Source organism: Sulfitobacter sp. SBS6, from assembly GCF_048285585.1.
GTDB classification, from domain to species: Bacteria; Pseudomonadota; Alphaproteobacteria; order Rhodobacterales; family Rhodobacteraceae; genus Sulfitobacter; species Sulfitobacter pontiacus.
Map to the genome: position 1 here is coordinate 225529 of NZ_JBLWBA010000005.1, position 112840 is coordinate 338368.

The 112840-nt window shown below is 60.6% G+C and carries 110 protein-coding genes and 1 tRNA gene (2 of these 111 running past the window's edge); 54 read left to right on the top strand and 57 right to left on the bottom strand.

Annotated elements, in window-relative coordinates:
- Together mfd and ACNQ62_RS04490 are read right to left on the bottom strand one after the other, a co-directional pair.
- A protein-coding gene (gene mfd, locus ACNQ62_RS04485) for a transcription-repair coupling factor (protein ID WP_418094298.1) crosses the window boundary here: on the bottom strand, nt 1–794 show its beginning. The gene continues 2695 nt to the left of window position 1, outside the view; only the first 794 of its 3489 coding nucleotides appear in the window; the start codon lies at nt 792–794; the stop codon falls past the left edge of the window.
- Between the two features lie 31 nt (nt 795–825).
- On the bottom strand, nt 826–1353 hold the full coding sequence (locus ACNQ62_RS04490) for a hypothetical protein (RefSeq protein WP_005853514.1): 528 nt from the start codon (nt 1351–1353) through the stop codon (nt 826–828).
- Between the two features lie 153 nt (nt 1354–1506).
- On the opposite strand from ACNQ62_RS04490, the gene hemB reads away from it, so the two are divergent.
- Together hemB and ACNQ62_RS04500 are read left to right on the top strand one after the other, a co-directional pair.
- Nucleotides 1507–2505, top strand: coding sequence for a porphobilinogen synthase (gene hemB, locus ACNQ62_RS04495; RefSeq protein WP_418094299.1), 999 nt, complete (start codon nt 1507–1509; stop codon nt 2503–2505).
- A 143-nt stretch (nt 2506–2648) separates the two neighbouring features.
- Nucleotides 2649–3215 (top strand): YSC84-related protein, encoded by a 567-nt coding sequence (locus tag ACNQ62_RS04500; RefSeq protein ID WP_005853509.1) that lies wholly within the window; start codon nt 2649–2651, stop codon nt 3213–3215.
- A gap of 45 nt (nt 3216–3260) precedes the next feature.
- Here ACNQ62_RS04500 and ACNQ62_RS04505 read toward each other — a convergent pair whose 3' ends face one another.
- Nucleotides 3261–4133 carry an NAD(P)-dependent oxidoreductase gene (locus ACNQ62_RS04505; RefSeq protein ID WP_418094300.1) on the bottom strand — a complete coding sequence of 291 codons (873 nt, stop codon included), beginning with the start codon at nt 4131–4133 and terminating at the stop codon, nt 3261–3263.
- 98 nt (nt 4134–4231) lie between these two features.
- On the opposite strand from ACNQ62_RS04505, the gene ACNQ62_RS04510 reads away from it, so the two are divergent.
- Together ACNQ62_RS04510 and ACNQ62_RS04515 are read left to right on the top strand one after the other, a co-directional pair.
- The gene (locus ACNQ62_RS04510; RefSeq protein ID WP_418094301.1) at nt 4232–6700 is read left to right on the top strand and encodes a penicillin acylase family protein; all 2469 of its coding nucleotides are present in this window, start codon (nt 4232–4234) and stop codon (nt 6698–6700) included.
- Nucleotides 6697–7260 (top strand): pseudouridine synthase, encoded by a 564-nt coding sequence (locus ACNQ62_RS04515; RefSeq protein WP_418094302.1) that lies wholly within the window; start codon nt 6697–6699, stop codon nt 7258–7260. The genes ACNQ62_RS04510 and ACNQ62_RS04515 overlap by 4 nt, the downstream gene beginning before the upstream one ends.
- Before the next feature lie 76 nt (nt 7261–7336).
- On the opposite strand, the gene ACNQ62_RS04520 is transcribed toward ACNQ62_RS04515, so the two are convergent.
- The 5 genes from ACNQ62_RS04520 to trkA all read right to left on the bottom strand — a co-directional run bounded on the left by ACNQ62_RS04520 (nt 7337) and on the right by trkA (nt 12473).
- Nucleotides 7337–7738 (bottom strand): DUF2177 family protein, encoded by a 402-nt coding sequence (locus ACNQ62_RS04520; RefSeq protein ID WP_037944261.1) that lies wholly within the window; start codon nt 7736–7738, stop codon nt 7337–7339.
- A gap of 112 nt (nt 7739–7850) precedes the next feature.
- The gene (gene hflX / locus ACNQ62_RS04525) at nt 7851–9089 is read right to left on the bottom strand and encodes a GTPase HflX (RefSeq protein WP_418094303.1); all 1239 of its coding nucleotides are present in this window, start codon (nt 9087–9089) and stop codon (nt 7851–7853) included.
- 56 nt (nt 9090–9145) lie between these two features.
- Nucleotides 9146–9385, bottom strand: a complete 240-nt coding sequence (gene hfq / locus ACNQ62_RS04530) for an RNA chaperone Hfq (protein WP_005853497.1) — start codon at nt 9383–9385, stop codon at nt 9146–9148.
- 141 nt (nt 9386–9526) lie between these two features.
- Entirely contained in the window at nt 9527–11062 is a 1536-nt protein-coding gene (locus ACNQ62_RS04535; protein ID WP_005853496.1) for a TrkH family potassium uptake protein, read from the bottom strand.
- Between the two features lie 34 nt (nt 11063–11096).
- A complete protein-coding gene (gene trkA, locus ACNQ62_RS04540; protein WP_005853494.1) occupies nt 11097–12473 on the bottom strand; it encodes a Trk system potassium transporter TrkA in 1377 nt (458 codons plus the stop codon).
- A 154-nt stretch (nt 12474–12627) separates the two neighbouring features.
- Here trkA and ACNQ62_RS04545 point away from each other — a divergent pair, with 154 nt between their 5' ends.
- Nucleotides 12628–13098, top strand: coding sequence for a hypothetical protein (locus ACNQ62_RS04545; protein WP_005853493.1), 471 nt, complete (start codon nt 12628–12630; stop codon nt 13096–13098).
- A 9-nt stretch (nt 13099–13107) separates the two neighbouring features.
- Here the strand turns inward: ACNQ62_RS04545 and ACNQ62_RS04550 are convergent, their stop codons facing one another.
- The 5 genes from ACNQ62_RS04550 to dusB all read right to left on the bottom strand — a co-directional run bounded on the left by ACNQ62_RS04550 (nt 13108) and on the right by dusB (nt 20321).
- Nucleotides 13108–14520: a sigma-54-dependent transcriptional regulator gene (locus ACNQ62_RS04550; protein ID WP_037966344.1), complete on the bottom strand. Its 1413-nt coding sequence runs from the start codon at nt 14518–14520 to the stop codon at nt 13108–13110.
- Nucleotides 14513–16735: a sensor histidine kinase NtrY-like gene (locus tag ACNQ62_RS04555; protein ID WP_340247570.1), complete on the bottom strand. Its 2223-nt coding sequence runs from the start codon at nt 16733–16735 to the stop codon at nt 14513–14515. Before ACNQ62_RS04555 ends, ACNQ62_RS04550 begins: the two co-directional genes overlap by 8 nt.
- Before the next feature lie 132 nt (nt 16736–16867).
- On the bottom strand, nt 16868–18241 hold the full coding sequence (locus tag ACNQ62_RS04560) for a response regulator (RefSeq protein WP_005853488.1): 1374 nt from the start codon (nt 18239–18241) through the stop codon (nt 16868–16870).
- 2 nt (nt 18242–18243) lie between these two features.
- Nucleotides 18244–19335, bottom strand: coding sequence for a two-component system sensor histidine kinase NtrB (locus tag ACNQ62_RS04565; RefSeq protein WP_005853487.1), 1092 nt, complete (start codon nt 19333–19335; stop codon nt 18244–18246).
- Complete coding sequence (gene dusB / locus ACNQ62_RS04570) at nt 19335–20321, bottom strand: tRNA dihydrouridine synthase DusB (RefSeq protein ID WP_418094304.1); 987 nt, start codon at nt 20319–20321, stop codon at nt 19335–19337. The genes ACNQ62_RS04565 and dusB overlap by 1 nt, the downstream gene beginning before the upstream one ends.
- A 182-nt stretch (nt 20322–20503) precedes the next feature.
- Here dusB and ACNQ62_RS04575 point away from each other — a divergent pair, with 182 nt between their 5' ends.
- From ACNQ62_RS04575 to ACNQ62_RS04590, 4 genes are all read left to right on the top strand, one after another.
- Complete coding sequence (locus tag ACNQ62_RS04575) at nt 20504–21646, top strand: bifunctional 2-C-methyl-D-erythritol 4-phosphate cytidylyltransferase/2-C-methyl-D-erythritol 2,4-cyclodiphosphate synthase (protein ID WP_418094305.1); 1143 nt, start codon at nt 20504–20506, stop codon at nt 21644–21646.
- Nucleotides 21643–22140, top strand: a complete 498-nt coding sequence (locus ACNQ62_RS04580) for a phosphatidylglycerophosphatase A (RefSeq protein ID WP_005853484.1) — start codon at nt 21643–21645, stop codon at nt 22138–22140. The genes ACNQ62_RS04575 and ACNQ62_RS04580 overlap by 4 nt, the downstream gene beginning before the upstream one ends.
- Nucleotides 22133–22600, top strand: coding sequence for a CinA family protein (locus ACNQ62_RS04585; RefSeq protein WP_418094306.1), 468 nt, complete (start codon nt 22133–22135; stop codon nt 22598–22600). Before ACNQ62_RS04580 ends, ACNQ62_RS04585 begins: the two co-directional genes overlap by 8 nt.
- A gap of 160 nt (nt 22601–22760) precedes the next feature.
- Nucleotides 22761–23942, top strand: coding sequence for an ammonium transporter (locus ACNQ62_RS04590; RefSeq protein ID WP_037944254.1), 1182 nt, complete (start codon nt 22761–22763; stop codon nt 23940–23942).
- A gap of 62 nt (nt 23943–24004) precedes the next feature.
- On the opposite strand, the gene ACNQ62_RS04595 is transcribed toward ACNQ62_RS04590, so the two are convergent.
- Nucleotides 24005–24460, bottom strand: coding sequence for a type II toxin-antitoxin system RatA family toxin (locus ACNQ62_RS04595; protein ID WP_168592105.1), 456 nt, complete (start codon nt 24458–24460; stop codon nt 24005–24007).
- A 67-nt stretch (nt 24461–24527) separates the two neighbouring features.
- On the opposite strand from ACNQ62_RS04595, the gene hpt reads away from it, so the two are divergent.
- Nucleotides 24528–25064, top strand: coding sequence for a hypoxanthine phosphoribosyltransferase (gene hpt, locus ACNQ62_RS04600; RefSeq protein WP_005853480.1), 537 nt, complete (start codon nt 24528–24530; stop codon nt 25062–25064).
- The gene (locus ACNQ62_RS04605) at nt 25061–25234 is read left to right on the top strand and encodes a hypothetical protein (protein WP_005853479.1); all 174 of its coding nucleotides are present in this window, start codon (nt 25061–25063) and stop codon (nt 25232–25234) included. Before hpt ends, ACNQ62_RS04605 begins: the two co-directional genes overlap by 4 nt.
- Nucleotides 25235–25372: 138 nt before the next feature.
- Here ACNQ62_RS04605 and lipA read toward each other — a convergent pair whose 3' ends face one another.
- Nucleotides 25373–26320, bottom strand: a complete 948-nt coding sequence (gene lipA, locus ACNQ62_RS04610; RefSeq protein WP_005853478.1) for a lipoyl synthase — start codon at nt 26318–26320, stop codon at nt 25373–25375.
- A 114-nt stretch (nt 26321–26434) separates the two neighbouring features.
- Nucleotides 26435–27529: a DUF6456 domain-containing protein gene (locus tag ACNQ62_RS04615; protein ID WP_418094307.1), complete on the bottom strand. Its 1095-nt coding sequence runs from the start codon at nt 27527–27529 to the stop codon at nt 26435–26437.
- 243 nt (nt 27530–27772) lie between these two features.
- Here ACNQ62_RS04615 and ACNQ62_RS04620 point away from each other — a divergent pair, with 243 nt between their 5' ends.
- Nucleotides 27773–28072, top strand: a complete 300-nt coding sequence (locus ACNQ62_RS04620; protein WP_340241139.1) for a DUF6477 family protein — start codon at nt 27773–27775, stop codon at nt 28070–28072.
- On the opposite strand, the gene ACNQ62_RS04625 is transcribed toward ACNQ62_RS04620, so the two are convergent.
- Nucleotides 28065–29603, bottom strand: a complete 1539-nt coding sequence (locus tag ACNQ62_RS04625; RefSeq protein WP_418094308.1) for a trimethylamine methyltransferase family protein — start codon at nt 29601–29603, stop codon at nt 28065–28067. The two genes, ACNQ62_RS04620 and ACNQ62_RS04625, sit on opposite strands and share 8 nt — an antisense overlap.
- A gap of 200 nt (nt 29604–29803) precedes the next feature.
- On the opposite strand from ACNQ62_RS04625, the gene guaA reads away from it, so the two are divergent.
- From guaA to ACNQ62_RS04665, 8 genes are all read left to right on the top strand, one after another.
- Nucleotides 29804–31366, top strand: a complete 1563-nt coding sequence (gene guaA, locus ACNQ62_RS04630) for a glutamine-hydrolyzing GMP synthase (protein ID WP_418094309.1) — start codon at nt 29804–29806, stop codon at nt 31364–31366.
- A gap of 73 nt (nt 31367–31439) precedes the next feature.
- Entirely contained in the window at nt 31440–32303 is an 864-nt protein-coding gene (locus tag ACNQ62_RS04635; protein WP_418094310.1) for a DMT family transporter, read from the top strand.
- Nucleotides 32304–32446: 143 nt separating this feature from the next.
- Complete coding sequence (locus tag ACNQ62_RS04640; protein WP_418094311.1) at nt 32447–33592, top strand: OmpP1/FadL family transporter; 1146 nt, start codon at nt 32447–32449, stop codon at nt 33590–33592.
- Nucleotides 33593–33753: 161 nt separating this feature from the next.
- Nucleotides 33754–34608, top strand: a complete 855-nt coding sequence (locus ACNQ62_RS04645) for an ATPase (protein WP_418094312.1) — start codon at nt 33754–33756, stop codon at nt 34606–34608.
- Between the two features lie 83 nt (nt 34609–34691).
- Entirely contained in the window at nt 34692–35624 is a 933-nt protein-coding gene (gene metA / locus ACNQ62_RS04650; RefSeq protein WP_005853468.1) for a homoserine O-acetyltransferase MetA, read from the top strand.
- Nucleotide 35625: 1 nt separating this feature from the next.
- Nucleotides 35626–36588, top strand: coding sequence for an alpha/beta fold hydrolase (locus tag ACNQ62_RS04655; RefSeq protein ID WP_418094313.1), 963 nt, complete (start codon nt 35626–35628; stop codon nt 36586–36588).
- A 52-nt stretch (nt 36589–36640) separates the two neighbouring features.
- Entirely contained in the window at nt 36641–37510 is an 870-nt protein-coding gene (ppk2, locus tag ACNQ62_RS04660; protein ID WP_418094314.1) for a polyphosphate kinase 2, read from the top strand.
- Entirely contained in the window at nt 37503–38120 is a 618-nt protein-coding gene (locus tag ACNQ62_RS04665) for a TetR/AcrR family transcriptional regulator (protein WP_005853462.1), read from the top strand. Before ppk2 ends, ACNQ62_RS04665 begins: the two co-directional genes overlap by 8 nt.
- On the opposite strand, the gene ACNQ62_RS04670 is transcribed toward ACNQ62_RS04665, so the two are convergent.
- The 4 genes from ACNQ62_RS04670 to ACNQ62_RS04685 all read right to left on the bottom strand — a co-directional run bounded on the left by ACNQ62_RS04670 (nt 38117) and on the right by ACNQ62_RS04685 (nt 41841).
- Nucleotides 38117–39106, bottom strand: a complete 990-nt coding sequence (locus ACNQ62_RS04670) for an LLM class flavin-dependent oxidoreductase (protein WP_009824573.1) — start codon at nt 39104–39106, stop codon at nt 38117–38119. The two genes, ACNQ62_RS04665 and ACNQ62_RS04670, sit on opposite strands and share 4 nt — an antisense overlap.
- Before the next feature lie 177 nt (nt 39107–39283).
- Nucleotides 39284–39784, bottom strand: a complete 501-nt coding sequence (rpsI, locus tag ACNQ62_RS04675) for a 30S ribosomal protein S9 (protein ID WP_005853459.1) — start codon at nt 39782–39784, stop codon at nt 39284–39286.
- A gap of 2 nt (nt 39785–39786) precedes the next feature.
- The gene (rplM, locus tag ACNQ62_RS04680) at nt 39787–40248 is read right to left on the bottom strand and encodes a 50S ribosomal protein L13 (RefSeq protein ID WP_005853457.1); all 462 of its coding nucleotides are present in this window, start codon (nt 40246–40248) and stop codon (nt 39787–39789) included.
- Between the two features lie 162 nt (nt 40249–40410).
- A complete protein-coding gene (locus ACNQ62_RS04685) occupies nt 40411–41841 on the bottom strand; it encodes a PLP-dependent aminotransferase family protein (RefSeq protein ID WP_132996627.1) in 1431 nt (476 codons plus the stop codon).
- 98 nt (nt 41842–41939) lie between these two features.
- Here ACNQ62_RS04685 and ACNQ62_RS04690 point away from each other — a divergent pair, with 98 nt between their 5' ends.
- Nucleotides 41940–42170, top strand: coding sequence for a DUF1127 domain-containing protein (locus ACNQ62_RS04690; protein ID WP_005853453.1), 231 nt, complete (start codon nt 41940–41942; stop codon nt 42168–42170).
- Nucleotides 42171–42257: 87 nt separating this feature from the next.
- Here the strand turns inward: ACNQ62_RS04690 and ACNQ62_RS04695 are convergent, their stop codons facing one another.
- Nucleotides 42258–42677 (bottom strand): PaaI family thioesterase, encoded by a 420-nt coding sequence (locus ACNQ62_RS04695; protein WP_005853451.1) that lies wholly within the window; start codon nt 42675–42677, stop codon nt 42258–42260.
- Nucleotides 42678–42740: 63 nt separating this feature from the next.
- Between ACNQ62_RS04695 and ACNQ62_RS04700 the strand changes: the two genes are divergently transcribed.
- From ACNQ62_RS04700 to gluQRS, 3 genes are all read left to right on the top strand, one after another.
- Entirely contained in the window at nt 42741–43520 is a 780-nt protein-coding gene (locus ACNQ62_RS04700) for an enoyl-CoA hydratase (RefSeq protein ID WP_418094692.1), read from the top strand.
- 298 nt (nt 43521–43818) lie between these two features.
- Nucleotides 43819–45171 (top strand): methylenetetrahydrofolate--tRNA-(uracil(54)-C(5))-methyltransferase (FADH(2)-oxidizing) TrmFO, encoded by a 1353-nt coding sequence (gene trmFO, locus ACNQ62_RS04705; RefSeq protein WP_037944238.1) that lies wholly within the window; start codon nt 43819–43821, stop codon nt 45169–45171.
- Nucleotides 45168–46004 carry a tRNA glutamyl-Q(34) synthetase GluQRS gene (gene gluQRS, locus ACNQ62_RS04710; protein ID WP_288960325.1) on the top strand — a complete coding sequence of 279 codons (837 nt, stop codon included), beginning with the start codon at nt 45168–45170 and terminating at the stop codon, nt 46002–46004. The genes trmFO and gluQRS overlap by 4 nt, the downstream gene beginning before the upstream one ends.
- 3 nt (nt 46005–46007) lie before the next feature.
- On the opposite strand, the gene hisI is transcribed toward gluQRS, so the two are convergent.
- The gene (gene hisI / locus ACNQ62_RS04715; protein ID WP_197145696.1) at nt 46008–46373 is read right to left on the bottom strand and encodes a phosphoribosyl-AMP cyclohydrolase; all 366 of its coding nucleotides are present in this window, start codon (nt 46371–46373) and stop codon (nt 46008–46010) included.
- Between the two features lie 75 nt (nt 46374–46448).
- Here hisI and ACNQ62_RS04720 point away from each other — a divergent pair, with 75 nt between their 5' ends.
- Nucleotides 46449–46904: an iron-sulfur cluster assembly scaffold protein gene (locus ACNQ62_RS04720; protein ID WP_289080972.1), complete on the top strand. Its 456-nt coding sequence runs from the start codon at nt 46449–46451 to the stop codon at nt 46902–46904.
- Between the two features lie 271 nt (nt 46905–47175).
- Here ACNQ62_RS04720 and ACNQ62_RS04725 read toward each other — a convergent pair whose 3' ends face one another.
- The 5 genes from ACNQ62_RS04725 to ACNQ62_RS04745 all read right to left on the bottom strand — a co-directional run bounded on the left by ACNQ62_RS04725 (nt 47176) and on the right by ACNQ62_RS04745 (nt 52791).
- On the bottom strand, nt 47176–47304 hold the full coding sequence (locus ACNQ62_RS04725) for a hypothetical protein (protein ID WP_005853439.1): 129 nt from the start codon (nt 47302–47304) through the stop codon (nt 47176–47178).
- Nucleotides 47305–47402: 98 nt separating this feature from the next.
- On the bottom strand, nt 47403–49493 hold the full coding sequence (gene recG / locus ACNQ62_RS04730; protein ID WP_418094315.1) for an ATP-dependent DNA helicase RecG: 2091 nt from the start codon (nt 49491–49493) through the stop codon (nt 47403–47405).
- Nucleotides 49490–51610 carry an NAD-dependent DNA ligase LigA gene (ligA, locus tag ACNQ62_RS04735; protein ID WP_418094316.1) on the bottom strand — a complete coding sequence of 707 codons (2121 nt, stop codon included), beginning with the start codon at nt 51608–51610 and terminating at the stop codon, nt 49490–49492. The genes recG and ligA overlap by 4 nt, the downstream gene beginning before the upstream one ends.
- Before the next feature lie 85 nt (nt 51611–51695).
- Nucleotides 51696–52415, bottom strand: coding sequence for a response regulator transcription factor CtrA (ctrA, locus tag ACNQ62_RS04740; RefSeq protein ID WP_005853432.1), 720 nt, complete (start codon nt 52413–52415; stop codon nt 51696–51698).
- 97 nt (nt 52416–52512) lie between these two features.
- On the bottom strand, nt 52513–52791 hold the full coding sequence (locus ACNQ62_RS04745) for a DUF1153 domain-containing protein (RefSeq protein WP_304950396.1): 279 nt from the start codon (nt 52789–52791) through the stop codon (nt 52513–52515).
- Between the two features lie 168 nt (nt 52792–52959).
- Here ACNQ62_RS04745 and mnmA point away from each other — a divergent pair, with 168 nt between their 5' ends.
- On the top strand, nt 52960–54102 hold the full coding sequence (gene mnmA / locus ACNQ62_RS04750) for a tRNA 2-thiouridine(34) synthase MnmA (RefSeq protein WP_418094317.1): 1143 nt from the start codon (nt 52960–52962) through the stop codon (nt 54100–54102).
- Between the two features lie 148 nt (nt 54103–54250).
- Here the strand turns inward: mnmA and lpxB are convergent, their stop codons facing one another.
- From lpxB to pyrH, 13 genes are all read right to left on the bottom strand, one after another.
- Nucleotides 54251–55402, bottom strand: a complete 1152-nt coding sequence (gene lpxB, locus ACNQ62_RS04755; protein ID WP_418094318.1) for a lipid-A-disaccharide synthase — start codon at nt 55400–55402, stop codon at nt 54251–54253.
- Nucleotides 55399–56190 (bottom strand): LpxI family protein, encoded by a 792-nt coding sequence (locus ACNQ62_RS04760; protein WP_418094319.1) that lies wholly within the window; start codon nt 56188–56190, stop codon nt 55399–55401. Before ACNQ62_RS04760 ends, lpxB begins: the two co-directional genes overlap by 4 nt.
- Nucleotides 56190–56972: an acyl-ACP--UDP-N-acetylglucosamine O-acyltransferase gene (lpxA, locus tag ACNQ62_RS04765; protein ID WP_005853423.1), complete on the bottom strand. Its 783-nt coding sequence runs from the start codon at nt 56970–56972 to the stop codon at nt 56190–56192. The genes ACNQ62_RS04760 and lpxA overlap by 1 nt, the downstream gene beginning before the upstream one ends.
- Nucleotides 56972–57430 carry a 3-hydroxyacyl-ACP dehydratase FabZ gene (gene fabZ, locus ACNQ62_RS04770; RefSeq protein ID WP_005853421.1) on the bottom strand — a complete coding sequence of 153 codons (459 nt, stop codon included), beginning with the start codon at nt 57428–57430 and terminating at the stop codon, nt 56972–56974. Before fabZ ends, lpxA begins: the two co-directional genes overlap by 1 nt.
- Nucleotides 57431–57498: 68 nt before the next feature.
- The gene (locus tag ACNQ62_RS04775) at nt 57499–58050 is read right to left on the bottom strand and encodes an OmpH family outer membrane protein (RefSeq protein WP_037944231.1); all 552 of its coding nucleotides are present in this window, start codon (nt 58048–58050) and stop codon (nt 57499–57501) included.
- 7 nt (nt 58051–58057) lie between these two features.
- Complete coding sequence (gene bamA / locus ACNQ62_RS04780) at nt 58058–60328, bottom strand: outer membrane protein assembly factor BamA (protein WP_418094320.1); 2271 nt, start codon at nt 60326–60328, stop codon at nt 58058–58060.
- 250 nt (nt 60329–60578) lie between these two features.
- Entirely contained in the window at nt 60579–60701 is a 123-nt protein-coding gene (locus tag ACNQ62_RS04785; RefSeq protein WP_005853414.1) for a hypothetical protein, read from the bottom strand.
- 120 nt (nt 60702–60821) lie between these two features.
- A complete protein-coding gene (gene rseP, locus ACNQ62_RS04790; RefSeq protein WP_418094321.1) occupies nt 60822–62174 on the bottom strand; it encodes an RIP metalloprotease RseP in 1353 nt (450 codons plus the stop codon).
- 4 nt (nt 62175–62178) lie between these two features.
- A complete protein-coding gene (gene dxr, locus ACNQ62_RS04795; RefSeq protein ID WP_037944229.1) occupies nt 62179–63351 on the bottom strand; it encodes a 1-deoxy-D-xylulose-5-phosphate reductoisomerase in 1173 nt (390 codons plus the stop codon).
- A gap of 10 nt (nt 63352–63361) precedes the next feature.
- The gene (locus ACNQ62_RS04800) at nt 63362–64156 is read right to left on the bottom strand and encodes a phosphatidate cytidylyltransferase (RefSeq protein WP_064216563.1); all 795 of its coding nucleotides are present in this window, start codon (nt 64154–64156) and stop codon (nt 63362–63364) included.
- Nucleotides 64157–64179: 23 nt separating this feature from the next.
- Nucleotides 64180–64923 (bottom strand): polyprenyl diphosphate synthase, encoded by a 744-nt coding sequence (gene uppS / locus ACNQ62_RS04805; RefSeq protein WP_005853406.1) that lies wholly within the window; start codon nt 64921–64923, stop codon nt 64180–64182.
- 63 nt (nt 64924–64986) lie between these two features.
- On the bottom strand, nt 64987–65550 hold the full coding sequence (gene frr / locus ACNQ62_RS04810; RefSeq protein ID WP_005853404.1) for a ribosome recycling factor: 564 nt from the start codon (nt 65548–65550) through the stop codon (nt 64987–64989).
- Between the two features lie 99 nt (nt 65551–65649).
- Nucleotides 65650–66378, bottom strand: coding sequence for a UMP kinase (gene pyrH, locus ACNQ62_RS04815; protein WP_009826990.1), 729 nt, complete (start codon nt 66376–66378; stop codon nt 65650–65652).
- Nucleotides 66379–66477: 99 nt separating this feature from the next.
- Here pyrH and miaA point away from each other — a divergent pair, with 99 nt between their 5' ends.
- The 5 genes from miaA (at nt 66478) to ACNQ62_RS04840 (ending at nt 73228) form a co-directional block, all read left to right on the top strand.
- Nucleotides 66478–67368 (top strand): tRNA (adenosine(37)-N6)-dimethylallyltransferase MiaA, encoded by an 891-nt coding sequence (gene miaA, locus ACNQ62_RS04820; protein WP_418094322.1) that lies wholly within the window; start codon nt 66478–66480, stop codon nt 67366–67368.
- A gap of 103 nt (nt 67369–67471) precedes the next feature.
- Nucleotides 67472–68260 (top strand): AraC family transcriptional regulator, encoded by a 789-nt coding sequence (locus tag ACNQ62_RS04825; RefSeq protein ID WP_418094323.1) that lies wholly within the window; start codon nt 67472–67474, stop codon nt 68258–68260.
- Nucleotides 68261–68521: 261 nt separating this feature from the next.
- Nucleotides 68522–69607 (top strand): ABC transporter permease, encoded by a 1086-nt coding sequence (locus tag ACNQ62_RS04830; RefSeq protein ID WP_288961089.1) that lies wholly within the window; start codon nt 68522–68524, stop codon nt 69605–69607.
- A gap of 13 nt (nt 69608–69620) precedes the next feature.
- Nucleotides 69621–71045, top strand: coding sequence for an ABC transporter permease (locus ACNQ62_RS04835; RefSeq protein WP_418094324.1), 1425 nt, complete (start codon nt 69621–69623; stop codon nt 71043–71045).
- 95 nt (nt 71046–71140) lie between these two features.
- Nucleotides 71141–73228 carry a dipeptide ABC transporter ATP-binding protein gene (locus tag ACNQ62_RS04840; RefSeq protein ID WP_418094325.1) on the top strand — a complete coding sequence of 696 codons (2088 nt, stop codon included), beginning with the start codon at nt 71141–71143 and terminating at the stop codon, nt 73226–73228.
- Between the two features lie 73 nt (nt 73229–73301).
- Here ACNQ62_RS04840 and ACNQ62_RS04845 read toward each other — a convergent pair whose 3' ends face one another.
- Together ACNQ62_RS04845 and ACNQ62_RS04850 are read right to left on the bottom strand one after the other, a co-directional pair.
- A complete protein-coding gene (locus tag ACNQ62_RS04845; RefSeq protein WP_037944222.1) occupies nt 73302–73829 on the bottom strand; it encodes a hypothetical protein in 528 nt (175 codons plus the stop codon).
- A 173-nt stretch (nt 73830–74002) separates the two neighbouring features.
- Nucleotides 74003–74587, bottom strand: coding sequence for a lytic transglycosylase domain-containing protein (locus tag ACNQ62_RS04850; protein ID WP_418094326.1), 585 nt, complete (start codon nt 74585–74587; stop codon nt 74003–74005).
- Between the two features lie 220 nt (nt 74588–74807).
- Between ACNQ62_RS04850 and ACNQ62_RS04855 the strand changes: the two genes are divergently transcribed.
- Complete coding sequence (locus tag ACNQ62_RS04855; RefSeq protein WP_005853386.1) at nt 74808–75332, top strand: single-stranded DNA-binding protein; 525 nt, start codon at nt 74808–74810, stop codon at nt 75330–75332.
- A gap of 86 nt (nt 75333–75418) precedes the next feature.
- Here the strand turns inward: ACNQ62_RS04855 and aroB are convergent, their stop codons facing one another.
- Together aroB and ACNQ62_RS04865 are read right to left on the bottom strand one after the other, a co-directional pair.
- Entirely contained in the window at nt 75419–76534 is a 1116-nt protein-coding gene (gene aroB / locus ACNQ62_RS04860; protein ID WP_306284827.1) for a 3-dehydroquinate synthase, read from the bottom strand.
- Entirely contained in the window at nt 76534–77124 is a 591-nt protein-coding gene (locus ACNQ62_RS04865; protein WP_418094327.1) for a shikimate kinase, read from the bottom strand. Before ACNQ62_RS04865 ends, aroB begins: the two co-directional genes overlap by 1 nt.
- A gap of 80 nt (nt 77125–77204) precedes the next feature.
- Here ACNQ62_RS04865 and ACNQ62_RS04870 point away from each other — a divergent pair, with 80 nt between their 5' ends.
- The 3 genes from ACNQ62_RS04870 to ACNQ62_RS04880 are packed head-to-tail and all read left to right on the top strand — an operon-like array spanning nt 77205 to nt 79893.
- Nucleotides 77205–77354 (top strand): hypothetical protein, encoded by a 150-nt coding sequence (locus tag ACNQ62_RS04870; protein WP_005853380.1) that lies wholly within the window; start codon nt 77205–77207, stop codon nt 77352–77354.
- Nucleotides 77351–78919, top strand: a complete 1569-nt coding sequence (locus ACNQ62_RS04875) for a hypothetical protein (RefSeq protein ID WP_418094328.1) — start codon at nt 77351–77353, stop codon at nt 78917–78919. Before ACNQ62_RS04870 ends, ACNQ62_RS04875 begins: the two co-directional genes overlap by 4 nt.
- A complete protein-coding gene (locus ACNQ62_RS04880; protein ID WP_243250115.1) occupies nt 78919–79893 on the top strand; it encodes a site-specific tyrosine recombinase XerD in 975 nt (324 codons plus the stop codon). The genes ACNQ62_RS04875 and ACNQ62_RS04880 overlap by 1 nt, the downstream gene beginning before the upstream one ends.
- On the opposite strand, the gene ACNQ62_RS04885 is transcribed toward ACNQ62_RS04880, so the two are convergent.
- Entirely contained in the window at nt 79830–80657 is an 828-nt protein-coding gene (locus ACNQ62_RS04885; protein ID WP_418094329.1) for a metallophosphoesterase family protein, read from the bottom strand. The two genes, ACNQ62_RS04880 and ACNQ62_RS04885, sit on opposite strands and share 64 nt — an antisense overlap.
- Nucleotides 80658–80721: 64 nt before the next feature.
- Between ACNQ62_RS04885 and ACNQ62_RS04890 the strand changes: the two genes are divergently transcribed.
- A complete protein-coding gene (locus ACNQ62_RS04890) occupies nt 80722–82026 on the top strand; it encodes an HlyC/CorC family transporter (protein ID WP_064215721.1) in 1305 nt (434 codons plus the stop codon).
- A gap of 9 nt (nt 82027–82035) precedes the next feature.
- On the opposite strand, the gene ACNQ62_RS04895 is transcribed toward ACNQ62_RS04890, so the two are convergent.
- Entirely contained in the window at nt 82036–83403 is a 1368-nt protein-coding gene (locus tag ACNQ62_RS04895) for a DUF2254 domain-containing protein (RefSeq protein WP_132996648.1), read from the bottom strand.
- A gap of 173 nt (nt 83404–83576) precedes the next feature.
- Here ACNQ62_RS04895 and ACNQ62_RS04900 point away from each other — a divergent pair, with 173 nt between their 5' ends.
- A complete protein-coding gene (locus tag ACNQ62_RS04900) occupies nt 83577–84179 on the top strand; it encodes a nucleotidyltransferase family protein (RefSeq protein WP_418094330.1) in 603 nt (200 codons plus the stop codon).
- A 113-nt stretch (nt 84180–84292) separates the two neighbouring features.
- Here the strand turns inward: ACNQ62_RS04900 and ACNQ62_RS04905 are convergent, their stop codons facing one another.
- The gene (locus ACNQ62_RS04905; protein WP_418094331.1) at nt 84293–89524 is read right to left on the bottom strand and encodes a Hint domain-containing protein; all 5232 of its coding nucleotides are present in this window, start codon (nt 89522–89524) and stop codon (nt 84293–84295) included.
- 1264 nt (nt 89525–90788) lie between these two features.
- Here ACNQ62_RS04905 and ACNQ62_RS04910 point away from each other — a divergent pair.
- From ACNQ62_RS04910 to ACNQ62_RS04940, 7 genes are all read left to right on the top strand, one after another.
- Nucleotides 90789–91820 (top strand): LacI family DNA-binding transcriptional regulator, encoded by a 1032-nt coding sequence (locus ACNQ62_RS04910; RefSeq protein ID WP_005853365.1) that lies wholly within the window; start codon nt 90789–90791, stop codon nt 91818–91820.
- A gap of 114 nt (nt 91821–91934) precedes the next feature.
- A complete protein-coding gene (locus ACNQ62_RS04915; RefSeq protein WP_418094332.1) occupies nt 91935–93236 on the top strand; it encodes an ABC transporter substrate-binding protein in 1302 nt (433 codons plus the stop codon).
- A gap of 117 nt (nt 93237–93353) precedes the next feature.
- On the top strand, nt 93354–94220 hold the full coding sequence (locus tag ACNQ62_RS04920) for a carbohydrate ABC transporter permease (protein WP_005853360.1): 867 nt from the start codon (nt 93354–93356) through the stop codon (nt 94218–94220).
- A 10-nt stretch (nt 94221–94230) separates the two neighbouring features.
- On the top strand, nt 94231–95061 hold the full coding sequence (locus ACNQ62_RS04925) for a carbohydrate ABC transporter permease (RefSeq protein ID WP_005853358.1): 831 nt from the start codon (nt 94231–94233) through the stop codon (nt 95059–95061).
- Between the two features lie 12 nt (nt 95062–95073).
- Complete coding sequence (locus tag ACNQ62_RS04930; RefSeq protein ID WP_418094333.1) at nt 95074–96078, top strand: ABC transporter ATP-binding protein; 1005 nt, start codon at nt 95074–95076, stop codon at nt 96076–96078.
- A 50-nt stretch (nt 96079–96128) separates the two neighbouring features.
- The gene (locus ACNQ62_RS04935; RefSeq protein WP_418094334.1) at nt 96129–97685 is read left to right on the top strand and encodes a mannitol dehydrogenase family protein; all 1557 of its coding nucleotides are present in this window, start codon (nt 96129–96131) and stop codon (nt 97683–97685) included.
- Complete coding sequence (locus ACNQ62_RS04940; protein ID WP_418094335.1) at nt 97682–98608, top strand: carbohydrate kinase family protein; 927 nt, start codon at nt 97682–97684, stop codon at nt 98606–98608. Before ACNQ62_RS04935 ends, ACNQ62_RS04940 begins: the two co-directional genes overlap by 4 nt.
- 171 nt (nt 98609–98779) lie before the next feature.
- Here ACNQ62_RS04940 and ACNQ62_RS04945 read toward each other — a convergent pair.
- Nucleotides 98780–98863, bottom strand: a tRNA-Leu gene (locus ACNQ62_RS04945).
- A gap of 123 nt (nt 98864–98986) precedes the next feature.
- Here ACNQ62_RS04945 and ACNQ62_RS04950 point away from each other — a divergent pair.
- Nucleotides 98987–99565 carry a YqaA family protein gene (locus tag ACNQ62_RS04950; protein ID WP_418094336.1) on the top strand — a complete coding sequence of 193 codons (579 nt, stop codon included), beginning with the start codon at nt 98987–98989 and terminating at the stop codon, nt 99563–99565.
- Nucleotides 99565–100032: a disulfide bond formation protein B gene (locus ACNQ62_RS04955; protein ID WP_288960319.1), complete on the top strand. Its 468-nt coding sequence runs from the start codon at nt 99565–99567 to the stop codon at nt 100030–100032. Before ACNQ62_RS04950 ends, ACNQ62_RS04955 begins: the two co-directional genes overlap by 1 nt.
- 18 nt (nt 100033–100050) lie before the next feature.
- On the opposite strand, the gene ACNQ62_RS04960 is transcribed toward ACNQ62_RS04955, so the two are convergent.
- A complete protein-coding gene (locus tag ACNQ62_RS04960) occupies nt 100051–100488 on the bottom strand; it encodes an Lrp/AsnC family transcriptional regulator (RefSeq protein WP_037944188.1) in 438 nt (145 codons plus the stop codon).
- 111 nt (nt 100489–100599) lie between these two features.
- On the opposite strand from ACNQ62_RS04960, the gene rocF reads away from it, so the two are divergent.
- A complete protein-coding gene (gene rocF, locus ACNQ62_RS04965) occupies nt 100600–101520 on the top strand; it encodes an arginase (RefSeq protein WP_005853343.1) in 921 nt (306 codons plus the stop codon).
- Nucleotides 101521–101541: 21 nt separating this feature from the next.
- Nucleotides 101542–102591 carry an ornithine cyclodeaminase gene (locus ACNQ62_RS04970; RefSeq protein WP_009826963.1) on the top strand — a complete coding sequence of 350 codons (1050 nt, stop codon included), beginning with the start codon at nt 101542–101544 and terminating at the stop codon, nt 102589–102591.
- A 13-nt stretch (nt 102592–102604) separates the two neighbouring features.
- Here the strand turns inward: ACNQ62_RS04970 and ACNQ62_RS04975 are convergent, their stop codons facing one another.
- Together ACNQ62_RS04975 and dksA are read right to left on the bottom strand one after the other, a co-directional pair.
- Nucleotides 102605–103774, bottom strand: a complete 1170-nt coding sequence (locus ACNQ62_RS04975; protein WP_418094337.1) for an FAD-dependent monooxygenase — start codon at nt 103772–103774, stop codon at nt 102605–102607.
- Between the two features lie 113 nt (nt 103775–103887).
- Nucleotides 103888–104310, bottom strand: a complete 423-nt coding sequence (gene dksA, locus ACNQ62_RS04980; RefSeq protein ID WP_037945012.1) for an RNA polymerase-binding protein DksA — start codon at nt 104308–104310, stop codon at nt 103888–103890.
- Between the two features lie 163 nt (nt 104311–104473).
- Here dksA and ACNQ62_RS04985 point away from each other — a divergent pair, with 163 nt between their 5' ends.
- The 6 genes from ACNQ62_RS04985 to ACNQ62_RS05010 all read left to right on the top strand — a co-directional run bounded on the left by ACNQ62_RS04985 (nt 104474) and on the right by ACNQ62_RS05010 (nt 109701).
- Complete coding sequence (locus ACNQ62_RS04985) at nt 104474–105313, top strand: AAA family ATPase (RefSeq protein ID WP_037945011.1); 840 nt, start codon at nt 104474–104476, stop codon at nt 105311–105313.
- Between the two features lie 335 nt (nt 105314–105648).
- Nucleotides 105649–107013 carry a DUF2927 domain-containing protein gene (locus tag ACNQ62_RS04990; RefSeq protein WP_132996657.1) on the top strand — a complete coding sequence of 455 codons (1365 nt, stop codon included), beginning with the start codon at nt 105649–105651 and terminating at the stop codon, nt 107011–107013.
- Between the two features lie 18 nt (nt 107014–107031).
- Nucleotides 107032–107205, top strand: a complete 174-nt coding sequence (locus ACNQ62_RS04995; RefSeq protein WP_005853331.1) for a hypothetical protein — start codon at nt 107032–107034, stop codon at nt 107203–107205.
- Between the two features lie 3 nt (nt 107206–107208).
- Complete coding sequence (locus ACNQ62_RS05000; protein ID WP_340243615.1) at nt 107209–108396, top strand: vWA domain-containing protein; 1188 nt, start codon at nt 107209–107211, stop codon at nt 108394–108396.
- Nucleotides 108397–108480: 84 nt separating this feature from the next.
- The gene (locus ACNQ62_RS05005; RefSeq protein WP_005853328.1) at nt 108481–108906 is read left to right on the top strand and encodes an OsmC family protein; all 426 of its coding nucleotides are present in this window, start codon (nt 108481–108483) and stop codon (nt 108904–108906) included.
- A 111-nt stretch (nt 108907–109017) separates the two neighbouring features.
- On the top strand, nt 109018–109701 hold the full coding sequence (locus ACNQ62_RS05010; protein WP_286699081.1) for a M48 family metalloprotease: 684 nt from the start codon (nt 109018–109020) through the stop codon (nt 109699–109701).
- On the opposite strand, the gene ACNQ62_RS05015 is transcribed toward ACNQ62_RS05010, so the two are convergent.
- The 5 genes from ACNQ62_RS05015 to ACNQ62_RS05035 all read right to left on the bottom strand — a co-directional run.
- Nucleotides 109698–110243, bottom strand: coding sequence for an RSP_2648 family PIN domain-containing protein (locus tag ACNQ62_RS05015; protein ID WP_418094338.1), 546 nt, complete (start codon nt 110241–110243; stop codon nt 109698–109700). The two genes, ACNQ62_RS05010 and ACNQ62_RS05015, sit on opposite strands and share 4 nt — an antisense overlap.
- A complete protein-coding gene (locus ACNQ62_RS05020) occupies nt 110243–111469 on the bottom strand; it encodes an RSP_2647 family RNA methyltransferase (RefSeq protein WP_418094339.1) in 1227 nt (408 codons plus the stop codon). The genes ACNQ62_RS05015 and ACNQ62_RS05020 overlap by 1 nt, the downstream gene beginning before the upstream one ends.
- 57 nt (nt 111470–111526) lie before the next feature.
- The gene (locus ACNQ62_RS05025; protein WP_306284812.1) at nt 111527–112144 is read right to left on the bottom strand and encodes a DUF6778 family protein; all 618 of its coding nucleotides are present in this window, start codon (nt 112142–112144) and stop codon (nt 111527–111529) included.
- A gap of 148 nt (nt 112145–112292) precedes the next feature.
- Entirely contained in the window at nt 112293–112565 is a 273-nt protein-coding gene (locus tag ACNQ62_RS05030; RefSeq protein WP_386167336.1) for a hypothetical protein, read from the bottom strand.
- Nucleotides 112562–112840 carry the final stretch of a bifunctional [glutamine synthetase] adenylyltransferase/[glutamine synthetase]-adenylyl-L-tyrosine phosphorylase gene (locus ACNQ62_RS05035; protein WP_418094340.1) on the bottom strand. Its footprint extends 2535 nt past the window's final position, so the window shows 279 of its 2814 coding nt (coding positions 2536–2814); the start codon falls outside the window, past its right edge; its stop codon occupies nt 112562–112564. Before ACNQ62_RS05035 ends, ACNQ62_RS05030 begins: the two co-directional genes overlap by 4 nt.

Genomic DNA, 112840 nt, shown 5'->3' on the forward strand with positions numbered 1-112840 from the left:
AACAAGGTCTCGAGCGTTTCGTGAAAGAACGACATCCAGTGTTCCGCGCCCTGATGCTTGCGCCCTGCGCTGATCGCTTCATACAGCGGATCATCGGTCCCCGCGGCCCCGAATTCGATCCGGTAGTTCTGGCGGAAACGGGTGATAGCGCTTTCATCAAGGATGACTTCGCTGACGGGGGCAAGCTCCACGAGCTCCAGCTTTTCTGTGGTGCGCTGCGTCACCGGATCAAAGCGGCGCGCCCCGTCCAGCGTATCGCCAAAGAGGTCCAGCCGCACAGGGCCAAGATCACCGGGTGGGAAAATGTCGATGATGCCGCCGCGGATCGCGTAGTCGCCCGGCTCGGTCACCGTCGGGCTCTGGACAAAGCCCATGCGGACAAGGAACCCGCGCAAGGCTGCCTCGTCTATCCGGTCGCCCACGCGGGCCGAAAACGCGGCATCGCGCAGCACATCGCGCGCAGGCACCCGCTGGGTCGCGGCGTTCAGCGTGGTCAGCAGGATAAAACGGTCCGGCATTCCATGCACCAGTCCCGCCAGCGTCGCCATCCGCTGCGCCGAGATATCGGCATTGGGCGACACGCGGTCATAGGGCAGGCAATCCCATCCGGGGAAGACGACCACAGGCACATCCGGCGCGAAAAAGCGCAGCGCCGCCTGCATTGCCGCCATGCGTTTGTCATCACGGGCAATATGCAACACCGGTGTGCCGTTTTTGCCCAGTTCGTTCAGCACCGCCTGTGCGTCAAAACCTTCGGGGACGCCGGACAGCGTGATTTGGGATTTCTCTGACATCAGCAGCTACCTGTATCCGATCGCGGTTTTTTCAACCGCCAAACGGACCTGTATAAAGGTTTTGGTACATGCCCCACATCGATGTGATGAAAATCGAAATCATCCCGATGATCTGGGTATAAAGACGGTGACGGTTCAGCCGTTTGATCAGGCGGTCGCCGGTGCCGGAATCCTCGCGGATCTGCTGCGCGGTCGACACGCTCAGCACCCCTACCAGACACAGCGGAAAGGCCAGCAAGAGCACGGCTTGGGCGAATTCGAAACGGTAGAAAACCGCCAGCGTAAAGAGCATCGTCATGAAAAAGCAGGTGAACCCCAAAATCCAGATGCCGGACACTTGGGTGATATATAGAATACGGTTCACGTTGATGCGTGCCATATCCTCCAGGTCGACCAGCGCCTGTTCACCGTTGCGCCGCGCGCGCAGCACCATATCAAAGGGCACGCCCAAGACCCAATGGCTGGCAGAAGACCAGATCACCGCAACGGCGATCCAGTACCACAGGTTGGAAAACGACCGCATGTCGATGACTTCGAAAATTGTCTGATAGAGGGTCAAGGTGCGCTCATCTTTGAAGTGAAATCATTGTGTTCAGACGTGCTGCCCTACAATCGTCTGCCTGTCATAGCGGCGCGTTCGCGAAATTCCTAGCCTTGAGCCGTGCAAAAATACGTGGCAAGCCTTGCCCGATAGCATCTGAGGTATTTTTGCATGAGACCCCAACAAGCCCCCTTTCCCGCCACCCGCCTGCGCCGCACCCGTCAATCCGAGGGCGTCCGCGCATTGGTCCGTGAAAATGCGCTGTCTTTGGGGGATCTGATCTGGCCGGTGTTCGTGCGCAGCGGTGAGGGCGCGGAAGAGCCCGTCCCCTCCATGCCCGGCGTCTATCGGCGCAGCGTTGACAAGCTGGTCGATGCCGCGCGCGAGGCTTCTGATCTGGGGATCGGGGCGATGTGTATCTTTCCTTACACCGGTATCGAGGACCGGACAGAGGATTGCGCCGGTGCCTGGGATCCTGAAAACAACGCAAACCGCGCCCTTCGCGCGATCCGCGAGGCGGTGCCCGATATGGTCCTCATGACCGATGTCGCGCTGGATACCTATAATATCAACGGCCATGACGGCTTTGTAGAAGACGGGATCATTGTGAACGATCGTACGGTCGAAGCATTGGTCAAGATGGCGCTGGCGCAGGCCGACGCGGGGGCCGATATCATCGGGCCGTCCGATATGATGGACGGGCGCATCGCCGCGATCCGCGCAGGTCTTGAAGGGGCAAGCCATTCGGATGTGATGATCATGAGCTATGCGGCGAAATACGCCTCGGCCTTCTATGGCCCGTTTCGCGATGCTGTCGGGGCCTCGGGGGCGCTGACCGGCGACAAGAAGACCTATCAGATGGATTACGCCAACAGCAACGAGGCCATCCGCCTGATCGAGCGTGATCTGCGTGAAGGGGCCGATATGGTCATGGTCAAACCCGGCATGCCATATCTTGATATCTGCCACCGCGTGAAATCCAGCTTCGGGGCGCCGACCTTTGCCTATCAGGTGTCGGGTGAATACAGCATGGTGAAAGCCGCCGCCCAGAATGGCTGGATCGACGAAGACCGCGTGATGATGGAAAGCCTGATGGGGTTCAAACGTGCGGGCTGCGACGGGGTCTTGACCTATTTTGCCCCCGCCGTGGCGCGGTTGATGAACGGATAACGCGGCTTCGATGCGCAAATAACACGCCACTTGTGGCAGATCACCGCCGATTCAAGCCCTAAATTCGTGACACCCGCGGGTTTTGAGCATAAGATCGCGCAGAAACCGGATGAACCGGCACAGGCAATTACAGGCAGAAGACTATGACAAACAACACTTTCTCGCGCCGGGCTTTCGCTTTGGGTGCGATTGCAAGCGCGGGTGCCGTTGCGGCATGTGGCAACGGTGTCGGCAGCCGTGGCAGCGGGATGATTGACGCCCGCGTCGATGCGACGCTCAACGCGATGTACCGCAGCTTCCCCAACACGCGGCAACTGGCGGAAAAATCCAACGGTATGCTGATCATGCCGCTGGTGACCGAGGCCGGCCTTGGCTTTGGCGGTGCCTATGGCCGTGGTGCGCTGCGGGTGAATAACGTGACTGTCGACTATTACTCGGTCACCAAGGCGACGGGCGGCTTGCAAATCGGGGCGCAGCAATACGCGCATGTGCTGTTCTTCATGACTGAAGCCGCGCTCAGCGATTTCCGCCGCTCCCCCGGTTGGGCTGCGGGTGCCGATCTGGAATATGTCATCTCGGATCGTGGTGAAAGCGTCGAAGCGGATACCACAACCGTGCTTGCCCCCGTGCTGGCCGCCGTCTTTGGCCGCGCCGGTCTGCGTATCGGTGCCACACTGGAAGGCACGAAATATTCGCGCATCATTCCCTAAGCAAAACGCCCGATCCGCAGCATCGCGGATCGGGCAGCTTTGGGCTTAACCCAAGGCATTCAGACGTTTGAACAGCGCCGACGTATCCCAACGTCCGCCCCCCATTTTCTGCACATCCTTATAGAATTGATCGACCAGCGCCGTGACAGGCAGGCTCGCGTCAATCTCGTTACCGGTGTCCAGACAAATCCCCAGATCCTTACGCATCCAGTCCACGGCAAAGCCGTGGTCGAATTTATCGTCCAGCATTGTCTCGTAGCGGTTGGCCATCTGCCAGCTGCCTGCGGCACCCTGGCTGATCACCTCGACCACATCGCGCCCGTCCAATCCGGCCTTCTGGGCGAAATGCAGCGCCTCGCTCAGGCCCTGCACCAGACCGGCAATGGCAATCTGGTTGCACATCTTGGTCATCTGGCCGGCACCACTGTCGCCAAGCCGACGGCAGATCTTGGCGTAAACCTCCATCACGGGCAGCGCACGATCAAAGGCACCGGAATCGCCACCGCACATGATGGACAGCTGGCCATTCTCCGCCCCCGCCTGCCCGCCGGAAATCGGCGCATCGACAAAGCTGATCTGGCGCGCATCCGCCGCCGCGTGCAATTCGCGCGTCACCGCGGCCGAAACCGTGGTGTGATCGACAAAAATCGTGCCCTCGCCCATGCCGGCAAAAGCGCCGTCGTCGCCAACGCAGACGGAGCGCAGATCGTCATCATTGCCGACGCAGGAAAAAACGATCTCTGCCCCTTTTGAGGCGGCTTTGGGCGTCTCTGCCATCTTGCCACCGTGGGTTTCTGCCCAAGCGCGCGCCTTCTCTGTGGTGCGGTTGTACACGGTCACGTCATGCCCCGCTTTTTGCAGATGCGCGGCCATTGGCGCACCCATCACGCCCAATCCCAAAAATGCGAGCTTTGCCATCGTCTTTTCCTTGTCATTCAGTTGCGCTATTGCCTGAGAGGAACCTATCACCCTGCGCGCATTGGTCAATCGCGCGTAGATATACCCAGGAGCGTGACATGGCAGTGGTTTTTCGGTGGCTGATGCGAATTGCAACGCTCTTGGTGGTGCTGGCGGTAATTGGTGTCGGCGGTGCCTATTGGCTGGCCTCGCGGTCGCTGCCTGACTACGACGATACGGTCCGCGTGCCCAACCTCGGGGCCGAGGTGGAGATCGTGCGCGACAACGCCAATGTGCCGCATATCTTCGGGGAAAGCGACCAAGATGTGTTCTACGGGCTGGGCTTTGCCCATGCGCAGGACCGTCTGTGGCAGATGATCACCATGCGCCGCACGGTCCAAGGCCGCTTGTCCGAGGTTTTCGGCACCACCACCGTCCGTATCGACCGCCTGCTGCGTCGCTTTGATCTTTATACCTTGTCGGTGCAATCGCTTCAGGCGCTCGACCCCAAGACCCGCGCAGCGCTGGATGCCTATGCCGCTGGGGTGAATGCCCGGTTGGATCAGATCAACACCGAAGCCCTGGGTCGCGGTGCCCCCGAAATGCTGCTGTTTGACGCCCCCGTCGCGCCCTGGCGCGCAGCGGATTCCGTCGCGCTGGTCAAATTGATGGCCTTGCAGCTGTCGGGGCATCTGGATGCCGAGGTCAAACGCGCCCGCACCTCGCTGGCGCTGCCCGACCAAAAGCGCCTGTCCGATATCCTGCCTGACGCCCCCGGCAGTGGCATCGCCGCCCTGCCCGAATATGCGCAGCTGGCCCCCGGCCTGCCGCAGTTCGCTGCCAATATCCCGCTTGATCCCTCGCCGCTGTCGCCGTTCAAATCCTTTGATCTGGCGGGTGCCTCTAACGCCTGGGCTGCCGCACGGGATCGCTCTGCCTCGGGCGGGACGCTGATCGCCAATGACCCGCATCTGGGCTTCACCGCGCCGACCATCTGGTACCTCGCGCGGCTCGAGTTGCAGTCGGGCGGTGTCATCGGCGGCACGATCCCCGGTATCCCCGTGGTGCTGACAGGGCGCAGCAGCGCGCTTGGCTGGGGGATCACCTCATCCTATGCCGACGATCAGGACGTCTATATCGAAGAGCTGAACCCCGACAACAGCGAGGAATACCGCACCCCCGACGGGTTCAAGAAATTCGCCAAACGCGCGTCGATCATCACGGTCAAGGATGCCGATCCGATCACGCTGACCCTGCGCTGGACCGACAATGGGCCGGTGCTTCCCGGCAGCCACTATAACCTTGCTGCGATCACCCCGCCCGGTCATGTCGCCGCGCTGAACTGGACCGCGCTTGACCCCGCCGATACCTCGATCGCCGCGGCCATGCAGCTGATGGAGGCCAAGACCGTCGAGGAAGGGATCACCGCGGGCGAGGCCTATATCGCGCCGTCGCAAAACCTGACGCTGGTGGATGTGAATACCATCGCGATGAAAACCATCGGCGCGCTGCCCGCCCGTGACGCCGCGCATCAAAGCCAGGGGCGCATGCCCACACCGGGCTGGATCGCCGCGAACCGCTGGCAGGGCCGCCTGCCCTATAGCGCAAACCCCGAATTCCTGTCGCCCCGTGGCGGGATCATCGGCAATACCAACAACAAGACGGTGGACCGCCCCTTCCCCAACCACGTGTCCTTCCTCTGGGGCGATACGCAACGCATCCAGCGGTGGCGCAATCTGATGCAGCGCCGTCAGGTGCACACGCGCGACAGCTTTATCGAAGCGCAGCTGGATACGGTCAGCTTCACCGCGCGCTCCCTGCTACCGCTGATCGGGGCCGAGCTTTGGTTCACCGGCGAAACCGCGCCCGAAGGCACGCCCGAACGACAACGCCAACGGGCGCTGACCCTGCTTGCCGGCTGGTCGGGCGAGATGAACGAACATCTGCCCGAACCGTTGATCTATGCCGCCTGGCTGCGCGCCTTGCAGCAACGGCTGATCCAGGACGAGCTTGGGGCCCTGGCGGAGGAATTCGATCATGTCGATCCGCTGTTCATCGAACGTGTTTTCCGCGATGTGGACGGTGCGGCCGCATGGTGCGACGTGCTGCAATCCGCCCCGAAAGAGACCTGCCCCGACATGGCCCGCATGGCGCTGGACGATGCGCTGATCTGGATCAACGAGACATGGGGCAGCCAGCTGGAATCCCTGCGGTGGGGCGACGCACACCAAGCCACCCACGACCACCAGACCTTGGGAGAAGTCCCCGTGTTGCGCTACTTCATGAACATCCGCCAATCGACCTCGGGCGGTGACAACACCCTGCTGCGCGGCCGCACCCGCGGCACGGGGCCGGACCCTTTCGCCAATGTCCACGGCGCAGGCTTCCGCGGGGTTTATGACTTCGCCGATCCGGATTCATCGGTGTTCATCACATCAACGGGCCAATCGGGCCACTTCCTGTCGCATCACTACGACGATCTGGCACAGCTCTGGCGGCGCGGTGAATACATTCCCATGTCGCTAGACGAAGAGCTCGCCCGCGCTGCCCCCGTCGGCATCACCAAGCTGATACCGGAGGCAGAATGAACCGCGTGATCCTTTTCAACAAACCTTTTGGCGTCTTGTCCCAATTCACCGACAAGGGCACCGAGGGCTCGCCGCGTCCGACCCTGTCGGCCTATATCGATGAAAAAGGCTTCTACCCCGCCGGACGGCTGGACCGCGACAGCGAAGGGCTGATGGTGCTGACCGATAGTGGCCCGCTGCAAGCCCGTATCTCGCATCCGAAATATAAACTGGCCAAAACCTATTGGGTGCAGGTCGAAGGCACGCCGGATGAACAAGCCCTCGCCGCTTTGCGCAGCGGTGTCACGCTCAAAGACGGCAAGACCGCCCCCGCCAAGGCGCGGCTGATGGACCCGCCCGACCCTCTGTGGGACCGCGACCCGCCGGTGCGGTTTCGCAAATCCGTCCCTGATGCCTGGCTCGAGATCACGATCACCGAAGGTCGTAACCGTCAGGTGCGGCGCATGACGGCCCATATCGGCCTGCCGACACTCCGCCTGATCCGCGCGCGCGTCGGAGACTGGGAACTGCAAAAGCTCCAACCCGGCGCATGGCGCTTCTCGTCCGAGCTTGGCCGCTAATTCCAAATGGCCCAAAATCCCGGGGGGCGGCCAAAGGCCGGGGGGCTGGCCCCCCTCTTCTCTGACCCCTGAACCGTCAGGAAAACACCCGCGTGCCCCAGACCCCCAAGGTGGCAGAGGTCCCGGTCAACACCACCCCCCAAGAGAAATCCGTCGCCACCATCTGCGGTGTCCAGTCTTTCAACGTCGCGAGGTTGGTGAACTCATAGGTGCCATAGCCCAAGGCCCCGATCAGCGCCGCATTGCCAAAGACCCACAGCAAGGATTTATCCTGTGCCACCGCGGGCCAGCTGACGAAATACAGCAGCACAGCGATATAGAAGGCATAGAAGACAAAGGCGGGCAGCAGCCGGAACTGGTCTAGCAGCAAGGGGCCGATATCACGGCTGAAAACCGGTTTGATCAGATAGCTCAGGCCCAGAAAGTCGAGCCCCAGAAAGATCGCGAATGTCAGCACATAGAGAATAATCAAAGTCATCGGGGGCTCCTGAAAAATCAACGCTCCCCAATCATATGCAGCAGCGCCCGGAAAATGCGACTTTTCCGGGCGTTTTTTATCTTATTTTAAATGGTCCCGAGGCCCGCCGGCCTTACAGCCGCTGGTATTGCGCTTCTTGCTGTGCCGACCAACGCACGATCAAGTTAAACCCGTCTTCGGTTTGGGTTTCCTCGATCACGACGTCCTGTTCGAACAGCCAGGCGCGTTTCTTGCCGTCGGCAAAGGCCAGCGTCAGCTCGGCTTCACGCACCGCACCTTGCAGCGCTTCGGCGATGACCGCTTGCAACGCGTCCAACCCCTCACCCGTGATGGCAGAGATGGCAAGAACACTGTCGTCGCGCTGCGCACGGGCACGTACGGCGGCGGCACGGTCGTTATCCAACTGGTCGAGTTTGTTCCAGACCTCGAAGCTGCGCGTATCCTTGGGCACGCCCAAGGACGTCAGGATATCGCGCACATTGCGTGCCTGACTTTCCGTCTCTGCATGAGAGATATCGCGCACGTGGCAGATGATATCGGCGGCCAGAACCTCTTCTAGCGTCGCGCGGAAAGCGGCGACCAGTTCCGTCGGCAGGTCAGAGATGAAGCCGACGGTGTCGCTTAAAATGATCTCTGGCCCGTCGGGCAGCACAAGGCTGCGCATGGTCGGGTCCAGCGTGGCGAAAAGCATGTCTTTCGCCATCACATCGGCACCGGTCATCCGGTTGAACAACGTCGATTTGCCTGCGTTGGTATAGCCCACCAGCGCCACGATGGGGAACGGTACCTTGGCACGCGCGGCGCGGTGCAAGGCGCGAGTCTTGACGACCTTGTCCAGCTGCCGGCGCAAGCGCACCAGTTGTTCGTCGATGGCGCGGCGGTCCGATTCAATCTGGGTTTCGCCGGGGCCCCCGACAAAGCCCAATCCACCCCTTTGACGTTCAAGGTGAGTCCAGGCGCGGACCAGACGCGTGCGCTGATAGTTCAGCGCAGCCATTTCGACCTGCAGCACCCCTTCGCGGGTGGCGGCGCGGTCGCTGAAAATCTCGAGGATCAGACCGGTACGGTCAAGCAGTTTGACGCCCCATGCTTTTTCAAGGTTGCGCTGCTGGACCGGCGTCACTGGTCCATCGACCAGCACCAGTTCAACCTCGGCCTCTTCAAAGACAAGCCGAAGCTCCTCGATCTTGCCAGAGCCGAACAGCATGCCCGCGCTGACGGTGCGCAGGGGCACGATGTTGGCCCCTTCCACGTCCAGATGCGGCAGGGCACGGGCCAAGGCAACGGCTTCCGCCAAGGCGGGCTCCGCGATGCGGCGGTCATTGTCTGACTTGATGTCAGGGTGAATCACCCAAGCCCGGGTACGCTTCGGGCCTGCGGTGTCATCAATTTGAAACGGAGGACGGCTCAATTAGCGTCTTCACCCTCGTATAGCGAGATCGGCGTGCTTGGCATGATCGTGGAAATCGCATGTTTGTACACAAGCTGCGATTGGCCATCACGGCGCAGAAGAACACAGAAATTGTCAAACCATGTGATGACGCCTTGCAGCTTCACACCGTTGATCAGGAAAATCGTTACCGGCACCTTTGTCTTGCGCACATGGTTCAGGAATGCGTCTTGCAGGTTTTGTCGGTCAGCCGCCATTGTTGGTCTCGCTCTTATTCTTGCTGTTGTTCTTGCTGGCAACCGCGGATCGGTTTACCCCTTCGGAAGACTATGAAGACCCGCGCACAGAGTTTCCACCCCAAAATGTCAGAACTGTTGCGCGCAAAGCCACATCCCGTGTCACGCGCGCCACAGATCAGGGGTGAGCAGCGCAATAATCGCCAAAGTTTCCAGCCGCCCCAGCACCATTGCCGCACATAGGATCATCTTGGCCCCGTCGCCCAGCTGGATCAACGCGATGGGGGCATCGGCGGCAAATTCCATCAACGGGCCGGTTGTCGCCAGTGTGGCCACCGACATCACCAGCGCATCGGCAAAGGGCGCGCCGACGAAGGTCAGCAGCAGGGTCACCCCCGCAAGCGACAGCGCGAAAAGCATAAAGAATATCCAGGCGATGAACGCCCCGTTGCTTTGCAGCCGCCGCCCCGCTTGACCGGCGCCCGAGACAGAGTGCGGATGGACCAGCCGTTCCATCTCGCGGACGCCGTTGCGATACAATGCAAAGACCCGCAGCAGCTTGACCCCGCCCGCCGTGGTCGCCACCCCGCCGCCGATCAGCGCCAGCCCCATGAGGATCAGCCCCGGAGTCTCGAGCCCCGACCAGCTTTGGGCTTCGGCCCAGGACGCGCTGACAAATCCGGTGGTCGTGAGAAAGGAGGTGACCGTGAACATGGCGCCCCAGAAGGCGCTGCCGGTCTCAAGTGCTTCGGCGCTTGCATCCACATCGAAAGCGCCAAGAAAATGGCGCACGAACAGCACCACAGGCACGCCGAGGATCAGCGCCAGCCCCATGCGGAATTCCGGATCGGTAAAAAGCCCCCCTTGCGTCGCCGTCACCGTGTCTTTGGAAAAGGTCAGCCGCGACAGCGCGAACAGCATGAACAGCATCATCATCGCCTCGGCCCCAAAGCCGACACCGGTGTCATGCGTCCCCCCAAGTGGCGAGATGCCCGAGGTCGCCAGCACCGACATCGCATGGCACAGCGCGACCAGCGATCGATCTCCGTTGGCCAGCAGCAGCAGCCACAGCATCAGCGTCAGCGCCAGATAGGTGGGCGTCAGCGCCGCCGCGGACCTGAGCAACCGTTGGCGCGGGTCGATCTGGCCCATATTGCTGCGGCGTTCGTCCGGGTTGCCGGGTTCGGCCTGCGAGGTCACCTCGAATCCGCCAAGGTGCAAGGGGGCCAGAATGGCCGAGGCCGCGATCCACATCAGCAGGCCGCCCATCCAGGCGACCTGCGCGCGCCACAGATGCAGCGTGTCACTGATCCGCCCGGGATCATCGAACAGCGTCGCGCCGGTCGTGGTGATCGCGCTGACCATATCGAAATAGGCGTGCAGGAACCGCGTGGTTGGCAGGGCCTCGAGAAACGGGATCGCCAGCAGCGCGGGCAAAAAGACAAAGCTGGAAAACAGCGACATCAACGGCCCCAAGGCCCCGTGCCGCGCGCGCCGTCCGGCATGGGCGACCGCAATCAGGGTAAAGATAATCACCCCCAGCAGCCCCGAATAGAAAAACGCCCGCGATGCCAGATGGTCTTGGGTGGTCAGCGCAAAGATCGCCGGGAAGATCGTCGAGGCGCTGAACACACCGAAAATCAGCAAGAACAGCGGCAGTTCAAGGATCTCGCGGCGGATATAGGATTTGCGTCTCACGTGCGGCGCTCCGGTAATTTGGACGCAGGCACCATCAGAAAAAGTCGATGGAGACCTGCATCAGCTGTTCGACCTGCGGCACGTCTTTGGCCAGACAGAACACAGCGATGACGTCACCTTCTTCGATGCGTGTGGTGCCAAGGGGGCGCATGACCTCGTCGCCCTTGCGGACCATGCCCATCAATGCCCCTTCTGGGAAATCAATGTCGGACACGCGTTTGCCCGCAATCGGAGAGGTCGATAGCACCTCGGCCTCGATCACCTCTGCCTCTGCGTCGCCGATGGAATAGACCGACCGCACCCGCCCGTGACGGATGTGCCGCAGGATAGAGCTGACGGTGGTGGAACGCGGGTTGATATAGGCGTCGATGCCCAAAGGCTCCATCAGCGGGACCAGCGTGGGGTCATTGATCAGCGCGATGACATAGGGGCAACCTTCGGATTTGGCGCGCACGCAGGCCAGCATATTGGTCTTGTCATCATCGGTAATCGCCATCATCGCATCGGCGCGGCCAATCCCCGCTTCGGCCAGCAGGGATGCGTCCAGCCCGTCACCGTTAAGCACGATCGTCCGCTCCAACGCCTCGGCGGCGCGTTCCGCGATGCGGCGGTTCTTCTCGATCATCTTGGTGCGCACCCGCTTGCCGCGCGCCTCGAGGTTCTGGGCCACGGCCAGCCCGACATTCCCCCCGCCCACAAGCACGACGCGTTCAAGCTTGCTGGTGGTCTTGCCAAAAATCTCGAGCGTGCGGGGGATGTCATCGCGGTGGCAAAAGACATAGCAGGCGTCACCGACAAACAGCTGGTCCTTGGATTCCGGCGCAAACAGCGTCCCATCACGGCGCACCCCGACGACAACGGCGCGGAGCGTCGAGAACAGATCGGTCAGCTGTCGCAGCGGCGTGTTCACGACCGGGCAGTCTTCGTCGATCTGGATGCCGATCAGATGGGCCATCCCGTCCATGAAGGTCTCTGTATCGAAGGCCGCGGGGGCCGAAAGCCGCTGCAACGCCGCATTCGCCACCTCTTTCTCAGGCGAGATTACAACGTCGATCGGCATGTGATCGCGACGATAAAGATCGGAATAGATTGCCGTCAGATAGGATTGGCTGCGCAGTCGCGCGATCTTGCGGTTGATGCCAAAGACCGAATGGGCCACCTGACAGGTGACCATGTTCACCTCGTCCGAATGGGTGGCGGCAATGATCATTTCGGCATCGCGGGCACCGGCGCGGTCCAGCACGTCGGGGTAGCTTGCAAAGCCTGCGATCCCTTGCACATCCAGCGTATCGGTGGCGCGGCGCACCAGATCGGCGTTGCTGTCAACGATTGTGACGTCGTTGCGTTCGCCCGAAAGATGGCGGGCAATCTGCCACCCGACCTGCCCTGCGCCGCAAATGATCACTTTCATAAATGGGGTTCCTTTGGCGTGAAGCCTTGCCTTGCGTCACCAGCTGGGGCGTGCCCGCGTGACCCGTGATATGCCAGTGATTTGAATGACAGATGGCTATGCAAGGGTCAATTCAAATGTCAGACTTGCTTCCATAGCAAGACGGGGGGCGCATATGCGGAAAACGGCTTTGATCATCTGGGGGGGCGTGGCACTGGCGGCCTGCGCACCGTTGAACACCTACTACAAGCCCGGCGCCACTGTCGCGATGGTCGAACGGCAGACCACGCAATGTCAGGTCGATGCCTTGGCGCAGGTGCCTGTGGCGCTTCAAACCGTGCGCACCCCGCCCCGTTTCATCCCGCCGCGCCGCGTCTGCCGGTCCGATGGCCGTTGCACTTCCCGCGCGGGGTATTTCGAGCCTGGACAGACCTATACGGTCGATCCCAGTGCCGATCTGCGCAAAAGGGTTGAAACGCAATGTATGGCCGATGCGGGCTTTGCGCCGGTGTCGATCCCGCAATGCCCCGCCGGCATCGCCAAGGCCGCGCCGCAAGGGCGCACGACCGCTCTGCCCGCGCTGACCGAAAACGCCTGCGTGATCCGCAATGACGATGGCAGTTTCCAGATCGTGACGCGGGGGTAGCGAACGCGGTCAGCTATCGGCTGCCCCGTCATCATCCACATGCGCCACCCGCGTGCCCGACTTGGCCGAGGTCACCACCCCGAGACTTTTGAGCTTCCGGTGCAGCGCCGACCGTTCCATGCCGACGAAATTCGCGGTGCGGCTGATGTTGCCGCCGAACCGGTTGATCTGGGTTAGCAGGTATTCGCGTTCAAACGCCTCGCGGGCCTCGCGCAGGGGCAAGGTCGCCAAGGCACCGGACAGCACCACGCGGCCCTCTTCGTCGGTGGTTTCTTCCTCGCCCGGCAGCTCGCGCGCTTCGATCGGGCCGGTACCGTCGCCAAGGATCAGCACACGTTCCACAAGGTTCTTGAGCTGACGCACGTTGCCCGGCCAGACCATCGTCTGCAGCAACGCCTCTGCATCGCCCGAGAATTCGCGCAGCGGCAACCCCTGCGAGGCGTTGAAGTCCGCGATAAAGTGGCGCGCCAAGACGGGGATATCCTCGCGGCGGTCCTCTAGCGACGGAACAGAGATCGGCACGACGTTGAGCCGGTGAAACAGTTCCTGCCGGAAGGTGTCCGCTTTAATCGCGGCGTCCAAGTCTTTGTTTGTGCTGGATATAACGCGCAGATCGACACGCACCTTGTCGTTGCCGCCGACGCGGGTGAATTGCTGGTCCACCAGTACACGCAGGATTTTCGATTGTGTCCCCAGCGGCAGATCGGCCACCTCGTCAAAGAAGATCACCCCGCCATGCGCCTGTTCCAGCAGGCCCGGCTCTACCCCACGGTCAGGGGTTTCGCGGCCAAACAACACTTCTTCCATGCGGTCTGGCGCCACACTGGCGCAGTTGACCGTTACGAAGGGGGCGGAGGCACGGTTGGAATTGGCATGGATATAGCGCGCGGCGATCTCTTTGCCCGCCCCCGCAGGGCCGCGCAGCATCACCCGACCGTTCGATTTCGTGACCTTGTCAAGCTGCCCCATCAGCGTTTTGAAGGCGGTCGAACTGCCGATCATATCGGTGCTGGCGACCTCGCGCCGTTTGAGGCTGTGGTTCTCGCGACGCAGGCGCGAGGTTTCCATCGCGCGGCGGATCACCACCATCAACTGGTCGATATTGAAGGGTTTTTCGATGAAGTCATAGGCACCCTGCTTGATCGCCGCGACCGCGATTTCGATGTTCCCATGCCCCGAGATGATGACGACAGGCACATCCGGATTGTCCCGCTTTACCGTTTTCAGAATGTCGATCCCGTCCATCCGGCTGTCTTTCAACCAGATATCAAGGATCATCAGCGCCGGCGGCTCCGCGTTGATGGCCGAGATCGCCTCGTCCGAATTGCCGGCCAACCGCGTGACAAAGCCCTCGTCTTCCAGAATGTCCGAAATCAACTCGCGGATGTCGCGTTCGTCGTCAACGATCAGGATGTCACTCATTATGGGTCTCCAGTTCTGGGGTTCCGGTGGGGGCAGCAAGGGGTAGCGTGATAACCGCCATTGCGCCAAAATGTGTTTCGCCCGCGAAGACCGGCGCGTTTTCCAACGACAACGTCCCGCCGTGTTCTTCGATGATCTTTTTCACGATGGGCAGGCCAAGGCCAGTCCCTTCGGATCGGGTGGTGACATATGGCTCGAACAGTCGCGCGCGGTCTTCCGGCAATCCGATGCCGTTATCCGCTATGGTGATTTGTAGCGCCGTTTGGGTTGTGGTCAACTGGACCTCGATGCGCGGGTCTATGTCGGCCTCTGGGTCATTTTGCTTACGGCTTTCAATGGCTTCGCCCGCGTTCTTAATCAAATTTGTTAAGGCTTGCGACAGCATTGTCTGGTCCACCCGCGCCAGTATCTCTTGTGTCGGCAGATTGGCGCTGATGGTCACGTCGGGCTGGCCCGACTGCTGCAACAAGACCGCATCTTGCAGCACCTGAACGACATTCTGCACAGAGGTCTCAGGCTCTGGCATGCGGGCGAATTTGGAGAATTCATCGACGATACGCCGCAGGTCGCCGGTCTGGCGGATGATCACGCCGGTCATCTGGTCAAGGCTGGCGGCGTCGTCGGGCAGCTTGGGGCCGAACTTGCGTTTGATCCGCTCGGCGCTCAGCTGGATCGGGGTCAGCGGGTTCTTGATCTCGTGGGCAATGCGCCGCGCCACGTCGCCCCATGCGGCCATGCGCTGCGCGCTTACCAGATCGGTCACATCGTCAAAGGCCACAACATAGCCCTCTAGCCGCCCGTCTTCGCTGCGCCGTGTGGCGACGCGCACCAGCAGATTTTCCATCTGCCCCTGACGCGAGACCTTGATCTCGCCCTGCGCGACCTCGTTCTGCCCTTTGACGACCGAATTGAACAGCGGGCCGAACTCCGGCACCGCGACAGAGAGCGCCAGCGATTGCTGGTCCTCGCTCCAGTCCAGCAGGCGCGCGGCAGAGCGGTTGACGAAGGTCACCCGCCCTTCGGGGTCCAGCCCCACGACGCCTGAAGTAACGGAGCTAAGCACCGAATCGAACAGACGGCGACGGCGTTCGATCTGGCGGGTGTTATCCAGCAACGTCTCGCGCTGGCCTTTCAACTGTTTGGTCATCTGGTTGAAGTAGCGGCCAAGCATGGCGATCTCGTCATCGCCTTCTTCCTCGCGGACCTGAACCTCAAGATCACCGGCACCGACCTGCTGCGCCGCGCCGGTCAACCGGCCCACCGGCCCTGACAGACGTTCGGCAAACCACAGCCCCAGCCAGACCGCTGCGAGAATCAGGATCACCGCAAAGCCCACATAAAGCAGCCCGAATTCGAACAGCAGCTTGCCGCGCTCGTTTTCAAGCTGTTGGTACAGCCGCACCGTTTCCTTGGTATCGTCCAGCAGCGACAGGATTTTTCCGTCTACATCGCGGCTGACGTAAAGATAGCGGTCGACAAAGGCTTCCATCAGCACCAGCGCGCGGAATTCGTTGTTGTCCCAATCCTCGATCACCAGCGGCGCGCCGTCGAGCTCTTGTGCCTCGCGGATCTGTTCGGGTGTCGGTTCTTCGAAATCGAACAGATAGGACCGGTCGCCGCGCGCGCGGATCTGGCCAGTGCCGTCGATCATATAGGCCTCGCGCAAGCCGCGCTGGATCAGGCGTTGCCCGTCCGCCAAAAGCTGGGTGTCCGGCACATCAACGCCCTGCGTGCGCGCTTGATCAATCGCGCGGGCCAAGGCGATGGCATCTTCGCGCAGGTCATCGCTTTGCTCGTTTTCATAGGCTTCGGCGGCGGCCAGCGAATTGCCCACCACGGACCGTACCCGATCGGAAAACCAGCCCTCAAGCCCGACGTTGATCGTCAGCCCCGCGAAGATCGCAACACTCACCGTCGGGATCAGTGCCATCAGCGCGAACACCCCCGTCAGACGCAGGTGCAACCGCGAGCCCGCAGACTTCGCCCGCCGTGCCGCCACCAACCGCGCGACCTCGCTCAGCACAAGGGCGGCGACGAGCAGGATGTAGACCAGATCGATCAGCAGAATGATGCGCAGGCTGGGGGTGTTTCCGCCCTGTTCAAGCGGGCCGAGCACCAGATAGGTTACAAGCGCCAGCACCGGCCCCAGAACCACAAGCCCCAGGGTCGCCAGATTGCGCACGCGCCTGATCCGGCGCAGGCGCTCAAGCCGCATAAGATAATAGCTGCGTGACCGGGTAAGCACCCGCTATCCTCACCGATGATGTGATGCACCTATGCATCAACCGCCCATTTTTGTGGTCCTGATCCGGCTTTGAGGCTAGATGGCCACGGTTATGTGGCGCTTTTACATCATTTTTCGACCGCGTGTCACCTCAATATCGAGGTCCGTGATCTTTTTTCTCAGCGTATTGCGGTTGATTCCCAGAAGGTCTGCACATTTCGCCTGATTACCAGCGGTTGCGGCAAGGGCGATCTCGATCAACGGGGCTTCGATCTCGCGCAGGATACGGGCGTAGAGCCCGGGGGGCGGCAGCATGGATCCGTGCTGGTCAAAGTATCGCTGTAGGTGACGTTCGACCGACGCGCCAAGCTTTTCGGTATTGGCCTGCGCGCGCAGCGGTTCGGGGTCGGGTTGCGCGCCCAGTACATGCTCTGCCTCGGATTGGGTGATTTCGGGCGCGCGGCTGGTCAGCGCCAACTGCCGCATCGCGTGTTCCAACTGTCGCACGTTGCCGGGCCATTGATAGTTGGCAAAGACCTTCGCCGCCCCTTCGGACAGGGCGCGCGGCGCGGTATTGCCGGTTTCGGACCGTTCAAGGAAATGCGCGGCAAGCAAGGCAATATCATCCACGCGGTCGCGCAGCGCGGGGACATGCAGCGTCGCCCCCGAGAGACGATAATACAGATCGCGCCGCAGGGTCCCCGCCTTCATCGCGGCGGCCAGATCCGATTGGCTGGTGGCAAGGAACCGCGGCGCATGTTCGCCGGGCGTGTCCATCATGCGTGCGATACGGGCCTGAATCTCTTCCGAGAAATCGCCGATCTCGTCAATCAGCAGCGTCCCGCCGCGGACCCTCGCCAAGACACGTGTCGGGCCTTCAAGGTCTTGCAACTCGGCCGAGGTGACGGTGACAAAGGGCAGGTTCCGCCGGTCCGAAAAATCGTGGATCGCCTTGCCAATCAGCGATTTTCCTGTGCCGGATTCGCCCCAGATCAACACCGGCAGATCCGTGTTCATCACCCGCGCCACCACGCGGTAGAGCGCCTGCATCACCGGCGTGCGCCCCACCAGCGGCAGATCATCGCGGTCCCCATCGCTGTCAGAGCTGGTCTGCGCCGGACGGCGCGCCGGTCCGCTGCGCTCCAGCGCGCGGGCGGTGCGTTTCATCAGGTCAGGCAGGTCGAAAGGCTTGGGCAGGTAGTCATAGGCTTCCGCCTCTGCCGCCTTGATCGCGGTCATGATCGTGTTCTGCGCCGAGATCACGATCACGGGCAAACCGGGGCGGTCCTGCGCGATCTTGGGCAGCATCTCGAGCCCATTGCCGTCGGGCATCACCACATCCGAGATCACAACGTCGCCTTTGCCCTCGCCCACCCAACGCATCAGGGTGGTCAGGCTGGATGTCGCGTGCACCTTGCAGCCCGCGCGGGTCAGTGCCTGTGTCAGAACGGTGCGGATTGTGCGGTCGTCATCAGCGACCAGAACGGTGCCATCCATCGTTAATTCTCCTGATCGGAAGCGGTATTTTCAATTTGGGTCTTATCGGCCCGCGGCAGTGAGATGCGGAACACGGTCTTGCCGGGCACAGACTCCACCGTGATCCAGCCGCCGTGGTCGGAAATGATCTTGCTCACCAGCGCCAGCCCCAGCCCGGTGCCGTTCTCGCGCCCGGATACGAAGGGTTCGAACACGTCAGCGCGGATCGCCTCTGGTAGACCGGGGCCGTCGTCGATGACTTCGATCTGCAAGGGCAACGATTGCGCCGTGCCGTCGGATCGGCGCATGCGGAACGAATGTTCATAATAGCTGTGCAACCGGATCGTGCCGCCCGAGGGGCCCGCCGCCTCTGACGCGTTCTTGATCAGGTTCAGCACCACCTGCAACAGCTGGTCCTTGTCGCCCAAGGCCGGCGGCAGCGAGGGGTCGTAATCCTCGATGATCTTCATGCGCGCGCCAAACCCCAGCAGCGCAGACCGGCGCGCGCGGTCCAGAGCGTCGTGGAGGTTCACCGCCTTGCGTTCCGGCGGCATCAGGTTGCCGAATTGTTCGACCTGTTCCAGCAGCTTCACGATCCGGCGCGATTCCGCGACGATCAGATCGGTCAGCTCAAGATCCTCGGTGCTGAGGTTCATGCTGAGCAGTTGCGCGGCACCGGTGATCCCTGCCAGCGGGTTCTTGATCTCATGGGCCAGCATCTCGGCCATGCCGATGGCGGATTTGGCGGCGGATTTGACCGAATTATTCTGCGTCATCCGACCGGCCATCTCGCGGGGGGTGATCATCAGGATCATCTGCCCCGCCGCATCGATCAGCGGCGCGAAGTGCAACGCACATTGCACCGGCGGGCGTTGGCCGCTGCCGACATCCACATCGTTGACGAACAAGGGCGTGCCATTGTCGCGGGCGCGGGTGAACGCCTCTTCCAGAGGGGCATCGACGGCGATCATGTCCCACACCGGCACACCGCGCACGGATTTTGCAGAGGCGTTCAGAAACCCTTCGGCTTCCGAGTTCAGCTCGGCGATCGTGTCGTCTGTATCGATCAGAATGGCGGGCACGGGCAGCGATGCGAAAACGGTATCCAGCGACATCAAGCGGCCTCCAACTGGTGGTCCGGCAGACAGGCGGACGGGATAAGACGGTGCACCTCGGCGGGGCTGGCAGCGGTCAGTACCGCGCGGCGCAGATCAGCGGGGGTGTTGCTGGTGTCCATGTACCACCCCAGATGTTTGCGCGCGACGCGTAGGCCAATCACCTCGCCATAGAACCGGATGATCGCCTCGTAGTGGTCGGACACCATGCGCGCGAAATCGGTGCCCTGCGGGATAACCGGTGCGGGCGCGCCGAACAGATCATGGGCCACCTGAGCCAGCAGCCAGGGTTTGCCTTGGGCACCGCGCCCGATCATCACACCGTCGGCCCCCGACTGCGCCAGCGCCTGCCGCGCGGCATCGGTGCTGATGATATCGCCATTGGCGATGACGGGAACAGAGACCGCCTGTTTGACACCCGCAATCGCGGCCCAATCGGCGGACCCCTTATAGAACTGGCAGCGCGTGCGCCCGTGGATGGTGATCATCGTGATCCCCGCCGCTTCGGCCCGCGCGGCGATCTGTGGCGCGTTCAGCATATTGTCGTCCCACCCCAGCCGCGTCTTGAGCGTGACGGGGACCTTCACCGCGTTCACCACCGCCTCGATCAGCCGTAGCGCGTGGTCGGGCGTTTTCATCAGCGCAGAGCCGGAATAGCCTTGGGTCACCTTCTTGGCGGGGCAGCCCATATTGATATCGATCACCCGCGCGCCCTGACCTTCGACCATCCGCGCGGCCTCGGCCATCGGGGCGGCCTCGCGTCCTGCCAGCTGTACCGCAGTGCCTTCGACGCCAAGCCCCAGTTCGGCCTTTTCCAGCGTCCCGGGGCGGGCGTTGATCATGTCGACGCTGGCAACCATCTCTGACACCACCAACCCTGCGCCAAAAGACGCCACCAGTGTGCGGAACGGCAGATCGGTGATCCCCGCCATCGGAGCCAGCAAAACGGGCGGGTCGAGTTTGAAGGGCAGATCCGAGAGATCCAAACGCTTAATCCTTGTGCAATTGCCTTTGGTTTACCGAGGGGTGGGCCGAAACTCAATCAAACCAAAAGCTTTTGCTGGTGAGAAACTGACCTGTCGCCTAAAATTTAGGCACCACGCGCGGGCGATTGCACAGGCCGCTTTGCAGGCTTAGAACGGGGCGAGTTTATCAAAGGGGGCGCGCGATGGCGTCGACACCGAAAATCGCAGCGCTCATCGTGGCCGCCGGACGGGGCACCCGTGCGGGCGGAGCCGTGCCCAAACAATGGCAGCCGCTGTGCGGGAAACGCGTGATCGACCACACGCTTGCGGCTTTCCAGCGGCATCCGCTGGTAGACCGGATCATCATCGTATTAAGCGCCAGTGACATGGCGCAGGCCGAAGGTTTCACCGCGCAAGGCTGTCTTGTCGCCGAAGGCGGGGCGGATCGTGCAACATCGGTGCGCAACGGTCTGGCGCTGCTGGGGGATGCGGATCTGGTGCTGATCCATGACGCCGCCCGCCCCTGTGTCACGCCGCAGATCATCGACGGTGTGATCGACGCGCTGGCCACAGATGCCGCAGCCGCCCCCGGCCTGCCTGTCACCGACGCGCTTTGGGTGGCCGAAGACGGAGCCGTCGCAGGCACGCAGGACCGCACCGCGCTTTATGCCGCACAAACCCCGCAAGGCTTCGATGCCGCCACGATCCGCGCCGCCCATGCCGCCTTTGAAGGCATCGCCGCCGATGATGTAGAGGTCGCCCGCGCCGCCGGTGTTGCGGTTGCCATCACCCCCGGCAGCGTCGATAACCTGAAAATCACGGTGCCGGGCGATTTGACCCGCGCCGCCCGCATATTGGAGTCTTCAATGGATATTCGCACCGGCAACGGGTTTGATGTACATGCTTTCGGTCCGGGGGATCATGTCACACTTTGTGGAGTCGATATCCCGCATGATCAGGGGCTGGTCGGTCATTCCGACGCCGATGTCGGCATGCATACGGTCACCGATGCGATCTATGGCGCGCTGGCTATGGGCGACATCGGCCAGCATTTCCCCCCGTCCGACCCACAGTGGAAAGGGGCGCAAAGCCATATCTTTCTGCGCCATGCCGCCGATCTGGCGCGCAGCGAAGGGTTCACCCTGACCCATGTCGATTGCACGCTGATCTGCGAATACCCCAAAGTGGGGCCTCATGCCGCAGAGATGCGCCGCGTGATGGCGGATATCCTGTCCCTTGAAGAAAGCCGTGTGTCGGTCAAGGCGACGACCTCGGAACGTTTGGGATTTACCGGCCGCGGCGAAGGCATCGCCTGCATGGCCACAGCAACATTGGTGAAACTATGACTTTGGCAAAGCTGATCGCGACCGTTCTGGGAGTGGGCTACATCCGCCCTGCTTCGGGCACCTGGGGGTCGCTGGTCGCGTTGCCCTGGGCCTGGCTGCTCCATGTCATCGGGGGGCTGCCGCTGTTGATCGCAGGCATCGTGCTTACCTTTGCCGCAGGGTGGTGGGCCACCGCACGCATGACCGCCGGAAGCGCTGATCATGATCCGTCGGAAATCGTGATCGACGAGGTTGCAGGCCAATGGGTCGCGCTGCTGCCGCTCAGCTATGCCAGCTGGACGATGGACATGAACATCCTTGTGATGTGGCCCGGCTGGATCGCGGCTTTTGCGCTTTTCCGGCTGTTCGACATCTGGAAACCGCTGATCATCGGCTGGGCCGACCGGCGCGGCGATGCGCTTGGCGTGATGCTGGATGATATCTTTGCAGGCATTTTCGCCCTGCTGGGGGTGATCGCGCTGGCCGTGTTGTATCACGTGTATCTCTTTGCCTGATTTGCACGCCCTTCTGGACCGCGCCCGCACGCGCGAGGTCATGATCGCCTGCGCCGAAAGCTGCACGGGCGGCATGGTCGCCGCCGCCCTGACGGACCTCCCCGGATCCTCCGCGATCTTCGACCGAGGGTTTGTCACCTATACCAATGCCGCCAAGATCGACCTGCTTGGCGTCAGCCCTGACACACTCACCGCCCACGGCGCGGTGTCCGAGCAGGTCGCCCTTGAAATGGCGCGTGGTGCCTTGGCACGATCTGGCGCGCAGATCGCCGTGTCGATCACCGGCATCGCAGGCCCCGGCGGGTCAGAGCATAAGCCCGAAGGCCGCGTCTGTTTCGGCCTCGCCACGACGTCCGGTATCACCACCCAAACGCAAGAGTTCGGCGCATTGGGCCGTGATAAAGTCCGCCGCGCTGCCCGCGATTTCGCCTTGGGGCTGATTTTTGAGGCGATTACATAACGCCCGCAAAACAGGCGGCATGGCCAAATTGCTGCCTAAATATGTGGCGAATGCAGAAATGCCCGTTTAATCACCGGCTTTGCCCACATTTTAACTTTTGTCGCACGCGCACATCCGTTTCACCCGTCTGCAATCAAAAACCTTTCGGGAGGAAACCAAGATGAACGCAGCTGATACGGCCTGGATCATGACCGCCACGGCCTTGGTCCTGTTCATGACATTACCGGGGCTCGCGCTCTTCTATGGCGGGCTGGTGCGCAGCCGCAACGTGCTGAGCGTTTTCATGCATACCTACGGCGTCGCCTGTCTGATGAGCGTGCTGTGGTTCTTCGCCGGATACTCCATCGCCTTTGGTCCCGACACATCGGGCCTCTGGGGCGGCTTGGGCAAGATCGGCCTGTCGGGCGTCACTGCTGACAGCCTGTCAGGCACCCTGCCCGAGATCCTGTTCTTCGCCTTCCAGATGACATTCGCAGTGATCACGCCTGCGCTGATCGTCGGTGCCTATGTGGAGCGTATCGGCTTTGGATTCGTAATGCTCTTCTCGGGTCTCTGGATGCTTCTGTGCTACGCGCCCGTGGTGCATTGGGTCTGGGGCGGCGGTTTCCTGGCCGATGGTGGCATCTTTGGCGAGGTCGGCGTGCGCGATTTCGCGGGCGGCATCGTGGTGCATGAAACAGCTGGCCTCGCGGCGCTGATCCTCGCGGTCTTCCTTGGTCCACGCCTCAACCACAATACCCCGCCACATAACCCGGGCTTCGTGATGATCGGGGCGGCGATGCTCTGGGTCGGCTGGTTCGGCTTTAACGGCGGCTCGCAACTGGCCGCAGACGGAGGTGCGGCGATGGCGATCACGGTGACCCATATCTCTGCCGCCACCGCCTCGCTCACCTGGGCGCTGTGGGAGCGGATCAAATTCGGCAAGGCATCGTTGGTCGGCATCGTCACAGGCACCATCGCGGGGCTGGCCTCCATCACGCCTGCGTCGGGCTTCGTCGGCCCTTGGGCGGCGCTGCTGATCGGCGCGGTTGCCGGGATCTTGTGCCAGGAAGCGGTCGTCTTGATCCGCAACAAGGCCAAGATCGACGACACGCTTGATGTATTCGCGGTTCACGGCGTGGGTGGTATCTTCGGCACCATCATGATCGCGGCCCTCGGGGCGGGGTCCTGGGCCGCACAACTGGGGTCGCTGGCGATTGTCGGTGTCTATACCACGGTGGTGACCGTCGTGCTGGTGCTGGTCTGCAAGGCGATCACGCCGCTGCGTGTCAGCAAAGAGGTCGAGGTCAACGGGCTTGATCTATCCGTCCACGGTGAACGGGCCTATGATCTAAGCAGCTGATCCGGAACCCAAAGACCCACACAAAGGCCCCGCATTGGGGCCTTTGTTGTCTCGGGTTATTCTTACACGCTCGCCCCATAGAGGGCGGCCGCGCGTTTTTCAAAGGCCCGCACCACCCGCTGCATCGCCTCGTTAAAGACGACGCCGATGATCTTTTGCAAAATCGCGTTCTTGAATTCGAAATCGACGAAGAAATGCACCTTGCAGCTGCCGTCGCCATTGTCCTCGAACGCCCAGTTCGATTTCATGTATTTGAACGGGCCATCCAGATATTCGGTGTCGATCTTCTTGGCCTCTGGCCACAACACCACCCGGCTGGTGAAACGTTCGCGAAACACTTTGAAACTGATGACAAGATCGGCGTCCATCACCTCGTGATCCCCCTTATCCTCACGGCTTTTGATCCGCGCGGCGGCGGTCCAGGGCAGAAAATCTGGGTATGACGCCACATCGGCCACCAGATCATACATCTGTTGGGCGGTGTAGGGCAGTTCGCGGGTCTCTGAATGGGTAGGCATTGATTTCCATCTGTCATGAAGTTAGCCCTTATGAAATCCTATCTCCCCCTTTTTCAAGGTAAAACCCATGACGACGCGACCTTATGTCATCGATGAAATGATCTCGGCCAAGGCAATCGCCGCGCGGATCGAAACCCTTTGCCGCGAAATCCAAAGCGAATTCGCAGGCACCGAAAAGCTGACAGTGGTGGGGCTGCTGCGCGGATCTTTCGTGTTTATCGCCGATCTGGTGCGCGAACTTGATCTCCCGATCGAGGTCGATTTCCTCGAAGCCTCCAGCTATGGCGATGGTATGGAAAGCAGCAGAGAAGTACGTATCCTCAAAGACTTGCGCGGCGCAATCGAAGGGCGCGATGTGCTGGTTGTCGAAGATATCGTCGACACGGGCCACACCCTGCATCACGTGCGCAACCTGCTGATGTCGCGCGAACCCGCACGGCTGAAAACCATTGCCCTGCTCGACAAACCCAGCCGCCGCGAGGTGGACATGAAGGCCGATTGGATCGGGTTTGAAATTCCGGATGAATTTGTTGTGGGCTACGGCATCGATTTCGCACAGCGCGACCGCAACCAGCCCTTTATCGGCAAGGTCCGTTTTACATGAACGTCGCTTGGCTGATGCGGATGAAACGGTGGGTGCAGCACCCGCCCTCGGCGGGCCGCGTCAAATTCGTCTTTGCTGTGGTCCTAGCCGGCGCGCTGATCTTTGCCGCAGAATACTTTGGCTACTGGCCCGAATGGGCCACGACTCAACGGATCAAAAACCCGTTCTAACCTTTCCAAATGGATGTAAATCCCGGGGAGTTTGAGGGGCAGCGCCCCTCATTATATCGCGTGAGTTTGAGGGGCAGCGCCCCTCATTGTACCGCGTGAGTTTGAGGGGTAGCACCCCTCAAGATCAATGCAACACAGTTACCCCAGCTTGGCCAACCGCGCCGCCTGCAGCCGCGCAAAGTCATCCCCTGCGTGGTAGCTCGACCGCGTGAGAGGCGTCGCAGAGACCATCAAGAACCCTTTGCCATAGGCCGATTTTTCATAGGCGGCGAATTCATCGGGATGCACAAACCGGTCCACCGCGTGGTGCTTTGGTGTCGGCTGCAGATATTGCCCGATGGTCAGAAAATCGATGTCCGCCGCGCGCATGTCTTCCATGACCTGCATAACCGACTGACGATCCTCGCCCAGACCGACCATGATGCCGGATTTGGTAAACATCGTCGGATCAAGCTCTTTGACCCGCTGCAACAGACGCAGCGAATGGAAATACCGCGCCCCTGGGCGGACCTCGGGGTAGAGGCCGGGCACTGTTTCCAGATTGTGGTTAAACACATCCGGGCGCGCCTCGACCACGGTTTCCAGCACTTTGGGATCGCAGCGGATGAAATCGGGGGTCAGGATTTCGATCGTGGTGCCCGGGGACCGTTTGCGCACGGCGCGGATGGTCTGGGCAAAATGTTCTGCCCCGCCGTCTTCGATGTCGTCGCGGTCCACGCTGGTGATCACCACGTGGTTCAGCCCCAGTTTGGACACAGCATCGGCCACACGCCCGGGTTCAAAGATGTCCAGCGCTTCCGGCGGGCGCCCTGTTGCGATGTTGCAGAAGGTACAGGCGCGGGTGCAGACCTCGCCCATGATCATCATGGTGGCATGGCCCTGCGACCAGCATTCGCCCACATTCGGGCAGCCCGCTTCTTCGCAGACAGTCACCAGTTTGTTCTCGCGCATGATCTTTGCGGTATCCGCATAGCCTTTGCCACCCGGCGCCTTCACCCGGATCCACGACGGCTTTTTCGGCTGTGGATTGTCGGGGCGTCGGGCCTTTTCAGGGTGGCGCTGCTCGGGGATTTTCAGGTCTCGCATGATCAGGCTCCGTTTGGAATACGCCCCTTATGTAGTCGGTTCGCGCGGCGCATGAAAGAGGCAGTTGTCATCTGCGGGGCAGCCATGCGGTGCGCGCCGATCCGGATTCGCCGCCTAGCCGATCATCGCGCTCCCGGGGCCAAGCGTTTCCGCATAGTGTTTGCGCAAGCGCATCAGGGCGATACGCAGAACGATCTTTCCCGACCGCGCCGACCAGCCAAGGCGCTTTTCCGTGGTTTCCAACCCTTCCAGATAGCAGCAACACCGCAGCACAATATCCGACAGCCCCGGTCCCAGATCCGCCAGCGCCGATCCCACCCGTGCCCGGGCCGCAGAAGGTGCGCTGCCTTCAAAGCTGACGCTGTCGCCCTGCCCGCCCGGTGCCAGAAACCGGTCCCAGTTCTGCGTCACCGCCTCGCCCATTTGCGCCAGTTCAAAATCCTCGCGCAGGCGCTCTCCGGCTTGGACGAGACTGTCGGACAGGAACGGCGCGCCTTTTGCGTCGCGTCTGCGAGCAAGCGCGGCCAACGGGCTTTCTGCCAGAGTGTAGCGCAAGCGACGCGCTGTTTTCTGCCGCGCCCCCTCTGGCAGCGGCGGCGCAGGGGCAAAACTGGTTTGGGCTTCGGCAAAACCGTTTTCTGCTCCCTGCCCCAGCATCTCTTCCAGCGCATGCCGTCCGGCCGCGGTGATGTGATAGCGCAGGATGCGCCCCTCGCCATCACTCGCGATCCAGCCGTTAAGCGCCATCGCCTGCGCGACACAGCGGTCCACCACGGCAGTCCGCGTCTGCGCGCCATCCGGACCACCGCGCACGACAACGGCCTTGTCCATCTCGGCCGCGATCGCCAGCAGCGCACCGGTTTCGCACAAGCGCCGCAAGATGCGCTGCGCTTCGCTGCTCAGAGTTTCATCATCGGGCATCATGGGGGGTGAGGTGTCATTCATCGCGGCGGGCTCCTGCATGGGGTGGGTTTCAAAACGGCTGACCTGCCCCAGCAGATCAAGGGCGTCGTCCACCAGCGGATCATCACGCCGCGTTTCCAGCCGCCGGATCTGGCGCAGGATGGTAGAGGCGTGACACTTAGCCGATCGCGCCAGCGCCCGGATCGGCTGGCCCATCTCCACATGCGACACATAATGCCGCGCGGCATCCGGCACCCATCCGGGCAATCCACGTCGGTCCGGCGGCGTATTCAAAACTTGAGTCATGCGGTCTCCTTTCTTCAGGCGGCGCGGTTATCCACAGCCTTATCCACAATACCAAAAGGTTAATTGGTTATGGATTTGTAAATATTTACGGATACAACCCATAATTGTTTCCAAATGGTAAACAGTCGTAACCGCGACGCACGCTGACCCCGCTGCGCGAGCAACACCAGTATCCTGCGTGAAATCCTGCCCGTGAGCGGCCATGCGATGGCATGACCCCGCAGCCAGCAAGGATTTGATTTTATGCAAGATATTCTAGCGCGCCTCAGCGGTATACACCGTCCCGCCATATTGGTGCAGGCAGGCACCATCGGGGCCCGCAGCTATCGCCGCGGCCCGGCCCTGCGTCGGATACTGGGGAAAGCGCCCCCGCCACGCAGCGCAGTCGTGCTGGTGCAGCTGATCGATATAGAGGCAGACCTGAACGCCAGACGTAAAAAGACGGACGCAGGCTATAACCTGGTCCGTCATATAGAGGTGATGATCGCCCTCATTGCCGAGGCCGCGATCTTGCGCGAAACTCTGCGAGATGCGGCTACATAAAGCTGTCAGGCTCCGCCGCCTTGCGTTCCGCGACAAAGGCATCAAGCGCCGCACGCGTCTCGGGGTCCATGGTCGGTTGCACATAGTCGCCCAACAGCTTTTCGACCCGCGCCGCCGCCAGCGACTGGGTATCGCGCGCGCCCTCATCTGACCATGTTTCAAATGGCTTGTAGTCCAGCAGATCGGATTTCCAGAAGGCTTCCTTAAAGTTGGCCTGTGTGTGTGCGCATCCCAGATAATGCCCGCCGGGACCAACCTCGCGGATCGCATCCAGCGCTTGCGCGTTTTCGTCAATCTCTACACCGCGCGCCAAATGATGCAACGCGCCCAGCTGATCGGCATCCATCACAAATTTCTCGAACGAGGCGACCAGCCCGCCTTCGAGCCAGCCACAGGCGTGGAGCATAAAGTTCACCCCCGACAAAAGCCCCATGTTCAGACTGTTCGCCGTCTCATAGGCTGCTTGCGCGTCGGGCAGTTTTGACCCGCAGAACGAGCCCGAGGACCGGAATGGCAGGTTCATCCGCCGCGCCAATTGCCCCGCCCCATAGGTGATATGCGCGGCCTCCGGCGTACCAAAGGTCGGCGCACCCGAGTTCATGTCAATCGAAGTCACAAAGGCCCCGAAAATCACAGGCGCGCCCTTGCGGATCAGCTGGCTATAGGCGATTCCGGCCATGACCTCGGCCAGAACCTGCGTCAATGTCCCTGCCACGGATACCGGTGCCATCGCGCCGCCAACGATAAACGGCGAAATGATCGACGCCTGATTGTTCTCGGCAAAGACCTTCAGCGCCCCCATCATCACATCATCAAACGTCATGGGCGAGTTGATGTTCACCAGCGACGTCATCACCGTGTTCTGGTCGACGAAATCCGCCCCGAACAGAATCTTGCACATGTCCACGGAATCCTGCGCGCGGCTCGGTTCCGTGACGGATCCCATGAAGGGTTTATCGCTCAGCGTCATATGCGCATGGAGCATGTCCAGATGGCGCTTGTTGACGGGCACATCGGTGGGCTCACAGACGGTGCCGCCGGAATGGTGCAACCACTTGGACATATAGCCAAGCTTCACAAATTTGTTGAAATCGTCCATCGTGGCATAGCGACGGCCCCCGGCGGTGTCGCGCACGAAAGGCGGGCCATAGACCGGGGCCAACACCAGATTGCGCCCGCCGATCTCGACGTTGCGGGCGGGGTTGCGCGCGTGCTGGGTGAACTGCGATGGCGCGGTCTTGCACAGCTCGCGTGCCAGCCCGCGGGGGATACGCACGCGGTCACCGGTCACATCCGCCCCGGCCGCGCGCCAAAGCGCCAGCGCCTCGGGATTGTCGGGAAAGTTCACGCCGATCTCTTCCAACACCGTATCGGCGTTATACTCGATGATCTGCAGCGCCTCTTCGGTCAGCACCTCGTAGTTGGGAATGTTGCGTTCGATGTATTTTGCTGTCTCGAAGGACACAGCCGAGCGTGCCGCCCGACGTGCCGCACCGCCACCACCGCGCCCGCGTCTTGCTGATTCCGCCATGAGGTCTTCCTTTCCGTCAAAACTGACGCCTAGCTATCCCATTCACGCAGCGGGCTTTACGCGGTTTACGGCCTTAGAGGTCAAAAACCGACATCATGATCCGCCGACCCCTTCATTTTGCCAAAATAAACTCCGGGGGTCTGGGGGCTGGCCCCCACTCCACTCTTGCCACGCAGGCCATCCGCCCATAATCAGTCAGCATGACAGATATCTCCCATGACCGCCTTCTCATCATCGACTTCGGCAGCCAGGTCACCCAGCTGATCGCCCGCCGTTTGCGTGAACTTAATGTGTTCTGCGAAATCCACCCGTTCAACACGGTGGATGATGCCTTTCTCAAGGATTTTGCGCCCAAGGCGGTGATCCTGTCGGGGGGGCCCTCCTCGGTCTTCGCCGAAGGTGCGCCCATGCCACCGCAATCGGTGTTCGAGCTTGGCGTGCCGATCCTTGGCATCTGCTACGGCCAACAGGTCATGATGCATTGCCTGGGCGGCAAGGTTGAACGCGGTCACGGCACCGCCGAATTCGGGCGCGCCTATGTGACCCCCTCCGAGGCCCGTCTTGAGCTGTTGGAAGGATGGTTCCTCACCGATAAAGAGCAAGTCTGGATGAGCCACGGCGATCACGTCAGCGCCATCGCGCCCGGTTTCGAAGTCTACGGGACCTCGCCCCACGCGCCTTTCGCGGTCACCGGCGATGTGTCGCGCAACTTCTATGCCGTGCAGTTCCACCCCGAAGTGCACCACACCCCCAATGGCGCGCGCCTGTATGAAAACTTTGTCCGTCTCGCGGGTTTCAAGGGCGACTGGACAATGAGCGCCTACCGCGACGAAGCCATCGCCGCGATCCGTGAACAGGTCGGCGATCAAAAGGTCATCTGCGGTCTGTCCGGCGGGGTCGATTCCTCGGTCGCGGCCGTGCTGATCCACGAAGCGATTGGTGACCAGCTTACTTGCGTCTTTGTCGACCACGGTCTGCTGCGCAAGGGCGAGGCCGAAGAGGTCGTCACCATGTTCCGTGACAACTACAACATGCCGCTGATCCACGCCGACGAACAGGAACTGTTCCTGGGCGAGCTGGATGGCGTGTCCGACCCCGAAACAAAGCGCAAGATCATCGGCAAACTGTTCATCGACGTGTTCCAGAAGCACGCCAAGGAAGTCGGCGATGCCACCTTCCTCGCACAGGGCACACTGTACCCCGATGTCATTGAATCGGTGTCCTTTTCCGGCGGGCCGTCGGTAACAATCAAATCGCATCATAATGTGGGCGGCTTGCCCGAAAAGATGGGCCTCAAGCTGGTCGAGCCGCTGCGCGAACTTTTCAAGGATGAGGTGCGCGAGCTTGGCCGCGAGCTGGGTCTGCCACCGTCGTTTATCGGCCGCCACCCCTTCCCCGGCCCCGGCCTCGCCATCCGCTGTCCCGGTGAGATCACCCGCGAAAAGCTCGACATCCTGCGCGAGGCGGACGCGGTATATATCGACCAGATCCGCAAGCACGGGCTTTACGATGAAATCTGGCAAGCCTTTGTGGCGATCCTGCCTGTCCGCACCGTGGGGGTGATGGGCGACGGGCGGACCTATGATTTCGCCTGTGCCCTGCGGGCCGTGACCTCGGTCGATGGGATGACGGCGGATTACTATCCGTTCACCCATGAATTCCTGGGCGAGACGGCGACGCGGATCATCAACGAGATTCCGGGCATCAACCGGGTGACCTACGACATCACGTCGAAACCTCCCGGCACGATTGAATGGGAATGATCTGAATGGCTGTGATCGGCCGCATGACAAAGATGCCTCCGGCGGGGATTTTTTTCCATTTGGAAGAGAGACCATGACCCCGACGCTAAGGGCGGCTTTGTGGATGATGGGGTCGATCACGTCTTTCTCTGCGATGGCCGTCGCCGGGCGCGAGCTTGGCGGCAGCCTCGATACTTTCGAGATCATGATGTACCGGTCGCTGGTGGGCGTGATCGCTGTGTTTACGCTCGCGACCTTTTACGGGACCTGGGGGCAGATCAACCGACGCGATTTCGGCACGCAGATCGGGCGCAATCTGGCGCATTTCACCGGACAGAATCTGTGGTTTTACGCGGTTACCGTGATCCCGCTCGCGCAGGTCTTTGCGCTTGAATTCACTTCTCCGCTTTGGGTGATTGTCCTGTCGCCGCTGATTTTGGGCGAACGGCTTACCAAGGTGCGGGCTTTGGCGGCGGTTCTTGGGTTCATCGGCATCCTTTGTGTTGCCCGTCCGACGATTGCCGGGCTGAATGCCGGCGTGATCACGGCGGCGTCCTCAGCGATATTCTTTGCACTGACAATCATGCTGACCAAGCGGCTGACGCGCAGCCAGACGATCACCTGCATCCTGTTTTACCTGACCGTGACGCAACTGGTTTTTGGCGTGATCATGGCCGGTTACGACGGGGATATCGCGGTGCCCGAGGTGGCACAGATGCCGCTTTTGTTGCTGATCGGCGTCGCAGGGCTAATGGCGCATTTCTGTCTGACCAACGCCTTGTCCATTGCGCCTGCGACAGTGGTCGTCCCGATTGACTTTGTCCGCCTGCCCCTGATCGCCGTCATCGGAATGCTGGTCTATGCCGAGGCCTTGGATATCTGGGTTTTCATCGGCGGCGCGATTATCTTTGCCGGCAATTACATGAACCTCTGGATCGAATCCCGCCGCGTTTCGTAACGAAACTGCAACAGTTCTGGCATAGGGGCGCAGACTTCCCCTTGGTCAAGAATTGACAGATTGACGCATGCTACCGTTCAGTTGCTGTATAAATTGTGGCTGCGTGTTGTGGCTGCATTGCTTCTGGGGAGGAGTATTTAGAGATGACGTATCGAGTAATCGCAATGGCGGCCCTGTTGGGTAGCGCATCCACGTTGCACGCGGGGGGGATCGACCGGTCGGGTCAGTCGATCACGGCCCTGTTCGAAAGCGGCCGGTATGCTGAGTTCAGCCTTGGGTCGGTGTCGCCGAATACATCGGGGGTTGGGGTTCAAGCAACTCCGGGTGTCAAATCCGGGAATATGACAGACAATTTCTTTACTTTCGGCGCAGCTTATAAAGCCGATATCAGTGATCAGCTTTCTTATGCTATCATCTATGATCAGCCGTTTGGAGCAGACGTGGCTTATGACACCGGCACAGGTTACTTTGCCGCCGGATCTACTGCCACCTTCGATAGCGATGCCCTGACGGCTTTACTTCGCTACAAAATGCCAAACAACTTTAGCGTTCATGGTGGTATCCGTGTTCAACGAATTGAAGCTTCGGCGCTTATTCCTTTCGTTACTGCGGCACCGGACCCGAACAACCCATTTATCACAAATCCCGGTGCACCGTATTCCGTAAACGGCGACCAGGAAACCGGGGTTGGGTATGTCGCCGGTGTGGCTTACGAAAAGCCAGAAATCGCTATGCGGGTATCCCTTACATATAATTCGAAGATTAGTTACGACGTTGATACAACGGAAAACTCAGCACTTGGTATGGGTGTGAAATCGACTACAGAGGTGGATACACCCCAGTCGCTGAACCTCGAATTCCAGACGGGTATTGCTGCCGATACTCTACTGTTCGGTGGTGTTCGCTGGACTGACTGGTCGTCGTTCGAAATCGCACCGCAGCAATATGCTACGCTTACACGCGGCGGCAAGCTGCTTAGCTATGACGACGATGTATATAGCTATAGCTTGGGTGTTGGACGACGTTTGAATGATACTTGGTCTGTGGCAGCATCCATAGGCTACGAGAAGTCCGAAGGTGGTTTTTCTAGCAACCTAGGTCCTACAGATGGCAACAAAAGCTTGGCGCTTGCCGCGACATACTCCCGTGACAATGTGAAAATCACAACCGGTATTCGCTACATCAACATCGGTGATGCAGAAACCGAGGCAGGACCTGCATCGCCCGCAGCGACATTCGAAGACAACGACGCTGTCGCAATCGGCGTGAAAGTCGGCTTCACCTTCTAAGCCCTATCACAGCAACGCTCTATCAGCCCGCCCCAGCAATGTGGCGGGCTTTTTCATGGGCGCGCGATGTCTGATGTCTTGTGGCCGATGTCTCGCGTCTGGTGTCTGGGCACAGGCTAGGCTACTCATTGCGAAACAAGACGTTCCAAGGATGACGACCCATGCTCTACCCCTCTGCCGATGCGTGGCGTGCCGCGCCGCATAAACATGTGCTGGTCTTTGGCATGTCGGGTCTGGGCAAGACGCATATGGCGCATCTGCTGCGGCAGTCGGGGGGGTGGTTCCACTACTCCATCGACTACCGGATCGGGACGCGATACTTGGGTGAAACCATCGCTGACAACGCCAAGGCCGAAGCGATGAAGGTGCCGTTCCTGCGGGATCTTCTGCTGAGCGACAGCATTTACATCGGGTCAAACATCACCTTCGATAATCTCTCGCCCGTGGCGACCTGGCTGGGCAAGCCCGGCGATGCGGCCAAGGGGGGATTGCCGATGGCGGAATATGCCTCGCGACAGGACGCGTTCAAACAGGCAGAGATCGCGGCACTGCGCGACACCGGCCATTTCGCGCGCCGTGCGCAGACGCTTTATGGGTATCCGCATTTCATCTGTGACACCGGCGGCTCGATCTGCGAATGGGTGGACCCCGATGACGACAATGATCCGCTGATGCAAACCCTGTCGGCGGAATGTCTGCCGGTCTGGATCAAGGGCGACGATGCTCACACTCAAGAGCTGATCCGCCGCTTTGACAAAGCCCCCAAGCCGATGGCCTATCAGCCCGAGTTCCTGCTGCGGGTGTGGCAGGAATATCTGAGCGAAAACAATTGCAAAGAGGATGATGTCGATCCGGATGCCTTTATCCGCTGGACCTACGCCCAAGCGCTTGCCCACCGACAGCCGCGCTACGAGGCGATGTCGCGATGGGGGGTGACCGTGACCGCAGATCAGGTGGCCGGGCTCAAATCCGAGGATGATTTCAACGACCTGATCGCGGGGACGTTAGGCGCGTGACCCTTGGCGCCCTCTGCGCGGGCGCTTATCTAAATCCGGCGCAGATGATGCAAGACCTGAGCCCCTAGACGTGGAATACCGACATGCCGATTAAACTGCCTTCCGACCTGCCTGCCTATGACGTGCTGACGCGCGAAGGTGTCATGGTGCTGGATGAGGAAATGGCGGCGCGTCAGGATATCCGGCCTTTGCGCATTGCCTTGCTGAACCTGATGCCGAAAAAGATCCAGACAGAAAACCAGTTCGCGCGGTTGATCGGGGCGACGCCCTTGCAGATCGAATTCAGCCTGATCCGCATGTCAGACCACCAGTCGCGCAATACGGCCGCAGATCACCTTGAAAGCTTTTACCGCCCGTTCGAGGAAGTCACCCACGAGAAATTCGATGGGCTGATCATCACCGGTGCCCCGATAGAGCATCTGGACTTTGATGACGTCACCTATTGGGAAGAGCTTACCCGCGTCTTTGACTGGACCCAAACCAATGTCCATTCGACCTTTGGTGTGTGCTGGGGTGGCATGGCGATGATCAATTACTTCCACGGTATCAAAAAGCATCTGTTGGAGGAAAAGGCCTTCGGCTGCTTCCGCCACAGCAACCTTGAACCGTCGTCGCCCTATTTGCGCGGGTTCTCGGATGATCTGGTGGTGCCGGTCAGCCGTTGGACCGAAATGCGCGCGGCAGAGGTCGACGCCGTGCCCAGCCTGACCACCCTGCTTGGCAGTAAGGAGGTCGGCCCCTGTCTGGTCGAAGATGCAGGGCATCGGGCGCTCTATATCTTCAATCACCTTGAATATGACCGCGACACATTGAAGGACGAATATGACCGCGATGTCGCCCAAGGCACGCCGATCAACGTGCCCTGCAACTATTACCCCGATGATGACCCTGCCCAGGTCCCGCTGAACCGCTGGCGCAGCCACGCACATCTGCTCTACGGCAACTGGATCAACGAGATCTACCAGACCACCCACTACGATCTGAACGACATCGGTCGCAGCAATTTTGGGACGTAGCATGCTGTTGATCCTGACGCTGGTCGCCGTGGGCTTAGTGATCGTGGTGCACTGGCGGGCCAGCACCCGCGAGGCTGCGGCCAACGCCGCCTACCCGCCGATTGGCGAGCTGATCGATATCGACGGCGTCAAGGTCCATGCCAAGGTGCAAGGCAGCGGGCCGGATCTGGTGCTGATCCACGGGGCGTCAGGGAATATGCGGGATTTCACCTTTGACATGGTGGACCAGCTTTCCGACCGCTACCGCGTTATCCTGTTCGACCGTCCTGGGCTCGGCTGGACCGACAATTTGCCCCAGCACGCGGGCGCATGGAATGCCACCGCGGCCACACCCCATGAACAGGCCGCGCTGTTGCAAAAGGCAGCGGACCAGCTTGGGGTGAGCAACCCGATCGTGCTGGGGCACAGCTACGGCGGCGCGGTGGCGCTGGCGTGGGGGCTGTCGCGGCCCGATGACACGGCGGCGCTGGTGCTCGTGTCCGCCGTGTCCGAGCCGTGGGAAGGTGACCTTGGGTGGCAGTACAAGATCACCGGTTCGGCCTTTGGGTCGGGTATTGTGATCCCGCTGGTCACCGCCTTTGTGCCGCAGGGATTTGTGCGCGCCAGCGTCGACGCGATCTTTGCCCCGCAAGCCACGCCTGACGGCTATAGTGACCACATCGGCACCGGCCTGTCCCTGCGCCGGATGTCCATGCGCGCCAATGCGCAACAGGTGAACACGCTGCTGCCCGAGATCAAGAAGATGGTCCCGAAATATGATACGCTGACCATGCCGGTCGAGCTGATCCACGGCACCGCAGACACTATCGTCCCGCTGGATGTCCACGCGGCAATCGCAACGCCGCAACTGCCCGACGCGGTGCTGACCACCCTGCCCGGCATCGGCCATATGCCGCAACATGTGACCCAACCCGACGTCATCGCCGCCATCGACCGCGCAGCGACACGTGCGGGTTTGCGCTAGGGGGCAGAACGCTCCATAAGTTAGGGTGAACAGGATATTTGAGGAGGCCCCCATGGACCTGCCCTTTGACGGTGCGATCAGCGCCTATTTCGAAAACGACGCGCCCGCGCCCATCAACAAGGCGATCAAACGCGCCGACAAGGACGATATCCTGAGCGACAGCTACCCCCATTCCGAACGTCTGGGGCGCAAGCAATATGACCGCGAGATGGATCGGCTCCAGATCGAACTGGTCAAGCTGCAAGCATGGGCGCGCGACACCGGCACGCGGATCGCGATGATCTTTGAAGGCCGCGACGCTGCGGGCAAAGGCGGCACCATCTCGCGCTTCCATCAGAATTTGAACCAGCGTTCCGCCCATGTGGTGGCCCTGCCCAAACCCACCGAAACCGAAGCAGGTCAATGGTATTTTCAACGCTATATCAAGCATTTGCCAACCGCCGGCGACATGGTGTTCTTTGATCGCAGCTGGTATAATCGCGGTGTCGTCGAACCGGTTTTCGGCTTTTGCACCGAGGCCCAGCGTGAAGCCTTCTTTGATCAGGTGGTCCCGCTGGAAAAGATGCTGGTGGACGACGGGCTGCACCTGTTCAAATTCTGGCTCAACGTAGGCCGCGGCGAACAGCTGCGGCGGATGCTCGCGCGCGAAGGCGACCCGCTGAAACAATGGAAACTCAGCATCATCGATGTCAAAGGGCTGGCGAAATGGGACACCTATAGCGCCGCGATCAAGGACACCTTGCAGCGGTCCCACACGCCGCAGACCCCGTGGACGGTGATCCGCTCTGACGATAAACGCCGCGCGCGGCTGGCAGCGATCCGGACCGTGCTCCACGCGTTTGACTATACAGGCAAAGATACCAAGGCGATCGGCGCGATTGATGACCAGATTTGCGGCGGGCCGGATATCTGGGATGCCTAAACGCGGCTATCACCACGGCAACCTGCGACAGGCGTTGATCGACGGCGCGCTCAAACTGATCGAGGATCGCGGCCCCACGGGGTTCACCCTATCAGAGGCGGCGAAACAGGCGGGTGTCACACCCGCAGCCGTCTATCGGCATTTCGAAGGCCGCGAAGACCTGATCGCCGAAGGCGCATTGCAAGGCTATGATATCTTTGCCGAATTGATGGAAGCCGCGTATCAATCCGGCCAGCCTTCCGCGCTCAAGGCGTTCGAGGCGACGGGCCGCGCCTATCTTGCTTTCGCCCGCGATTATCCGGGCCATTACATCGCGATGTTCGAAAGCGGTATTTCCGTCAACCGCACCCCCGATCTGGCTGCCGCTGCGGCGCGGGCCAATGGGGTGCTGGAACAGGCCGCAAGCGATCTCAGCCAGCATATCCCGTTGGAAAAGCGCCCGCCCGCCTCGATGTTCTCGGCCCATATCTGGGCACTGAGCCACGGTGTGGTTGAACTCTTCGCGCGGAATTCCCCCGGCAGGGCCTCGCCCTTTCCCGCAGATGATCTGCTGGAAAGCGGCATTGGCATCTACCTGCGCGGCCTTGGTCTGGTAGGACCGGACGACTAGGCGGCGATCTCCGCCAAGGCCTGCGCCGCGATCTCGAAGGATTTGACCCGCGCGGCGTGGTCGTGGATCTGCCCTGTCAGGATCAATTCATCCGGTTGATATGTCTCAATCATCTGCGACAGTTGCCGCGCGACACGCTCGGGGCTGCCCACGGCAGTGACCCGCAGGGCCTGATCGACGGCCTGACGCATCTGCACGCCAACCTCGGCATCAATATCGCGCACGGGACGCGGCAGCTTGCCTGGTTTGCCGGTGCGCAATCGCACAAAAGCCTGCTGCATGGAGGTCCGAAGGTAGGCCCCCTCTTCATCGGTATCCGCCGCGAAAACATTTGCCGCCAACATGAAATGCGGTTTCTCCCACTGCGCCGAGGGTTTGAAATCGCGACGGTAAATCGCCACGGCGTCTTCCAACGCATCGGGGGCAAAATGCGAGGCAAAGGCATAGGGCAGCCCGAAATGCGCCGCCAGCTGCGCGCCATAAAGCGAAGAGCCCAAGATCCACACCGGCACATGGGTGCCCTGCCCCGGATGCGCCATCACACGCGCCCCCGCAGGGGCCTCGCCAAGATAGCCGATCAGCTCGGCCACATCTTCGGGGAAACGGTCGCCCCCTTGCATCCCGCGCCGCAAGGCATGGTACACGGCCTGATCCCCACCGGGCGCGCGCCCGAGGCCCAGATCAATCCGGTCTCCGTGAATCGTGGCAAGCGTGCCAAACTGCTCTGCAATCGCCAGCGGCGCGTGGTTCGGCAACATGATGCCCCCCGCGCCCACACGGATGCGAGAGGTGTGATCCGCCACATGGCCGATCAACACCGATGTCGCGGCAGAGGCGATCCCCGGCATATTGTGATGCTCTGCCATCCAGTAGCGATAATATCCCGCCGCTTCGGTCCGCTTTGCCAGATCAATCGTATTCGCAATGGCCTGACGGGCATCTGACCCTTCGGGCACGGGGGAAAGATCAAGGACTGAATATCGCATGGGGCGGCTCCGTTTTTAACGCATCCTTTACCTAAGCACGCAGCATTGAAAACAAAACCACCCCGCCGGCTTCATTTTGCGAAATAAACTCTCCCCGAAGGGTCGGCTGGCCTCAGGCGCATACGAAAAAGGCCGCCCCAGCAGGAGCGGCCTTTTCCAAAAACTGTAAAGTAAAACTTAACGCTTGGAGAACTGGAAGCTCTTACGCGCTTTCGCACGACCGTACTTCTTACGCTCAACAACACGGCTGTCGCGCGTCAGGAATCCTGCCGCTTTCAGCGCGCCGCGCAGGGAGGGATCGTAGAGCTGCAGTGCTTTGGAAACACCGTGCTTAACCGCGCCCGCCTGACCGGACAGACCGCCACCTTTCACAGTTGCAACAACGTCGAACTGACCGTCGGTGCCTGTGATGGTGAAAGGCTGTGCCAGGATCATCTGCAGAACGGGGCGTGCAAAATATTCGTTTTGCGCTTTGCCGTTTACGATGACTTTACCGGAACCTGGTTTGATCCAGACGCGGGCAACCGCATCTTTACGCTTACCGGTTGCATAGGCGCGGCCTTGCGCGTCACGCACGGGCTCGCGTGGGGTCATTTCAACTTCTGTCCCCTGAACGCCACCGATGTTCTCGGTTACGGCCGCTTCGAGGCCTTCGAGTGTTTTGATTTCATCAGCCATGCTTATGCACTCCGCGTGTTTTTAGAGTTCATGGATTTCACGTCCAGAACCTCGGGGCTTTGCGCCTCGTGGGGGTGTTCGGAACCGGCGTAAACGCGCAGGTTGGTCATGATCTGGCGGCTCAGGCGGTTGCCGGGCAGCATGCGCTTGACCGCTTGGGTCACAACACGCTCGGGGTGCGCACCTTCAAGGATCTGAGCTTTGGTACGCTCTTTGATCCCGCCGGGGTGGCCGGTGTGCCAGTAGAAGTTTTCTTCACGCTTCTTGCCGGTCATCTGGATTTTCTCGGCATTGATCACGATGACGTTGTCGCCGCAATCCATGTGAGGTGTGTAGGAAGGCTTGTGCTTGCCGCGCAGACGCATGGCAATGATCGACGCAAGACGGCCAAGGACGACGCCTTCAGCGTCGACGATGATCCATTTCTTGTCGATATCTGCCGGTGTTGCAGAAAAGGTTTTCATGGAGGGAATTCCCGTTACTTTGGTGAAAGGGTCCGAAACCGAACCCCGCTATCTGATGGCTGGGTTATAAACACGCCCTTCGCCACGTCAAGCGCCACATTCCCTATTTTCTTACACAAAAACAACACCTTGCAAATTAGGTATTATTATACCCCACAAAAATCACACGCTCAACTGCTCGGGTGGAGAGTCCAGCAGATGTCGCAGGCGCATGATCGCATCCTCAAAACTGTGCAGCGCCACGCCTGCGTTGATCGCAAGCCGCACCGCATGGGGCGCGCGGGCATCGCGGCAGACGAATTCCTCGGCCGAGCGGATTTGCACACCCTGCCCTTCAGCAGCCTGACAGAACGCACCCGCCCGCCAGCCAACCGGCAGGCTCAGCCACAAAAACGGCACGTTGGTGCGCCACGCCACATCATAGCCGCCCAGTATATTCACCGCACTTTGGACATAGGCGTTAAAGCCCTGACGCGTGCCTTCGGCGATGGTGTCGATATCGGGATGTACCAGCAGCTTGGCACAAAGGTCGATCAGCGGGGTCGCAAGGCCAAAGCAATTGTACTCGGCCACGCGACGCAGATCGGGTGTCCGCTGGCGCGGGCCAATGGCGAAACCGATACGCAGCGCAGGGGTCAGTGTCTTGGCCAGCGACGAGACATACCAGCCGCGTTCGGGCGCAAGCATGCGGTAGGTCGGCGCACGCTCTACGCGCATGCGATAACAATCGTCCTCGACAATTTGAAAGTCATGTTTGCGCGCTACTTCAACCAGCGCCTCGCGGCGCGCCACAGGTGTGAAACCGGCGGTCGGGTTATGGACTTCGGGCGAGGTGCAGAAAATCTGAAGATCATGGTTCCGCGCCACCTCGTCCAGCGCTTCGGGGATCACGCCGTCTTTATCCATGGCCACCGGAATGACATCGGCGCGCAGCAGCTCGCCCGCGCGGCGGAAACCGGGGTACGACAGCTCTTCAATCGCTATGGCGGGGCGTCGGCCTTGCAGGATGGACTGGAACACGAGAGACAGACCGTTTTGCCCGCCGTGAGACAGGATCACATCGGCTTCGGTAAAGGATCCCAGCGGCGTGCCGGCCAGCCATTTGACCACGGCTTCGCGGGCGGGGCGCGCCCCGGTGCGGCTGGGATAATGCATCACACCTGACGCCGGATCCTGAGCGACCTCGGCCATCAGATTGCGGATCAGCGTCGCCTGCCCCGCCGATGGAAGGTGCGGCGAGAACATGTTCACGGCATAGGTATCCGCGGGGTAGTTCTTGGTTCCTTGATGCACGTGGTGGGCGATCACATCCATCTCGATCGGGCTGTTGCGATCGGGGGTCGTGGGCGGCAGCGCGACAAAGGTGCCGCGCCCGACCTCGGCCTGCAACGTGCCGCTTTCGGTCAGCATCGTATAGGCCCGTGCCACAGTCCCCGGCGTGACGCCAAGCTTCCATGCCAGTTCCCGCACCGGTGGCAGTTTTTCCCCCGCCGATAAAGCGCCGTTCGAGATACCGTTTCGTATCATTGTAACAACGGCTTTGTATTTGGGGCCAGGCCCGTCAATTTGATCAGGTTGCCAAATTGTACCCATTACAATGTTTTCCTTTTCAAAATGTATCGCATTTTGTACCCCTTTGTTACGGCAAAACGTAACATTGTGTCAATACAATTCAGAAATAGGAGATTCTCATGACACAGACCCTGACCCTCAACCACGAAACTGTGGCAATCCTGAACCAGCGCAGCACACCGTTTGCCGCTGTTCTTGCGGTCAAATTTGCGGTCTGCGTCACGAAGATGGCATCGCGTCGCCGGACACGCAAAGCGCTCGCACAGCTTGAGCCTTGGCAGTTGGCAGACGTGGGACTCACACCGCGACAGGCTCATGATGAGTCTATTCGGGTGTTCTGGAAGGCGTAACGTCCCTGTGGCGCACTCCAGACCTCTTCACTCGGGCCGGTAAATACCGGCCCTTTTTTCGATTGTACCCGTCAGTGTGGGGTACAATCAGCGTGGCGGAATGGCATAGGTCAGCGATGCCCGCGCCACAGGGTCGTCCAGCCCTTCGGAATAGACCAGCACATCACAAATCGACAGCAGCTTGCCGAGCTTGAGCAACCGCGTCTTGGCGATCAGATCGGTGTTGGCCGCTGGCTTGCGCATGAAATCGATCGAGCAGTTTGTGGTCACCGCCAGCGCTTTGGGCCCGATTCGCGCCAAGGTCATCAGATAGGCGCTGACATCGGCCAGCGCGAAGATCGACGGGCCGGACACGGTGCCGCCGGGGCGCAGGTGCCGGTCCGCGGTGAGCAAACGTGTTGTCAGATCGGTCTCTCCGACATGGTCGATGGCGAAATCATCGGCAACCTGCTTGAACACGTCTTTCATAAAAACCGCGAGCGCATCGGCATCCATCATAATTGGCATACTTGTCCTCCCTCATATGTCGCGGCTAGGCTCAGGGAAAAGCGGGAGGGGTTCAAGATGACAATGGTCGAAATGGCATGTGACGGTGCGGTAGTCCGGTTGACGATGAACGCGCCGGACCGGTTGAACGCGCTGTCGGACGAGATGCTGGCCGCGTTGCAGGCGCGTCTGGACGAGATCGCCCATCGGCCCGACATACGGGTCGTCATCCTTGCAGGGGCGGGCAAGGCGTTCTGCGCCGGGCATGATCTGAAGCAGATGACGGCGTTGCGCGACGCCAAGGATGGGGGTGTCGCCGGCTTCCAAGACCTGTTCGAGCGCTGCGCCCGTCTGATGGCGCGCATCCAGTCCCTGCCCCAGCCGGTGATCGCGCAAGTCCACGGCATCGCCACGGCCGCGGGATGTCAGCTGGTCGCGACCTGCGATCTTGCGGTCGCGGCCGAGGATACGCGCTTTGGCGTGAACGGGGTGAATATCGGCCTGTTCTGCTCGACCCCGATGGTCGCGCTCAGCCGCAATATCCCGCGCAAACAGGCGTTCGAGATGCTGACCACGGGCGAGTTTATCGATGCAGCCCGCGCCCGCGAACTGGGGTTGATCAACCGTATCGCCCCACCAGACGAGCTTGCGACGCAGACGACAGCGCTGGCGCAGCAGATCGCGGACAAGCTGGGCACAGCGGTCAAGATCGGCAAACAGGCTTTCTATGCGCAGCTCGCCATGCCGGTCGCGCAAGCTTATGTCTACACGAGCGACGTGATGGTGGAAAACATGCTCAACCCCGACACAGCCGAGGGCATCGCGGCCTTCCTGGAAAAACGCACCCCTGAGTGGGATCAGTAGGCCGGAAACAGACTGTTTCCGATGGTGCCGCACAGATCACGAATTCGTGCTTTCAATTCGGGCGCTTTTGTGGCACAAATAAGACAAGGCTGATGCCTTGATGATTTTGGGTCGCCGCCGGCGGAAGGTCCCTCCAGGTCAGCCTCTCACTGACCGACCGTTCCCGCAGCGGCGACCCCAAAAATCCCCCTTCACATTCAGTCGATATGTTTGATGGCCCAAAGGGCGGCGGGCACGCGTTTCGCGACAGGCACCGCTGGCTATTGCACCGCGACAGCCCCTGCCCTACATCGCTGGCATGACACATACACTCCATATCATCGGCGGCGGCATGGCCGGATCAGAGGCCGCCTGGCAGGCGGCGAACGCGGGCATTCAGGTTGTGCTCCATGAAATGCGGCCCAAGGTCGGCACCTTCGCGCATCAGACGGGGCTGCTGGGGGAAATGGTCTGCTCCAACTCCTTCCGCTCGGATGATAACGAACAGAACGCCGTGGGGCTGCTGCATTGGGAGATGCGTGCCGCCAACGGGCTGATCATGGCAACAGCTGAGAAACACCGCCTGCCCGCCGGCGGTGCCTTGGCGGTGGACCGTGACCCCTTCGCGCAATCGGTGACAGACGCGCTGATGGCGCATCCAAATATCTCTGTCGAATATGGCGAGATCACCGATCTGCCGCGCGAGGGTCACTGGATCATCGCGACCGGCCCGCTGACCTCGGGCGATCTGGCGCAGTCCATTGCTGCCGAAACCGGTGCCGAAGCGCTGGCCTTTTTCGACGCGATTGCGCCGATCATCTACCACGACAGCATCGATATGAGCAAAGCGTGGATGCAATCGCGCTATGACAAGGGCGAGACCGAGGAAGAGCGTACAGCCTACCTCAATTGCCCGATGACCAAGGACCAATACGAGGCGTTCATCGACGCGCTGCTGGCCGCGGATAAAACCGAATTCAAGGAAGGCGAGACGGCGGGCTACTTCGACGGCTGCCTCCCGATCGAGGTGATGGCCGAACGCGGGCGCGAAACGCTGCGCTTTGGCCCGATGAAGCCCGTCGGCCTGACCAACCCCCATGATCCCGACAATAAACCCTATGCCGTGGTGCAGCTGCGCCGCGATAACAAGCTGGGCACGTTGTATAATATCGTCGGCTTCCAGACCAAAATGAAATACGGGGCCCAGACAGAGGTGCTGCGGATGATTCCGGGGCTTGAAAATGCCTCCTTCGCGCGGCTCGGCGGTATCCACCGCAATACCTTCCTGAACTCGCCCACGCTGTTGGACGATCAGATGCGTCTGCGCAGCCAGCCGAACGTGCGGTTTGCAGGGCAGATCACCGGTGTCGAAGGCTATGTGGAAAGCGCTGCGATGGGTCTGCTTGCCGGGCGTCTGGCCGTGGCCGAGATCAAGGGCGAAGCGGCCGCCCCCCCCCCGCCGACCACTGCGACCGGCGCCTTGATCACCCATATCACCGGCGGCGCGGATGCGAAAACCTTCCAGCCAATGAACGTCAACTTTGGCCTGTTCCCACCGGTCGAGGGGCTGAAATCCGGCCGTCGCGGCCGCAAGGATCGCTACAAAGCCTACACCGACCGCGCCAAGACAGACTGGCAGGGCTGGTTGGACGGCACCACGCCAGCAGCATGAGCTTTCGCACCCGGTTCGCGCCGTCGCCCACCGGGCCGCTGCATCTGGGGCACGCCTATTCGGCGCTGGTGGCCCACGATATGGCGCGCGCGCAAGGCGGCAGCTTTTTGCTGCGGTTCGAAGACACGGATCTGGAGCGATCAAAGCCCGAGTACATGCGCCAAGCGTTGGACGATCTGGCGTGGCTGGGCATCACATGGGATGCACCACCCCTGATGCAGTCCGAAAATCTTGATGTGTATAATCAAAGTGTTGAGGCTCTTTCTTCACGTGGATTGACCTATCCCTGCCGCTGTAGCCGCAAAGATATTGCCGCCGCGCTCGCCGCGCCGCAGGAAGGGGCACCGCACAGCGTCTATCCGCAGACCTGCAAAACGCGTAGCATGGACGACCGCGGACCGAATGACGCCATCCGCCTGCATATGGACCGCGCAGTTGAACAGGCGTCAGACGGGCTGGGGTTCATAGAGGACGGGCCGCTACACGCTGGCCCCCATCCCCTTGATCATGCAGCGCTTTTGACAAAGATCGGTGATATCGTGGTGGGGCGCAAAGACATCCAAACCGCCGCCTACTTCCTTGCCTCTGCCATCGACGATATCCGCGAGGGGATCACCCATGTCGTGCGCGGCGTGGACCTGTTTGACTTCACTCAGGTGCAAGTTTTGCTGCTGGATCTGCTGGGCCACAAACCCCCGCGCTATTTCCACCACGATCTGATCCGTGATGAAAATGGCAAGCGGCTGGCAAAACGCGATGACGCGCGCGCAATCTCCTTGTACCGGAGTGAAGGCGCGTCACCACAAGATATTCGTGCGATGATAGGGCTTTAGCGCCTATTCATCATCCATTACGTCAAGCGTGATACGTTCGGTACCGTCTTCGACCAGCGTATAAAAGCAGCTTCGCCGTCCTGTGTGACAGGCCGCCCCCGTCTGATGCACCTTCACCAGCAAGCAATCACGGTCACAGTCGATGCGCAGCTCGACCAGCTCTTGCACGTGGCCGCTGGTGTCGCCCTTGATCCAGAACGACTGACGCGAGCGGCTCCAATAGGTGACGCGACCGGTTTCCAGCGTTTGGGTGACGGCCTGCGCGTTCATCCACGCCATCATTAACACCTCGCCCGTGGTCGCATCCTGCGCAATCGCGGGGATCAGCCCTGCTTCGTTGAATTTCAATGTGCTGGTGTCAAAGTCCATCGCCGTGCCTTCAGTTTGTTTTTGCATCATCCGCGTGAAGGCTTATGTAAGGGTTAACGACACAGAGGAACAGCCATGAGTGACGAGACAGACCTGATCAAGCTATACTCGGCGCGGATTTTGGGGCTTGCGGCTGACATCCCACATCTGGGGCGCTTGGAGAATCCCGATGCCAGCGTCACGCGGCGCTCGCCCCTATGTGGGTCCACCGTCACGGTCGATGTCGTGGTCGAAGACGGCACGCTGGCGCAGATGGGGCAGGATGTGAAGGCCTGCGCCTTGGGTCAGGCTTCTGCCGCTGTGGCCGGTGCGGCGGCAGTTGGTGCCACGTTGGATCAGATCCAGACGGCGCGGGATCAGTTGAAAGCGATGTTGAAAGGCCAAGGCCCCGTGCCCAACGCCCCGTTTGACGGGTTCGAGGTGCTCACCCCCGCGGTGGCCTATAAAAACCGTCATGCCTCCATCCTGCTGACGATAGAGGCGTTGGCCGAAGCGATGGAACAGACCCAAGAGGTTGCGCAAAACGGCTAGGCCCGTTCCGCCGCGATCTGCGCCAATAGCGCCGCGGCGGCGATGCCTCCAGCGGCGAACGCCCCCCACCGAACGCCTACACAAAAAAAACGCCGCACATCCGGGCAGGATGGCGGCGTAAGGGTGCGGTGACCGTGAAGGCTCGTTTTGATCCGTGACAGAGGGGACAACTCGGGCACAGGGACGAAGGTATTGCGGACTTCGCCAACGCATAGAGTTTGGGACAGATGCGCGGGCTAGATCAAAACAACACGGTTTACGCAGGCAGAAGTCAAACGAAGGCGGGAAGGTGCAGACCGACCACGAGGATGACAACCAAGGCAGCCGCCCCTGCGGCATCTTGCAACAGCGTGTCTTTCGACCGTTTGGCAATGGCTTTGACTGTAAGGATCGTGGTCATTTGCGTTCTCCCGTTTCCGTTGCCTATTTGTTCTCATTTTCAAACCCCTGTGTAAAGAACTTTATGAGAACAAAAGAGAACAAAATGGGATTAAATTGCTAACCCACTGATATCAAACGGATCGCTTCGTCCTGGCGCATCAGCCACAACAGCAACCGGGCGGCTTTGCCGCGCGGGGTGGTCAGATCAGGGTCCACAGCCAGCAAGGCGCGCGCATCCGATTGGGCGACCTGCATCAAAGCCGCCTGTTTCTCCAGATCTGCCACCCGAAACCGCGGTACGCCGGATTGCGCCGTGCCGATCAGATCACCGGTCCCGCGCATCTTGAGGTCCGTCTCGGCGATCACAAAACCATCCTCGCTTTCGCGCAAAACCTCCAGCCGTTGCCGGCCGCTTTCGCTGAGCGGGGCTTGATACATCAGCAAGCAGGTAGAGGCCGCCTGCCCCCGTCCCACGCGCCCGCGCAGCTGGTGCAGCTGTGCCAGCCCGAAACTTTCGGCGCGCTCGATCACGATGATGCTGGCGTTCGGCACGTCGACGCCCACCTCGATCACCGTGGTGGCGACCAGCAGCTTGGTCTGCCCTTGCTGAAAGTCACGCATGGCCGCGTCTTTATCGGCGGGCGGCATCTGCCCATGGACCAGCCCGACCACGCCTTCGCCCAAGGCCGCACGCAGGTGTTTGAACCGCGCTTCTGCGGCGATCAGATCGCTGACCTCGATTTCTTCGACCAGCGGGCACACCCAATAGCATTGCCGCCCTTCGCTGATGGCGGCGCGCAAGCGGGTTACGACCTCCTCCATCCGGTCGGTGGCAATCAGGGCGGTGCGGATGGGTTTGCGCCCGGGCGGCTTTTCATCCAGCACAGACACGTCCATATCGCCATATTGCGCAAGGGCCAGCGACCGCGGGATCGGCGTCGCGGTCATGACCAAAACATCGACGGCCTGCCCTTTTTTGCCAAGCTCAAGCCGCTGGCGCACGCCAAAGCGGTGCTGTTCATCCACCACCGCAAGGCGCAGATCGCCAAAGGCGACATCGGCCTGAAACACCGCATGGGTGCCCACAAGGATCTGGATCGCGCCGCTTTCCAGCGCGCTCAGCTTGGCGCGCCGTTCGGGCCCTTTATCGCGCCCGGTCAAGAGCTCAAGCACTACACCCGCCTGTTCGGCCAGGGGGCGCAAGCCCTCAAGGTGTTGACGCGCAAGGATTTCTGTCGGGGCCATCAGCACGCCCTGCCCGCCTGCCTCGACCGCTCGCAACAATGCCATGAAGGCGACCAGCGTTTTGCCCGCGCCCACATCCCCCTGCAGCAAGCGGTTCATCCGCGCGCCGCTGGCCATGTCCTTTGCAATCTCGGCGATGGCGCGGTTCTGTGCACCGGTGGGCGCATAGGGCAATGCGCCAAGCACACGCTGCTGCAACTGGCCATCGCCAACCGTCTTGCGCCCCGCCTTCCGCCGGTCCTTGGCGCGCGCAAGGGCAAGCGTCAGTTGATGGGCGAGCAATTCATCATAGGCCAGCCGCGCCCGCGCTGGCGCCGCGGCAGAAAGGTCAGCCATGTCGTTCGGGGCATGCGCCTGTTGCAGCGCATCTGGAAAGTCTGGCCAGTCCTCTTGGTTTTTCTGATTGGGATCAATCCATTCGCCGACCTCTGGCACCCGCGACAATGCGGCCCGCGTGGCCTTATACATCAGCTTTTGCGTGATCCCGCTGGTCAGCGGATAGACCGGTTCAAACGTCGGAATATCGCCCGCCTCGGCTTCGGGCACAACGAAATCCGGGTGCACCATCTGGGGGATTCCGTCAAAAAGCTCTACCCGCCCCGACACCACGCGCCGTGACCCTTCGGGCATCTGCCGTTTCCAGTAATCCCCGCGCGCGTGAAAGAAGACCAGTTGAAAGGCGGTGGCGCTGTCTTCGACATGAATACGGTAGGCCCCGCCCTTGTTTGCAGGCGCCCGATGCGCGCCAACGGTGACCGCCACGGTGACAGTGGCGGGCAGGATCGCATCCTTGACACTGGGCTGCAGCCGTCGGTCGATGCCGGAATACGGCAGCGTAAACAACAGGTCCCGCGGGGCCATCACCCCAAGCTGGGCAAAGTTCTGCGCGGTCTTCGGCCCGACCCCTTCCAACGTTTCGAGCTTGGCAAAGAGGGGGAAAAGCGCCTCGGGCCGGCCCGTCATGCGCCGTCGATCAGCGCAAGCCAGCCGTCCTCGTCCAATGTCTGAATGCCCAGATCCGCCGCTTTCTTGGCCTTGGAACCAGCCCCCGGCCCCGCGACCAGAATATCGGTTTTCGCACTGACCGAGCCAGAGACCTTGGCCCCCAAACGTTCGGCGCGCGCCTTCGCTTCGGCGCGGGTCATTTTTTCAAGCGTGCCGGTGAAGACCACGGTTTTTCCTGCCACGGGGGAGCCTTCGGTAACAGGGCGCGCCACATCCTGCACCGACAGTTCCGCCACCAGCCGGTCGATCGAGGCACGTTCGGCCTCTTGGGCAAAGGTGCTTACCAAGCTTTGCGCCATGACTTGACCGACGCCGTCGACACCGATCAGATCGTCCCAGGCGGGGCCAACCCCGGATTTTGCATGGCCCATTGCAGCCTCGAACGCGGTCCAGCTGCCGTAATGCTGCGCGATCAGGTTCGACGCCGCTTCGCCAACATGGCGGATGCCAAGCGCAAAAATCAGCCGCGACAGGGGAATTTTGCGTTTATCCTCAATGGCCTGAAACAGTTTATCGGCAGATTTCTCGCCCCAGCCTTCGCGGTTCTTGAGCTGCTGCATGCCGCTGCCATAGCGCGCCTTTAGCGTGAAGATATCCGCCGGTTCCGCGATCCAGCCATCGGCATAGAATTGCTCGACCTGTTTCGCGCCCAGACCGTCAATATCAAAAGCCGCGCGCGATACGAAATGTTTCAGCTTTTCAACGGCTTGCGCAGGGCAGATCAAACCACCCGTACAGCGACGCACCGCATCACCTTCCTCGCGGATGGCGTCGCTGCCGCATTCCGGGCAGGTCGTTGGATAGACATAGGCTCTAGCGTCCTCGGGTCGCTTGCCAAGGTCCACATCCGCGATCTTGGGGATCACGTCCCCCGCACGGTAGACCTGCACCCAGTCGCCGACGCGGATATCTTTGCCCTCGCGGATACGGGCCCCCTTACTGTCGAGCCCTTTGATATAATCCTCGTTATGGAGCGTCGCATTCGAGACAACGACGCCCCCCACGGTCACCGGCTTCAACCGCGCCACCGGCGACAGCGCGCCGGTGCGGCCGACCTGAATGGTGATATCCTCCAGCCGGGTCCAGGCTAGTTCTGCAGGGAATTTATGCGCAATTGCCCAACGGGGAGTGGTTGAGCGAAAGCCAAGCCGGTCTTGCAACGCCAGATCGTTCACCTTGTAGACGACGCCGTCGATGTCATAGCCAAGCGTCGCGCGTTGCTCTTCGATCTTGCGGTAATGTGCGATCATCTCTTGCGGACCGTCGCAGAGCGTCGTCAGCGGGTTGGTGTCAAACCCGAATGCGCTCAGCCGCTCTATCGCTTGAAACTGCGTTTCGGCCAGTGGCGCGGACAAGGCCCCCCAGGCATAGGCGAAAAACGCCAGCGGCCTTGCGCGGGTAATCTCGGGATCCAACTGGCGCAAGGATCCGGCGGCGGCGTTGCGCGGATTGGCAAAGGTCTTGCCCCCGTTGGCCGTCTGTCGGGCGTTCAGCGCATCAAAATCGTCGTGGCGCATATAGACTTCGCCGCGCACCTCAAGCAGCGCCGGTGCGCCCTCGATCCGCGTCGGAATAGTATCAATCGTGCGCGCATTGGCGGTGACGTTTTCCCCGACGGCACCATCCCCACGGGTCGCGGCCTGTACCAGATCCCCGTTTTCATAGCGCAGCGACAGCGACAGCCCGTCAATCTTTGGCTCTGCGGTGAAGGCCAGCGGCGTCCCGCCCGGGAGCCCCAGATATTTGCGGATGCGCGCATCGAAATCGACAACATCCTCATCCTCGAAGGCATTGCCTAAGGACAGCATCGCCACGTCATGCCGGACCTTGCCGAACCCTTCCGCCGGGGCGGCACCGACCTTGTCGCTAGGGCTGTCAGCGCGTTTGAGGCCGGGAAACCGTTCCTCGATCGCTTGATTGCGACGTTTCAGGCGATCATATTCCGCGTCTGACAGGTCGGGCGCGTCCTGCGTGTGATAGGCCGCATTCGCCCGCCCCAACAGGTCAGCCAACCGCGCCAATTCGGCTTTGGCCTCCTCCTCGGAAAGCTCCTGAAGTGCGGTTTTATCAGTCACGGTAAGCCCCAGCCTGCTGTTTCAACTGGGGTCTAGATACGCAGGGAACTCCCCCGCGTCTAGAATATTTCCCTTGCCTTTGTGGCTAGCCGCCGACGGCCAATCTTTCCTGTTCGGGGTAGCCCATGGTGGCCGGATCGCGCAGCACATATCCCCTGCCCCAGACCGTTTCGATGTAATTCTCGCCGCCCGTGGCATTGCTAAGCTTTTTACGCAATTTGCAGATGAAAACATCGATAATCTTGAGCTCGGGTTCATCCATGCCGCCGTAAAGATGGTTTAGAAACATCTCTTTCGTCAGGGTCGACCCTTTGCGCAGGCTCAGCAGTTCGAACATCTGGTATTCCTTGCCGGTCAGATGCACGGGCTTATCCCCCACGGTCACCGATTTGGCGTCCAGATTGACCGACACGCGCCCGACGTTGATCACCGATTGCGAATGGCCCTTGGACCGCCGGATGATCGCATGAATGCGCGCCACCAGTTCTTCGCGGTGGAAAGGTTTGGTCAGATAATCATCGGCACCAAAGCCGAACCCCTTGATCTTGTTTTCTGTGTCGTCAGAGCCGGAGAGGATCAGGATCGGCGTCTGGATCTTGCTCAGCCGTAATTGGCGCAAAACGTCATGCCCGTTCATATCCGGCAGATCCAGATCCAGCAGGATCAGATCGTAGTCATAGAGCTTTGCCAGATCGATGCCCTCTTCCCCCAAATCGGTGGTATAGGTGTTCAGATTGGCATGGGTCAGCATCAGTTCGATGCTTTTGGAGGTGGTTGGGTCATCTTCGACCAACAGTATTCGCATGTGTCTCACTCCGCTCAAATGGATTTGGTATAAAAGGCACCGTGAACAAAATAGTTTAACCACTCGTTAATAGTGCTCAACTTGTTAGGCGAGCAACTTAAAGTTGTCTATACTTTTGTAGCGCTGTGGCCCGCAAAGCCGCTTCCCCATGTTCAGAGACTGCGCGCACCCATTCGACAAATTCGGCCCGCCCCACACCATAGAGTTCCTCCGCTTCCGCCTCAGTGATCAGCCCGTATAACACGCCACGCACCACCGCAGCCTTGCGCGATGCGACCCACCGGCGGGTATTGCGATCCGGCAGATCCGCAAGGCTAAAGCTGGACCCGTCGGGCAAGGTCACCGCCCTGGGTCGTTCGACCTTTTTCAAATACACTCGTTTTCCCCTTTTCACCCCATACACATAAGACGCGCGCCCACTGTTCACGGCCCGTTCTTGATCCGGTGCAGGCTAGGTCGCCGCATGTTAACGACCCGTGAAGTCGCCCCTTGAGAGTACCGCTAATTTTCCTATATTAAGCCTCAAACCTCCCGGAGTATTCTCATGCCGCTTGATCGCACCCCGCCGCTCAATTCGTTGGGCTTTGCCAAAGCACCTGCCGACACCCGCGTCGTTGTGGCGATGTCGGGCGGTGTCGACAGTTCCGTGGTCGCCGCCATGCTGGCCGAGGAAGGCTATGACGTCGTCGGCGTCACCCTGCAGCTGTACGACCACGGTGCGGCACTGGCGCGCAAAGGGGCTTGCTGTGCGGGCATCGATATCCATGATGCGCGGCGTGTCGCGGAATCCATGGGGTTCCCGCATTACGTTTTGGATTATGAAAACGTGTTCAAGGACGCCGTGATTGACGAATTTGCCGATAGCTATCTGGGCGGGGCCACGCCCGTGCCCTGCATCCGCTGTAACGAACGGGTGAAGTTCAAGGATCTGCTGGAAACGGCCAAGGATCTGGATGCCGATTGCATGGCGACCGGTCACTATATCCAGCGCAAGATGGGCCCCGACGGGGCCGAACTGCATTGCGCCGCCGATGCCAATCGGGACCAAAGCTACTTTCTGTTCTCGACCACGCCCGAACAGTTGGACTATCTGCGTTTCCCCCTTGGCCATCTACCGTCAAAAAACGACACGCGGGCGCTGGCGGCGAAATACGGGCTGAGCGTGGCGGACAAGCCCGACAGTCAGGATATCTGCTTTGTCCCGAATGGCGACTACGCCTCGGTGATCCGCAAACTGCGCCCCGAAGCCGCCAACCCCGGCAATATCGTCGACACCGACGGCAATGTGCTGGCGCAGCATGACGGGGTGATCAACTACACCATCGGGCAGCGCCGTGGCCTTGGCATCGGCGGCTTGGCCGACCCGCTCTATGTGGTGAAACTTGACGCGGATAACGCGCAGGTCGTCGTGGGGCCGAAATCGATGCTGGCCACCCGTACTGTGCCCGTGAAAGAGATTAACTGGCTTGGTGACACCCCGCTTGTGTCGCAAAGCGAATGGCCCATTGCTGTGCGCGTACGCTCTACCCGCCCTCCGACAGACGCGATCCTGCGTCCGATCTCGGATACCGAAGCGACGGTAGAGCTGCTCACCCCCGAGGAAGGGATCTCGCCGGGTCAGGCCTGCGTTTTCTACGACCCCGAAAGCACCCGCATCTTCGGCGGCGGCTGGATCCACAAAGGCTAACCCCTTCCAAATGGTTTAAAATCCCGGGGAGTTTGAGGGGCAGCGCCCCTCATATGGGGTAGTGAGTTTGAGGGGCAGCGCCCCTCATTTAGCGTCATGAGTTTGAGGGGCAGCGTCCCTCATTTTACTCTATAGCCAGCCTCTAGACCTATAGCTTTGCCAATACCGCCCGCGCCGCGCGCAGGCCCGGGCTCTCGCCCCCTTTGCCGAGCCGCTCCATCGTCAGCGCCATCGCGTCCTTTTGATCCTCGGGATGCGCAAAGACATGCGCCAAACCGCCAGCGATCTTATCGGCGGTGCAATCGGGGCCCAGAAACTCCGGCACGACGCGCGTGTCGGAAACAAGGTTCACCAAAGTCACCGTATCAATCAACGCCATCGCCTTGATCAATCGGAAGCTGAGCCAGTTCATCCGGTAGGCGATCACCATCGGCAGCGATGCGGCGGCCAGTTCCAGCGACACGGTGCCAGAGGCCGCAAGTGCCACGTCCGCGGCGGCAAAAGCCGCCCGTTTCATCGCGGCACCTTCCTCCCTGCTGCCCGCACGCGGGTCCAGCACGATGGGGCGCACCGTCCAGCCCTGGGTCTGCGCAATGACCGCGTCTGCCACAGGACCGGCGGCGGGAATGACCACGCGCAGATCCGGATGTGTCCGGGCAAAACGGGCCACCGCATCGCCGAACACATCCGACAGACGCGCCACCTCTGACCGCCGAGATCCGGGCAGGACGAGCATCAGGGGGGCGTCGCCGATCTCATGGGCTTGACGAAAGGCAGCGGCTTCGCGGTGTGTGGCGATCTTCTCTCCTACCACGGGATGGCCGACGAAATCGCATGCCATGCCCTCGGCCTCCATCAGGGGCGGCTCGAAGGGGAAAAGTGCAAGCACGTGATCGATATACCGCGCCATCTTTTTCGCGCGCCCAGGACGCCAGGCCCAGACTGTGGGCGCGACATAATGCACCGTGCGAATATCCGACCCCGCCTTGACCCGCTTGGCCACGCGGAGCGAGAAATCGGGGCTGTCGATGGTGATCATCACATCGGGCTTTGCTTCAATCACGGCCTGCGCCGTCTCGTTGATCCTCGCCATCAAGGATTTGTATTTCGGCAGGATCTCGGCGATGCCCATGACAGACAGTTCGGACATATCAAAACGGCTGGTCAGCCCTTCGGCGGCCATATCTGTCCCGCCGATCCCGTCAAAGGTGATGTCGGGGCGCAGGGATTTCAGCCCTGCCATCAGCGCCCCCCCCAATCGGTCACCCGAAGGTTCGCCCGCGATGATGAACACCTTCATGTCGCGGCCCTTGCCCATAGCACGAGGTCTAATTCATCCGCCAAGGCGACGCAGGCGTCTGGCTCCAGAAGAATGACGGACCCCGCCTCGATCACAACACCCGCCAGCCCTGCCGCATGGGCGCGGCGCAGGGTGTCGGGCCCGATGGTGGGCATATCGACAAGATGGCTTTGGCCGGGTTTCGGACCTTTAAACAGCACCGCGCTGGCCAAGCGCGCACTATCAGGCAGGGTCGACAGCAGGTGATCTGTGCCGCCAATCGCCTCGATCCCCATGACTTGCCCCTGCCCGACAACGCAGCATTGCCCCACATCCATCGGCGCAAGGCAGCGCACCAGGGCAGCACCCCGCGCGGCGTCATCGCGCATCTGCGCATCCGGCTGACGCTGGCTAAGCACGCCTTCGCGCGCCATCAAGTCGGGCGCGAGGTCATGGGCGGCAACGACGGTCAACCCCGCTGTCTGGAAAATATCGACCAAGGCGCGCAGGGCACCGTCGTCCCCCACAGCAAGGGCTTTCTGGAAGACCGGCACCAAAGGGAGCGTTGCCGCATCCAGTTTGGACGGATCAAAGGACGGCCGAGCCACGGTGCCGCAGAAACACACCTGCGTCACGCCGCGCGCAGTCAGCTCGGCCAGCAAAGTGCCAAGCGTTTCAAGCCGGAACACTAGATCCGGCACCAGCCCGACGGGTGTCGTCCCCTCGTAGGCGCAGATCAAAGGCGCATCGGCCAGCGCCCCCGCCACCCGTTGAGGCAGTCCGCCGCCCCCTGCGATCAGCGCCAGCATCAACCCGGTGTCAGAAAGTGACGGCCCGTGTCGGCCAGCACGAAATCGACGATCTCGCGGACGTAATCGCTGCCGGTTTCCTCGCCCAAACGACGGGCGCGGTCGTGGAATGTCCCCTCGCCCTGCGCCAGCATCTGGAACGCCGCGCGAAGGGCCGTGATGTCGGCGCGGGTGACACCGCGACGCTTCAGCCCGACAAGGTTAAGCCCGTCCAAGACCCCTCGGGGCGCTTGCACCAGACCGTAGGGGATCACGTCATTGGTTACCATCGTCACAGCACCGATGATGGCCCCGCGACCGATGCGCACGAATTGATGGATACCGGCCAGCCCGCCGATCAGAACATCGTCTTCAATGATGCAGTGGCCCGCGACGGCGGCGTTGTTCACCACAATCACCCGGTCGCCAAGAATGGCGTCATGGGCGATGTGACAGCCCGCCATAAACAGCCCGTCATCGCCGATCCTGGTCACGCCGCCACCGCCTTCGGTGCCGCCGTTCATGGTGACATGTTCGCGGATACGGTTGCGTTTGCCGATTTCGAGGCGGCTGGATTCCCCTTTGAACTTAAGGTCTTGGGGGATTTCACCGATCACCGCGAAGGAAAAGATCACCGTACCTTCGCCGACTTCGGTGTCGCCGGTGACGATGGCGTGGGACTTCACCTCAACGTTGTCATGCAGCACGACCCGAGGGCCGATGACGCAGAACGGGCCGACCTTGGCAGAGGCCGCGATCTGCGCCCCTTCCTCGATCACGGCGCTTGGGTGGATGTTGCCCATCAGGACAGGTCCATCATCGCAGTGAATTCAACCTCGGCCGCCATTTCACCCTCGACCGACGCGACGCCGCCGAATTTCCAGACTTTACCGCCGGGTTTGCCGCGCAGGGTGTTCAGCTCCATCCGGACGACGTCACCAGGAACGACCTTGCGGCGGAATTTGCATTTGTCGATGGCCATGAAATAGACTTTCATGTCCTTATCCGCCATTTCCAGCGTGACACCGACCATCACCGCAGCGGTCTGCGCCATCGCTTCTACGATGGTGACGCCGGGCATAATCGGCATGCCGGGGAAATGCCCCTGAAAATGCGGTTCGTTCATCGTGACATTCTTGATCCCGACAGCGCTTTGCGTGCCCTGAATATCGACCACTTTATCGACCAGCAAAAAGGGATAGCGGTGCGGAATGATCCGCTGGATCATCTGGATATCGGCACTTGGCAGGGTGTCAGTCATTGCATGTCCTGTCTGTTAAAAGCTGTAAGCTGGCTACCAATTCTGGCCGCCATGGGCAAGCGGGGGGATCAGTTCTTGCCGCTGCCGACCGACGCATCAAGCCGCTCGATGGCTTCGTCGGTGATGTCGATGGCGTTGGCGCTGACGAAGACCGACCGGCGTTCAAGGATCACGGCCGCCCCGGCTTCACGCATCATCTGTTCCAACACAGGGCCCGCAGCGGCCAGGAACACCTGGCGTTCCTTCTCGACCAATTCGTTCAACGCCCGCCCCTTTGCCGCTTGCGCCGCGCGGGTTTTCTGCACCTTTTCGTCAAAGGCATCCGCCAGCCCGCTGAAGGCATCGGGGCTGAGCTTGCTGCGCTGATCGGTGAGCTTGCGCTCCTCGGCCTTCAAATCCGCTTCAATCAGACGGTTTTCGGCAGAGATTTCAGCGCTTTGGGTTTCCACGTCATCCGCCACCCGCAGACCAAAGGCGCTTTCATTGAACACACGATCTGAATCGATGGTCAGGATCGGGCTTTGCACCACGCGCCGTTCAGACTGCTGTTGTGCAAAAACCGGCACCGCCGCAAGGGGCAGTACCGGCAGAAGGCAAATCAAGAGTGCCCGCAGTTTCATAACGGCCTCAGAAATCGGTCCGCAGGGTCACTTCGAACTTCTGTTCTTCGTCATAGTCCTCTTTTTTCAAGGCTTTAGAGACGTTGAACTGCAAGGGACCAACAGGCGTATCCCAGAAGAGCGAGACACCGATCACGTGGCGGAACGAGCCGGATTCACCAACGATAGACGAGCCCAGAGGGATCTCTACATCGTCGAGGTTCCAGACATTGCCGACATCATAGAAGACGCCGCCGCTGATGCCGTATTCTTCGGGCAGGCCCAGCGGGAATTCCGCCTCAAGACTACCAACCACAAAGAGGTTACCCCCAAGGGAGTCGTCAGACCCGTTGCTTTGATCGCGCGGGCCGATGCCGCCGGTTTCAAAGCCGCGCATGATCGATGGGCCGATCAAGAAGCGGTCGGAAACGCGGTTGTTGCCTTCGCTCCATGCCAATGCCCCACCTTGCAAGGTGGCACGCAGGGTAACTTCCTCGTTGAAGATACGCTTTTCGCCGATGGCTTTGGCGGTGGTTTTCACGAACTTGGTGTCACCCCCTAGACCTGCGAAATCCTGCCCGAATTGCAGCAGCACACCCGAAGTCGGGTCCAGACCGGCGCGGCGGGTGTCGTAGCTGTAGTTATACCCGATCGAAGAGGTCACCTGACGGCCTGCGGCGATGTCATTTGCGACGACAAAACCGGTTGTGGTATCGTCACGCTCTGACATCTCAAGATCGTCATAGGTATAGTTGAGGCTCAACCGCCCGTTTTCGCTGACAGGGAACGACAGGGTCGGCTGGAAGACGATACGTTCGGTGTCGAAGGAGTTATAGGACGAGCTTGTTTCGGCATAATCGAGGTTCAGGCCGAACGCCACATCACGCCCCAAGAGGCTCGGCTCGATAAAGTTGAAGCCATAGCGCTGTGCATCTTCAGCCGTGCTGACCGTCAGCTTGAGCTTTTGGCCGCGTCCCAGGAAGTTATCCTCGGCAAAGCTGACCGCGACGCCGATCCCGTCACTAGACGAGAACGACCCACCGAAGTTGAGCGAGCCTGTCGGCTGTTCCACAACATTCACGTCAACGACGACCTGCTCGGGGGAAGACCCCTCGCGGGCGTTGACTTCGGCGCTTTCAAAATAACCAAGGGCGCGGATACGCTCGGCGCTTTCACGGATTTCGCGCGGGTTGAACGGGTCACCCTCTACGCTGTCAAACTGGCGGCGCACAACGCGGTCAAGCGTGGTGGTGTTACCTTCGATGTCGATCCGTTCGACAAAGACACGTGGACCACGAGAGATGCGATATTCGACGTTCAGCGTCAGGTCGCGATCATTGCGCGTGACGACCGGTTCGACCCGCAGAAAGTCTACGCCGTCACGGATGGCTTTGCGTTCCATCCGGGCGATATCCGTCTCGACCAGCGACGGTGAATAGACGGCACCGGATTTGGTCTTGATTACGCCACGATAATCGTCGGCGTTCACCCCGTTGATGGTCGAGGTCACGGTCAGTTCGCCGATCTTGAACTGTTGCCCCTCTTGCACGTTGAACTGCACAAAATAGCCGTCGCGTTCTTCGGTCAGCTGAGCGTTCGCCGCCGAAATGCGCATGTCGACATAGCCGCGCGACAGGTAGAAATCGCGCAGCATCTGCTGGTCGGCCTCGATGCGTTCGGGCACAAAAGTGTCGCGTTTGATCAGACGGCGGAACAGGCCCGCTTGCTTGGTCCCCAGAACGCGGCGCAGACGACGGTCCGAATATTCGCGGTTGCCGACAAAGCTCAGGCGTTCAATCTCGACGTTGTCGCCTTCGAAGACTTCAAATACCAGATCAACGCGGTTCTGGTCGCGGCGGATGACCTTGGGCTGGACGCGGGCGGCGATACGGCCGTCGTTGCTATAGGCCTGCGCGATGGCATTGGCGTCTTTTTCGGCTTGGGTCGGGTTAAAGACGCGGCGTTCGTCTGAATCAACGACCGAAGCCAGCGCTTCGTCGTCGATGCGCGCGTTGCCTTCAAAGCTGATGCGGTTGATGGTGGGGAATTCTACGACCGTGATCACCAATGTCCCGCCGCGCGGTTCAAGTGCTACGCTTTCAAACAGGCCGGACGCCTGAAGGTTCTGGTAAGCATCGTTCAATTCGCCCGCGCTGATCGCCCGACCACGCGCGATTCCTGCGCGGCTTAGGATGGCGCTGTCGCCGATCCGTTCGTTGCCGTCGATCTGAACTGTGTTGAACTGATAGCTTTGCGCGTCAGCATGTGGCGCTGGCACCAGCCAAGCCACTGATAACATTACGCAAAAAGAAGCGCTGCGCAAGGATTTCGCAAAAGGAGTGAAAACCGCTGTTTCGGTGGGCTTATTCCACCTGTCGTTGTGCATCATTTGCCCTACCCGCTGTCAAAAAACTCTTTCGTCCTGACTAGACAGGTTAGCGGCCTTTGTCAAAACGAAGAGACCGCCATGCACCTATATAGAGTGTATGGCGGCCAGTTGGATCACGATAGAGTGCGGGAGGGCACAGGGATAGGGAGAGAGAACGGCGTTATGCGCCGATCCACGCGCCGGCGGTCAGCGCGATGATCAGGAAGCCGAAGTACAAAGCGCGGTCCCAGTTCAGATCAACCAAAAGGCTCAAACCGCGATAACTTGTCTTGAACGTCTGCATACTCGTATCCTTTGTAACTTGGATCGAATATCGCAGGCGATTGCGGCGCTCGTTTGACCAATTAAGGCAGCAATAAGACTTTTGTAACTTTTTACCCCCTTTTAGGCGGCAAAATATCGCCTAAGGGCAGAATAAATCGTTACCCAAGGCAAAGACCATTAACCCCAGCACCAAGGTCAGACCAATGGTCATCAGGATGCGCAACGCGCCATCGCTGGGTGGTTTGCCGGTCACGGCTTCATAGGCGTAGAACACCAGATGCCCGCCATCCAACGCCGGAATCGGGAAGAGGTTCAGCAGACCGACCGCCGTCGACAGCACCGCGATAAAGTAGATGAAGCTTTGCGCGCCCTGCGACGCCATCGCGCCAGAGGTTTGCGCGATCCCCACCGGGCCGCTCAGGTTACAGGTGCTGATATTGCCGACGATCATATGCTTGAGACCCGACAGCGACCCGCTGATGATCCGGCCTGTGTTCTCTACCCCACCCCAGAGCGCTGTAAGCACGCCAGGGTTCGTGGTGGCGGTGTCAAAAGCGGTGCCGCCCACGATGCCAATGCGCATCTGCGACTTGAAGCTGCCGTCTGGCTGCGGTTCGTCCGTCACTTTGGGGCGCAGGGTAATGTCCAGCATTTGTCCGTCGCGCCAGATATCAAGTTCAAGCGGTGTGCCTTCAGACGCTTCAACAGCGGTCTTCAACTGGCGGAAGGCGAAAATCTCTGCCCCATCAACCGAGGTGATCACATCGCCGCTTTTCAGACCGGCCTCATAGGCCGCCGATTGCGGCATCACCTGCTTGACCAGCGATGGCATGACGTAAGGCCCATCCACGGTCACGACTTCCCCGCCACGGTTCACCTCATAGGGCAGCGGCTGGTCCAGCGGGATGCTGGCGAAGGCATCGGCATAGGCGGTGGCATCGGACACCGGCGGCAGGGTCACCCCGCCGATAGAGACGATCTCGTCCCCTTCAACCAGTTCATTCTGTTCAAACGGCAGCGGGTGCAATTCCCCGACGGTCATCGGGTCACGCGGAACGCCGACCGACAGGCCGATGGCCGCGAAAACCAGAATGGACAGGGCAAAGTTGAACACCGGCCCCGCAGCGACCGTGGCTGCACGCGCCCATAGCGGCGCACCGTGCATGGTGGCACGCAACCGCTTGGGGTCCGCTTCGGCCGCTTCCATCGCGGCCACATCCTTGCCCGAGGCCGCATCCGCATCGCCCGCGAATTTCACGTAGCCGCCAAAGGGCAGCGCGGCGATCTGCCACTTGGTGCCGCGTTTGTCGAAGCGGCTGTAGATCACAGGGCCAAACCCGAGAGAGAAGACATCGGCGTGGATGCCGGACCAGCGTCCGACGATATAATGACCATATTCATGGATCGCGACGATCACCGACAGGGCAATCACAAAAGCCAGAAGCGTCCAGATCAGCCCGCCAAACTGCGGGATCAATGCCATTATATCCAAAACTCTACCCTGCCCTCTTTGTTATTGCGGCCCATGCGGCCTGCCTTGCCAGATGGTCCACCTGTGCGACGTTATCAAGTGTGATGGCCGCATCGATCACCCCATTGTCAGGGAAAAGCGCTTCCATCGTGTCTTCGACGATCTCGGCCATCTGGGGAAAGCGCAGCTTGCCGCCGATAAACCCGTCCAGCGCGACCTCTTTGGCGGCGTTGAACACCGCACCGGCCATGCCACCACGCGCCATCACCTCGCGCGCGAGGCGCAGGGCGGGCCAACGGATGTCATCGGGGGCGCGGAAGTCAAAACTGCCGATCTTTGCCAGATCCAGCCGTTCTACCGGCAAATGCGTTCGGTCGGGATGATGCAGGGCAAAGCCGATGGCGTGGCGCATGTCGGGCGGGCCGATATGCGCCATCAAGGCACCGTCATTGAACCCCACCAGCGCATGGATCATCGACTGCGGATGTACCAACACTTCGATCTGGTCGGGATCCACGCGAAAATATTCACGCGTTTCAATGACTTCCATCGCCTTGTTGAACATCGACGCGCTGTCGATGGTGATGCGCTGGCCCATGTCCCAGTTCGGATGGCTCGACGCCTGCTCTAGCGTGGCATCGGCAAGCTTTTCCAGCGGCCAATCGCGAAACGCCCCGCCGCTGGCGGTGATAATGATCCGTTCCACCGCCGAGATATCCTCGCCGATCAGGGCCTGAAACACGGCGGAATGTTCGCTATCGACCGGCAGCATGGTGGCCCCATGTGCCATGGCCGTATCCAGCATCAGCTGACCGGCGCAGACCAGCGACTCTTTATTCGCAAGGGCCAGCGTCGCCCCTTGTTTCAACGCCTCCACCCCCGGTGCCAGACCCGCGGCCCCGATGATGGCGGACATGACCCAATCGGCGGGGCGTGCGGCGGCTTCGTTGATGGCTTGGGGTCCGGCGGCGGCCTCTACCCCCGTGCCCGATAGCGCGTCGCGCAGGTCGTCCAGCAGATGCTCATGGGCCGTGACGGCAAGCTGCGCGTTCAGCCGCTGCGCATCTTCGGCCAGCTGCGCGATATTGCTGGCACCGGTCAGCGCGACGACATCATAGGCGTCGGGCGCGCGCGCGATCAGATCAATGGTATTCTGCCCGATAGAGCCCGTGGCCCCGAAAATACTGACTTTCTTCATGGGATGAAGATCAGCTTAGCGCGGGGGTGATGGTCAGGAAACGACCAATGATCAGCAGGAACAGCGCCGCCCCCAGCATACCGTCGAACCGATCCAGCAAACCGCCATGACCGGGGATCAGGTTAGAGCTGTCCTTGACCCCCAAGCGACGCTTCATCCCGGATTCCGCCATATCACCCATCTGCGACGCCATCGACATGGCGACAGAGACACCGACCAGCTGCAAGCCCACACCGGTGTTGATCGAGAACAGGAAACCGACAGCCGCGGCCCCGATCCAGCCCGCCGCCGTGCCGGACCATGTTTTCTTGGGGCTGACCTTGGGCCAGAACTTCGGCCCACCGATGGCACGGCCGGCGAAATAGCCAACGACATCGGTGATCACCACAACCAGCACCAGCCACATCAGCCAGCCAAAGCCGAAATCATCGCGAACCTGCGTTAGCCCGAAACCGGCCAGCATGATCATCACGGTGAAACACATGAAAATGGTGCGGTGCTTTTCCAACTGGCCAAAGCCCACCAACGCGGGGGCCAGCAGCACCGGCAGGGCAAAGCCCACGGGCAGGTAGATCGCGGCGAGCGTCGCTGCCCCGACCAGCAAGCCCATCTGCCTCCGTGCGCTGCGGTTTGACGGGTTCAACATCCCCACCAGTTCCCACGCCATGACGCCGCAAATGATCGCGACGAGAACGTGGAACACGGGCCCGCCCAGATAGATACCGCCCAGACCGACCACGATCATCGCCAGCGCCGAACCGACGCGCGCCGTGAGGTCGGACCAGCGTTCCGAAGAAGGTGTCATAGTGCTTTCCTTTCGTCGTACGATCAGGAGGACACGGCACCAAAGCGCCGGTCGCGATTGCCAAAGGCCGCACAAAGATTGCCAAACTCGGCTTTGGTGAAGTCGGGCCAGAGCGTATCAATGAATTCATATTCGGCATAGGCTGATTGCCACAGCAGAAAGTTCGATATCCGCGCCTCGCCACTGGTGCGGATCACCAGATCGGGGTCCGGCAATACATGGGTGTCCAGATAGCGCGGCAGGGTTTCTTCGTCGACGTCCTCAGGGCTGAGCAGACCCGCTGCGACGTCCTGTGCCAGCCGCTGCGTCGCGCGCGCGACCTCGTCGCGACCGCCGTAGTTCAGCGCAATCGTCAGATGGGTCCGGGTGTTTTCCGCGGTCTCTGCTTCTAGCACATTCATCAGCTTGACCAGTTTCGCATCGAGCCGGACACGGTCACCGATAAACCGGACGCGCACGCCCTTGGCTTTCAGCGCCTTGGTCTCTTTGGTGATATAGCGGCGGAACAGGCTCATGAGCCCGGCCACTTCGACCTGAGTACGTTTCCAGTTCTCGGTCGAGAAGGCAAAGATCGTCAGATATTCGACGCCGAAATCGGGGCATGCCTCTACGATTTCACGCACGCGTTTGGCACCGGCATGATGCCCGAACAGACGCGGACGCCCTCGCTGGGTCGCCCAACGGCCGTTTCCGTCCATGATGATCGCAACATGGCGCGGTGCCCCTGGGACAAGCTGGAAGGTCTGGTCGGTCGCAGCAGGCATCATCTATCCTTATCGAACTGCAGGCCGATGCGCGGACCTTGGGGTCGCGCGCATCGAATAAGGTACTTAAACCTGCATGATCTCGGCTTGTTTGCTTTCAAGCTGCTCGTCGATCTGGGCGATGAACTTGTTGGTCATGTCCTGAACCTCACCCTCCCAGACTTTCTGATCGTCTTCCGACATGCCGTCGGCCTTGGCTTTCTTGATCTGGTCCATCCCGTCGCGACGCACGTTGCGGATCGATACACGGGCGCTTTCGGCATATTGCCCCGCGACCTTGGTCAGCTGGGTGCGGCGTTCCTCGTTCAGCTCGGGGATCGGCAGCATGATGATGGTGCCGTTCAGCTGCGGGTTGATGCCCAGACCGGATTCACGGATCGCCTTTTCGACCTTGCCGACCAGCGCCTTGTCCCAGACATTGATGGTGACCATCCGCGGCTCGGGCACGTTGACGGTGCCCACCTGGTTGATCGGCGTGCTGCTGCCATAGGCGTCGACCATCACAGGCTCCAGCATAGAAGCGGACGCGCGGCCTGTGCGCAAAGAGGCAAATTCGGTGCGCAACGATGCGATTGCGCCGTTCATGCGCCGCTCAAGATCGTCTGTGTCCAGCATAAAATCGTCTGACATGATGTCCCCGGTGGTTTTGTAACTATCTAGATTTGAACCGATATAACGCGATCAAGCCCCCCTTGTATAGGGAGCCCCGCATCTATCGTAGGTTGGGGCCTAGCCCTGAACCCGTGTGTATGTGCCCTCGCCCGCGAGAATCCCCTTGAAGCCGCCCGGCTCGTCCAGAGAGAAGACGATGATCGGCAGGTTGTTGTCGCGCGCCAAGGCGATGGCAGAGGCATCCATGACCCCCAGGCGCTTTTGCAGCACGTCGTCATAGCTGACGGCATCATAGCGGACCGCATCGTCGAATTTGGCGGGGTCTTTGTCATAGACACCATCGACCTTGGTGCCCTTGAAGATCGCTTCGCAGGCCATTTCATTGGCGCGCAGCGTCGCGGCGGTATCGGTGGTGAAATAGGGGTTGCCGGTGCCCGCGGCAAAGATGCACACGCGCTTTTTCTCAAGGTGGCGCACGGCGCGGCGGCGGATGTAGGGTTCGGCGACCTCGTTCATTGTGATCGCTGAGATCACCCGCGTGTGGATGCCCAGTTCCTCCAGCGCGGATTGCATCGCCAGCGCGTTCATCACGGTGGCCAGCATCCCCATATAATCGGCGGTGGTGCGTTCCATCCCCTGGGCCGATCCTTGCAGCCCGCGGAAGATATTGCCGCCCCCGATGACCATGCAGATTTCGACGCCAAGATCATGCACCGATTTGACCTCGTTCGCGATGCGTTGCACCGTTGGCGGGTTCAGCCCGAACCCCTGATCGCCCATCAATGCTTCGCCTGAAATCTTCAGCATGACCCGGTTGAATGTTACTTTTGACTGGCTCTCGGGCATGGGCGCACCTTTCAGGGTGTGGGAGGGGTTTTCATTGCGCCGTAAAATGTCGCAAATAGCGCAAACATTCAATGCTCCGTCAGAGGTTCACGCAAAGAAATGCCAGATGCCCCGTTGTCCCGCGTCTCTGATGTGGTTTCCTCTATCGACCCTGCCGCGCCTGTCCTGATTGCGGGGCCCACGGCGTCAGGTAAATCGGCGCTGGCGCTGGCGATTGCGCAGGCTCAGGGCGGGGTGATTGTGAACGCGGATGCCAGTCAGGTCTACGGCTGCTGGCGCGTGATCTCGGCCCGCCCCCCAGCCGAGGAAGAGGCCTTGGCACCGCATCTGATGTATGGCCATGTCGCGGCACACGATCCCTATTCGGTCGGCCACTGGCTGCGAGAGGTAACCGAGGTGCTGCGCCAGCCCGCACGCCCGATCATTGTCGGTGGCACGGGGCTTTATTTCGCGGCGCTGACCAAGGGGCTGGTGGACATTCCCCCGACCCCCGATGCGGTGCGCGCCGCGGGCAACACCATGACCCGCGCGGCGATGATCGACGCGCTTGATGCAGAGACGGCGCGCCGCATCGATCTTTATAACCCCATGCGCGTCCAGCGTGCGTGGGAGGTGCAGCAAGCGACAGGGCGCGGGCTGGCCGCGTGGCAAGATGATACCCCGCCGCCCGTCCTGCCGATGGATCGCTGTCAGCCTGTCGCCGTTGCCGCGTCAAAGGACTGGCTGAACGACAGGATCATCCGTCGCTTTGACCAGATGCTGGACCAAGGCGCGCTGGACGAAGTTGCCGCCGTGCGCCCCAATTACGACCCCACCCTGCCCGCGCACCGTGCCATCGGCGTGCCCGAGCTGATGCGCTACCTTGACGGAACGACTCCGCTTGACGTGGCGCGACAGGATGCCATCATCGCGACACGGCAATATGCCAAGCGGCAGCGCACGTGGATGCGCAAGAACACCGCCGATTGGCTGCAATATGTGCCGGGCTAGCACGCAGTTGCCAAAACGGCGAAATTATCTTTTACTGCCTTTATCTTTCCGTATCTCTGTATAACGATAGTGTTCACTTGTCTTTTGCTGATAGGGTCATGCAATGACAGAGAACACGATCGAATTGCTGACGCTGGCGCAACTGTCGCAAGGGCAGGACTGGCGCGTGCAGCTTTGTCATGACCGGCCTGTGCATATGCTGATCTGGATCACCCGCGGTCAGGGGGTGCTGCAGCTTGACGGCCAGCGGCGCGGCTTGGGGGCGCATAACGCGGTGTTTATCCCTGCCCGTGCGCTCTTTGCCCTTGATATGGGGCGGCAGGGCATCGGGCAAGCGGTGGTGATCCCCGACAGCACCGAGCTGCGCCTGCCCCAAATGCCGCGCCACCTGCGTATTCGGGATGTGCAGGCCCAGACCGAACTGACCGGACTGATCGAAGCCGCGCAGCGCGAACAACAGGCCAAGCGCCCGCTGTATCACGACGCGTTAGAGGGGCACGCGGCGCTGATGTCGGTCTGGCTGCGGCGCCAGATCATGCAGGACGAACATGTCCCCAACCGGCGCAACGCCGCCGCACGGCTAAGCGCGCGGTTCTGTCAGATGGTCTGTGAACACTACAGCAGCGGCGCGCCGATGGCGCAATACGCCGAAAGCCTGGAGGTCACGCCGACGCATCTGTCACGGGCCGTAAAATCCGCCACCGGCAAGACTGCAGCGGATATCCTGACCGAACGGGTGGTGCATGAGGCACGGCATCTGCTTGGCACGACAGAGCATTCCGCCCAGGATATCGCGCGCCACCTTGGCTTTGGCTCTGCCGCCTATTTCACACGGTTCATGCAGCAACACACTGGCCTCACACCCTCGCGCCTGCGGGCAACGGCGGCCTGACGCGTCGGGGCCGGTGCCTGCAAGGACGCTGTGGGAAGCGCCCTTTTCCAAAGTACCGAGTTGACCTGCCACCGCGACCTGTGGCTGACTGGTATTCAAGAAAAACACATCCGCACCGCCAATGTCATGGCCGAAAGCGGATAATAAGGGAGCCGCGCAGCGCGCAACGTATCGGCAAAAGCCGGACCGCGCTGCGACAAATTCAAACGCAGCCGCGCGCCTTCAAGGTGTCGCCGTACCGCCGCGCAACAGGGTCATCACATGGGTATTTTCATATTGCGCCGTTTGGGCGTGATGGTGGTAACAGCGCTATGCCTGACCTTTATCGTGTTCTGGCTGACCAACCTCTATCCGAACCTCGAAAAGCTCGCCAAGACCCAAGGCAACTTCCGCATGTCAGACGAAGCGGTCGCAAGCTATCTGGGGGATCGCGGCTATCTTGACCCGCTGCCGGTCAAATTCGGCCAATGGCTGGGCGTCATGCCCGGATGGGTGACGCAAGAGGATGACGGCACCAGTTTCGGGCGGTGCTACACCAAAGACACGCCCGAGGGCGACCGCCGCCGCTTTTGCGGAATCTTGCAAGGGGATTGGGGATTTTCCACAGTTTTCCAAGAGGATGTCGGCCCCACTGTCCTGACGCGATTGGCGCTGACGGGCAAGTTGATGGGCTGCGTGATCCTGCTGATGGTGCCGATGGCGCTGATTGTGGGCGTGCTGGCGGGGATGCGCGAAGGGTCGCGGACGGACCGGACCCTGTCGACCTTTTCGATCCTGACAACCGCGACGCCTGAATATGTGTCTGGTGTCGTGTTCATCGCCCTGCTCGCCTCCTCGCGATTTGGGCTGTCGCCCCTGCTGGCCGACTGGGGCTGGATCGACAGCAAAACGCTGTTTCTGGGCTCCGCTGCCAGTGCGATGAAAGACGCGACCTTCTGGAATTTCTTTTTGCCGGTGCTCACCATCTCGCTTTACGGGATGGGCTATATCGCGCGCATGACCCGTGCCTCGATGACCGAGGTGATGACCGCGCAATACATCCGCACGGCGCGGCTGAAGGGGGTCAGCTTTGGCAACATCGTCCTGAAACACGCTCTGCGCAATGCACTGATCGCGCCGTTCACGGTAATCATGCTGCAAATCCCGTGGCTTCTGAACGGAGTCGTCATCGTCGAGACCCTCTTTAACTACAAGGGCTTCGGCTGGCTGCTGGTCCGCGCCGCGTCGAATAATGACATCGAGCTGTTGCTGGCCGTGTCGGTCGTGTCGGTGATCGTGGTGCTGACAACGCAGCTGATCTCGGACATCGGCTATGTCGTGCTGAACCCGCGCATCCGGATCACCTGAGGAGACAATGCAGATGGACCCATTGACATGGACAGGTGCGCTGGACTGGGTGAACCCATTGCTGGGGGGCGCGGTACTGGTCGTGCTGCTTGGCATCGCGACGCAGATGGTCTGGCCCCTGCTGCCGACTTCCCCTGCGGGGGTGCGCCGCTTGGGGCAGCTTACCTCGGCGGGGATCGCGGCGGCGACGGCGTTGCTGATGGTCTATGTCGTCGGGGGCATTTTCATGGGTGCCGAGGCCGGCATCTTTGGCGGCATGGCGCAGCGTCTGCTGCCCGTCTGGATTGCGCTGATCGTGACCTTTGCCCTGTCGATCACCTTCAAACGCCGGCTGGGGCTTTATGGCAAACTGTTTGACAGCACCGTCGGTATGATCGGCTTTGGGCTGGTGATGTTCTGGGTCTATACGGGGCTGTTCGGCGGGGTGTTCGACATGATCGTGACCCACGACAGCCTCAGCCAGACCTCGGGCATGAAGAACAAGCTTCCCGGCACACCACTGGCCCGCGCTGAGGATGGCGACTACCCGTGGTTCCTGCTGGGCGGCGATAACCTTGCCCGCGACGTGTTCAGCCGCCTGATCAAAGGCGCCTGGGTGGTGATCCAGATCGCGCCGATGGCGACAGTCTTTGCCTTTATGGTGGGGATCACGCTGGGGCTGCCTGCGGGCTATTATGGCGGTAAACTGGACGTATTCCTGAGCTTTCTTGCCAATTTGATCCTCGCCTTTCCGGTGATCTTGATCTTTTATCTTCTGGTCACCCCCGAGATTGTGCTGACCGGACTGCCGAATTACATGGCAATTGTGCTGTTCATCTTTCCGCTGGTGTTCCTTGGGGTGCTGCTCAACACACGTCTGCGCACGCAGCCAAGCACCCGCACGCCAGTGCTGGTCGTGGTACTGGGGCTGGTGGGCTGGCTTTACCTCGCGATGATCTCGGACGATGGGGCATTGGTGCGGACCCAGACCTACGAGATCCCGGGCCTGCCTGCGTTTGTGGATTTCCTCGACATCGGGCCGGGGTTGCTGGTGGTCTTTGTCGCGGTGGTTTTCGTCAACGCGCCCACAGTATTCCGGATCGTGCGCGGGCTCGCACTGGACATAAAGACACGCGACTACGTGGCGGCCGCGCAGACCCGCGGCGAAGGACCGTGGTACATCATGTTGTGGGAGATCCTGCCCAATGCCCGCGGCCCCCTGATCGTCGATTTCTGCCTGCGCATCGGCTATACAACGATCCTGCTTGGCACGCTTGGGTTCTTTGGCCTGGGACTGGAATCCGAGAGCCCCGATTGGGGCACCACGATCAACGCAGGGCGGCGCCTGCTGGCGCTCTACCCCCATGCGGCAATCGCGCCGGCGCTGGCTTTGCTCAGCCTTGTGCTGGGGTTGAACCTGCTCGCGGATGGGCTGCGCGAAGAGAGTTTGCGGGATTGATTTGGGATGGCCGCGGCGGGGGCCAGCCCCCGCACCCCGGAGTTTACTTGGCAAAATGAAGTATATGGTTGCGGTTGAAGGTAAGGGAGTTGGACATGGGCGAGGCATATGACGGGCCAATTCTGGAGATCGACGGGCTGTCGATCTCTTTCTTCACACGGCTGCGCGAAATTCCGGCGGTGATGGATTTTTCGGTCTCGGTCAAACCGGGCGAGGCTGTGGGGCTGGTTGGTGAATCCGGTTGTGGTAAATCAACGGTCGCCTTGGGCGTGATGCAGGACCTTGGGGTGAATGGGCGGGTCGTGGGCGGGTCCATCAAGTTCAAGGGGCGCGATCTGTCCCAGATGAGTGCCGCTGAGTTGCGTCAGATCAGGGGCAGCGAAATCGCGATGATCTATCAAGAGCCTATGGCCTCTTTGAACCCCGCCATGCGGATCGGGCAGCAGTTGATGGAAGTGCCGATGATCCACGGTGGCATGTCGAAACGCGAGGCCCATGCCCGCGCCTTGCAATTGGTGACCGACGTCAAGCTGCCGGACCCCGAACGTATCCTCAAGTCCTATCCGCATCAGCTGTCAGGCGGTCAACAGCAGCGCATCGTCATCGCTATGGCCCTGATGTCAGAGCCGTCCTTGCTGATCCTGGACGAGCCGACCACAGCATTGGATGTCACGGTCGAGGCGGCGATCATTGATCTGGTCAAAGATCTGGGGCGCAAATACGGCACCTCTATGCTGTTCATCAGCCACAACCTCGGGCTGGTGCTGGACACCTGCGATCGCATCTGTGTCATGTACTCAGGCGAGGCGGTCGAGCGCGGGTCGATTGCGGATGTGTTCGACGGCATGCGTCATCCCTATACACAGGCTCTGTTCCGGTCGATCCCGCTGCCCGGTGCCGACAAGACCGCGCGCCCGCTGGTCGCTATCCCCGGCAATTTCCCCCTGCCCCACGAACGCCCCGAGGGCTGCAACTTTGGCCCGCGCTGTGATTACTTTGTCGCAGAGCGCTGCGATCAGGGTGCCATTCCGATGCTGGACGTGCCCGAAAACACGCGTCACGCGACCCGCTGTATCCGCCACGATGAAATCGACTGGGCCGCGCCGATGGCGCATGCGGCGACCAAGTCGAAGGGCGAGGTTGGCGACGTCGTTCTGAAAATGGACAAGCTCAAGAAATACTATCAGGTGGCGGCGCATTCCATGTTTGGCGGCACCGGTACCAAAGTGGTTAAAGCAAACGAAGAGCTGAGCTTTGAAGCGCGCGCGGGTGAAACCCTTGCCATCGTTGGGGAATCCGGTTGCGGCAAGTCCACTTTTGCCAAGGTTCTTATGGGGCTGGAGACGGCCACAGCCGGTCATCTGCTGCTGGATGGCCGTGATATCGGGACCATCGCGATCGAGGATCGGGGGACACAGACCGTCGCTGATATCCAGATGGTGTTCCAGAACCCTTTCGACACATTGAACCCGTCAATGACCGTGGGTCGCCAGATCATTCGCGCGCTTGAAGTGTTTGGCGTGGGCACATCCGCGCGCGACCGTAAGGCGCGCATGCTGGAGCTGCTGGATCTGGTCAAACTCCCACGGGAATTCGCCAGCCGCATGCCGCGCCAACTGTCGGGCGGGCAGAAACAGCGCGTGGGGATTGCCCGTGCCTTTGCCGGAGACGCGCGGATCGTGGTGGCGGATGAACCCGTCTCGGCGCTTGATGTCTCGGTTCAGGCGGCGGTGACGGATCTTTTGATGGAGATCCAGCAGGCGCAACAGACCTGTCTGTTGTTCATCAGCCATGACCTGAGCATCGTGCGATACCTTAGCGACCGGGTGATGGTGATGTATCTGGGGCATGTGGTCGAATTGGGCACCACGGATCAGGTGTTCTCTCCGCCCTATCACCCCTATACCGAAGCGCTGCTGTCTGCGGTGCCGATTGCCGACACGCGGGTGAAGAAAAAACATATCGTGCTGGAAGGCGATGTTCCGTCGGCGATGAATCCGCCGCCCGGTTGCCCCTTTCAGACGCGCTGCCGATGGAAATCTCGGGTGCCGGGAAATCTGTGCGAGACGCAGGTGCCAGAGCTGCGGGCGCTGGCGGCGGGGCATACGGTAAAATGTCATCTGGATGACGCGCAGCTTGCGGCGATGGAGCCGGTGATCGAGATGGACGTTACGGCGCGCTGAACCCTTCGCTACGCATCAAAAAACGGCCACCGCATGTGCGATGGCCGCTTCTGCCTGATCGAGGCAGGGTGGCTTATTTGCTGACGCCGCTACCTGCGGTGTTCAGATTGCCGACCTGTTCGGCCACCTCATCGGCAAAACCGTTGATCATGACTTCGTAAAAAACACCCTCGGTCGGGGACACAGCGACATAGCCCTCGGGCACGACCTGATCGACCGAATAGGCGGCGACATTCACAGGGAAGCTGCGTGCGCCGATCGATTCATTGGGTGATGTGATGTCCACCACACCTTCGATCTCGTTAAATTCCTGACTGTCGCTCAGCATCGTATCCCCATCCAGCGAGATTTTGCGGATGTCGATGTTGATCGTCGGATCGCTGGCATCATCGCTGCCCAATACGCGGGCGGCCACGGCGGCTTTCAGATCCTCGGTGATCTGGGGGTAGTATTCCATCGCGTTAGCGTCCTGCGCGGCGTTGATCGACGAGCTTACGTCAATCGCGGAGAAGGCAACGCTGTCGTCCGCAAATGCGGCAGAGGACAATGCGGCCAAGCTGACACCCGTGGCCAAGGCGATCGATTTAACTGAGTTGAACATGCGAATGCTCCTTATCTTTCTGATGCGCGCAGACCGTAGAAGACGACCTGCTGACGCTGTGGAAAGGGAACATCAGCCGTGGCGATATGGTTCCATCGCCGCGAAAAACGGCAAGCGGAAATCAGTATAAAGCGGCAAAATATATAGTATTCACAGACACTTATCGCGGTGCATCACAGACCCGCGATCACCTTCACATAGTTCTTGGTTTCGGCGTAGGGCGGGATGCCACCGTATTTCTTCACCGCCCCCGGCCCCGCGTTATAGGCCGCAAGCGCGAGGTTCCATGACCCGAACGCCTGATATTGACGCTTGAGGTATCGTGCACCGCCATCAAGGTTCTCGTAGGGGTCGGTCGGGTCCACGCGCAGGATCCGCGCCGTTTCCGGCATAAGCTGCGCCAGACCAAGCGCGCCTTTATGCGACCGCGCCGCAGGGTTCCAGCCGCTTTCCTGCTGCACGAGACGCAAGAAGAGATCCGCCGGAATGCCGTGGCGCATCGCGGCTTCGCGCGCCATGCCAAGATAGACGCCCTTGTACTTGCCGCGATATTTGGGTGTGTCCCATTTTGTCGGGGTGACCACGCGTTGTGGCTGCAGCCGGACAGAGGCCGCATATTGTTTTGACGCCCGTGTGTCCAAAATCTTGGTCTGGGACGCAAAAAGCTTGGTTCGGTTCTTGGATGAAAACACATCGGCAGCAACCGGTGCTGCGCACACAGAAAGGCAGCACAGCGCCGCCGTTAGTAAAATTCGCATATTGTCCCTGCCCCACGCAGTCTCAATTCCCGCAGACCATATCAAACTGACCCGTTGGTGCCACCCTTTATTGCCCCCTGTCACATCTGCGTGGGTCGCAACGGCGATAATCCCGCCTTCCCCCTGTTTATCGCAAACCCTGCTGGGTATAACGTCGGCCAATCCAAGGTGCGTGCGGGATTCGCGCGTGGCCCGTAAACTTGCAGCAAATGGGGGCATCATGGCCGGCTCAGTGAATAAAGTGATCCTAATCGGGAATCTGGGGCGCGATCCCGAAGTGCGTTCGTTCCAGAACGGCGGCAAAGTGTGCAACCTGCGCATCGCGACATCCGAGACATGGAAAGACCGCAACACCGGCGAGCGCCGCGAAAAGACCGAATGGCATTCGGTGGCGATTTTTCAGGAAGGGCTTGTGCGCATCGCAGAGCAGTACCTGAAGAAGGGTTCCAAAGTATATATCGAAGGCCAGTTGCAAACCCGCAAATGGCAAGACCAGTCCGGTCAAGACAAATACAGCACAGAAGTTGTCCTGCAGGGCTTTGGCGGTACGCTGACCATGCTCGATGGCCGCGACGGTGGTGGTTCCGGTGGTGGTGGCAACTACGGCGGCGGCGGTGGCGGCTACGACAGTGGCCCGTCGGATCAGGGCGGCTACGGCGGCGGATATGACAGTGGCCCCTCGGGCGGTGGCAACGACGGTGGTCGCGGTTCCTCGCGCGATCTGGATGATGAAATTCCATTTTGATATCAATCTGATACCAAACGTAATTAAGGCGGGGAATTCCCCCGCCTTTTTCTTTGTCGTGACTTAAGACGCGTCGGCGTGGCCCCCTAGTGGCGTTCAGCCAGCGCGTCGTCCAGCAGCTGCAGCACCGCGTCCTTGGGGACATCGGCGGTGACAAAAGCATCGCCAATGCTGCGAGCCAGAATAAAGCGCAGCTTGCCGTCGATGACCTTTTTATCCTGCCCCATCAGATCAAGCAGATAGGCGGCGTCCGGCAGATCTCCGTCGATGTCGCGCAGGTCGGTCTTCATCCCCATGGCCCGCAGATGCGCGCGGACGCGGCTGGGGTCCTCTTGCGCGCAAAGCCCCAAACGGGCGGACAATTCAAACGCCATCGCACAGCCGATCGCCACACCTTCGCCATGCAGCAACCGGTCGGAATAGCCCGTCGCCGCCTCAAGCGCGTGGCAGAAGGTATGGCCTAGGTTCAACAGCGCGCGGTCGCCGTGTTCCTTTTCGTCGCGCAACACGATATCGGCCTTCATCTGCACAGACCGGCGCACCGCCTCTACGCGCAGCGCCATATCGCCAGCGGCCATCGCGGGGGCGTTCACCTCGAGCCAGTCAAAGAAGGCCGCATCCCCCAGCAGCCCGTATTTGACGACCTCGCCATATCCGGCGAGGAAATCGCGCGTCTGCAATGTGCCAAGCACGGCCGTATCGGCCAATACAAGGGACGGCTGATGAAACGCGCCGACAAGGTTCTTGCCCTGTGATACGTTGATCCCCGTCTTGCCCCCGACCGAACTGTCGACCTGCGCCAGAAGCGAGGTCGGGATTTGCACAAAGCGTACACCGCGGCGCAGGATCGCGGCGGCAAAGCCCACCAGATCACCGATGACACCGCCGCCAAAAGCAATCACGACATCGTTGCGTTCGACCTTCTGATCCATCAGCCAATCGACCGTGCGGGTCAGCTCTGCCCAACATTTTGTTGCCTCGCCCGGCGGCAATGCCAGCGCCTCGACGCTGATGTCAGCGGCGTCCAGTCCGGCGCGCAAACTGTCCAGATGGTGCGCCGCAACCGTTTCATCACTGACCACCACAACACGTTTGCGGCGCAACAGCGGGGCAATCAACGCGCCTGCTTGCGCCAGCAGATCGGGGCCGATCACCACATCATAAGCGCGGCCCTCAAGACCGACATGAACCGTTTCTCGCATCACAGCACCTCAAGTACATCTGGACGATCCGCCAGCGCATCCACCACGCGCTGCGCCATCGCGTCAATCGACAGTGCCGGCGTGCTGGCAACTGTCATATCCGCAAGCCGGTAGATTGGCACACGTTTTTCGTAAAGCTCGGTCAGGGTGCCGCGTGGGTCAGCGGTGCGCAGCAACGGGCGCGAGGTCTTGTACCGGACACGGTTCCACAGCAGATCAAGATCCGCATCCAGCCACACTGACACCCCGCGCGCCGAGATATTCTCGCGGTTGGCTTGCGCCAGAAAGGCACCGCCGCCGGTCGACAGGATGCCGGGCTCTTTATCCAGCAGACGCGAGATCACTTCGGTCTCGCGCTTGCGAAAGAAGGGCTCGCCGTCGCGCTCAAAGATTTCGGGCACGGTCAGATTGGCAGCGGCCTCTATCTCGTGGTCGCTGTCCACAAAGGGCACGCCGAGTTTCGCGGCCAAAGCGCGGCCCACGGCGGTTTTACCTGCGCCCATCATACCCACCATGACAACCGTCTTCTTAAGATGGTACCGAGGGGTGTTTTGGGCCGTATCGGCTGGGGATTGCTGAATTTCGCTCATTCTTGTGTGAATGACGTGATCTTGCCCAAAAGGCCATATATAGAATAGTCAAAAGATGCAGAAGAAAGCAGGCGGATTCCATGGGCAAGCTGATCAAGTTTCTGATTTACCTCGCAATTATCGGGTTCATCGGCCTTGCGGTCTATGCCTATGTGGGGCCGTTCTTCGGGGCGGACTTTGCACCACCCCAGGTCGAAATCCGCGAATCCGTGACGTTGGAGCAGCAATGATCCGATTTGTCAGGCAGCTAAGCGTTTTTTGCCTGATTGCCCTCCCCCTTGGTGTCGCCGCGCAAACCGCGGCGCGGAATGACCGCAACGCGCCTTTGTCGGTGATCGACTGGCTCGGCGAACGTCCCAAGACGCCGCAACCGACGCGCAAGGCCCCCGTCAAGCCGGACGAGGCCCCGGTGGCGCGGACCGCGCTGCCGCCTGTCGTGACCGTGGCCCCCTTGGGCAAAGGCGGGCCGCGCGCTATCGGTTTGGTGCCAACCAAGGTGACAGGACTGCCGCAGGATCTATGGACGGGCAGCACCGCGGAAGACATCGCGCATCAGCTTGACCGTCTGCCAGAGCTTCACCTGCCCGTAGCCCATTCGCTGCTGTTTACCCTGCTGCTGGCGCAAGCAACAGCGCCGCAGGGGGACGCGAAACAGGGCGATGCGCTTGCCCTCGCCCGTGTGCGCACCTTGATGGATGCTGCGGCGCTTGACCCTGCGATGTCGCTGATCGAACAGGCGGGTGTCGAGACTTCGCCGGATCACTTTGGCCTATGGATGCAGGTGAGCCTGCTTTTGGGCACAGAAGATCGTGCCTGCCTACGGCTGAAGGACAAGCCCTTCCTGACCACGGATTACGGCGTGCGCATCCTGTGCGCTGCGCGGTCGGGGGAATGGGACACGGCGGCGCTGACGCTGGGGTCTGCCCAAGCGCTGGCGCTGCTGCCCGAAAGCGATCTGTCGTTGCTGGACCGGTTCCTCAACCCTGACCTTTACGAAGGGGTCGCGCCCCTGCCCGGCCCGCGCGAGATGACGCCGCTCAAGTTTCGGCTTCTTGAAGCGATCGGAGAGCCGCAGCCCACGCGGAACCTGCCCGCCGCCTATGCTGTGGCCGATCTGCGCGATATCGCGGGATGGAAGGCGCAGCTAGACGCGGCGGAGCGTCTGACCCGTATCGGTGCCCTGCCCGACAACCGGTTTCTGGGCATTTATACAGACCGTGAGCCTGCGGCCTCTGGCGGGGTGTGGGACCGTGTCGACGCGCTCCAGCGGTTCGACACGGCCATGTCCAGCGGCAATACAGAGGCAATCGCCAAAGCCCTGCGCCCTGCGTGGCGCGCCATGCAGCAGGCCGAGACCGAAGTGACCTTCGCCACCCTCTATGCCGAGGATTTGCAGAGCACCGACCTTACCGGTGCCAGCGCCGCCCTGCGCGACCGTATCCTGCTGCTGTCACCGCTCTACGAGCAGGTTGCCATCGCGGATACGACACCGGCAGAGATTACATTCCTGTCGCAGATCGCGCGCGGGGAGGCCCCGAAAACCACGCCCGATATCCCCCACGCACAGGGGATTTCCAGCGCGTTCACGACGCCAACACCACGTAAGGGGCTGGTTGAAATGGCGCAAAACGGTCAGTTGGGCAGCGCCATCCTGCATACAATTGCCCTGCTAGAGGACGGCGCCCGCGGCGACACGGCTGCCCTGCGCGATGCGATCTCTACCCTGCGGGCCCTGGGGCTGGAAGATGCTGCGCGGCGGGCTGCCCTGCAAACGTCTTTGCTGGAGCGTGACTGATGCAGACCGAGTTGCTGCACTGGATTTCAACCTTCCTAGAGGCGCAGGCGGCGGAACTGGGCGCGGCCACGAACACGCAACTCGCCTATGGGCGCGACCTGAAGGATTTTGACAGTTTTCTCGCCCGCCGCGCCTTGGATTTCGTCACGGTCGGTCGCAAGGATATCGAAGCCTATCTGGTCTGGTGCGACGCGCAGGGGCTTGCCAAATCCACCCGCGCGCGGCGGCTCTCGGCGATCAAACAGCTGTACCGTTTCGCCTTTGAAGAAGGGTGGCGCACCGATAACCCCGCGATCCAGATTGCCGGTCCGGGGCAGGACAAGCGTCTGCCCAAGGTGCTGTCAGAAGACGAGGTTGACCAGCTGCTCGACGCGGCGCGCCACTCGGGGCGCAACACCTCGGACCAGCTGCGCAACACCTGTTTGATGGAGCTGCTCTACGCCACCGGCATGCGGGTGAGCGAGCTGGTGAGCCTTAGGGTCAGCGCGGCCCGCGGCGATCCGCGTTTGCTTTTGATCATGGGCAAAGGCGGCAAGGAACGTCTGGTGCCCCTGTCTGACCCCGCGCGCGAGGCGCTGGCGGCATGGCTGGTGCAGCGCGATAAAACCGACGAGGCCGCACAGGCCAAGGGCAAACCCGCGTCGATCTACCTGTTCCCCAGTCGCGGCAGCGCCGGATATCTGACGCGCCACCGCTTTTATCTGCTGATCAAGGAATTCGCCCTGACCGCCGGTGTTGATCCGTCCAAGGTTACCCCCCACACCCTACGCCACGCCTTTGCAACGCATCTGCTGGCCAATGGGGCCGATCTGCGGGCGATCCAGACGATGCTGGGGCACGCCGATGTCGCCACGACCGAAATCTACACCCATGTCCTAGAGGCACGTCTGTCCGAGCTGGTGCTGGAAAATCATCCGCTGGCCAAGGCGGGGCGGCGCAGTTCCGGCGGCAAGACATCCTCTGACGGCCAGTGACCGGTCTCTAGCGCTTTATGGTAGCCTTGGGTCAGCCCCGCCTGCACCATCGCGCGGGCGGCGGCGGTATGGTCATAGTCAAGCCGGTGAAACGACACCTGCCCCGCATCAAGCACCGCAAAACGCGTCTGCGGTGCGCCATCGTTGGGCGGCATGCCGATGACACCGGCGTTGATCCACATCCCCCGCGCTGTCTGCCGTTCAAACGCCACCCCGCAGTGCCCTGCGATGATCCCGTCCACCGGACCGATGCTGCGCTCAACCGCCTGCCATTCCGCGTCGAACTCGGCCTCGGGCGAGACGGGCCAGATGAAGCGGGCGATATCATGGTGCCCCCCGTGGATCACGGCATAGCGCTTTCCGGCGTGGTGAAAGCTGAGGATATCCGGCACCTGCCCCATCCAGTCCCGCTGCGCTTGGGTGATCTGCGCGCTGGCGTAGCCGTACCAGCCGACCGACAGCAGATCGCAGGCGCTGCCATCCTCGAACCCGCAGCCGCAATCCATCGCACCTGCGGCAAGTTGCTTTTCACAATTCCCCGCCACCACCGCGATGCCACTGTCCTGCATCCTGTCGCTGACGGCATGGGCATCGGCGCAATAGGCCACGACGTCGCCGGTGCAAATCATCCAATCCGGCCCCACCCCTAAGGCCCGCGCGCGGTCAAACAGCGCGTCAAGCGCCTGCAGGTTGGAATACGGACCGCCGAACAGCACAACTGGCCCGTTCAATTGTCCCAAATCTTGATGGTTCACCCTGCTCATCCCTTGAATGAAACCGCACACACGCCCATAACCCTATGAGCAAACGGATAAGGTATACTCACAAATGGACACGGCCCCCGCAATCCTAGACGGCGCATTTTGGATCAGCAGCGGTATCATCCTGTTTCTTCTGGTGCTTTCCGGCTTCTTTTCTGGGTCGGAAACGGCGCTGACGGCGGCATCGCGGGGCAAGCTGCGGGGTCAGGCGGATAAAGGGTCCAAGGGGGCGGAACGTGCGCTCAAGATCACCGAGGATAACGAGCGGCTGATCGGCTCTGTCCTGCTGGGCAACAATCTTGTGAACATTCTTGCAGCCTCACTTGCGACGGCGCTGTTCACGCGGGTCTTTGGCGAATCCGGTGTGGCGCTGGCGACGCTGGTGATGACGCTGCTGGTCCTGATCTTTGCCGAGGTTCTGCCCAAGACCTATGCGATCACCAATGCCGAAACCGCCGCCGCCGCCGTGTCGCGGCCCATTGCGCTGGTGGTGCTGATCTTCAGCCCCGTGGTATCAGCCGTGCGGTTTCTGGTCCGCGGTATCCTGCGCCTTTTCGGCGTGACCATCGACCCTGACAGCAACATCCTTGCCGTGCGCGAGGAAATCGCGGGGGCGCTGCAAATCGGCCGCTCTGAAGGCGTGGTAGAGAAGGAAGACCGCGACCGTATTCTAGGCGCGCTCGACCTGCGGGAACGGATGGTGGAAGAGGTCATGCTCCACCGGTCAGGGATCGAGATGATCGATGCCGCCGATGACCCTTCGCAGATCCTTGAACAGATCCTTGAAAGCAACCACACCCGCCTGCCCGTCTACCGCGATGATCCCGAGAACATCATCGGTGTGATCCATGCCAAAGACCTGCTGCGTGCCATGTACAAGCACATCAGCGGTGCCGAGGATGACAAACCGTTCAAGACGTTCAAAATCGCCGATATCGCGATGAAACCCTATTTCGTGCCCGAGACATCTACCCTGGACGAACAGATGCGCCAGTTCCTACGGCGCCGCACCCATTTTGCATTGGTGGTGGATGAATATGGCTCGCTTCAGGGGTTGATCACGCTCGAGGATATCCTTGAAGAAATCGTCGGCGAGATCACCGATGAATTCGACCCAGATGCGGACCATGGCGTGACCAAGGCCGAGGACGGGCAGTATTTCGTCGATGGGGCCATGACGATCCGCGACCTGAACCGCGCCACGGAATGGGACTTGCCCGACGAAGAAGCCAATACCGTCGCCGGTTTGGTGATCCACGAAGCGCAGATGATCCCGACGCCCAATCAGGTGTTCTCTTTCCACGGGTTCCGGTTCGAGGTCATCGCCCGCGATGGCAACCGGATCACACAGCTGAAAATCCGCCCCCTGTAAAAGCCGCCCTCAGGTGGTGTCTGTGTCATTGTCCATCTTTGGCGCGTCATCCTCTGTATCGCTGCGCTTTACCGCGTCACGGACCGCATCGCGCACGTCTTGGCTGGCGCTTTCCATCAACTGCGCCCGGTCGGGTTCAAAGTCGATCTTGGCAAGCGCGCGTCTGAGGTGACGTTCGGCAGCCCTGCGCGCGGCGATGCGTAGCCCCTCGTCAGGGTGCCGCATCAGGCCGTTCAGCGTGGCTTGAAGCCGCTGCTGCACCTCGACCACCGTACACCCGTCCCGCGCCAACGCGCCAAAAGCGTCCTGCATCAGGTCGGACGGGTCCAGCGGTGCGACATAGATGTGGTCCAGCACCTCGTCGCGGTCCCTTTCGGTCTCGTCCTCGTAAAAGCTCAGGATGCGGCCAATGCGGGTGATCACGTCGATCGCGGTGCCGGGGTCATTTACGCCGGGCGACAGCGCCTTTGACGCGACCTCCCCCATCACGATGAGACCAAAGCGCGGATCTTGGTCATAGGTACGCAGATCGCCGATGGTGATACTGGCATTGATCCCTGCATGCAGCGTTTCATCGGTGTGTTCATCGTCCTTGGGCTGCCCCACGCGGTCGATCATCATCAAAGGTTCGTTGACGAAAACAAAGCTGCCGATGTTGCGCTTGAGATAGATCTTCACCCCGTGGTTTTCCGCCACGGTATTCAACGCTTCGGGGTAGATATGCTGGATATAGCCGTTTTCATCCGCGGTGAACGGCTTTGCACTGTCGGGGATATCACCTGTCAGCGGATTGGCCCCGAGGCAGGGATTATGCAGGCGTTCCTTGAAGGTGCGGCGTGTCTGATCCTCCACCTGTCGCGAGGTATCGATCAGGCTGCCAAAGGTCTGCAAATGCAGCACCCATCGGATCAGGCTGAACACGATCACCGTCAATACGATCACCGTCATCACGAACAACACGAAAGACCGCTTGTCGTCGAACACCCCAAGCTCGCGCAGGATGATGGCGATCAGCGCATACACATAGGCCCCGATAAAGACGGCAAGTGTATTCTGGGTGGTGCGGTCCTGCACGATCAAGCGGTGAATGCGCGGCGTCCATTGGGTCGAGGTGCTGCGATATACCGTGACCATGACGCTAAGCGAAAAGGTGGTGACCGCAAGCATCGCGTTGGCGATGATCGACAGCAACCGGTCCGCCGCACTGCCGGTCAGATAGGTCGCGAGCGATTGCGGAATCCAGCGTTCGATCAACATGCTTAGCAGCAGCGACAAGACCGCCAACAACCCCATGATCAGCACCCGCACCCACAGCTTGCGGCTGTATTCACGGCCCTTGCGGAGCAGTGTCGATGGTAAAAGGAAGTCAAAGTTCATAGGGTATGTCCGCGTCATGAAGTGCCATGTTCAACAAGCTTGCGCGGAGATCACCTGGCTTACAAGCCCAACGCCCTATTCCGCCCGATGGTTCAAAAATGCCGGGCCAAATCAGCGGGTGGGACTGATGCTATGCTCTTACGGTGGTTGACAATTCTGGCTATGGTCGGTGTATGAGCCATGACATCCCCATCATCCTGCTGGCCGCGGGGCAATCCTCGCGGATGCGGGGGCGCGACAAACTGCTAGAGATTGTGGAGGGCGAAGCGCTGCTGCGCCGACAGGCACGGATCGCGCGGGCGGCGACGCGAGGGGCGGTCATTGTGGCGCTGCCACCTGCGCCCCACCCTCGCTACGCGCTTGTGGCTGATATGGAGGTTGAAGCGCTACCCGTTCCCGACGCGGCAGAGGGGATGAACGCCTCGCTTCGCGCAGGGTTTGCGGCCCTTCCCGCCGGGACGCCTGCCGCGATGGTGCTGCTTGCCGACCTGCCAGAACTGACTAAAGATGACTTGAACACCGTCTTTCAAGCCGTTGATATCAAATCAAATTACACGATATGGCGCGGTGCGACGGCGGATGGAAAGCCGGGTCACCCGACGGTTTTTGCCGCCTGCCATTTCGATCATTTTGCACGGATGCAAGGTGACACCGGCGGGAAAGAGATCATCGCTCAGGCCCAGGACCAGACGCTGCTGATCCCCCTGCCGGAGAACCGCGCGCGACTGGACCTTGATACGCCCGAAGCATGGGCCGCATGGCGCGCGGCGCGCTGACCGGCCCCTGACCACGTACCCCTGAACACGAAAAAACGGGACAGTCGCCTGCCCCGTTCTTCGCCCCGCACCCCCTAGGGGATGCAGGCATGTTGCTGCATATAATGTGGCGCTTACTTCGTCAGAAGTTTCGCCTCGTGCTTTTTTAGCGTGCGGCGCGCGGCGACGTAGCCGTCCACCCCTTCGCGGGTTGCCAGTTCCGGGAAAAGCTCCAGGATCTCGTTGCGCTGCGCGTTGCCGACACCTGCAAGGCTCATATCGCCCGGCTGGAAGCTTTCAGTCCATGTGCCGTCAGACAGGATCACCTCGTGCTGGTCGAACATCACATGGATGTAGGTCGTGCCAGAGGTTTCAACGATATCAACACCTTCCAGACCGGTCAGGTGTTTCGCCGCGACCAGAACTTCGCGCTCTTCAAAGTAGAGCGCTGTCTTGTCGTTGGCCACCAGAACGCGGTGGTTGGGGCTGACCAGCATGTCACGCTCGGGCAGATTGTTGCCCAAAGCACCCTGACGGATCAGAACCGGCAGCAGATGCGCTTTATGCGCCAGCTCTTGTCCGGTCATCTCGCGGGCACCGACCCAGCGGATTTCCTGAATACCGTTGTCACGGGTGATGACACGGTCGCCCACTACCAGATCTTCGACCCGACGTTCCCCTTTCGGCGTCGCGATCAAGGTGCCCGGCGTGAAGCAAGGAATGATCTCTTCGATGTTGGTGAAGTCGAGACGACCGGTCTCAGTGCCGGACGCATCCGTAAAGACGATCGTACCGTCGATACCATCGTTGGGGCTGTCGCCGTCTGTATCATCGCCCGGATCTATATCTTCGGTGACGTTTACGATGCGGTAGCCACCACCGGGGCTTAGCGATCCCCGCAGATCGATGACGTCATAGTCGGTCTCGTCCGTGCCAGCACCGCCGTCGATGGTGTCGCCACCGTTGACGTTGGTAAAGGTATCCCGACCGGCATCGCCGCGCATGCTGTCGTTGCCTGCCGCCCCGACAATTGTATCGTCGCCCTGCCCACCAACGATAGTGTCATCGCCATCGCCGCCATCCAGGCTGTCGTTGTCAATACCACCGTCGATGTAATCGTCATCGGCACCACCCAGGATGGTGTCGTTGTCGTCTTCACCGTACAGCACGTCATTGCCGGCACCGCCTTCGATATAGTCCTTGCCGTTGTTCGGCTGCGGATCGGTGGCGTCGACTTCCTCGCCCTCGTAGCCGGCGATCGGTTCGTTACCAAAGCCACCATAGATGGTGTCATTGCCTTCGCCGCCATACAGGCTGTCGGACCCGTGGCTGCCGATGATGCTGTCGTCGCCGTCGTCGCCGTGGACTTCATCGTCATCGATACCCGCGTTGATAGAATCGTCGCCCGTACCGCCGTAGATGGTGTCAGAGTCGTCGCCGGTGCGGATCGTATCGTTGCCGCTGCCGCCATCGACAAAATCACGACCATCGTCCTTGTTCGGATCGCCGGAGTTGAAGAATGGGTTGGGTCGTCCACCGACGGTCGGCTGATCATTCGCATAATCAGAGAAGGTGTCGATACCTGCTTCGATCAGATCGTCACCGTCACCGCCATAGATTTCGTCCGCACCTTGGACATCGGTGATGGTGTCGTTGCCGCTGCCGCCATAGATGGTGTCGTTGTCGATGCCGCCTTCGATGACATCATCATCGTCGCCACCGTCGATATAGTCGGCATCATCGCCGCCATCGATCGTATCATTCCCCGCGCCGCCGATCAGCGTGTCTTTGTCGTCGTTGGGGTTGGTATCCTGATCAAAGGGTGTGGAGACCAAAGGAACGTCTGTGTCGGGCACGCCAATCGCGCCGGGCTTGTTGCCAATCAGTACGTCGTCACCCTCACCACCGACGAGGGAGTCGTTGCCGTCACCACCGATCAGGCTGTCATCATATTCACCACCGTCGATGGTATCATTGCCGCCCTGGCCATCGATGGTATCATCACCACCGCCGGCGTTCACCACGTCGTTGCCGTCACCGGTCAAGACATTTTCATCGCCGCCAGAGCCTGTGACCGTATCGTCACCGCCACCCAGTTCGAGTCTCTCGATCTCCGAGAATTCGGTGGTGCCGGACCCGTTGGTCAGTGTCCCTTCCTCTTTGTCGGTGAAAGTGACTGTCAGGTCGTCATCCACAGCCGTACTGTCGATCACATCGCCGTCGGTTTCGCCGCTTTCGCCGCCGATGATAACGTCGTTGTCGACGCCATCGGTCAGTGTGAACGTGTCGTCGCCCGAGCCGCCGTCAACGGTATCGTCGCCCAACCCGCTGTCGATCGTGTCGTCGCCACCGTTGCCAAAGATCGTATCGTTGATCCCGTCTGTGCCGTCGATCTGGTCGCCTTGGGCGTCGGTGTAGCCCGGGGCCATATCCTCGCCACTGTCCAGACCATCAACAGGGCCGGCCATCTCTTCGCCGATGATGTTTTCGATCTCGGTGAATTTGAACGAGCCCGCGGATGTGCCGTCGTCGTTGTAAAGATCAACCGTACCGTTCTGACCATTGCCGTTGCTATCTGGTTCCAGATCGCGCAGGCGGAAGTTCAAACCGGTCAGGTCCAGCGTGTCATCGTCGGTGTTGAGCGCAGGGTCGGCATTGAAGCCGCCGGCACCACCGTCAACCGTATCGCCATCGGTGCCGCCAAAGATGGTATCCTTGCCCGCGCCGCCGCTAATATTGTCTTTGCCTTCGCCGCCAGTGAGCTGGTCATCACCGTCGCCGCCGATCAACGTATCGTCATCATCGCCGCCAAACAGCGTGTCATTGCCTGCGCCGCCGTCGATCAGATCATCGCCGTCGTCGCCCATCAGCAGGTCATTGCCGGCACCACCGTCAACGCCGCCCACAGGCGCGTCGAAATAGACGTCGGTGATGTTGATGCCCGCGTGGTTCCCGGGCGACAGGCTTTGATCCATCGTGTGGGTGATTTCGAGGTAATCCACCGGACCCGAGATGTTCACCAGCGCAGAGTGGCTCGGATCTGTATCCGGGCCATCGGCACCGCGGCTGATCAGCGTTTCATTCCCGCCAACGCCGTCCTGGTTCTGTGCCTGAATGCCGCCGCCTGTGCTGACGTTGATCGGCGTGCGTGCGCCATCGGGGCCAACGGCCACGATCACAACTTTCGACGCGTTATCAATGTCATTGATGCGGAAGCTGATGTTGGTCACATCCTTCGAGAAGTCCAGGCGATAGGTCGCGCTTTCACCATCCTGGTTCGCCAGAGACGCCAAAGAGCTGTTCGCATTGGTCGCCTGACCATCGCCGGTGATCGAATGCACCTTCTGCTGGTCAGTGGAGAATGTCGTCTCGGGCGTTTTGCTGCTGCCGGTGACCGAGAAGGTCACATTGACGTTGCCCGTGTCCTGAACAAAGCCACCGCCCAGATTGTCGTTATTATCGACAGCCGAGTTGTCATGAGGGTCTGGTGCCTTGTCCCACTCAAAGCTCTCACGCTCTGTCGTGCCGCCGGGTGTAGAGGCACCGCCGGTGTTGTTGTCGCCATAGATCGTGTCATTGCCGGTGCCACCGGAAATGGTGTCATCGCCGTGGTTGCCTTCGATCGAATCGTGGCCCGCATTGCCTTCGATGCTGTCGTTGCCGCCTTCACCAAAGATCGTGTCGTTGCCATTCCCGCCGGTCAGCACATCGTCGCCACCAACGGTGCCATCGGTTGGGGACGTGCTGTCATCGCTCACGGTATAGGTGTTGGCGATGTGATCGTATTTGATCGACGGCAGGTTAGAGTTGTGGCTGACGAAATCGTAGGACTTGCCGACTTCCAGCGGTTTGTCTGTCACGAAGCCGACGGCATCGTTGCCGTCAAAGTTCACGACGTAGACTGTCACATCCTGCGAGGAATCTACTGCGCCTTCGGGGCGCACAATATAGGAATACTCGGGGATGATCTTGTCCCCGGACTTTTCGGTATTGCCATCCAACTTGGTGGTTTTCGCCAGGGTTTGCGAGTTGTCGTTGTCATTCAACTTATCGTCGTCATCATTGATGCCAACCGCGACAGGTGCTGAATTTTCGTTGATGGTGAACGACTTGCCAGACAGATCGCCGGAGCCCACATCGCTGTTCTGGAAGGGGCTTGAACCGCCAGCCACCGTCACATTCGCCAGATCCCATGTCAGAACGGTATGATCCGCACCCGATACAGGCTCAACAGTCTTCGAGACGGGCTGCGCTTTGGTCAGGCCGGCGCTGTCGCCAAAGATGATGTCATCGCCTTCGCCACCGTGCAGCGTGTCGTTCCCGACAGTGCCGTCGTCATCCGCCAGCAAAGCCGCGGGGTTGTCAAAGAAAACGTCTGTTACGTTTACACCAGAGTTGCCGCTTGTGGCACCGGTGTGAATGAACTCGATCCGCGACACGGGACCGTCGATGGACACGTTGACGGAATACTTGCTCGACGACGGGGAATCGTCGCCGCCCTTGCTGGTGGCCGTGTCCGCGCCGAACTTGCCGTCACTGTCCGTCAGCTCCACTTTGCCGGAGCTGCTGTTGGCGATCATGTCGACGTCGATCATCTTGCCGGATGCGTCGTAGGCCAGCACTTTCACAGCGCCTCTGTTGTCGATGTCGTTCACGTTGAAGGACACATTGCCAACGGCCTCGTCAAACCGCAGTTCGAACTTTGTTTCGCCGGTGCAGTTGGCCAGCGATTCAAACGAGCTGTTATCGTTCACGCCGTGGGCATCGCCCTCGACATTTCCGGTGAACTGTTTGCTATCGCTGAATTCCTGGTCCGCATTGTTACGCGGCGAAAAGCTCTTGAGCTCGAATGTGACGTTGACGGTGCCGGTATTCTGCGTGAACCCGCCCTTGAGGTTGTCATTGTCGTCGATCGCGGAACCGTCGCCCGATGGGTCGGGTGCCTTGGACCATTCAAAGCTTTCGCGGGTGTCGCCGTAGTTGCCCTTGGTCGCGCCATCACCGATCAGGATGTCGTTGCCCTTGCCACCGTCGACATAATCATTGCCCGACCCTGCGACGACCGTATCATTCCCCAAACCCGCGTTGACCGTATCATTGCCGCCACGTGCGAGGATGATGTCATCATTGGACCCGACGTTGCCAAATACCGCGTCGTTACCGTCAACACGGTCTCCGCTTGGGTCATCATTATAGCTGGCGTCGATCTTGTTGCCCTGCTGGTTACCGTCCACGATCCCGTTCGGCCCGTCGGCCGGAGCCTCGGTCGCGGTTTTCTCGGCCTCGGCGGTCGAGGTTTTTCCAAAGAGCCACAGTTTATTTAAAAAGATGGTCATATCGGTCGTCTCCAAAATCAGGTCAGGCACGCTACGGTTGTACCGTCAGCCGTAAAACGAGGGTGCCCAGTCATGGGCGAAGCTAATTAAATCACATGGCACCAATTCTGTGCCGGGGTACTAAGGCGGGACAAAGCAACGCCCTGCCCGCGACGCTGCCGCAATGAAACATACGGCGCGCGGACGGGTGCATCACGTGACACGCCCAAATCTGCAGCCGTTTTGATACGGGTCATTTGTGTTCTTGTTGTGATCCGAAAACGGCGCTTCGGGGAAGAAATCAAGACTGTGTCGGCAGCGGCGGAGCAACGCAGAGTTGCAACATCACCCATACCCGAACGGTCCGGCAATCGTGGTCTGTAGATACAGTGTCCCATCAGTTTCTCCTCCTTCCGCCAACGTGGCGGGCCGTTAAAAAACGGCGCACAATACCCCTAACAAAGCTCCGCGGTCACAGACGACACACAAAGAACTCTACCGTTCTGAAGGGAGGATCAGCCGCAGACAGCTGCCCGCTGCCGCGCAACCGGCAGTGGTATATTCATCGGCTCTTAAGAGCCAAGCGAACACATCTTCCCCGCACAACATGTGCGTTCGATGCGGTCGCCCCCGAAACCTAAAAAACTTTGCCCCCCAGTTGGGCACGTTCTTATTACCCACCCGCTGACGTTGCTGGAAGGAAAAAAATGGCAAGAATTCGCAGACGCGCCTCTTTTCCGCCTTGTTTGACTCGACGGCGACGCGGAAACTGCACGCATAGGTAGCACATTGTTTCCCATCTCAGGGCGCGAATTTCGACAGTGCTGGTAACTTTCGGGGTTTTTTCACCTAATCTTAATGATTTCTCAAATTCAGCCCTCGGCACTGTTTCGCAGGCAGACACAATAAACCATCTTTGCGATTAAATTCGGCGTGACGGGACTGTGGCGGGGCGTAAATTCGCGATTTGGAACCAATAGCTTGCGACCGCGTCCATTTTTTCGAAAACGCCGCCAGTTTGCCAGCAGGAAACCGAATCGCAATACCACCTAAAGGATAGTCTTCAGCACCTCAGGTGGGGTGGCATATGCCGATTATTAACGCCCGACACCATAAGTTCGAGGCGAGGACATGGGTTTGAGCGAACATCTGCCGCTACAACCGCAAGAGGGTATTTTGGTCAAATTCGCAGCAAAATCCCACTGTCTCATGATGTTAGGGGGTGATATTTACCGCGCGACAAGTATGCTGATCCAACAGATACAGGAACATGGCGTCGTCACTTGGCCTCTGCCACCACCAGAAGAAGCGTTTGATGAGCAGTCGGAAAATCAAGAATATGGAAGAGTTTGCCGCCGTCAGCGGGATCTCCCGTCCGACGCTTTCCAAGTTCTTCAACGACCCCACCAGCGTGCGTAGCAGCACCCGCAAACGGGTTGAGGCAGCGCTGGACCGATATGACTATCGGCCCAATCTTTACGCCATGAACCAGAACCGCCGTTTGACCAAGAACATCGGCGTCGTGGTGCCGCATCTGGCCGACCCTTTCTTTGCCAAGATTGCCCGCACGATCGAAGAACACATCCTGCGGCAGGGCTTCCGGCCCGTTCTGCTCGGGTCGCACGGCAGCCCCGAGATGGAGCTGGAGAATCTCGAAAACCTCCGCATGTTGAAACCGGCGGGCGTATTGCTGGCCGCTTTCGGGCGCAGTTCTGATCACGCGCAGATCCAGACCTTTACCGAAGAGGTCCCTACCGTCCTGTTCGATGCGAACATCGAAAAGGTCGGCAAGGCGTTCATAGGCTCCAACAATGAACAAAGCGTTGATCTGATCGTCGACTATCTGTGCCGCACGGGCGAGCCGCCTGCCTTTTTCGAGATGAAAGACCCGATGAACCCCAACGCCTACAAACGGCGGGCGGCCTATGTCAGGGCGATGGAACGTCTGGGCCAAACGCCGCATCTAATCCAGGTCGGTGGCGAGGGATGGGAATTCGAAGAGATCGGGTTTCGCGAAGGCACCCGCGTAATCCGCGACCGAAGCCTACCGTCAAAAACCATACTGTGCAGCAACGACCGTTTGGCCATCGGGCTGTTGTCCGCCATTTTCGAGGCGGGGATGAGCGTCGGGATCGAAGCAGGCCACGACTTCCGCGTCGCGGGCCATGACGACCATCCTTTCTCGCGCTTCACCTGCCCGCGCCTGACCACCGTGTCCCAAGACTACGAAGCCATTGCCGAGAAAAGCGCGACCACCCTGCTTGCCCTGATCGAGGCAGATGATTCTCTTGATTCGCGTACAGAGACGCTGTTTGACGGAAAGCTCGTGCTCAGGGGCTCTGCCTAGGCAATTGAAAACACGAACCTAAATCGCAAAACTAGACGCGCGTAAAATTCAAATTGACGCGAGTTCACCAATAGCCGTAAGCTTGTCGCTAACATCTCATCAGGGAGGTAGAAGATGTTTGTTTTGAACGCGTTTCGAACGGCGACCGCCATTTCACTTTTGACGGCAGCCGCTGCTTCTGCGGATACGATCACAATCGCTACAGTCAACAACGGCGACATGATCCGGATGCAGGGTTTTACCGATGATTTTACTGCCAAAACCGGCCACGAGGTTGAATGGGTCACGCTGGAGGAGAACGTCCTGCGTCAACGTGTGACCACGGACATCACCACCAAAGGTGGGCAGTTCGACATCATGACCATCGGCATGTACGAGACCCCGATCTGGGGCAAGCAAGGCTGGCTGGTGCCGCTGGACGATCTGTCTGCAGACTATGACACCGACGACATCCTGCCCGCAATGCGCGGCGGTCTGAGCGTCGACGGCACGCTTTATGCGGCCCCCTTCTATGGCGAAAGCTCCATGATCATGTACCGTAAGGACCTGATGGAGAAAGCCGGACTGGAGATGCCCGACGCGCCCACATGGGAATTCGTCGCTGAGGCCGCCCGCGCCATGACCGACCGTGACGCCGGCATCAACGGCATCTGTCTGCGTGGCAAGGCCGGTTGGGGCGAGAACATGGCGTTCCTCACCGCGACAGCAAACGCATTTGGCGCACGCTGGTTCGACGAAAGCTGGGGCGCGCAGTTTGACCAGCCCGCATGGAAAGAAACGCTTGAGTTCTATGTGAACCTGATGAACGACGCGGGCCCTCCGGGTGCGGCGAACAACGGGTTCAACGAAAACCTGTCGCTGTTCCAACAGGGCAAATGCGGCATGTGGATCGACGCGACTGTTGCGGCGTCCTTTGTGACCAACCCGACAGATTCCACCGTCGCGGATCAGGTCGGCTTTGCGCTGGCACCTGACACCGGCAAAGGCAAACGCGGCAACTGGCTGTGGGCTTGGGCGCTTGGCATCCCTGCTGGCACCGATAACGAAGCCGCCGCGAAAGAATTCATCGAATGGGCCACGTCCAAAGAGTATCTTGAACTGGTCGCCGAGAAAGACGGTTGGGCAAATGTTCCTCCCGGCACGCGGACATCGCTGTACGAAAACGCCGAATACAAAAAGGTGCCTTTCGCGCAGATGACACTGGACAGCATCCTGTCGGCTGATCCCACCGCGCCAACCGTGGATCCGGTGCCCTACGTCGGTGTGCAGTTTGCAGCTATCCCGGAGTTTGCAGGCATCGCCACACAGGTCGGTCAAGAGTTCTCTGCCGCGCTGGCAGGACAGCAGTCCGTCGATGAAGCCCTGGCCAACGCACAAGCGTTGACCACCGATGAGATGGAAGCCGCCGGCTACTGATCTGATCGCCCTCGGGGTCAGTCAGCAAAGCTCCCCCTTGCTGACTGGCCCCTTTTTTCCAACACGTGCATGATCGTCCGGGACGGCCCTAGCCCGTCAACGGAGGAGGTATATTCAATGGCAACGCAACACTCACGATCGGCCGCCCGTCTGATGATGGCCCCCGCTGTCGTGCTGCTTCTGGGATGGATGCTCGTCCCCCTGACGATGACGCTGTATTTTTCCTTTCGCAAATACCTGCCCCTGCGCGGCGGTGATCTGGGGTGGGTCGGCTTTGACAACTACGTCCGCTTCGTATCGTCCAGCGCATTCTGGCCGTCGGTTCAGGCGACACTGGTGATTGTGGGCGGCGTCCTGTTCATCACCGTCGTTCTGGGTGTGTTGCTGGCCGTCTTGCTGAACCAGCCGATGTGGGGTCAAGGGATCGTTCGGATCCTCGTGATTGCCCCGTTCTTCGTGATGCCGACCGTATCGGCGCTGGTCTGGAAGAACATGTTCATGGATCCGGTCAACGGGCTGCTCGCCCACCTGTGGGGCCTGTTCGGGGCTGAACCGCTGGTGTGGCTGACCGAAGCCTCGACCCAATCCATCATTCTGATTGTCAGCTGGCAGTGGCTACCCTTTGCGACGCTGATCCTGCTGACCGCGATCCAGTCGCTGGACAGTGAACAACTGGAGGCCGCCGAGATGGACGGCGCATCGCCCGTCAAACGCTTTGGTTTCATCACCCTGCCCCACCTGTCGCGGGCGATCACGGTGGTGGTGCTGATCCAGACGATCTTTTTGCTCTCTATCTTCGCCGAAATTTTCGTGACCACCCAAGGCGCCTTTGGCACCAAAACCCTGACCTATCTGATCTTCCAGCGTGTGCTGGAAAGCCAGAACATCGGGCTCGGCTCTGCCGGCGGTGTCTATGCCATCATCCTCGCCAATATCGTTGCCATCTTCTTGATGCGCATGGTTGGCAAGAACCTCGACGCATAAGGAGCCCGTCATGGCACGTGCAACGACCACACAACGCAAGGCTCTGAACACCGCACTCGCATGGGGCGTCGGGCTGCTGATTTTCTTCCCCATCCTCTGGACCATCCTGACCAGCTTCAAGACCGAAGCCCAGGCGATTGCAGACCCGCCGGTGTTCCTGTTCTTTGACTGGACACTAGAGAACTACGCCGCCGTGCAGGAACGTTCGAACTACGGCCGGTTCTTGTGGAATTCGGTGGTGATCGCAGGGGGCTCTACCCTTCTGGGCATCCTGATCGCCGTTCCCGCCGCGTGGTCAATGGCCTTTGTCCCCTCCAACCGGACCAAAGACATCCTGCTGTGGATGTTGTCCACAAAGATGCTGCCAGCGGTCGGGGTGCTGTATCCGATCTACCTCATCTTTATCAAAATGGGTCTGCTGGACAGCAAGCTGGGGCTGGTCGTGGTGCTGATGCTGATCAACCTGCCGATCATCATCTGGATGCTTTACACCTACTTCAAGGAAATCCCCGGCGAGATCCTAGAGGCAGCCCGTATGGATGGTGCCAGCCTGCGCGAAGAGGTGCTGTATATCCTCACGCCGATGGCGATCCCCGGCATCGCATCCACGCTGCTTCTGAACGTGATCCTCGCCTGGAATGAAGCCTTCTGGACCCTCAACCTCGCCGCCGCCAAGGCTGCCCCTCTGACGGCCTTTATCGCCAGCTATTCCAGCCCCGAGGGGTTGTTCTACGCCAAGCTCAGCGCGGCCTCGACCATGGCCATCGCGCCGATCCTCATCCTTGGCTGGTTCAGCCAGAAACAACTTGTCAGCGGCCTGACCTTTGGCGCAGTGAAATAAGGAAACAACACCATGGGACGCATCACATTAGACAAGGTTTCCAAGCGCTTCGGTGACGTCGAAGTCATCCCGCCGCTGGACCTGACCATCGAAGACGGCGAATTCACCGTCTTTGTCGGCCCCTCGGGCTGTGGCAAATCCACCTTGCTGCGCCTGATTGCAGGGCTCGAAGATACCTCTGGCGGGCAAATCCGCATCGACAAACAGGACGCCACCCATGTGCCCCCCGCCAAGCGCGGTCTGGCGATGGTGTTCCAGTCCTACGCGCTGTATCCGCATATGTCCGTGCGCAAGAACATCGCCTTTCCGATGCGCATGGCGGGCATCCCCGTGGACGAACAGAACCGCCGCATCGATGCCGCGGCGAAAGCGCTGAACCTGACCGCCTATCTGGACCGCAAACCCGGCCAGCTGTCGGGCGGGCAACGCCAGCGTGTGGCGATTGGTCGGGCGATTGTCCGTGAACCCGCGGCCTTCCTGTTCGACGAACCGCTGTCCAACCTTGACGCTGCTTTGCGCGTGGGCATGCGGCTTGAAATCTCCGAGCTGCATAAACGGCTTGAGACGACGATGATCTATGTCACCCACGATCAGGTCGAAGCGATGACCATGGCCGACAAGATCGTGGTGCTTCAGGCCGGTGTGATCGAACAGGTCGGCTCCCCGCTTGAGCTTTACCACACACCCCGCAACACCTTTGTCGCGGGCTTTATCGGCTCGCCCAAGATGAACCTGATCTCGGGTCCCGAGGCGGCCAAACACGGTGCGCATACCATCGGCATCCGCCCTGAACACATCGACGTGTCGACAACCGAAGGCATCTGGAGCGGCGTCGTCAAAGTGTCTGAGCATTTGGGATCGGACACGTTCTTCCACGTCTATGACACCGGCCTGACCGAGATGATGACCGTCCGTGCCCGCGGCGAAGTGGGCTTGCGCCACGGCGACCGAGTGTTCCTGACCCCGCGCGAGGACTCGCTTCACCGCTTCGACGCCAACGGCCTACGCATCGCATGAAGCGCCGCGTGCCCCTGCCCTTTAACTTTGCTTCCTACGAAAGCGGTCTCATGAATGAACCGACCATAACAAACACCGACGCGCCGCCTCCGGTGCCGCTGTCCCTGGATCGCCTTGGTTACCTGCCCGCCCGTATTGGCACGCCCAACTACGATCGCGCCGCGCTCTCGGCGGGGATCATCCACATCGGTCTGGGCAACTTCCACCGCGCCCATCAGGCGTGGTATCTGCACAAGCTGATGCAACAGGGTCTGGCGCAGGATTGGGCGCTGATCGGCGCCGGTGTGCGGGCCTATGACAGCGCGATGCGCGACAAGCTTAAAGCGCAGGACTATCTGACCACCTTAATCGAGCTTGCCCCCGGCCGTGTCACGGCAGAGGTCGTCGGCTCGATGATCGACTACACCCCCATCGCCGAAGACAACGCGCCGCTGATTGCCGCGATGGCGGATCCCGCGATCCGCATCGTGTCGCTGACCGTGACCGAAGGCGGCTATTTCATCGACCCCGAAACCGGCGGTCTTGATCTGACCCACGCCGATATCCAGCATGACCGCGCGCAGCCCGATCAGCCCAAGACGGTTTTCGGCGCGATCATTGCCGCGCTCAAGCTGCGACGCGATGCGGGCCAAGGCCCGTTTACCGTCCAAAGCTGCGACAACCTGCGCGGCAATGGCACCGCCACGCGCCAGGCCGTCGTGACCCTCGCCCGCCAAAGTGATGCGGCGCTTGCCCAGTGGATCGAGCAAAACTGCAGCTTCCCGAACTCTATGGTGGATTGCATCGTGCCCGCCACCGGCCCTGACGAGATTGCGCTGGCGCAAAGCCTTGGCGTCGATGACGCGGCACCGGTGACCCACGAGAACTACCGCCAATGGGTGATCGAAGACGACTTCTGCGCCGGACGCCCCGACTGGGATAAGGCGGGGGCGATCTTTACCGACGCGGTGCATGACTACGAGGCGATGAAAATCCGCATCCTCAACGCAGGACATCAGGTCTTGGCCAACGCCGGAGAGTTGCTGGGCTTGGAGACCATCGCCGATTGCATGGCGCACCCCTTGACCTCTGCCATGTTCCGCAAGATCGAGGCAGAGGAAATCGCCCCCTACGTCGCCGCCGTGCCCGGTCAAGACCCGGCGGCCTATGTCGAACTGATTGCCAAACGTTTCGCCAACCCCGCGATCCGCGACACCACACGGCGCGTGGCCTTTGACGGGTCATCACGGCATCCGGGGTTTGTCCTGCCGGTCCTGCGCGACGCCTTGGCGGCCAAGGGCAGTTGCTCCGGTCTGGCCCTGGTAGAGGCGCTATGGGCCCGTATGTGTACAGGCACCCGCATGGACGGGACAGAGATCGAGCCGAACGACCCGCAGTGGGCGCGCCTCAACGCTGTGGCCCTGGCCGCGCGCGAAGCGCCGCAGCTCTGGCTTGCGCAGCGTCATATCTATGGCGATCTGGCCGAGCATCAGGCCTTTGCCGAGGCGTTTGAACACTGGCTCTCGCTCATCTGGGCAGAAGGCTGCGAGGCCGCGCTTGCGGTCTATACCGATCAGCCGGATGTGGCCGCCGCATTGGCCGGTGACCGCGCGGGGATGGGGCAATGATCCTGTGTTGCGGGGAGGCATTGATCGATATGGTCGCGGCCCCGTCGCTCGACGGGCCGGACGGGTTTGTGCCCCATTCGGGCGGCGCGGTCTTTAACACCGCTATCGCGCTTGGCCGATTGGGTGCCCGCACGGGCATGCTTACCGGATTGTCGCGCGATATGTTCGGCGACCAACTCGCCGATGCGCTGAAGGCCAGTGACGTGGACACCACGCATATCATCCGCTCTGACCGTCCTAGCACATTGGCTTTTGTGAAACTTGAAGATGGGCAGGCAAGCTATTCATTCTTCGACGAAAACTCCGCCGGTCGGATGATCCGCCCCGAGGATATGCCAGAGCTGCCGAGCGATATCACGGCGCTGTTCTTTGGCGGTATCAGCCTTGCCAGCGATCCCAGTGCCAGCGCCTATGCTGCCTTGCTGGAACGTCAGGGCGGGCCGCGGGCGGTGATGATCGACCCCAACATCCGCCCGCTGTTTATCACCGACGCAGACGGCTACCGCCGCCGGATGGCGGCGATGATCAGCCAGGCGGATATCGTCAAAGTCTCGGACGAGGATCTTAACTGGCTGAACCCCGCCCCGTTGACGCAGGCCGAAAAGATCAGCGCAATGCTCGACACCGGCCCGTCGGTTGTGATTGTCACCCAAGGGGCCGAGGGTGCCATAGCAACGCTTGCAGACGGCACATCGATCGCAGTGCCGGCGGTAAAGACCAACGTCGTCGATACAATCGGTGCCGGTGATACGTTCAATGCGGGATTTCTGGCGAAGCTGTCCGACCTGGGTCTGCTGACGCCTGAAGCCCTTGGCACGCTTGATCCCGACGCTTTGCGCGACGCGATGACTTATGGTGCCCGCGTTGCCGCCATCACCGTGTCACGCGCCGGTGCCAACCCGCCTTGGGCAAACGAGCTTTAACGCAGACCACACCCCCAGACGGACCCTTTCGCAAAGCCGCGCAGCAATTCCCTGCGCGGCTTTTGATATGCAACGAACAAGAGGACGCGACATCGCCAAAGCTGCAAAAGCAACCTTTACACCTATCGACGATCGAAACTGAATTTTACGGAAAGCCTTGCAATAACAAGGTGGTACCCAAGGCCGGACTCGAACCGGCACGCCTCGCGGCGGGGGATTTTGAATCCCCTGCGTCTACCATTCCGCCACTTGGGCACAATGGGGGTCTGTTACCGTGCCACGCGCCCCACGGCAAGAGCAATTTTACCGCTTTTGCTTGACCCCGTCCGATTGTTCTGGTGTTGCCATTGAACAGAAAACAATACCGGAGACCGCAGTATGATCCGACGGCTATATGACTGGGTTCTGGGCCTGGCAAACCACCCGCACGCGCTTTGGGCCCTTGCGGTTGTGGCATTCCTTGAAAGCTCTGTTTTTCCCATTCCGCCGGATGTGCTGATGATCCCGATGATCCTTGCGCGCCCGAACCGCGCATGGCTCATCGCGGGGATCGCACTGATCGCGTCGGTCTTGGGAGGGCTGCTGGGATACGCCATCGGTGCGTTGGCTTTTGAACAACTGGGCCAACCGATCCTTGCCAGCCTTGGCAAAGGCGACGCGATGGCGGCATTCTCGGACCGGTTCAACGGCGTCGGCTTCTGGGCTGTGCTGACCGCAGGCGTCACGCCCTTCCCCTACAAGGTGATCACGATCATGTCTGGGTGGACGGGGATGCCACTGGCGACCTTTATCGTGACCTCGATCCTTGCGCGCGCGCTGCGGTTCTTCATCGTGGCGGCGCTGCTGTGGAAATTTGGCGCACCTATCCGCGACTTTATTGAACGCCGTCTGCCTTTGGTATTTACGGTATTTGTCGTGCTGCTGTTCGGCAGCTTCTTCTTGCTGAGGTATCTGTGATGACGCGAAACACCTATGTCCTGATCGCTACGCTGGGGTCTGCTGCGCTGCTGTTGGGGGCCTTTGGGTTCCAACATATCGGCGGCTATGCGCCTTGCAAAATGTGCCTATGGCAGCGGTGGCCCCATGCAGCGGCGATCCTGATCGGGGTTATCGTGCTCTTTGGTGCGCCGCGGGCGTTGATCTGGCTGGGCGCGCTGTCGGTGGCGATCACGGGGCTGATCGGGGTTTATCATGCGGGGGTGGAATGGAAATTCTGGCCCGGCCCGTCGTCCTGCACAGGCGGCGGCATGGATCTTGGCGCGATGAGCGGTAGCGATCTTTTGTCCACCAGCGCGCCCTCCGGTCTGGTCATGTGTGATGACATCGTTTGGCAGCTTTTCGGTCTGTCCATGGCGGGTTGGAACGCGGTCATTTGTGCCATCCTGCTGGCGTTCTGGGTCTCTGCCGCGCGCGCACCGCGCTGAACCATCTCGCAGGCCGCTCTAGGAGGCGGCCTGCCCTGCCTTGCGCGTCTTGAGCAAAAGGCTCGTCTCGCTCGCGACCACCCCGTCGAGCTTGCGGATGCGGGCCAGAACCTCGTCGAACTCCTCAAGCGTTTTGGTGCCGATCTCGACGATCACGTCCCATCTGCCATTGGTCGAATGCACTGCCCGCAACGCCGCCATTCCGGCCAGCGTGCGGGTGATGCGGTCAGCGCCACGGCCCTCGATCTCGATCATCATCAATCCGCGCACCGGATCGGCACGCACGTCCGAGCGCGTCACGACGGTAAAGCCCAGGATCTCTCCGCTTTGTTGCAAACGGGCGAGACGCGCGCGCACGGTGGTACGTGACAGCCGCAAGGCCGCCGCCAGATCAGACAGAGACGCCCGCGCGTCGTCGCGCAGCGCTGCCAGAATTGCTTCGTCCGTTGTGTCCATATTGACTGTCCAGTTTGGTCAAATTATCTCCGACTTGGTCACTTTAGATGATTGTTTCTGACCAGACCAGCTAGATATCGTCTTGGAAACGTTGACGAAAGGATCTCACCCATGTCTGGACAAAACTGTATTCTTCTTGGGGCCCCGCTGGATAGCGGCAAGCGCCGGTTGGGCTGTCTGATGGGCCCCGATGCCTATCGCACCGCAGGGTTGGCGGGCGCGCTGACCGATCTGGGCCATAGCGTCACAGACCGTGGCAATGTCGCGCCCGCGCCCTTCACGCCCGGCCAGCACCCGAAACTGCACGCGCTTGAGGAAACCATCGCCTGGACACATAGCCTGGCCGAGGCCACCCAAGCCGCCTTGCAGGACGGTACCCCGATCATCATGGGCGGCGATCATGCGCTTGCCTCCGGCACCGTCCTGGGCGCGATGCGCCATGCGCAGGCGCAGGAACGCCCCCTGTTTGTGCTGTGGCTGGACGCGCATAGCGATTTCCATACGCCCGAAAGCACCGACAGCGGCAACCTGCACGGCACGCCTTTGGGCTATGTGACGGGGCGCGAAGGCTTTGATGCCTTCCCCGATCTTCCCTACCCGCTGCCCCACGATAATATTGCCATCATCGGCCTGCGCTCTGTCGACGCGGCAGAGCGTGCAGCCCTGCAGGAAACCACCATCCAGCGCGTCGACATGCGCGAGATTGACGAGACGGGCATCGCCACGCCGCTGAACACCTTCCTCGAAAAGGTCGCTGCGGCGAACGGGATGCTGCATGTCTCGCTCGATGTGGATTTCCTTGATCCTTCCGTTGCCCCCGCGGTTGGCACGACTGTTCCCGGCGGTGCGACCGTGCGCGAAGGCCATCTGGTGATGGAAATGCTGCATGACAGCGGGCTGATGACCTCGCTTGATCTGGTAGAGTTGAACCCCTTTCTGGATGAACGGGGCCGTACCGCGCAGCTGATGGTCGATCTGGCCGCCTCTGCCTTTGGCCGCCGCGTATTCGACCGCCCCACCCGCGCCTATTGATTTGAGTAAAGGACCACGACCATGACCAATCTGACCCCCTCTGACAAGGCGCTGGTGCCCTTTGTTTCCGTCGACAATATGATGAAGCTGATCCACCACATCGGGATTGAACCCATGCTGATCGGACTTGGGGAGTATATCGAGGCGGATTTCAAACGGTGGGAGCTGTTTGACAAGACCCCGCGCGTGGCCAGCCATTCGGAACAGGGCGTGATCGAGCTGATGCCGACCTCGGACGGCGAGGTCTACGGCTTCAAATACGTGAACGGCCACCCCTCGAACACCGCAGACGGTTTGCAGACCGTGACCGCCTTTGGCCTGCTGGCGAATGTGGCCAACGGTTATCCGGTGTTGTTGTCCGAGATGACGATGCTGACGGCGCTGCGCACGGCGGCGACCTCTGCCGTGGTGGCGCGGTTGCTGGCCCCCAAGGGCGCGCATGTGATGGCGATGATCGGCAATGGGGCGCAATCCGAATTCCAGACCCTCGCCATGAAGGCCATTGTCGGCATCGACGAGGTGCGGCTGTATGACATCGACAAAGATGCCACCGCGAAATGCGCCGCCAACCTGCAAGGTCTGGGCATCAAGGTCGTGCCCTGCGACACCGCGGAAGAAGCGATGCTGGGCGCGCAGATCGTCACTACCTGCACGGCGGACAAGCAATATGCCACCATCCTGACGGATAATATGGTCGGCAGCGGCATCCACATCAACGCCATCGGCGGCGACTGTCCGGGCAAGACCGAGCTTGCCCCCGCGATCCTGCACCGCGCAGGGATTTTTGTGGAGTACCCCGAACAGACCCGGATCGAGGGCGAGATACAGCAGCTTGAACCGGATCATCCTGTGACCGAAATCTGGCAGGTGCTGACTGGTCAGGCGCAGGGGCGCACCGATGACAAGCAGATCACCCTGTTCGACAGCGTCGGCTTTGCGATCGAGGATTTCTCGGCGCTGCGCTATGTGCGCGACCAGATCAAGGCGACCGATCTGTTCGACCCGCTTGACCTGCTGGCCGACCCCGAAGATCCGCGGGATCTGTTCGGCATGTTGCAAAGGGCCAAGTAACGGCGACGGTAGCCTATTTCGGCGCGGTCACATCATGGTGGTACAGCCAGTTGAACGCGCCGACCATCGCCCAGGGTGCAAGGGTGCTGCCCAGCTTTAGCCCCAAATGCGCGGCCGACCGCAAAGGCCCGGGGCGCAAATGATAGCGCGCGGCATTGCCTGCCGCCGCTTTGACGACGCGGGTAACACGGGGTTGGCGCAGGTTTTGATAGCGGGCGAGCGCCTGTTCTGCGGGCTGGTTCAGCACGCTGTCGGCCAGCACCCATGCATCTTCAAGCGCCATATTGGCCCCCTGCGCAAGGAACGGCAGCGTCGGATGCGCGGCATCCCCCAGCAAAGCAACCCCGCCCTGATGCCACGTCTGCGCAACCGGATGCAGGTGGAGCCCCCAAAGCGTGCAGGCCTCAGCCGCATTGATCATCGCGGCAGCCCGCCCGCCAAAGCCCGCAAAAGCCTTTCGCAGGTTCGCCGGATCGTCCGCATGGTTCCAGCCTTCGGCGGCCCAGCTTTCACGCTCTTCCACCGCGACCAGATTGACCAGCCGCCCGCCGCGCAAAGGGTAGCTGACCAGATGCCGGCCCGGCCCCATGGTGACATGAGCCTCGTCTGGGTGGTTGAAGTCATTGCGCACAACCGCGCGCCACGCGACCTGACCGGTGAACTTTGCCTGATCCGCGCCATTCAACACCGCTCGCGCCCGGCTGTGGATCCCGCTGGCATCAACGATCAGCTCTGCCCGTCGACGCGACCCATCGGTCAGGCGCAGTTGCGGTGTGGCACCGGGGGTCACCTCTGCCACCTCGGCCCCGAGCTCTACCGTCACATTGCCCCTTTTGGCCGCGCCCAGCAGGATGTCCACCAGATCGGCGCGATGCACGAACATATAGGGATATGCGCCCTGCCCGCGCATCAGGTCCAACCGCGCCACACGCGCCCCAGCCTTGTGATCCTGCAAGACCACCGCCTGCCCGCGCACCGCCGCGCGTTCGGTCAGCTTGGCGTCGAGCCCCATCGCTCGCAACACCGCGATACCGTTAGGGCTGATCTGGAGGCCGGCACCGACCTCGGTGATCGCCGGAGCCTGCTCCAGCAGCGTGACAGCCATGCCGCGGCGTGACAAAGCCGCTGCCGCGGCCAAGCCGCCGATACCCCCACCAATAACGATTGCGTTGCTGATGCCCATTTCGCTTTCGCCTGTCTTGCCAGCTTCATACACAAAAGCGCCGGGCTCTCACCGCGGCGCTTTCATTATCATTCTCGCGCAAATGCAGTCATTTGCGGCCCGTTACCGGACGATCAATCGTCGCGGTGGACTTTCTCGCGGCGCTCGTGACGCTCTTGCGCCTCAAGGCTCATCGTGGCGATTGGACGCGCATCCAGACGCTTCAGCGAAATCGGCTCTCCGGTGACAGAGCAGTACCCGAATTCACCCTCATCGATGCGGCGCAGCGCCCCGTCGATCTTGCTGACCAGCTTGCGGGCGCGGTCCCGTGTGCGCAATTCCAGCGCGCGATCCGTTTCCTCGGAGGCGCGATCGTTCACATCGGGGATGTTGCGTGTCCCGTCTTGCAAGCCCTCGATCGTGTCCCGGCTTCCCGCCAGCAGCTCGGCTTTCCAGTTCAATAGTTTGCGTCTGAAGTATTCGACTTGCCGATCATTCATGAACGGCTCGTCTTCGGCAGGTGTATAACCATCCGCCAAAAAAACTTCCTGCTTCATATCATTCCCCATCGCGGTCTTAAATCCTGTCATGAAGGCGCGTCTCCCGACATCACTCCCGTGGCGTGCATCTAACGCAGCGTTAGCGGATTGTCACTACACAATGCTTATGTTTGTTGGTTTAAGGACCAAGAATAGCGCGTTGAAGAAGGTTGAAAACAAGATGAAATTCCAAGGTACTCAAGATTACGTCGCCACAGATGACCTCACGATTGCGGTGAATGCGGCTGTAACGCTGGAACGACCTCTGCTTGTAAAAGGTGAGCCCGGCACAGGTAAAACGGAACTGGCCCGACAAGTGTCAGCCGCCCTTGGCCTGCCCATGATCGAATGGAACATCAAATCGACCACCCGTGCGCAACAGGGTCTATACGAATATGACGCCGTCAGCCGCTTGCGCGACAGCCAGCTTGGCGAAGAGCGTGTGCATGATGTGAAAAACTACATCCGCAAGGGCAAGCTGTGGCAGGCGTTTGAGGCCGAAGGCAAAACCGTGTTGCTGATCGACGAGATCGACAAGGCCGACATCGAATTTCCCAACGACCTTTTGCAAGAGCTCGATAAGATGGAGTTCTTCGTCTACGAGACAGGCGAGACGATCAAAGCCGAAAACCGCCCCATCGTCATCATTACCTCGAACAACGAAAAAGAGCTGCCCGACGCCTTTTTGCGCCGCTGCTTCTTCCACTACATCCAGTTCCCCGAGATGGACACGCTGCGCAAGATCGTCGAGGTCCACCACCCCGGCATCAAGGAATCCTTGTTGACCACGGCGCTGACCCAATTCTACGAAATCCGCGAACAGCAAGGGCTGAAGAAAAAACCATCGACGTCGGAAGTGCTAGATTGGCTCAAGCTGTTGCTGGCCGAAGATATGGATGCCGCCGACCTGAAAAAAGACGGCAAGTCCGCCCTGCCAAAGTTGCACGGGGCGCTGCTGAAAAACGAACAAGACGTGCATCTGTTCGAACGGCTTGCCTTTATGGCACGCGCGCAAAAGTGACCCCAAAGGGGCGCGGTGCGCCGCGCCCCGATCCCGCATAAAGGGAATATCCAACCGCCCGCGCGTTATTTCACGGCTGCAAACGCGCCCGTCCTATTTGTGACGTCTAAGCAACGATGGTCATAAGCCTGCCTTATTTGTTAACATTTTTCTCTGTTTTGACATGGTTGCTCCCTAGAATGGTCTGGATGGCGGGCGAAAAACACCTGTAATCAGCTCAAAAGGGCAGTCAGGTAGATGATGGATATGATTTTTGCACCGTTCGTGCGCCGCGTGTTGGAGACTGTTAAAGTTGTCCTCGCGGTCCCTGCACCTGCCACAACGGGGTCGCATCCATGAAGAAATACCTTTTGCTGCCCTTGATGCTGGCGATCAGCGCCTGCGTTCCGGCCTCGCATCCCGGTGTGGTGACCCGCGCCGCGATGGAACCCGCCTCAACCTCTTCTTTGCCCGCGATGAAACGGTTCACCGTGCATCAATCGCTCCCGGCACCGCGCTCCAACAACGACCTCAGCCTCGATTTTATCGAACTGTCATTCCGCATGGAAAGCGGCAAGGAGCTCCCCGTTTTCACCCGTTTCGAAGGTCCGGTCACCGTGCGCGTCATCGGTGCGCCGCCCCCGACCCTTGGCCCCGATCTGACCGCGCTGCTCAATCGCTTGCGGCAGGAGGCCCGGATCGACATCAGCCCCACCAGCGGCCCGAATGCCAATATCACCGTCGAAGCTGTCAGCCGTCGCACCATCAGCAAGGTGCTACCCCAAGCCGCATGTTTTGTGGCCCCGAATGTCAGCAGCCTTGATGAATACAAGAAGGTGCGCCGCACCGCGCAGACCAACTGGTCCTTGCTGAAAACCCGCAGCCGCGTGTCGATCTTCATCCCGAATGACGCCAGCCCGCAAGAGGTCCGCGATTGTCTGCACGAAGAACTGGCCCAAGCGCTTGGCCCTCTCAACGATCTGTATCGCCTACCGGATTCCGTCTTTAACGATGACAACGTGCATACGGTGCTGACCGGATTTGATATGATGATCCTGCGCGCCTACTACGATCCGGCGCTGCGGTCGGGCATGACACGGGGCCAAGTGGCAAACGCCCTGCCGGGTATTCTGGCGCGGATCAATCCGGGCGGCACATCGACCAAAGCACGCTTCCTGACCCGCACCCCCCGCGCCTGGAATGCCGCCGTTCAGGGCGCGCTCGGGCCCGGTCGCTCCAGCGGGCAACGCCAGGACGCGGCCTATAGCGCCATCAAGATCGCACAAAGCCTGGGCTGGCAGGATCACCGCCGCGCGTTTGCCCATTACGCCATGGGGCGCGCGTTGCAATCGGGTGATGCCGAAGCCGCGCATGAACAATACAAGATGTCCGACCTCTTCTACGCCCGCACCCCCGGCACCGATCTGCACCGCGCCTATGTGGCGACGCAACTGGGGGCTTATTCGGTCTCCAAGGGTCAGGGTGCCGAAGCGCTACGTCTGATCGCGCCGCATATCGACACCGCACGCCGACGCGAGAACGCCGCCCTGCTCAGCACCCTGCTGTTGCTGCGTGCCGAAGCGCTCGAGCTTGAGAACCGCGCGGCCGAGGCACAGGCCGTCAGGGTGGACAGTTTGGGCTGGGCACGGTACGGATTTGGCTCTGACTGGGCTGTGCGGGCCAAAATGCGCGAGATCGCGTCGCTTAACCCGCTCAAATAACTAGCGAAACGGGTTAAAATGATCGTCATACTTCTCGCCGTGATCGGCGCTGTTATCGGGGGGCTGACCGCCCGTAAACGCAACGGCAACCGCAAGGATATCGCACAATACGCGGCCGGGTTTGCGATGGCCTTTATCATCGTCGGCATGATCCTTACAGTCGTTCTGGACCGAGTCCTAACCGGAGCGTAATTCATGTTTCTGCCGTTCTTTGACCAACTGCGCCAACACAAGGTGCCGGTGTCCATGCGCGAGTTTCTCGCCTTTCTCGACGGGATGGCAGCCGGTCTCGCGACCTATGATGTCGATGCCTTCTACTATCTGGCGCGCACCAGCATGGTCAAAGACGAACGCAACATCGACAAGTTCGACCGCGCCTTTGCGGCCGCCTTCTCGGGCCTTGAAAACATCAGCCTCGACGATGTGATGGAGGCCGTGGACATCCCGCACGAGTGGCTGGAGAAAATGGCCGAAAAGCACCTCACCCCCGAGGAAAAGGCAGAGATCGAGGCCGCGGGCGGTTTTGACAAGCTGATGGAGACGCTGCGCAAACGGCTCGAGGAACAGAAAGGCCGCCATCAGGGGGGCAATAAATGGGTCGGCACCGCAGGCACCTCGCCCTTCGGGGCCTATGGCTACAACCCCGAAGGCGTGCGCATCGGCCAGAATGAATCGCGCCACCAGCGCGCGGTCAAGGTCTGGGACAAACGCGAATTCAAGAACCTCGACGACACGGTCGAACTGGGCACCCGCAACATCAAGGTCGCGCTGAAACGTCTGCGCCGGTGGGCCCGTGACGGCGCCAATGACGAACTTGATTTGGGCGGCACCATCCGTGCGACGGCGGAACACGGCTACCTCGATGTCAAAACCCGCCCCGAGCGGCGCAACGCGGTCAAAGTGCTGCTGTTCTTGGATGTGGGTGGTTCTATGGATCCGCATATCAAAACCGTCGAAGAACTGTTCAGCGCCGCCAAGTCCGAATTCAAACACCTCGAATATTTCTACTTCCACAACTGCCTGTATGAAGGTGTCTGGCGCGACAATCGTCGCCGCTGGACGGAACAGTTGGACACGATGGAGGTGCTGCGCACCTACGGGCCGGATTACAAATGCATTTTCGTGGGCGACGCGTCCATGTCCCCTTACGAAATCGCCTACCCCGGTGGCGCCAATGAACACTGGAACGCCGAGGCCGGATCGGTCTGGCTCTCTCGGGCGCGCGAACAATGGAACAGCAACCTCTGGATCAACCCGATCCCCGAGAAATACTGGCCCTACACCCAATCCATCAAGATGGTGCAGGAAATCTTTGGCGCAGAGGCAATGGTGCCCATGACCCTCGAGGGGCTGAGCCGCGGGATGAAGACCCTGACCCGGTAATCAGCCGCCACCCCATCATAGATCGGAACATTCCACCGCGCCCCCGCGTTTTCACCATGAACCCAAATGGTGAAAGGAATTCCCATGATCAAGAAGTCAGGCTCCGCAAAATGGACAGGCAACCTCAAAGAGGGCAAAGGCCATGTCTCCACCCAGACCGGCGTGATCAGCGACCAACCCTACGGATTTAACACCCGTTTCGAAGGCAAAGACGGCACCAACCCCGAAGAGCTGATCGGCGCGGCCCATGCGTCCTGTTTCTCCATGGCGCTGTCGATGATCCTTGAAGACTACGATCTGGTCGCCGATAGCATCGAAACCAAGGCCACGGTCTTCCTTGAACAAAAAGACGGCGGCTTTCATGTGCCGAAGATTCACCTTGATGTGGCATGTGTCATTCCCAACGCCACACAAGAGCAGTTCGAAGAGGCGACCAAAACCGCCAAGGAAAATTGCCCCATCTCCAAATTGATGACTGCCGAAATCACGATGGACGCAAAACTGTCCTGACCCTGCCCCAGGGGCCGCGCCCGCCCGCGGCCCCTACCACGCCCCCTTCACCCTTTTCCCAAATACTCATTCCACCCTTGCACCCCGCTCGCCTGCGTCCATATTGGGTGCATGATCCGGATCCTCCCCATACTTCTCGCCGTGCTCTACGGGCTTGCCATGTATCGCTTTTCCGCTTGGCGCACCGCGAAGGAACTGGATGAAAAATCGACTGAACTGCTCGACCCTGCCCTGCGCGAGATGACATCGAAACTGGCCAGCGCCCTCGATCTGCCGCGGATCAAGGTCCATATATACGAAGTCGCCCCCGTCAATGGTCTTGCCGCCCCCGATGGGCGGATCTTCATTACCCGCGGTTTTTACGAGAAATTCAAATCCGGCGCCGTCACCGCCGAGGAACTCGCGAGTGTGATTGCACATGAGCTCGGCCATGTGGCCTTGGGGCATTCACGGCGACGGATGATCGATTTTTCCGGCCAGAATGCCATGCGCGCGGCGCTTGGGATGATCTTGGGGCGTATCCTCCCCGGTGTCGGTATCTGGATCGCCAATATGCTGGCGACGCTCCTGGCCGCGCGCCTGTCGCGCAGCGATGAATACGAGGCGGACGCCTATGCCGCCGCCCTGCTGACCAAAGCGGGTATCGGCATCGCGCCACAGATTTCCTTGTTCGAAAAGCTGGAGGCACTGACCCAAAGCAACCACGGCACCGCCCCCGCCTGGCTGCTGAGCCACCCGAAGACCGCAGACAGGATCGGCGCGCTCACGGCGCTGCAATCCGCCTGGGACCGTTAACCAAGCGCCTTTGCCAGCCGCGGCAGCCGTGCTTTCTTGAGCAAGGGTCGCATCTCCCACGGATGGCCTGACAGGCGGCGTGCCTCTTGCAGAACATGGGCGGCGACCGCTTCCATCACCTGCGGCTGCGCCAGCCAGACGCCGTGCAGATAGCTGTCGGGATCAACCCGCGCCAACCCTTCTTCAGCCAAGGTGCCACGGGGGAAATCCTTGGCATTCAGTGTCATGATAATATCGGCGTGGCCGGTGATCGCGGCGGCCAGCACGTGCACGTCGTTTTCATCCGGCAGGTACAGCCGTGCCGCTACACCGGGGCTCGGGGGCACTTCCGCCTTGGGCCAGGCGGCGCGCAGCAACGCGATCTCTGCGCGGGCCTGTGCCTCGCCTTCGGGGCCAAGCTTGATCGCGGCGCGCGCCCATTCTTCCAACAGGCGCGCGGACCACAGCGGCTCAAACACCCCCGCCCGCGCCGCGCCCATCACCATCTCGCGCATCACGGTGGGATAGAGCACGCAGGCGTCAATCAGGATGCGCAGCGCCATTACAGGCGGAAGAACAACGACTTGAGGTATCCCGTCTCGGCCAGTTGCGGCAGCTGCGGGTGGTCAGGTCCGGCGAAACCGGTATGCAGCAGCGCCGCGCGCCGTCCCGCGCGACCGATACCGCGCACAGATGCGGTGCGGAACTGCGTCAGATCCGCCGCATGGGAACAGGAACACAGACCCAGCACGCCGTTTTCGGCCACCAGTTGCGCCGCCAGACGCGCCACGCGTTCATAGGCGCGTAGACCGGCTTCAAGCGCGGGTTTACCGGGGGCAAAGGCGGGCGGATCGCAGATCACCACGTCGAACTCTTCGCCCTCGGCCCGCAGTGCTGTCAGGATGTCAAAGGCGTCGCCCTGGCGCGTGGCAAAGCGGTCTGACACGCCCATAGCCTCTGCGCCCTGCTGCGCCAGCTCAAGCGCGGGTGCCGATCCGTCGACCGCAACCGCAGAAGACGCGCCATGTGCCAGCGCGGCGAGTGAGAATCCGCCAACATGGGCGAAGACATCCAGCACGCGTTTGCCTTTGGACAGGTTCGCCGCGAAGGCGTGGTTCGGGCGTTGGTCGTAGAACAGGCCGGTTTTCTGGCCGCCGGTGAGGTCAGCCATATAGATCGCGCCGTTCATCGGCACTTGCACAGGCGCGCTTGGAGCCTCGCCATGCAGCACACCGCTTACATCATCCAGCCCTTCAAGGCTGCGGGTCCGGCCCGACGCGTTCTTGAGCACGTGGCGCACGCCGGTTTGTTCCACCAGCGCTGCTGTCAGCGCATCGATATGCACATCGGCCCATGCGGCGTTGGCCTGAATGACGGCCGTGTCGCCAAAGCGGTCGATCACAACACCGGGCAACCCATCGGCTTCGGCGTGGATCAGCCGGTAATAGGGCGCGTCATACATCTGGTCCCGCAGCTGCACGGCGCGGTTGATATGGGCCTCGAACCAGTTCTGGTTCACCACGGCTTGCGCGTTCTGGTCCAGCATCCGGCAGAAGATCTTGGAGGCCGGGTTCACCGCGACCACCCCCATCACCTGACGGGCACTGTCTTCCAGCAGCGCGAGACTGCCGGGCGCAAGCGCCTTGGTACGGCGGTCGGTGACCATTTCATTGGCATAGACCCAGGGAAACCCGTGCCGGATGGCGCGGGCATTCGCCTTGGGCAGCAGGCGCACCACGGGCAAATCGGAAGGGTCGGTCGAAGCGGGAGGGGAAAGGGGCGTTGTCATACCGCCCCCATTAGTCGGTTCCGCGCGTTTGGGGAAGCGCAGAGTTCGATTGCTGCCTTAATAGGCGGCAAGTTTCGTGCGTTTATAGCTGCCCGGCGTGGCGAGCTGCTGTTCGATCGCACGGGCCAGATCATGGATCATCACCGCATTGTCCGGCTGCGCCTCTGCGACGGGGGGCGCAAAGCTGCTCAGCTCTACCGCGACCTGACGGGGCTCGGCCAGCGGGTTGCCATTGCGGGCATCGACAACGGTCAGGATAAACTCTGCCGACGGGGCTTCCGAGGCGGGGTTATAGAACCGCAAGACCTCGACCTCCAGCGCGGCGGGCACGGGACCATAGGCGGTCACTGCCCCCTGGCGGATCGCGGCCTCGAAGATCGCGCGCACCTGATCGCGGCGGTCAGTGTCTGCTTCGCCATGCCAGACGATGTCGGCCGATTGCAGCAGGCTTGGCTCTTGTGCGACCCGCAGGTGATCGGGCACAGAGACGTTGGTGTGCTGGATATGCACCGCGTCCAGCAACGTATCGGGCTGGTAGGCGTTCAGATTGTCGAGCAAGGACATGCGGGTCGAGGATGTGTCATACATCGCATTCCGGCTGGCAATATCCGCCGGTGCACAACCGGACACGGCAGCGGCACAGGCCAAAGCGATCAACAGTTTATGATGTTTCATTTACCCCTCCAAAAGCTGCTGACGATACGGATTGTGCAGCCATGTAACGGTAATGCTGCTCAATTAAGGCAGGAATGGGGCAAGAATGTTCAAAACCTAAGGCATCATTAGGGTATTTCGGCACGTTTGCGCCTTAATGTCGGCCTGTCTAGCTACGCGGTCGGGTGCGCCAGCCGCCGCGCCGCCGGGGCGTGGCCATGTCGATCAACCCCTCTTGCATCACTTGGGTCATGGGATGGTCTTGGTTCTCTGCTGCCACGCTGCCCAACAAGGCGCGCAGGGCGGCTTTGGTATCCGCTTCCGCTGGCAGGCTGAGCGCCCAATCCAGAAAGATTGACCGACACTCCGCCTGGGTGATCCCCTCTATGCGGTAGGATTCAAAGATCAGCCCTTTGGGATCGTTGGGGTCCCCTTTGCTCATGTCCCGCCCCCATCCGCCTTGTCCACGTAAGCGGCCAGTGCATCGGCGATGATCGTCGCGGCCTGATCGTAGCTTTGCGCGAGATGCGCGTGCAGGTCTTCGGGCGTGTCCACATCGAGAGAGCGGCAGAGAAACCGTAAACCCGCCTGCCCCAGAGAATCCTCGCGCAGGACAGAGGATGACAGCAACCGCGTCGCGGATTGCAGCGCCCAACAGCTGCGGTAGACGCGGCGCAGCACCGCTGCCTGATCGGCGGTGATGACGTTCTGCGCCTC

Bases quoted from the DNA above. Each gene is read 5' to 3' on its own strand.
- hemB (WP_418094299.1), top strand. From the start codon at position 1,507: ATGAGACCCCAACAAGCCCCCTTTCCCGCCACCCGCCTGCGCCGCACC.
- ACNQ62_RS04500 (WP_005853509.1), top strand. From the start codon at position 2,649: ATGACAAACAACACTTTCTCGCGCCGGGCTTTCGCTTTGGGTGCGATT.
- ACNQ62_RS04505 (WP_418094300.1), bottom strand. From the start codon at position 4,133: ATGGCAAAGCTCGCATTTTTGGGATTGGGCGTGATGGGTGCGCCAATG.
- ACNQ62_RS04510 (WP_418094301.1), top strand. From the start codon at position 4,232: ATGGCAGTGGTTTTTCGGTGGCTGATGCGAATTGCAACGCTCTTGGTG.
- ACNQ62_RS04515 (WP_418094302.1), top strand. From the start codon at position 6,697: ATGAACCGCGTGATCCTTTTCAACAAACCTTTTGGCGTCTTGTCCCAA.
- ACNQ62_RS04520 (WP_037944261.1), bottom strand. From the start codon at position 7,738: ATGACTTTGATTATTCTCTATGTGCTGACATTCGCGATCTTTCTGGGG.
- hfq (WP_005853497.1), bottom strand. From the start codon at position 9,385: ATGGCGGCTGACCGACAAAACCTGCAAGACGCATTCCTGAACCATGTG.
- trkA (WP_005853494.1), bottom strand. From the start codon at position 12,473: ATGAAAGTGATCATTTGCGGCGCAGGGCAGGTCGGGTGGCAGATTGCC.
- ACNQ62_RS04545 (WP_005853493.1), top strand. From the start codon at position 12,628: ATGCGGAAAACGGCTTTGATCATCTGGGGGGGCGTGGCACTGGCGGCC.
- ACNQ62_RS04550 (WP_037966344.1), bottom strand. From the start codon at position 14,520: ATGAGTGACATCCTGATCGTTGACGACGAACGCGACATCCGCGAGTTG.
- ACNQ62_RS04555 (WP_340247570.1), bottom strand. From the start codon at position 16,735: ATGCGGCTTGAGCGCCTGCGCCGGATCAGGCGCGTGCGCAATCTGGCG.
- ACNQ62_RS04560 (WP_005853488.1), bottom strand. From the start codon at position 18,241: ATGGATGGCACCGTTCTGGTCGCTGATGACGACCGCACAATCCGCACC.
- ACNQ62_RS04565 (WP_005853487.1), bottom strand. From the start codon at position 19,335: ATGTCGCTGGATACCGTTTTCGCATCGCTGCCCGTGCCCGCCATTCTG.
- ACNQ62_RS04575 (WP_418094305.1), top strand. From the start codon at position 20,504: ATGGCGTCGACACCGAAAATCGCAGCGCTCATCGTGGCCGCCGGACGG.
- ACNQ62_RS04580 (WP_005853484.1), top strand. From the start codon at position 21,643: ATGACTTTGGCAAAGCTGATCGCGACCGTTCTGGGAGTGGGCTACATC.
- ACNQ62_RS04590 (WP_037944254.1), top strand. From the start codon at position 22,761: ATGAACGCAGCTGATACGGCCTGGATCATGACCGCCACGGCCTTGGTC.
- ACNQ62_RS04595 (WP_168592105.1), bottom strand. From the start codon at position 24,460: ATGCCTACCCATTCAGAGACCCGCGAACTGCCCTACACCGCCCAACAG.
- hpt (WP_005853480.1), top strand. From the start codon at position 24,528: ATGACGACGCGACCTTATGTCATCGATGAAATGATCTCGGCCAAGGCA.
- ACNQ62_RS04605 (WP_005853479.1), top strand. From the start codon at position 25,061: ATGAACGTCGCTTGGCTGATGCGGATGAAACGGTGGGTGCAGCACCCG.
- lipA (WP_005853478.1), bottom strand. From the start codon at position 26,320: ATGCGAGACCTGAAAATCCCCGAGCAGCGCCACCCTGAAAAGGCCCGA.
- ACNQ62_RS04615 (WP_418094307.1), bottom strand. From the start codon at position 27,529: ATGACTCAAGTTTTGAATACGCCGCCGGACCGACGTGGATTGCCCGGA.
- ACNQ62_RS04620 (WP_340241139.1), top strand. From the start codon at position 27,773: ATGCAAGATATTCTAGCGCGCCTCAGCGGTATACACCGTCCCGCCATA.
- ACNQ62_RS04625 (WP_418094308.1), bottom strand. From the start codon at position 29,603: ATGGCGGAATCAGCAAGACGCGGGCGCGGTGGTGGCGGTGCGGCACGT.
- guaA (WP_418094309.1), top strand. From the start codon at position 29,804: ATGACAGATATCTCCCATGACCGCCTTCTCATCATCGACTTCGGCAGC.
- ACNQ62_RS04635 (WP_418094310.1), top strand. From the start codon at position 31,440: ATGACCCCGACGCTAAGGGCGGCTTTGTGGATGATGGGGTCGATCACG.
- ACNQ62_RS04640 (WP_418094311.1), top strand. From the start codon at position 32,447: ATGACGTATCGAGTAATCGCAATGGCGGCCCTGTTGGGTAGCGCATCC.
- ACNQ62_RS04645 (WP_418094312.1), top strand. From the start codon at position 33,754: ATGCTCTACCCCTCTGCCGATGCGTGGCGTGCCGCGCCGCATAAACAT.
- metA (WP_005853468.1), top strand. From the start codon at position 34,692: ATGCCGATTAAACTGCCTTCCGACCTGCCTGCCTATGACGTGCTGACG.
- ACNQ62_RS04655 (WP_418094313.1), top strand. From the start codon at position 35,626: ATGCTGTTGATCCTGACGCTGGTCGCCGTGGGCTTAGTGATCGTGGTG.
- ppk2 (WP_418094314.1), top strand. From the start codon at position 36,641: ATGGACCTGCCCTTTGACGGTGCGATCAGCGCCTATTTCGAAAACGAC.
- ACNQ62_RS04665 (WP_005853462.1), top strand. From the start codon at position 37,503: ATGCCTAAACGCGGCTATCACCACGGCAACCTGCGACAGGCGTTGATC.
- ACNQ62_RS04670 (WP_009824573.1), bottom strand. From the start codon at position 39,106: ATGCGATATTCAGTCCTTGATCTTTCCCCCGTGCCCGAAGGGTCAGAT.
- rpsI (WP_005853459.1), bottom strand. From the start codon at position 39,784: ATGGCTGATGAAATCAAAACACTCGAAGGCCTCGAAGCGGCCGTAACC.
- rplM (WP_005853457.1), bottom strand. From the start codon at position 40,248: ATGAAAACCTTTTCTGCAACACCGGCAGATATCGACAAGAAATGGATC.
- ACNQ62_RS04685 (WP_132996627.1), bottom strand. From the start codon at position 41,841: ATGGGTACAATTTGGCAACCTGATCAAATTGACGGGCCTGGCCCCAAA.
- ACNQ62_RS04690 (WP_005853453.1), top strand. From the start codon at position 41,940: ATGACACAGACCCTGACCCTCAACCACGAAACTGTGGCAATCCTGAAC.
- ACNQ62_RS04695 (WP_005853451.1), bottom strand. From the start codon at position 42,677: ATGCCAATTATGATGGATGCCGATGCGCTCGCGGTTTTTATGAAAGAC.
- ACNQ62_RS04700 (WP_418094692.1), top strand. From the start codon at position 42,741: ATGGTCGAAATGGCATGTGACGGTGCGGTAGTCCGGTTGACGATGAAC.
- trmFO (WP_037944238.1), top strand. From the start codon at position 43,819: ATGACACATACACTCCATATCATCGGCGGCGGCATGGCCGGATCAGAG.
- gluQRS (WP_288960325.1), top strand. From the start codon at position 45,168: ATGAGCTTTCGCACCCGGTTCGCGCCGTCGCCCACCGGGCCGCTGCAT.
- hisI (WP_197145696.1), bottom strand. From the start codon at position 46,373: ATGGACTTTGACACCAGCACATTGAAATTCAACGAAGCAGGGCTGATC.
- ACNQ62_RS04720 (WP_289080972.1), top strand. From the start codon at position 46,449: ATGAGTGACGAGACAGACCTGATCAAGCTATACTCGGCGCGGATTTTG.
- ACNQ62_RS04725 (WP_005853439.1), bottom strand. From the start codon at position 47,304: ATGACCACGATCCTTACAGTCAAAGCCATTGCCAAACGGTCGAAAGAC.
- recG (WP_418094315.1), bottom strand. From the start codon at position 49,493: ATGACGGGCCGGCCCGAGGCGCTTTTCCCCCTCTTTGCCAAGCTCGAA.
- ctrA (WP_005853432.1), bottom strand. From the start codon at position 52,415: ATGCGAATACTGTTGGTCGAAGATGACCCAACCACCTCCAAAAGCATC.
- mnmA (WP_418094317.1), top strand. From the start codon at position 52,960: ATGCCGCTTGATCGCACCCCGCCGCTCAATTCGTTGGGCTTTGCCAAA.
- lpxB (WP_418094318.1), bottom strand. From the start codon at position 55,402: ATGAAGGTGTTCATCATCGCGGGCGAACCTTCGGGTGACCGATTGGGG.
- ACNQ62_RS04760 (WP_418094319.1), bottom strand. From the start codon at position 56,190: ATGCTGGCGCTGATCGCAGGGGGCGGCGGACTGCCTCAACGGGTGGCG.
- lpxA (WP_005853423.1), bottom strand. From the start codon at position 56,972: ATGGGCAACATCCACCCAAGCGCCGTGATCGAGGAAGGGGCGCAGATC.
- fabZ (WP_005853421.1), bottom strand. From the start codon at position 57,430: ATGACTGACACCCTGCCAAGTGCCGATATCCAGATGATCCAGCGGATC.
- ACNQ62_RS04775 (WP_037944231.1), bottom strand. From the start codon at position 58,050: ATGAAACTGCGGGCACTCTTGATTTGCCTTCTGCCGGTACTGCCCCTT.
- bamA (WP_418094320.1), bottom strand. From the start codon at position 60,328: ATGTTATCAGTGGCTTGGCTGGTGCCAGCGCCACATGCTGACGCGCAA.
- ACNQ62_RS04785 (WP_005853414.1), bottom strand. From the start codon at position 60,701: ATGCAGACGTTCAAGACAAGTTATCGCGGTTTGAGCCTTTTGGTTGAT.
- dxr (WP_037944229.1), bottom strand. From the start codon at position 63,351: ATGAAGAAAGTCAGTATTTTCGGGGCCACGGGCTCTATCGGGCAGAAT.
- ACNQ62_RS04800 (WP_064216563.1), bottom strand. From the start codon at position 64,156: ATGACACCTTCTTCGGAACGCTGGTCCGACCTCACGGCGCGCGTCGGT.
- uppS (WP_005853406.1), bottom strand. From the start codon at position 64,923: ATGATGCCTGCTGCGACCGACCAGACCTTCCAGCTTGTCCCAGGGGCA.
- frr (WP_005853404.1), bottom strand. From the start codon at position 65,550: ATGTCAGACGATTTTATGCTGGACACAGACGATCTTGAGCGGCGCATG.
- pyrH (WP_009826990.1), bottom strand. From the start codon at position 66,378: ATGCCCGAGAGCCAGTCAAAAGTAACATTCAACCGGGTCATGCTGAAG.
- miaA (WP_418094322.1), top strand. From the start codon at position 66,478: ATGCCAGATGCCCCGTTGTCCCGCGTCTCTGATGTGGTTTCCTCTATC.
- ACNQ62_RS04825 (WP_418094323.1), top strand. From the start codon at position 67,472: ATGACAGAGAACACGATCGAATTGCTGACGCTGGCGCAACTGTCGCAA.
- ACNQ62_RS04830 (WP_288961089.1), top strand. From the start codon at position 68,522: ATGGGTATTTTCATATTGCGCCGTTTGGGCGTGATGGTGGTAACAGCG.
- ACNQ62_RS04835 (WP_418094324.1), top strand. From the start codon at position 69,621: ATGGACCCATTGACATGGACAGGTGCGCTGGACTGGGTGAACCCATTG.
- ACNQ62_RS04840 (WP_418094325.1), top strand. From the start codon at position 71,141: ATGGGCGAGGCATATGACGGGCCAATTCTGGAGATCGACGGGCTGTCG.
- ACNQ62_RS04845 (WP_037944222.1), bottom strand. From the start codon at position 73,829: ATGTTCAACTCAGTTAAATCGATCGCCTTGGCCACGGGTGTCAGCTTG.
- ACNQ62_RS04850 (WP_418094326.1), bottom strand. From the start codon at position 74,587: ATGCGAATTTTACTAACGGCGGCGCTGTGCTGCCTTTCTGTGTGCGCA.
- ACNQ62_RS04855 (WP_005853386.1), top strand. From the start codon at position 74,808: ATGGCCGGCTCAGTGAATAAAGTGATCCTAATCGGGAATCTGGGGCGC.
- aroB (WP_306284827.1), bottom strand. From the start codon at position 76,534: ATGCGAGAAACGGTTCATGTCGGTCTTGAGGGCCGCGCTTATGATGTG.
- ACNQ62_RS04865 (WP_418094327.1), bottom strand. From the start codon at position 77,124: ATGAGCGAAATTCAGCAATCCCCAGCCGATACGGCCCAAAACACCCCT.
- ACNQ62_RS04870 (WP_005853380.1), top strand. From the start codon at position 77,205: ATGGGCAAGCTGATCAAGTTTCTGATTTACCTCGCAATTATCGGGTTC.
- ACNQ62_RS04875 (WP_418094328.1), top strand. From the start codon at position 77,351: ATGATCCGATTTGTCAGGCAGCTAAGCGTTTTTTGCCTGATTGCCCTC.
- ACNQ62_RS04880 (WP_243250115.1), top strand. From the start codon at position 78,919: ATGCAGACCGAGTTGCTGCACTGGATTTCAACCTTCCTAGAGGCGCAG.
- ACNQ62_RS04885 (WP_418094329.1), bottom strand. From the start codon at position 80,657: ATGAGCAGGGTGAACCATCAAGATTTGGGACAATTGAACGGGCCAGTT.
- ACNQ62_RS04890 (WP_064215721.1), top strand. From the start codon at position 80,722: ATGGACACGGCCCCCGCAATCCTAGACGGCGCATTTTGGATCAGCAGC.
- ACNQ62_RS04895 (WP_132996648.1), bottom strand. From the start codon at position 83,403: ATGAACTTTGACTTCCTTTTACCATCGACACTGCTCCGCAAGGGCCGT.
- ACNQ62_RS04900 (WP_418094330.1), top strand. From the start codon at position 83,577: ATGAGCCATGACATCCCCATCATCCTGCTGGCCGCGGGGCAATCCTCG.
- ACNQ62_RS04910 (WP_005853365.1), top strand. From the start codon at position 90,789: ATGAGCAGTCGGAAAATCAAGAATATGGAAGAGTTTGCCGCCGTCAGC.
- ACNQ62_RS04915 (WP_418094332.1), top strand. From the start codon at position 91,935: ATGTTTGTTTTGAACGCGTTTCGAACGGCGACCGCCATTTCACTTTTG.
- ACNQ62_RS04920 (WP_005853360.1), top strand. From the start codon at position 93,354: ATGGCAACGCAACACTCACGATCGGCCGCCCGTCTGATGATGGCCCCC.
- ACNQ62_RS04925 (WP_005853358.1), top strand. From the start codon at position 94,231: ATGGCACGTGCAACGACCACACAACGCAAGGCTCTGAACACCGCACTC.
- ACNQ62_RS04930 (WP_418094333.1), top strand. From the start codon at position 95,074: ATGGGACGCATCACATTAGACAAGGTTTCCAAGCGCTTCGGTGACGTC.
- ACNQ62_RS04935 (WP_418094334.1), top strand. From the start codon at position 96,129: ATGAATGAACCGACCATAACAAACACCGACGCGCCGCCTCCGGTGCCG.
- ACNQ62_RS04940 (WP_418094335.1), top strand. From the start codon at position 97,682: ATGATCCTGTGTTGCGGGGAGGCATTGATCGATATGGTCGCGGCCCCG.
- ACNQ62_RS04950 (WP_418094336.1), top strand. From the start codon at position 98,987: ATGATCCGACGGCTATATGACTGGGTTCTGGGCCTGGCAAACCACCCG.
- ACNQ62_RS04955 (WP_288960319.1), top strand. From the start codon at position 99,565: ATGACGCGAAACACCTATGTCCTGATCGCTACGCTGGGGTCTGCTGCG.
- ACNQ62_RS04960 (WP_037944188.1), bottom strand. From the start codon at position 100,488: ATGGACACAACGGACGAAGCAATTCTGGCAGCGCTGCGCGACGACGCG.
- rocF (WP_005853343.1), top strand. From the start codon at position 100,600: ATGTCTGGACAAAACTGTATTCTTCTTGGGGCCCCGCTGGATAGCGGC.
- ACNQ62_RS04970 (WP_009826963.1), top strand. From the start codon at position 101,542: ATGACCAATCTGACCCCCTCTGACAAGGCGCTGGTGCCCTTTGTTTCC.
- ACNQ62_RS04975 (WP_418094337.1), bottom strand. From the start codon at position 103,774: ATGGGCATCAGCAACGCAATCGTTATTGGTGGGGGTATCGGCGGCTTG.
- dksA (WP_037945012.1), bottom strand. From the start codon at position 104,310: ATGAAGCAGGAAGTTTTTTTGGCGGATGGTTATACACCTGCCGAAGAC.
- ACNQ62_RS04985 (WP_037945011.1), top strand. From the start codon at position 104,474: ATGAAATTCCAAGGTACTCAAGATTACGTCGCCACAGATGACCTCACG.
- ACNQ62_RS04990 (WP_132996657.1), top strand. From the start codon at position 105,649: ATGAAGAAATACCTTTTGCTGCCCTTGATGCTGGCGATCAGCGCCTGC.
- ACNQ62_RS04995 (WP_005853331.1), top strand. From the start codon at position 107,032: ATGATCGTCATACTTCTCGCCGTGATCGGCGCTGTTATCGGGGGGCTG.
- ACNQ62_RS05000 (WP_340243615.1), top strand. From the start codon at position 107,209: ATGTTTCTGCCGTTCTTTGACCAACTGCGCCAACACAAGGTGCCGGTG.
- ACNQ62_RS05005 (WP_005853328.1), top strand. From the start codon at position 108,481: ATGATCAAGAAGTCAGGCTCCGCAAAATGGACAGGCAACCTCAAAGAG.
- ACNQ62_RS05010 (WP_286699081.1), top strand. From the start codon at position 109,018: ATGATCCGGATCCTCCCCATACTTCTCGCCGTGCTCTACGGGCTTGCC.
- ACNQ62_RS05015 (WP_418094338.1), bottom strand. From the start codon at position 110,243: ATGGCGCTGCGCATCCTGATTGACGCCTGCGTGCTCTATCCCACCGTG.
- ACNQ62_RS05020 (WP_418094339.1), bottom strand. From the start codon at position 111,469: ATGACAACGCCCCTTTCCCCTCCCGCTTCGACCGACCCTTCCGATTTG.
- ACNQ62_RS05025 (WP_306284812.1), bottom strand. From the start codon at position 112,144: ATGAAACATCATAAACTGTTGATCGCTTTGGCCTGTGCCGCTGCCGTG.
- ACNQ62_RS05030 (WP_386167336.1), bottom strand. From the start codon at position 112,565: ATGAGCAAAGGGGACCCCAACGATCCCAAAGGGCTGATCTTTGAATCC.